This window comes from Pseudomaricurvus alcaniphilus, assembly GCF_011440395.1.
GTDB lineage: Bacteria > Pseudomonadota > Gammaproteobacteria > Pseudomonadales > Cellvibrionaceae > Pseudomaricurvus > Pseudomaricurvus alcaniphilus.
The window spans coordinates 461,371-563,412 of record NZ_JAAOIX010000002.1; the positions used below are offsets into that span (position 1 = coordinate 461,371).

Sequence of the window (102,042 nt, forward strand, 5' to 3'; positions counted from 1 at the left end):
ACCACTGCCCGGCACTGCTGATCAGCGCCCCAGCCTCTGGCCAGGGCAAAACCACCCTGGTCGCCGCCCTGGCCCGCTACCATCGGCAGCAGGGGCGGCGAGTGCGGGTATTTAAAACCGGCCCCGATTTCCTCGACCCGAAAATTCACCAACAGGCATCGGGCCACCCGGTCTACCAACTCGACACCTGGCTGGTGGGCGAGGCTCAATGCCGCCAGTTGCTCTACGAGGCCGCTGCCAGCGCCGACCTGATCCTGGTAGAAGGGGTGATGGGGCTGTTTGACGGCACCCCGAGCAGCGCCGACCTGGCACTGAGCTTCGGCCTGCCGGTGGCGGCGGTGATCGATGCCCGCGCCATGGCCCAAACCTTTGGCGCTATCGCCACCGGGCTGGCCGGCTACCGCCCCGAGCTGCAGTTCGCCGGTGTTGTCGCCAACCGGGTCGCCAGCGAGCATCACCAGAATATGCTGCGCGACAGCCTGCCCGCCCATATCCCCTGGCTGGGGGCGGTGCCGCGCAGCGACCAGATCGAGCTGCCGGAACGCCACCTCGGCCTGCACCAGCCGGACAGTATCAGCGGCTTCGACAACCGCCTGGATGCCGCCGCCGAGCTGATTGCGGCCACGCCCCTGGCGCAGCTGCCCGCCGCCGTGCCTTTTACCCCGGCCCCGGCCGCTACCGCCACCGACAAACTGCTGCAGGGCCAGCGCATTGCGGTGGCGCGGGACGCCGCCTTCAGTTTTGTCTATCCGGCGAACCTGCAGCTGCTGCAACAGCTGGGCGCTGAACTGGTGGACTTCTCGCCCCTCAGCGACCCGGAGTTGCCCCCCTGCGACAGCCTCTATCTCCCCGGTGGCTACCCCGAACTGGAACTCGACCCATTGGCCGACAACAGCGCCATGCACGCCTCGATTCAACAGCACCACGCCCGGGGCAAGCCCATTGTCGCCGAGTGTGGCGGTATGCTTTACCTGCTCCAGGCGCTAACCGCCAGCGACGGCCGCTGCCGGCAAATGGTGGGGCTGATTCCCGCCGCCGCAGCCATGCAACCCAAACTCGCCGGGCTCGGCTCACAAGCGGTGCAGTTTGCCGCCGGCGAGTTGCGCGGCCACACCTTTCACTATTCGGCCTTCAACACTGCGCCCCCTATGACACTGCACGCCGTGCGTCACCCCTATGGCACCCAGGGCGAGGGGGTTTACCAGCAAGCGGGGCTGACCGCATCCTATTTGCACTGGTACCTGCCCTCCAACCCGCCGCTCGCCGCCGCCCTGTTCCAGGGGGAGGCGCAATGACCCCTGCCCACCGGAGCGCTCGCCCATGACACAGCCTGCCGCGCCTGAACGCAGCCTTGAACTGATCCTCGGCGGCGCTCGCTCCGGCAAGAGCCGGCTGGCGGAAGAGCGCGCCCGCGCCAGCGGCCAGCAGCTGGTCTATATTGCCACCGCCACTGCTGGTGACGCCGAAATGGCCACCCGCATTCACCACCACCAGGCCCGCCGCGGACCCGAGTGGCAGTTGCTGGAAGCGCCCCTGCAGCTGGCCGCCACCCTGCTGGCCGAGCAGCGCGAAGACCGCTGCCTACTGGTGGACTGCCTGACCCTGTGGCTGAGCAATTGCCTGCACCGGGACTGCTGGCAACAGGAGCGCCAGGCCCTGCTTGACGCGATACCCCAGCTGCGCGGCCGAATCATTTTCGTCAGCAACGAAGTGGGCTCCGGCATCGTGCCGCTGGGGGCATTGAGCCGGGAATTTGCCGACGCCAGTGGTTTTCTGCACCAGCAGCTGGCGCAACTGTGCCAGCGGGTCACCCTTACGGTGGCGGGCCTGCCACTTGAGTTGAAACAGGAGCCGCCGCAACCGGGCAACCAGGCCCCCAATCCCGAGACCGATTGAATGACCACCAATACCTCCCAACCAGATAGCGCCAGGGTCGATATCGAGCCCGGCAGCGACACCCGCGCAGACATCCACACCGATGCCCGCTTCAACTGGCTCACGCAGCCAGTGGCGGCCATTGACCAGCGCGCCCGAGCCGCAGCCCAGCAGCGCCAGCAGCAGCTCACCAAGCCGCCGGGCTCGCTGGGGCGACTGGAGGATATCGCCCTCGACTTCGCCGGCTGGCAGGGCAAGGCCACTCCCGAGCTCAAGCGCTGCAGCGTGCGGATTTTCGCCGCCGATCACGGCGTCGTGGCCGAGGGCGTATCCGCCTTTCCCCAGGCGGTCACCGTGGAGATGATTCGCAATTTTGCCAGCGGCGGGGCGGCCATCTCGGTGCTGAGCCGGCAGCTGGATGCCGACTTCCAGGTGCTCAACCTCGGCACCGCGGCGCCGTTACCGGCCGAGATTCAGCAGCACCCGGCGGTGCTGGACCTGCAGCTGGCCCCGGGTACCGGCAACATCTGCGAGACCGCGGCAATGACCGCGCCCCAGCTCGCAGCCGCCCTGCAAGCCGGAGCCGAGAGCGTCAACAGCGGCAGCGCGCAACTGTTTATCGGCGGCGAAATGGGCATCGGCAATACCACCGCCAGCGCCGCGCTCACAGCCTGCCTGCTCGATGTCAATGCCGAGGACAGTGTCGGCCGCGGCACCGGCGTCGACGACAGCGGCCTGCAGCGCAAATGTGTTGTGGTCGCCCGGGCCTTATCCCTGCACCGACACCACTGCAGCGGCCCGCTGGAAACCCTGCGCTGCCTCGGCGGTCTGGAGATTGCCGCCCTCACCGGTGCCTATATCGCCGCTGCCCAGCGCGGCGTGCCAGTGCTGGTGGACGGCTACATCTGCACCGTGGCGGCCCTGCTCGCCTGTCGTCTCAACCCCGGGGTGCGCCAGTGGCTGCTGTTCGGCCACCGCTCGCTGGAGCCCGGCCACACCCTGCTGCTGCAAGCCCTGGCGGCGGAGCCACTGCTTGACCTGCGGATGCGCCTGGGCGAAGGCAGCGGCGCCGCGGTGGCCGTGCCGCTGCTGCAAAACGCCTGTCGCTTGCACGGGGAGATGGCAACCTTTGCCGAGGCGGGAGTCAGCGTTGCAGACGACTGAGGTGAACGCCGCCCCTGAGGCCCTTGCCGTCACTACGATAGACCTGCTGCGCCACGGCGCCTGCGAGGGTGGAGCTATTTTGCGCGGCCGTACCGATTCTCCGTTGGCCGCCGAAGGTCACCGGCAAATGCAGGCGGCACTGGCACCGCACGGCGGCTGGCAGGCGGTGGTCAGTTCACCGCTGCAGCGCTGCCACAGCTTCGCCACTGACTTCGCCCGGCGCAACGGCCTGCCCCTGCAGCTGGAGCAGGACTGGCAGGAAGTGAATTTTGGCTGCTGGGAGGGCAAGACCCCCGCCGCCATTTACGCCGCGGACCCGGAGCTGGCCGACCGCTACTATCGCCTGCCCGGCAGCGTCACCCCGAGCGGGGCCGAACCCCTCGCCGAAGCCCGCGACCGGATTATGGGCGCGTGGCGCTCACTGTTGCGTTCCCACTGCGGCCAGCACGTGCTGGTGGTTAGCCACGGCGGCGCCATTCGCCTGTTATTGACCGCGCTGCAGAACGCCCCCCTCAGCGCCAGCCAGTTCTTCCAGGTCCCCCACGCATCCCTGACCCGCCTGCAGGTGCACGGCGGCGCTGACGATGCCTTCATGCAGCTGCTGTTCCACGGTCATACCGGGGCCACTGCCAGGGACTGCCACTGATGGCCGAAAGAATGCAACAGCGTATTTACAATGAGTGGCAGGCCCTGCTGTTGGCGCTGGGGTTGCTGACCCGAATTCCCATGCCACTACATAAGGAGCTGGCCCCCGCGACACTGGGCCGCTCGCTGCACTGGTACCCCGCGGTGGGGCTCATCCTCTCGCTGCTGTTACTGCCGCTGGCCTGGTTGCCCCTGCCCGGTTTGCTGCTGGCGGCGCTGCTGCTCTGCGCCTGGGTGGCGGTCACCGGCGCCCTGCACCTCGACGGCCTGGCGGACTGTGCCGACGCCTGGGTGGGTGGCCTCGGTGACCGGCAGCGCACCCTGGATATTATGAAAGATCCGGCCTGCGGCCCCATTGGCGTGGTCGCACTGGTGCTGGTGCTACTGCTCAAATTTACCGCCCTGGCGAGCTTGCTGCTGTTGCCTGCAGCGAGCAGCAGCGGCTGGTGGCTGGTGCCGCTGGCAGCGCGCAGCCTGCTGCCACTGGCCTTCCTCAGCACCCCCTATGTGCGTAGCCAGGGGATGGGCTCAGCCCTGGCCAGCCACGGCCAGCGCCAAACGGTGCTGCTGGCTGCCGGCCTGGCCACAGCGCTGCTGGCACTGCTGTTACCGTGGACATTACTGCTGCTGTGGCTGCTCGGTGGCGCCCTGCTGCAGCTGCTCTGGCGACGCGCCATGCTGCAGCGCCTGGGCGGTTTTACCGGCGACGGAGCCGGCGCCCTGGTGGAGTTGCAGGAGACATTGCTGCTGGTATTGACGGCGGCCTGGTGCAGTGCCAGCGCCCCCAAGCTGGCGCTCGGCCTGTGAGCGGCCTGGTGCTGGTGGCGGCGCTGCTGCTCGACCGCTGGCTGGGGGAATTGCGCCGCTGGCACCCGCTGGTGGGCTACGGGCATCTGGTCAGCCGGGTAGAGGCAGTGCTCTATAAGGACAGCGCCAGTCCGGCGCAACAACTGCTGCGCGGCGGCCTCGGCTGGATCCTGCTGGTGGTTGCGCCAGTGCTTCTCCTCAGCGCTCTACTGGCGCTGCTGCCCACGGCAGCTGCTGCCGTCATCTCGGTGCTCATCCTCTATTTTGCCATCGGCCTGCGCAGCCTCGGCGAGCACGCCCGCGCCGTCGCCAAACCTTTGCGGCGCGGTGACCTGGCCCAGGCGCGGCGACAGCTGGCTATGATCGTCAGCCGCGACACCGCCCAACTTGAAGCGCCGGCCATTACCCGGGCGACCATGGAATCGGTACTGGAAAATGGCAGCGACGCGGTCATCGCGCCCCTGTTCTGGTTTGTCGTGGCTGGCGCCCCCGGCGTGCTGGCCCAGCGTTTGATCAATACCCTGGACGCCCGTTGGGGTTACCGCTCTAGCCGCTTCCTGTATTTCGGCCGGCTGGCGGCGCGCGCCGATGACTTGATCAATTGGCTGCCCGCGCGTCTCACTGCCCTGGCTTACGCCCTGGTCGGACGCTGGCGCCCGGCGTTACAGTGCTGGCGACAACAGGGGGGCCTGACTGCCAGCCCCAATGCCGGGGTAGTCATGGCCGCCGGTGCCGGTGCCCTCGAAGTGCAACTGGGCGGCCCGGCCACTTACCACGGCCAGCAGGAATGGCGCCCGCCGCTGGGCTGTGGCCGCATCGCCCAGGTCTCTACCGCAGGGGATGATATCGACCGCAGCGTCGCCCTGCTGGAGCGCGCCAGCTGGCTGCTGGCGATTCTCTGGCTGGTCCTTGCCACTGTCAGTGCCACTACAGCTACCACTAGCGTTGCCACTCCAACTAGCAGTGCCAGTGCAGCCCCCAGTGCCACCATTGCCAGTGCCAGCCTGCCAGCACTCAGCTCGAACCCCGGAGACTGGTGGTGAAGTTGTCCCACGGCGGGCGCCTGAATGCCGCAGCCCAGGAGTACGGCATCCCGGTTGAGCAGTGGCTGGATTTGTCCACCGGCATCAGCCCCTGGAGCTGGCCGGTGCCAGCGGTGCCGCCGGAGGTGTGGCAGCGGCTGCCGGAAGAAGATGACCAGCTACTGGACTGCGCCGGGGCCTACTACGGCTGCCCGGCAACGCAGCTGCTGGCCATCCCCGGCTCCCAGTTTGCCATTCGCCAACTGCCCGCCCTCGACTGCATCGAGCGCGACGCGGTGGCGCTGCCGGCGCTGGGGTACCAGGAGCATGCGCTGGGCTGGCAGAGCGCCGGCCACCGCCTGTGCTTTTACTGGTCGCTGGAAGAACTGTTCGCGCTGGTGGAACAACAGCAAGTGCGCCACGCGGTAGTGATCAACCCCAACAACCCCAGCGCCGAGCAGGCCGACAGGAGCGATTTGCTGGTGCTGGCGGCCAAACTGGCGGCGGGCGGCGGCCTGTTATTGGTGGATGAAGCCTTTATCGATAGCCGCGCCGAGCACAGCCTGATCGGGGAGCCCGTGGACAACCTGGTGGTGTTGCGCTCGCTGGGCAAGTTCTTTGGCCTGGCGGGCGTGCGGCTCGGTTTTGTCTGGGCTGACAAAAAGATCCTCGCGGCGCTGGCCGCCAGGCTCGACCCCTGGGCGGTCAGCCATCCGGCCCGCTGGATCGGCGCCCGGGCCCTGGCCGCAAGCGACTGGCAGGCTCTCCAGCGGCGGCGCCTGCAGGAGGCCAGCGCCGCCTGGCAGCAACAGCTGGGCCGCTGCCTGCCGGGATTATCACTGCGCGCCACCGAGCTGTTCGTCAGTGCTCGGGTTAGCCCATCCCGCGGTCAGGCGCTAATGGACGCCGCGGCTCGGCACGGCTTGTTGCTGCGCCTGCTGCAGCCCTGGCCCGGCAGCGAGGCCGACAGCAACAGTAAAACCAACGACAGCAAAACCGATAACAGCGGCACGCTTGACTGCAGCAGCGCTCCCGCCCTGTTGCGCTTCGGCCTGCCCCACTGCAGCCAACGGGATCGGGCCGGTGACATCCTTCTGCAACTGGGGCAACATCTGTGAAGCCACTTCAACTGTATTACCCGGTAGGGCGGCAGAGCTGGTTGAGCTCTGGTCTCCTGAGCCCTGACGTCGTAAGCCCTGACCTTGTGAGCCCTCGCCTTGTGAGACCTCGCCTTGTGAGCATCGCTCGGTCATTATTTGCCCGCCTGCGACCCGCCCAATTACAGCTCGACCGCCTGGGCCTGCTTATTGGCAAGCTTCCTCTACTGCGCCTTACTCGGCCACACAATGCCAGGTCAATCCCTGCCCTGCCTGCCCGGCGGCGGTATTTCGCCTTGCTGTGCTTGACCCTGATGTGGCCCGGGCTGCTGCAGGCGGCGGATCCCATCCAGCTCACCGGTGTCGATGGTGAGCAGGTCAGCCTGGCGCAACCGGCGCAGCGCATTCTCAGCCTGGCGCCGCACATCACCGAATCCCTGTTTGCCATCGGCGCCGGCGCGCAGATCGTCGCTACCGTCAGCTACAGCGATTACCCCGCGGCGGCGCTGGAGATTCCCAGGGTGGGTTCCTACGATCGCATCAGCATCGAAGCCGCCGTGGCCAGCGCCCCGGACCTGGTGATCGCCTGGCACAGCGGCAACGGTGGCGACGTGATCGCCCGTTTACGTGCCCTGGGCCTGCAGGTGTTTGTCAGCGAACCCGGCACGCTGGACAGTATCGCCGACAGTCTGCGCCAGTTTGCCCTGCTCAGCGGTCGCCAGCAGCAGGGTGATGCCGCCAGCGAGCAGTTCCAGCGGCGCCTGGCGCAACTGCGCCAGCGCTACTCCGGCCAGGCCACGGTCTCGGTGTTCTACCAGCTGTGGGACCAACCGCTGCTGACCATGAACGACAGCCACCTGATCGCCGATGTAATCCGGCTCTGCGGCGGCCGCAATATTTTCGGCCCGGCCCGCCCCCTGATCCCCGAGGTCGGGGTAGAGTCTGTGTTGCGCGCCGACCCGGAGGTCATCATCGCCAGCGGTATGGGTGAGGAGCGGCCCGAGTGGCTCGACCACTGGCGCCGCTGGCCCACGTTGCAGGCGGTGCAAAAACGCCAGCTGCACTTTGTGCCGCCAAGCCTGCTGCAGCGCCACTCGACCCGCATTCTCGACGGCGCCGACCTGGTCTGCGAACAGTTGCAACAGGCCCGGCTCACTCCTATTGCCAAAGCACAACAAAACCATGACTGAATCCGAGCGAGACAATACCGGCACCGCGAATACCGGCCATGGCGACAAAGATCGAGGTAATACCGGTCGCAGCGATACCTGTGCCGGTAATCCCGACCGATCCGATACCGATGCCGGCAATGCCGACAGAAGCTATTCCGACGATAACTATCCAGACGATAACTATCCAGACGATAACTATCCAGACGAAAACTTACCAGACGGCAACCATCCCGACAAAAGTACGTCCGCCCCTCAATACACCGACCCTGGCAGCCAGCCCGGCTTTTACAACGTGCTGTTCAATCGCCGCGATGTGCGCGGCGAATTCCTGCCCGACCCGGTGGCAGAGGAAAAGCTGGCGCGTATTCTTTACGCCGCCCACCACGCGCCATCGGTGGGCCTGTCGCAACCCTGGAACTTTATCGTGGTGCGCCAACCAGCCACCAAGCAACGGGTGCACCAGGCCTTTGCTCGCGCCCACGAACGTGAGGCGCAACAGTTTAGCGGCGAGCGCCAGCAGCAGTATCGGCGCCTGCGCTTGCAGGGCATTGTCGATGCGCCGCTGAACCTGCTGGTGACCTGTAATCGCAGTCACGACGGAGCGGTGGTGCTGGGCAAGACCCAGCAACCGCAAACCGATCTCTACAGCACGGTCTGCGCCATCCAGAATTTGTGGCTGGCGGCCCGCGCCGAACAACTCGGCCTCGGTTGGGTCTCGATTATCGACCCGGAAGAGTTGCGCGAACTGTTCGGGCTACCCGAGGCGGTGGAGCCGGTGGCCTACCTGTGCCTGGGCTATGTGCAATACTTTTACCGCGAACCGGAACTGCAAGCCCGGCAGTGGAGCCGGCGCTTACCGCTGGAGCAATTGGTGTTCGAGGAACACTGGGGGCAGCAGGATGATACGGACTCACTGCGCAGGGCGCTGGTTGAGCAGCGGGGTTTTCCGGGCCAGCATCCGCCGCCGGAACAGGGCTTGCCATCGGAACAGGGCTTGACACCGAAACAGGGATTGAAATCGGAGCAGTAGTTGACGCCGACACCAGTCTCGCCGCCCGATCCGGATTAACCGGCGGCCGCGCTATTGTTCTGCCGTAACTGTTCTGCCGTAACTGTTCTGCCGTAACTGTTCTGCCGCAATTGTTCTGCCGCAACCGGATTGAACGGCGGCTCACAATAAAACCAGATCCAGTTGGCAGGCAGTTGCCGGTTCCGCTCAGGAACTAACCTCCTCATTCTGGTCGCCTTCGGGCTCTACCCGGACCGGATCGCCGACCCGGATCACACCGTCCTCAATAATGCGCGCGCAGAGCCCGCCGATGCCGCGCATGGCATTAAAGCCGCCCGGCCCCAGCGCGGCCTCCATACGCGAACAGGGGTGGCATTGACCCGCCCCTTCCAACAGCACTTGGCCGATGCGAAAGCGACGCCCGCTCAAAGCGTGCAAGCTGATACCCCGCACCACCAGGTTGCGCCGCAGCAGGGCCGGATCCAGTGTTTCGCGGTGCAACAGGGAGGCCAACACCGGCAGGTTTTCCGCCTGGAACAGGGTAATCTGGCGCTTGCTGTCCAGCCGTCCCTTGAAGCGATCGCCGACCAACCCCTCGCCGCGCCGCACCTGGGCCGCGGCCACGCTCTGCATGGGTACATCCCGGGCCGGTCGCACCAGTATCTGCTCCAGCGTGCCCTGCTGTGGCAAAGTCGCCAGCAATTTCGCCATTTGACCGCGCATCGTATCTCCCTAAAACCAGACGTTTTCAAAGCCGATATTCTCAAGCCAGTGTCCGCCCCCCAAAAACGCTATCTATGTTACCCCGCGCAGGCGGCGTCCCGGGACCCAGCAAAAGTTTGAAACCTGTAGATTCCCGCCTTCGCGGGCATGGCAGTAAATTGGTATTTTCGTGATTTCTTGACGGACGTTTGCCAGGCACTTCCAGACCTGACATTTCCACGCAGCGCTCAGAATCAACTGGTCCGCCTGGCATAAATCAACGTTCAATAAACTATTACACTTGACCACAAACCATCGCTTCGCGCCAACAAACATGACAGCTGACGACAGGCCTTAACACAGGGTTGTAAACAGCTTTACCCTCACTTCGATTTAGACTAAGGCGATGCTTGCACCCAAAATTTATAGCTCCTAGGCTGGAAAGGATCAACAGCAGTCGTTAACAGCGGCAGGTTTATTACTGTTGAGCTATAGGAAATATTAGTCACAAGTGAATCAACAATAATCAAGGAGAATTATCATGCAAAAGATAACATTCTGGGCCGCCACCTGCGCCGCCCTGTTACTGCTATCCAGCTCTGCCTTTGCCGACCGGGTCATGAAGTTCGAAGCGTTCCTGTCCGGAGCGCAAGAAGCTGTATTCGACGGTGAGACGTTTGTCCCGGGTGGTACCGATACGGCCGCGAGTGGCAGTTTACGGGTTCGCTTTGCCGCCGACCTGTCCTCGGTGGTAGTGGTATTGCGTATCAGCAACCTGACCGGTACTTTCTCCGGCGCGCACCTGCACTGCGGCCTGCCCGGTACTAATGGTCCGGTGGCCTTTGGCATGGTCAGCCCCGGCCCATTGGCCTTTGATGGCGCCGAAGTGCGAGGCCGGTTGACCAACAGTGACTTTACCGGCTCCGACTGCAGCAGCGTTATCGGCATTCCGGTGAACAATATCGCCGCCCTGGCATTTGCTATGGAACAGGGCCTGATTTACGTCAATGTTCACAGCAGCACGTTTGGTGGTGGTGAGATACGCGGCCAGGTTTTCGAGCAGGATTAATTGCGGCATAACCTAAACCAGGGGCAGTAAAAAAGCGGAGCCTGAGTGCCCTGACACAGGGTGTTGCCTATTGGTTCTGCACTGCCCCTAACAGGATTTTTCCCGTAACGTTTCGAACGGAGGTGTAACAAACCGCGAACTCCTGCATCCAAGCCACAGATGCTGTACCACCCAACAGGAGTCAACAATGAACAACAAATCCATCAAAACCGCTATCGGCCTCGCTTTTGTATCCACCAGCCTGGTCGCCCCCATCGCTGCCCACGCCGGCAATCCTTTCGCCCTGAACGACATCGGCAGCGGCTACCAGGTGGCCAGCAGTCATGCAGAAGGTAAATGCGGTGAAGGCAAATGTGGCGAAGGTAATGCCAAAAAATCCGCCGAGGGCAAGTGCGGTGAAGGTAAATGCGGTGAAGGCAAGGCCGAGAAGTCCGCCGAGGGTAAATGTGGCGAGGGCAAGTGCGGCGAAGGCAAGGCCAAAAAATCCGCCGAGGGCAAGTGCGGCGAAGGGAAATGCGGTGAAGGTAAAGCCGAGAAGTCCGCCGAGGGTAAATGTGGCGAAGGCAAGTGTGGCGAAGGACGCAAATAAATCGCGCTGCCTAGTGACCACAGTTGATAGCCGGCTGCCGTCACTTGCCGCTAGCAATTAGCCCATCGGGTTGATTGGTTGTCAGTGGCAAGTGGCGGCTTTTCTGTAGTTTTTCAGTGGTACCGCTAACCTTCAACCGGCAACCGCCGCTCGCACCGATTGTGCCAATTCTGCAATCAAGGCCCGCTGTTGCTGTACCGCGTGCAGGTAGCCATCGTCGGTCAGTGTGCGACTAAATTGAAACTGCCGGGACACTACCAGCTCGCCCTTTTGAAACAGCCAGAACTTGCCCACCAGCAGTGCCCGGGAATCCTCGGTGGCGGTAAAGTTATCGATCTGCAGCAGCAATTCCCGCTGCGCCGGCCTGGCCGCCGGTTCATCTTCAAGCAATAACTGTATGCCACCCGATTCGGACAGATCCCGTGCCAGCGCTCGCTTGAAGCCTTGCTCCAGCGGTTCCGCCCAGACGTGCTGACTGGCGTAATAAATACTGTGATCACCGCGCAGCAAGGTCATATTGGCCTGCGCCAGGTAGCGCGCCAGCTTGATACCCTGCAACCTGATGCTAATGCCGCTGTCGGCGGCGGTTTTATTACTGGCTTGGTCTTCGGGAGGGCCCCCGGCCGTACCTTCAATTATGTTCCCAGCCGTACCCTCAATTATGTCATCGGCCGTACCCTCAACTATGTCATCGGCCGCGGCGCCGGTATCCAGCACATAGTATTGCAGCGGCTGCGGCGCGCTGGCACAGGCACTCAGCAACAGGGCCGTCACCAGCAGTAGAAAAAATGATTTCATGGGCGCTTCCTGTCGATGGGTTTTAACCCGTTTATCTGTTTTGACCGGTTCATTTGTTGTGGTCCGCTCATCTGTTTTGGCCCGTTCCTCTATTGAGGCCCGTTCTTACGTCGTGCTCGGCTAAGGCGATTTTGCTTTCGGCTGCATATCGTCCTTCTGCTCGGCACCGAACACCAGGCTGTTGGGGCGCTGGTTGAGGCGCAACAACAGCGGTTGCAGTTCCTGCAAGCGGGCATTGAGGGTCTCCACCAGGGCCATAATCTCACCGTGACCGCTGGAGCCCGAGGCGTAACCTGCTGCCAGGCCGGAGAAGGATTCCAGCGCCTCGTTCAAATTGCCCAGCAGTTGCTCCTGCTCGGCCTTGTTAAACCACTGCTGTAATTGTTCGGTAAGCTGTTTGGTGGAGGCGGCGGTTTCGTTAAACTCCCGGGCAGTGACGGAGATATCCTCCAGGGTACCCTCCAGCGGCAGGTCGTTGAGCTTATCCAGCAGGGCCTCAATCTTGTAGGTCAGCTGGCTGATCTCGCCGGGCCGGGTCGGTATTACCGGGCGGCCGTCGAAGTGGACAATTTCCTCGGTTGATTCATCCTCGTAGTGCTGCAGCTCCACTAACAGTTTGCCGGTCAGCAGGCTGCCGGTTTTTAACTGCGCCCGCAGGCCACCCTTGATCCAAAGTTCGGTCTGCTCCCTGATGCGCTGCTCGCCGGCTTTGCTGTCGGCATAGCCAGCCTTGGCCGGCTCCAGCGAAACCAGAACCGGGATGCGGTAATCATCGAGCATGACCATGCCGTCGGCGCGGGAGGCAAAGTTAATCGCCAGCACCTCGCCCATCTTGATGCCGCGATACTCCACTGGCGCCCCCACCTGCAGGCCGCGCACCGAATCATCGATCAGCAATACGTATTCCACCGCGTGCTTATAGCGCGGACTGGAAGCGGCGGCGTAGTCCGGGTGAATGGGGAAATAGCTGCCCTCTGTCGCTGGAGTGCCGTCCGCATTGCCCTCCGGTACCCCAAAGGTGACACTATTGGTCAACAGCGATTGCAGGCTGGCGGTCTGCACACTGATGCCATCGGTGGTCAGGTCAATGCGAATGCCGCTGACGTTCCAGAAACGGGTATTGTCGGTAATCAGGCGGTGATACGGCGCCTTGATAAAGGTCTGGTAGTACACCACCCGCTCGTCGACGTTAAAGTCGACCTCTTCGATCTGCCCCACCACCAGCCCGCGGTAGACCACCGCGTCACCCACCGAGTAGGCGACCGGACCGGCACTGCTCAGTACGATGGGCATGCCGGGGGTGTTGGAGGGGGTCACTGGCGGCTCGTTGAGGCCGACAAACGTGTACCGCCTGGCTTTGGCCTGGCCCGGAGCCAATTCGATATAGACCCCCGACAACAGGGTATTGAGACCGGACACACCGCTGAGGCCGATGCGTGGTGACACGATCCAGAACTGGGTATCGGCACGCAGCAGGCGCTCCGCTTCGCGGTCAATACGCACCTCCACCAGCACGCTTTCGTCATCCCCGGATAGGGTAATATTTTCTACCTGGCCCACTTCCACATCCCGGGTGCGAATGCGGGTCTTGCCCGCCTCCAGCCCGGCGGCGGAGTTAAAAGAGATAGTGATCAACGGGCCCTGGTCACGCCACTGTTCAAACAGCATCCAGCCACCAATGGCCAGTGCCACCAGCGGCAGCAGCCAGATGACCGACCAGTTACTGTCGCGGCTGACTACTGCGGCGCGCGCTTGCTCGTCACGGTCACTGTCGCTCATGCTTATTCGGATTCCAAATCAGGTGCTGGTCAAAGGTGATTGCTGCCAGCATGGTCAGCACCACCACGCCGCAAAATGCCAGGGCGGCGGGCCCCGGATAGACACTCAAAGTATTGCCCAAGTGTATCAGGCTGACCAGCAGTGCGACCACGTAAACATCGACCATGGACCAGCGACCGACCAACTCGGTGAGGCGATACATCAACATGCGCTCGCCCGGCATGCGCCGCACCCCCGTGTGCACCGTGTAGTTGAGCCAGGCCAGTAACAGGATCTTGGCCAGCGGCACAAATACACTGGCGGTAAAAATGATAATGGCGATGGGATAGGAGCCGTGCTCCCACAGCTGGATCACGCCGCCCATAATGGTGCTGGGGTTGTCGTAACCGAGGATACGGGTGGTCATAATCGGCATCATGCTGGCGGGCACATACAGCACACAGGCAGTAGCCAGCAACGCCCAGGTTTGCTGGCCACTGAGGCGGTGACCGCGATGGTGGAACGGTGGCAAACCCAACCGCAAGCGCATTTGCTGCTGGTCGTGGTAGTAGAGAGTGGCCACCATGCAGAGGGCAAACAGGACGAAGGCATAGAAGGAGCGGCCAATGCCGATATCCGCCATGGAGGCGATCTTGAACAGGCTTACCAGTACCCCGATCAGGAATATTTCCGCCATTCCCCAGGGGATCAGGCCGTGAATGATACGGTACACCCGCGCAGCGCCGGCGGGCACTGGCCGCCCCAGCACCTGGGGCAGCAGCAAGTAGATGAGCCCGCACAGAATCATGGCCGGGATCAGGAAGATGGTGACGAACTGGATCAACGCCAGCAGCCAAAAGTCCTCTTCGATCAGGCGGGTGACGGTACCGGGCAGGTTGAGGCTATCCTCCTGCCCCTGCACCCGAAAACTGAGAAAATCAAAGGGCACGGAGGCCAGCAGGAAAATCATGCCGGCCACGGCAAAGGCCAGCACATAATCGGTGCCAGAGCGGTGGAAACGGGTCAGTGCCGCACCGCAGCGAGGGCAGTGCGCCGTCTGCCCGTGGTTCAACTCGGGCACATTCACCGGCAGGTCACAGAGGTGACAATCGGTGCGGAAACGAGGGCTTAGCTGTGGCACAGGTGTCGATTCCCCGAGGGCATGTAGGGTGGAGTATATATGGTGGTGAGACCATCGAGGCAAGAGCTTCAGCGGTCAGTTGCCGGAGTGCTGTCGCCAACTATAAACTCTGCGGCCTCTTATAATAATACTTATTGCAACACCCCCCCTATAGCGCAGCAATTCCTAATCTCGCAGCACCACTTTTATTGCTTTGCCGCTGGCATTGGTAACCGGCTTTTGGCTCCGCTTTGGGTGGGCTGCAGCGCTTGCGGCGGCTACCTGAGCCGATACCTGAGCCGAACTCAGGAGTAAGGCACCGGGATCGCCAGGGTTTCCTTCACTACCTCCATCACCATAATACTGGTGGAGCCCTGCACCCCGGGCACACTCAACAGAGTGTCCTGCAGAAATACCCGATAGGCGGCCATATCCGCCAACCGCGCCTTGACCAGGTAGTCAAAATTACCTGACACCAGGTAGCACTCCTGCACTTCCGGTAAATCAATGAGGGCATTTTTAAACTCCTCGAAACTCTGCTTGGAGGTGCGATCGAGGCGAATCTGCACAAAGACGATGAGGCCGGCATCCAGTTGCTCGGGGTTCACCGCCGCCGTGTAGCTCTTTATGTAGCCGTCCCTCTCCAGCCGCTTGACCCGCTCGATGCAGGGCGTGGTGGTCAGTCCCACCCGCTCGGCCAGGGCCGCGTAGGTGATGCGACCGTCTGCCTGTAGTTCCCTGAGGATATGGCGGTCGATGCGGTTGAGCTTTTCCAGTGCACTTTTCATGACATTGATTCTTTGTTCATGGCATTGATTCTTTGTTCATGGCAGTGGTTCGTTTTTCACGGCAATAGCCGTTCAAAGGCAGCAACAGAAGTTTATCCTGCCAATTTAAATATTTCAGGTTATTTAACCAAAAAGTTAAAAAAATACGAAAATATAACTTATACATTCCCTATAAACTAGCACCATTCACTAGGCAATCAACCTCTATCCAGTCAATCGCGCAAGCGGAGGAAAACACCATGCTTATCGGCGTACCAAGGGAAATCAAGAACCATGAATACCGCGTCGGCCTGACCCCGGGCGCCGCGCGGGAACTGATCAGCCACGGTCACCAGGTCATCGTAGAAACCAATGCCGGCAGTGGCATTGGCTTTGGCGATGACCAGTACAGCGCCGCCGGTGCCACCATTGTCGCGGGCGCTGAGGAAATCTTTGCCCGGGCGGACATGGTGGTCAAAGTGAAGGAGCCGCAACCGGTGGAGTGCAAGATGCTGCGCCCCGGCCAGGTACTCTTTACCTACCTGCATCTCGCCCCGGACCCGCAGCAAACCGCACTACTGATTGAGTCCGGCGCCACCTGTATCGCCTACGAGACTGTTACCGACAGCCGCGGCGGCCTGCCCCTGCTGGCCCCCATGAGCGAAGTGGCGGGACGTATGTCGATCCAGGCCGCTGCCCACCACCTGGAAAAAGCCCAGGGCGGCTCCGGCGTGCTGCTGGGCGGTGTGCCGGGGGTTGCCCCGGGCAAGGTGTTGATTATTGGTGGTGGTGTGGTCGGCACCAATGCCGCCAAGATGGCGGTGGGCCTCGGTGCTGACGTGACCCTGCTGGATCGCTCCCTGACCCGCCTGCGCGAGCTGGATGATGTTTTCCACAACAGCATCAAGACGGCTTACTCCAGCGTCGACGCCATCGACTACTATTCGGCCCACGCCGATGTCATTATCGGTGGCGTGCTGATTCCCGGCGCGGCCGCTCCCAAGCTGCTGCGTAAACATCACCTCGCTGCCATGCGGGAAGGTTCGGTCGTGGTTGACGTCGCCATCGACCAGGGCGGCTGCTTCGAGACCTCCAGGACCACCACCCACCAGGACCCGACCTACGTGGTCGACGGTATCGTGCACTACTGCGTGGCGAACATGCCCGGTGGCGTGGCGCGAACCTCCACCATCGCCCTCAACAATGCCACTCTGCCGTTTGCCGTGGCCCTGGCCAACAAGGGCGCCAGGCAGGCGCTGCAGGATGACAAACACCTGCGCAATGGCCTCAACATCCACGCCGGCCAGGTGACCTACGAGCCGGTGGCGACGGCGTTGGATTACGACTACACGCCCGCCGAGCAGGCGCTGCAAACAACCTAGTGCGGATCAAGCCAGCGCCTAATCCGGCTTGCGCAGTAGATACACCGCCAATGCCCGGCGCTGCAACTCGCTGATGGGCAATGCCGGCATGGGTGGCGGCGGCGACTGCAGCACGGCCAGCACCCTGGCATAGTCTTTCTGGCCGCGCAGGTGATCCAGCCGTCGGGGGCTCTCCCCGTGTTCATGGCAGCTACTGCAATCGAGTTGCTGATAAAGACTGCTGCCCTGGGCGGCGAGATTGTCCAGGTCGGCCTTGCGCACCCAGCGCGGCAGCGGCGTGGGTGTCGACGGGGTTTTACTCAGCGCCAGCACGTCACTGCCAGCGTCCTCAGCGTAAGCCACCCGGTAGATTGCGCCGGCGTAGTCGTCGGAAATATACACCGCACCATGAGGGCCCTGGGCGACATCCACCGGGCGCCCGACAATGTCGCCGTCGAGATTGAAGCCGGCGAGGAAATCCCGCTCCTCTATCCCGGACTCAGACCAGTGCAGCGACACCACCTTGTAACCGTCCGGCTCGCTGCGATTCCAGGAGCCGTGCAGGGCGACCAGGGCACTGCGCGCATAAGCCGCGGGCCAGGCGCTGGCATTGATAAACGCAATTCCGAGCGGCGCGTTGTGGGCGCGAAAGCTGTGCACCGGCGCCACCGGGGTGCGTTTGCGGCGCTGCGGGTCGGCGCCCATATCGGGGTCTTCGATATTGTTGCCGTTGTACCAGGGCCAACCGTAAAACGCGCCGGCTTCGATCAGGTTGAGCTCGCAGGGCGGGAAGTCATCGCCGAGCAAGTCGCGACCGTTGTCGGTGGCGTAGAGGTCACCACTCCAGGGCGCCCAGGCAAAACCGACGCTGTTGCGCAACCCCGTGGCCAGTATCTGGCCGTTGCTACCATCGGCGTCGAAGCGCATCATCGTGCCGCGGCGCGGATCCTCCTCGACACACACATTGCAGGTGGAGCCCTGTGACAAATACAACTTGCCGTCACTGCCAAAGCGAATGGTCTTGTAGGGGTGATTGCCGTCGTCACTGAGGCCATCGATAATCACCTCTGGCTTGCCGACCACTGTCCCGCTGGCGCTATTGAAACGTATTTTGCTGACCCGGTTGGCTTCGGCGTAATACAGATAGCCATCCTTGAAATCCATGCCCAGCGGACGATTCAAGCCACTGAGCAAAACTTCCGCCGAATCGGCGCTGCCGTCCCGGTCGTTATCCCGCTCCAGCAAGACGATATCGCTCTCCCGGGCGCGGCTAACCAGCAAGTCGCCCGCAGAGGTAAAGCGCAGGAACCGGGCATTGGGCAGATTGTCAGCGTAGAGGCTGAGTGAAAACCCCTCGGGCAAGGTGAAGCGCTGCGTGGCTTCGCCGGCGCTAACACTACTCCCGCCCTTGCCGGTAATCGCATGCAACAGTAGCGGCAGGCTACTGACCGCAATCGTGCCGGAGACCACCAGCGCCCCGATGCCCGCCACAGCCAACAGCAATACAACCACAAGGCCGATCAATAACCTACCACCCATCCGCGCCACTCCCGATTAGCGTTTGCCAGTTTCCAACAGGGGCCAATATAGCGCGCCCAGAGTGAATCTGCAGCCGGAAGGCTAGTGGATAGGTGTTATAAAAAGGGGTCGGTGACAAACGACAATCGAACTGATTCCTGTTTGTCACCGACCCCTTTAAATCCCCAAAGTGGTTAGGGCGGCCAGTAGTTGCTGCGGTGCGTCCAGCATCACATGGTGGTGACCCTCGGCAACGACCTGGAAAGTGGCGGATTGGGCCAGCATCGCGATGCGCTTGGCCCGGGTTAGGCCCACCACCGGGCTATTGCCCGCCAGCAGGTAGTGGCTCTTGACCGGAAGGTCGCGCAGCAGTGCTTCATCATCAGGCCGGGGCTGTAGTGGGGGCAGGCCCGGATCGTAGCTCCAGACCCAGCCTCCATCGCACTGGCGCAGTGACTTCTGCGCCAAATCACGGCGCAAGGCTTCGGGCATAGGTTGCGGCGGTGAGGTTCGAAACCGGGCAATCGCGTCCTCCTTATCCCGGTACACCCTGGCATTGCCAGTGGGGGCACCGGCGGGGAGCTGCTCGTCAACCTCGACCATGAAAAAGCTGTCGACCCAGACCAGCTGGGCGACGCGATGCGGCAGCATCCTGGTAACCACGGCCATCTGGTGCCCGCCCCAACTGTGGGCGACCACACAGTCCAGCTGCAGATCGAGGCTTTCAATCACCCCCACCAGATCGATTGCCCCCTGGTTATCCCGATAACAGCTGCGCGACTCACTGCCCCCCATACCGGAAAACTCAGGCACGAGGATACGAAACCTGCCACGCAGCTCGGCCACAATTCCGTCCCACCAGTGGGCGTTCGCGCGGTAGCCATGCACCAGCATAAGCGTCGGCGCCCCTGCCTGGGCAGCCGGCCAGTCAAATACCCGCAGCCTGGCGCCGTCGACGTCAATGCGGTGTTCTGCTACAGCTGCTGTCATAAACCAATCACACGAAATTTCATTTGCACTTCCTTAACCTGGTCAGTGCGCGCCGCGCGAAAGCTTCGGCGCGGCGTAAACATCAGGCAAACACTTCAAACAATGCGGCCGCACCCATGCCACCACCAACACACATTGAGACCACCACGTACTTCACTCCCCGGCGGCGCCCCTCAATCAACGCGTGCCCGACCATGCGTGCGCCGCTCATGCCATAGGGGTGCCCCATCGCTATGGCCCCGCCACTCACATTGTAACGAGCCGGGTCGATTTCCAGCGCATCGCGGCAGTAGAGGCACTGCACAGCAAAGGCCTCGTTCAATTCCCACAGCCCAACATCGTCGATGGTCAGGCCGTGGCGCTGCAGCAGTTTTGGAATCGCGTACACGGGCCCAATGCCCATTTCTTCAGGCGCATTGCCCATAACCGCCATACCCACATAGCGGCCCAGTGGCGCCAAACCCCGCCGCCCCGCTTCGGCCGCCTCCATCACCACGCACGCCGAGGCACCGTCGGAGAGCTGGCTGGCATTACCGGCAGTGACAGAACCGCCCTCGACCACAGCCGGCAACGACGCCAGGCCTTCCAGCGTGGTACCCGGGCGACAGCCCTCATCACGGTCGACGCTGACCTGGCGATAGCTGACTTCGCCACTGTCCTTATCCTTCACCATCTGGCTGGCACTTACCGCTACGATTTCAGCGTCGAAGCGCCCCTCAGCCTGGGCCTGGGCCATGCGCAGTTGCGACTCGAGCGCATAAGCATCCTGCTGCTCACGACTGACGTTATACTTGTTAGCGACGAACTCGGCGGTTTCCAGCATCGGCATATAGGCGTGCTTCTGGAAGTCCAGCACCGCCGGATCCCGCGCCTCCCGCGCCCACTTGAAATACGGGGCATTCAGCGCGGTAATATTCTCCACCCCGCCGGCCACCACGACGTTCATACCATCGGCCATAATTTGGCGGGAGGCGATGGCAATCGCCATCAAACCCGAGGAACACTGCCGATCGATGGTCTGGGACGGCACAGTCACTGGCAGGCCGGCGGCGAGGGTAGAGGCCCGCGCCACATTCAGGCCCTGGGTACCTGCGGTCAGTACGCACCCCATTACCATGTCTTCAATTTCATCCCCGGCCAATCCCGCCCGGGAAACCGCCGCTCGTATCGCCGCCGCCGCAATACTGGGTGAACTGGTGTTATTAAAAGCCCCCTTATAGGCTTTCGTTATGGGGGTTCGAGCTGTTGCCACTATGACCGCTTCGCGCACATTGCCTCCTGAGCATTGACTTTTAAACTGGACACACAACCCATAAACTAACACAATGTTATTTATTTATACAATAATTCTACGTTCTAAAATTGGGTCGCCGCATTGCTTCTGCCCATAAGCATTCAACTGCATAAAGCTGATAATCCAGCCACGAAACTAAAAACACAAGCAGGAACGAACCTGAAGAGCGCCACCTTAAAAACCTTATAAATAACGATATATTAGTTTTATAAGTGATTATATTTCGCTATCATTATGGGCAAATGAAAATTGCCCCAATAAATATTCGGGCTGGAATAGCGAGGCACCAGTTATGAATTCAACGGAAAAGCAGGCCAACCGGTTAGACTATGAGACCGTAATGAACTGGCCCTTCGAGACACTGACCGAAACCTACACTAGCGACGACTGCATTGCCTACGCCCGGGGTATCGCCGCCGGCAGTGATGCCGCCATTGCCACCGAGGAGAACCAGTACTGCAGCAGCGGTGGCGCCCTCAAAGCCCTGCCAATGATGTCGATTGTGCTCAATGAAGGCAGCATGTGGACCATGGATCCGGCCACCGGTATCGACTGGCGTAAAACCCTGCACACCGAAGAATCCATCACTATCCACAAGCCCTTGTCCACTGCCGCAACCCTCACCGCCAGATACGAGGTGGAAGAAATCTACGATCGCGGCGCGGGCAAGGGCGCATTTATGTACGAGCAACGGGTTCTCAGCGACACCGACAACAGTCCTGTCGCCACTATTCGTATCGGCACTTTTTTAACCGCTAACGGCGGCTTCGGTGGCGCAGCCAGCAATACACCGGCACCCATAAAAGTACCTGCAGAGCGCGAGCCGGATCAACTACTAGACCTGTCAACGCCGGGCCGCGACAACACCCGCTACCACCTTGGCGAGCAATTTGTCGGCGCCCTGAAGAACGTCCCCGGCGCCGAGGGAAAACCGCCACTGCGCGGCGTTTGTGCCTTTGGCGTCACCGGTCGCGCGCTGATACACATGGCCTGCAACGGACAACCCGAGCGTTTGAAGCACATGGGGTTGCGTTATAAAGCGCCGACATTTGCCGACGAAACCCTGCGCACTGAGCTGTGGTTTGACGACACCCCGGGCAGGGCATATTTTCGGGTCCGTTGCTTAGAGCGGGATACGGTCGTCATGGACAACGGCATTTTGGAGTTTGAACCGGGCTGAACAAGCCGACTATCCAGGGGGCCGCAGCGCGCGCGCCCCTCTTTTTTGTCAACTACCCCCTGTCACCCCGCAGCAAGCCCTGTAGATTGCTGCTCATAACCTTCTCGATTTCGGCATCCCCTAACACAGAGAATTCTCTGATGTAATCCAGCGGGTGGGGCAGGCCCTCCGGGTGCGGAAAATCGCTGCCAAACAGGATGCGCTCTACCGGTATCAACTCGGCCAGTTCGCGAATATTGTCTTCATAAAACGGCACCACATAAATGTGCTGGCGGAACTGTTCCACCGGGTGGCGCTTAAAATGGCCGGGCATCTGGCCGTAGACCCGCTCCAGCCGCTGCAGCAGCGGCGGCAACCAGTGGGCCCCGTTTTCCACCGATGCGACCCGTACATTGGGGAAGCGTTCAAAGACACCGTGGCAGATCAGCGCCGACAGACTGTCGCTGATGGCTCGCCCCAGGGCATCAAGGCAGGCTTTAAACGGTGTCGGCTCGAAGGGAATCCACTCTTTCGCACCACCCTCCCAACGGCGGCTCAAATCGTCATAGCCGGAGTCAGACGCGTGCAAACAGACGAAGATACCGGCCTCCTCGACTCGCGCCCAGAACGGGTCGAACTCGCGGTCACCCAGCGAGCGCCCACCCAGTGGCCCCGGCACGGGCGCAGGGCGCACCCCCACCACGCGGGCACCGCGCCGCAGGGCAAGCTCCAGTTCCCTTACCGCCAGCGTGACATCGGAAAGATTGATCATGGCAACCGGGTACAAACGCTCACTGCGCGAGAAGCCCCACTCATCCTCGACCCAACTGTTGAGCGAAGCGAACAGCCCGGCAATGGCGTCCGGCTTATGCCCCAGGCGCGCTTCCACCACCGAGGCCAGGGTCGGGAATACCATCGAGGCGTGAATCCCCTGCTGGTCCAGCTCAGCCAGCTTGCCTCGCCCCGTGCGCCAGGGTTCCGGTGGCGCCAGTGGCTTGCCGCTGAGTTCACGCATACTCAACCCCTCGTAGTTTTGCCCCCGATACCATTTTTCATGGGCGCCAGGTGCGGCGACAACGGCAAAATCCGGGTTGGGGATATAGTCGGTAAGCACGCCATCGATGGCCAGTTTTTTGCGGCCCTTGGCCTCGACAAACTGAAAATCTTTGGCAAATTTTTTCGGCAGATACCGCAAGAACGCCTCTTCACTTTCATAGAGATGGCTGTCGGCGTCCCAAACGGGAAAATCAATCCGCTCGCGCGCAATGTCCTGTGCGGATATTTTATTATTCGAGCTGGTCACATCTTTCTCCTGCGATAGAGTGCTGTATTGTGCCTGTTACGGCTCAACTGTATGCCATAAAACCATTGTCGATTGCCCGCACTTCACGACCGACCACCGTCACCCGAAAATAAACTCCGGCCTCTTCCTGCCAGACTTCGGTACGCAGGCTTTCACCGGGATACACCGGGGCACTGAAGCGACAATCCATGCTCCCCATGCGCGCGGGATCATTGTCACAGCAGAGCCGAATCAAACTGGCACACGCCACCCCAAAACTGGCAAGCCCCTGCAGTATGGGCCGTTCGAATCCGGCTTTGCGGGCAATTTCCGGGTCGGCGTGAAGGGGGTTCATATCGCCGTTCAGGCGATATAACAGAGCCATTTGCGGCGCAGTATGGTGGACTATAGCGGCGCTGGGGTTGCGAGCGGGTATGGCGTGCAGCTGTGGTTGGAGTTGCGTGTTGCCACCCATGCCGCCATCGCCGCGACAAAACACTGTCTGCACCATGGTGCAATAGAGCACGCCACTGTCCCGATCGATAAGCTGGCGCTCGAAGTACACCAGCGCCCCCTTGCCTTCGCCCTTGTCGATCACGTCCACAATGCGACTGCGGGCAACGATATGGGCCTCGCTCGGCAGCGTCTCGTGCATTGTCATCGATTGCCCGGCGTGCAGAATTTTTACCCAGTCCAGACCGCTGTCGAGATCCCGTGCCCAAAAGCCCGGGTGCGCCAGGGTCATGGACAGGCTCGGCAGTACCTGCAGATCTTTCTCGTAGACAAATGCCAGCTCGGTCGGGTCCAATGGGTTGCTCCCCAGACCCAGGCTAAGCGCATACAGCTGGCAGTCTTTGACGCTATAGTGAACCGTTTTTTCCGGTATCTGCAGTGCCAGTAATTGTTGGTAGCGGGTGGGCATGTTTTTCCTTTTCTGTCAGTGTGGCACGGCTCAAAGAGTGAGCTTGAACAGCGAGTTGAGTTGCCACCGCCGTCGTGCCGATTGATTCACAAAGTGTTGGTCACTGCGCGATCTTATTTGCCTTTTCCTACTTGCCTTTAAAGACGGGTTTGCGCTTGTCGAAAAAAGCCTTTACTCCCTCCTGGTGATCTTCGCTGAGATAGAGCGCGGGCTGGTAATCAACCTCGGCCCGCAGGGCGTCTTCCAGTGAACCGAAACCTTTGGCGTAAGCCGCTTTGATCAAGGCAACAGGCATCGGCGCGGCACTGCAAAACGCCTCCGCGCGCTCGAACGCCACCGCTACCGCTTCACCTTTGGCGCAGCTGTGATCAACCAGAGCCAGGGCCTCGGCTGAGCTGAGGTCCAGTACCTCGGCGCTGAAAAACAGTTGCTTGGCTTTGGCCACACCAACCCGCTGTGCCAGGGTCCACATCAAACCCATATCCGGCACCAGACCAACTTTGTTAAACACCGCGCACAGGGAACTGCCCGCGGCCGCCACCACCACATCGCAAGCCAACGCCAGCGACATACCCAGGCCAAAGGCCACGCCTTCAATCGCACACACTACCGGCTTGGGGCCAGCCGCGAGTAGCCGCACAATATGATGGGCGTGCTCGATGCGCTGGCGCGACCCCAGGATGGGCCGATCTTTTTGCATGGCGGACACGTCGCCGCCGGCACAGAAATGCTCACCCGCACCACTGAGCACGATGGCTCGACAGTTTTCGTCAGCGTGAGCGGCGCGCAGCGCATCGGCCAACAAACTGGTCATTTCACCACTGAGGGCATTGCGGCGCTTGGGATTGCTCAGCTCAATATGAGTGATCGCGCCCTGCTTACGCACGCCGATGGGACTGGTGGATGAAAAGGTATCGTTCATAAATGTTTCCCTGGGTAGTGTTCATCCAGCAGCTCTGCTTATTGTCATCCCCGTGCAGGCCGCGGTCGGCGTCCCGGAACCCGGCAACCCATCGAAATCTATGGCTTTCCGCTTGCGCTGGAATGACGGCAGATTGCTAATTTCGCCGTTTCCGGGTGGACACTGGTTAACCCCGCGACACGCTGATTACTTGCCGGTAAAAACCGGCTTGCGGCGCTCACGGAAAGCGTTGATTGCCTCCTGGTGATCGTCGGTCTGGCCGGCGATGTGCTCATAGGCCATGCCCGCATCCATCATGCTGTGCGCCAGTTGCTTGAGCGGTATATTGATCACTTGCTTGGTCCAGCGCACGGACTGCATCGGCATGGCCAGCAGTCGATCACAGTAGGCATCCACCGCCGCATCCAGCTCAGCCGCGGGCAGCGCCTTGTGAATCAGGCCCATGTCTTCCGCCTGCTTGCCCTTCAGCACTTCGCCGGTAAACAGGTAGTGCTTGGCGCGGGCGTAACCCATCAACTGCGGCCAGATCACACTGCCGCCGTCGCCGGCGATCAGGGCCACGTTGTTGTGCGGGTCACCAAATTTGGCGTCTTCGGTGGAGAAAGTGATATCGGCCAGAAACGACAGGGTGGTACCCAGGCCGATGGCGTCACCGTTGACCTTGCAGATCACCGGCTTTTCGCAGTCCAGCAGCGTGTAGACAAAGCGCTTGGCTTCGCGGATGGTGCGGTGCATCAACTCGGGGTTATCGCGCAGCTTCTGCATGTACTCAAGGTCACCGCCGGCGGTAAACGCGCGACCGGCACCGGTCACTACAATGATTTCGCTGTCGAGGTCTTCGGCGACATCGAAGAACACCCGCGACAACTCGCGGTGCCCCTCTTCACTGAACGCGTTCAGCTTGTCCGGGTTATTGAGAATAATATTAAGCACCTTGCCGCGACGCTCAAACTTGAAAAATTCATACCGTTCAAAAAAAGACATACTGTGACTCCGTGGAAAAGTTTTTAGAGTGTCGACGCTGTGCCCAACACCAGTGTCGCTTCACTGGACAGGGTACCGCCATTGCCGTGGGAAACCGCGAGGTTGGCATTGGCCACTTGCCGCTGCCCGGCTTCACCGCGCAGCTGCAGGCAGTTTTCTATTATCGTGAACAGGCCGTACATGCCTGGATGACAGCAGGACAAACCGCCGCCGTTGGTGTTCACCGGCAGGCGGCCACCGGGAGCAATCGCGCCATCGGCAACAAAGTTGCCGCCCTCGCCCTTGGGACAAAAGCCCAGGTCCTCGAGAAACAAAATGGTATTGATAGAAAACGCGTCATAGACATTGACTACGTCCATATCGGCGGGGGTATAACCCGCAAGGGTAAAGGCACGCTGGCCGGATTCCGCCGCCGGGGTGACGGTCAGGTTTTCCATCTGGTCGACATTGGAATGCCAAACAGCCGCGGCACCGCCCAACAGATAAACCGGCTTTTGCACCAAATCTTTGGCGCGCTCGGCACGGGTCATTACGATCGCCGCGCCACCATCGGTAATCAGGCAACAGTCGGTTTTACGCAGCGGGTCAGAGACCATGCGCGAACTCAAACAGTCCTCAATGGTCAGCTCACCCTTGCCGTGCATAAAGGCTTCCGGGTTGAGGTTGGCCCAGGCCCGGGCGGCCACTGCCACTTCCGCCAAATGGGTTTCGGTAGTGCCGTATTCGTACATATGCCGCGCCGCTGCGAGGGCGTAGGATGACAGCGGGTTCATGGGTCGGTAGGGCTTTTCGTAGGGCGAGGCCTGGCGCATGGACACGAGGCCGCCGGCACCGGTGCGCTGGTTACTGCCGTAACAAATCAGGGCGGTGTCGATATAGCCCATCTCCAGCAGAATAGCGGCGTTGATGGCGTGGGAAAAAAACGCCGAACCACCGGTGCGGTTATTGTCGGTAAAACGCGGGCGAATGCCCAGGTATTCCGCCGCCGCCAAACCGGACAGCGCGTCGTCGCCGGTGCACACAAACAGGCCGTCGACATCGCTCAAGCTGAGGTTGGCGTCGGCCAGCGCCAGGTGGGCAGAGCGCGCCACCAAGTCCATCGGCTTATAGCCGTGGGCTTCGCCCATACCAAAGGTGGCGGCACCGACAATGGCGGACTTACCGCGGGGGAACTTTTCCATACTACTTCTCCAGATTCTTTTATCGGTCGCGAGTGACCATCAGCCCCGCGAGCGAGCCAGGCCCAGTGCCTGTTCCGCCACCAGGCTGCGCTGCACCTCACTGGTACCGCCGTATATGGTCGTGCCGATCGATTGCCGATAGCCCACCTCCAGGTGACCGAGGCCGTCCCGCTGGGTCATGACACTGTAGGGCGCACACAGATCCATCAGGTCGTCGGCGTCACGCTGGTAGTACTCGGTGGCAAACAGCTTGGCCATCGGCCCCCAGTAGCGGTTATGAATTTTTTCTGCCATGCCCCATATGGCGCGGTAACACAGCAGGGTCGATACCTCGAGGTGCACCCGGGCTCGCGCCAGGCGGCTGGCGACCTGGTTATCGGCCAGCAGTGGCTGGCTATCGCGCTGCGCTTTCAGGGCCCATTTCTCCGCCGCGTGCAAGGCGGTGACGTGACCGTGGCGATACTGGTCGGCGGAGCCGTGCTCCATCTCCAGGGTGGAGGCCATCACTTTCAGACCGCCGTCCACCTCACCGACCAGGTATTTCCCGGGTAAATTGACATCGCTGAAATAGACGATATTGGTGCGCTCATCCTGCAGGGTATGCACCGCATGCACCTCGATCCCGGGCAGGTCCATTGGCACCAGGAACACACTCAAACCGGCGTGCTTGGGCTTGTCGGTATTGGTCCTGGCCAGCAGGAAGCAGTAGTCAGCCAGGTTGGCGGCGGTGGTAAATATTTTTTGGCCATTGATCAGCCAGTCGCCGTTGCCTTGTTGCTGGGCGATGGTTTTGGCCGCAAACACATCGCAGCCGCAGGACGGTTCGGTAAAGCCCATGCAGGCCAGCGATTCACCGGACGCGAAACGGGGCAGAGATTCCGCTTTGGCCTCCTCGGTGCCGAAGCCCATGACGATTTGGGCCACCTGGTTGGTAATCGGCGCGGTGACATGCTCCCAGCCCTCCGCTTCGATCACCGCGGTCATGGCCGCCACCGCGTAGGCACTTTTCTCACGCCCACCGTACTGCTTGGGCCAATGGGGAAACAGCATGCCTTCTCTGGCCGCCAGCTTATTGAACTCGGGGTGGAAACCATCCACGGAATGATGGGCGTGAGCACGCAATTCGGGCGTCATGTATTTGCTGAAAAAAGCGCGGGTTTCTTCCGCAAAGGCCGCCGCGTCCGCACCCAGGCTGTAGTCCTGTTGATTGTCACCCGCTGCAGGCAGCAGGGTCGACACAGACCCGGCCCGCTGCCCGACAGAGCGCTGCCCGACAGAGCGCTGCCCGGGCCACAGACAGTCGGCTGCGTCGAGCAGGGCACGCTGGGGGTCGCCCGCCGCCGCTGGCCAGGCTTTCGCACGGCGGTAGTACATCTGGATATCGTATTCCAGCGACACCCCGTATCCGCCAAAGGTACGCAGCGCTTTGGCCATGGCCTTCGAGCTCACCTCCGCGGCCCACCAAAACGCCATGGCGATATCCGCTGCCGCCGAATCGCGACCTGTGGCCAGCGACCACACCGCTTTGCGCGCCAGCAGCTGCGCACCCTCAACCTGGGAGATGGCGTCGGCCAGCGGGTGGGAAAGACCTTGAAAGCTGGAAATCGGCACCCCGAAAGCCTTGCGCTCGTTGGCGTATTCCGCCGCCATGCGCAAGCCCTGTTCCGCCAGGCCGCCCAGCGCTGCGGCGACCAATACGCGCCACTCCTGACAGGCCACGTCAAAGCGAGAGACGGCTTCGGCGCCGCTGGCGATTTTAAAATTGTCCAGCTTTACACCACTGTCGAGCACTGCCAGTGCACCGCTGCCGAGGTTCTCGACAGCGACGAAGTGGCGGGAATTCAACAGATAAACGTGGTCGTCATCCGCCAGCAGCAGGTAGTCGGCCACAGCCGCGCCATTGATCGGCGTACGGCGGTCGGTCAAACGCTGGGGCAGGAAACTCAAGAGCGCGCCCGCGCCAATCTCGGTAACCGCAGCCGCGGCTGAGGCACTGTTTTGGGCCAGTGCCACCAGGGTTTGCGACGCGGCAAGGTGCTCCAGCAAAGGCACAGACACCAGGTACTTGCCAAATTGCTCGGCGACGATCAGCGCATCCAGCAGACTGCTGCCCAGGCCACCGGCCTCTTCCGGCAGCCGCATTACATTCAGGCCCATGTCCTGCAGGTGCTGCCACAGCACTGCGTCGTAACCCGTGGCCTCCGCCGCCCGCACTCGTTCAGCGGTAGACTCAGCCGCGAATAATCGCGCCACCGACTCCTGCAGCATGTTCTGTTCATCTGTAAGGTACAAGTTCATGGGTCGTATCGGTCTCAAAGCGTGCATTGCAACAAATAATAAACTAACATATATTCAGTTATCAAGTGGCGATTAGCTTACGCCCGGATTTAACCCGCCAACGGGCACCGATAAAAAAGAGGAAATACTGTGAGAGACCACGTGGCTTTTACGCTTGCCGACACCCTGGAGGACAACGCCACGCGCTTTGCCAGCCAGCCGGCGTACCTGATGCAGGATCAAAGTATCACGCACCGTCAGCTTTTGGAACGCGCCAAACGGATCGCCTCAGCGAGCGAGAAGGCCGGATTGAGACGCCAGGATCGGGTCGGCATACTGTCCATGAACAGCCTGCCCTACGGTGAAGTCGTGGCCGCCTGCCAGTGGAGCGGCCTGATTCTTTCCACCGTGAACTTCCGTCTCGCCGGCCCCGAGATCAGCCATATTCTGTTGGATAGCGGCCCCAGAATCCTGTTCTTCGAAGCCCAATACGCCGAGCTGATCGAGGGCATTCGCGAGCAAACTACCAGCATCGAGCAGTATATCTGCCTGGACGGCGCGGTTAGCTGGGCCACGCCCTACGAAGAGTTTATCGCCACCGGTGACCCTGAAGGCTCCAGCTATCGGGCACGGGAAGAGGATATCGCCGCCCTGATCTACACCGGTGGCACCACCGGCAAACCAAAAGGTTGCATTCTCGGCCAGCGCGAGATGCGGCTCGGCGCCCAAACCATGTCAATAGAAACTCGCTCGGGGCCGGAAGATCGCATATTGCTGGTCATGCCACTGTTTCATATCGGTGCCCTGGCCATGGGTATGGGCATTCACTTTCGCGGCGGCACTGTAGTCCTGCATCGGCAGTTTGAGCCCGCCGCGCTGCTGCAGGCCGTCAATGACGATGGCGTCACCATTCTGCACCTGGCACCGACACTGGTACAGCTGGTATTGGACCAACCCAATATTAACGCCATCGATTTCAGTAAACTGCACACCATCGTCTACTCCGCCGCCGCCATGCCCCTGCCGTTGCTCCAGCGCGGCATGGAGTTACTCGGGCCCATTTTTATCAACCTCTACGGCCAGACCGAAGTGTTCAGCTCCGGCCTGCTGCGCGAACAGCATCGCCCCAATGGCAGCGAGCGGGAAAAGCGCTGGCTAACCTCCGTTGGCCAGCCCTTCCCCGGCACTCGCATCCGTATAGAAGACGATCACGGCAACCCCTGCCCGCCAGAAGTGGCGGGTGAAATCGTGGTCCAGTCCACCGCTATGGCCCGCGGCTACTGGAACAACCACAAAGCCAGCATTGAAACCTTCCGCGACGGCTGGTGCTATACCGGCGATGTGGGCCTGTTCGACCAGGACGGTATGCTGTATCTGGTTGACCGCAAAAAAGACGTGATAATTTCCGGTGGCGAGAACATCTATTCCCGTGAGGTCGAGGACGCCATTCTCAGTCACAACGCCATTAGCGAATGTGCGGTGATTGGGATGCCCGATGAGAAGTGGGGAGAGTCGGTCTGCGCCGTTGTGGTCATGGGCGCAGGTGAACAACTGAGTGAGACCGAGGTCATCGCCCACTGCCAGGCCATGATCGCCAGCTACAAAAAACCGCGCAGCGTCATCTTTGCCGACAGCATCCCCAAACTGCCGACCGGTAAAATAGACAAGGTCAGCCTGCGCAAACAGTATCACCCTTAACGAACGCGCTCCCGCTAAACCTCTCCCAGTCACCCTGCCACAGCGGATCCGGCATCGTCGCTGTAGCAGGGTGCACCTGACGTCACTGATGAGTACAAAATGAGCCACCAAATAACCTAACACTGTGTCAGTTTAGAAAATCTTACCAACCCCAGCCTCGCGAAAAATGGGCGGCTACGACAGCCTCTGCCGACCGCACTTACACCATAAAACAGACCACCATTAAGCCATTAAAACACTTCTAATCCGGGTAATACCTGTGGGTAATTGGTCCGTTTGAACGGTGCCAATTGTACTCCGCAACAAAGCCCTGCAACCCTCAATGAACAAATGGTGCTTGCAAGCAAGGCTCACTTGGGTTTAGAGTTGTAAAAGTGACTGATGGTTAGTTTTATGTTGTTATCGGTCGCCTCGGTACAAGTGACTTGCCCTATACGGCTGAAGAAGTCCGGCCTGGCTGCCGCAGCAACCATCACCATAAAAATGATGAAATTTCGATAATTATCGATTGGAGAAGCGCCTACATGATTACAAGAAAAACTTATCAACAAGTTGCACTGGCAACAGCGATCGCGTCCTTTGCTACCATGGGTAACGCCGTTGAACTGGAAGAAATCGTCGTTACGGCACAAAAAAGGGCGCAGAACCTTCAGGACGTACCGATTTCGGTGGATGTGGTCCAGGCCAGCGACTTGCAAAATCGCGCCATTAACAATGCGCAAGACCTGGCCATTGCAACTCCTTCGGTTTCCTTCCAGAAAGGCGGTATGCCGTTTGCGAATAATTTCATCATGCGTGGCATCGGCTCCATGGCGTTCGAAGGCGGCATCCAGCCCAGCGTCTCGTTTGTCGTGGACGGCGTGCCCCTGTCCCGAATCAGCGAATTCTCAGCGGATTTGGGCGACATCGAGCGCATTGAAATCCTGCGCGGCCCCCAGGGCACGCTCTACGGTCGCAACGCCACTGGCGGTGCGGTAAATATTGTGCGCGCCACACCAATCGACACCATTGAAGGTTATGTGCAGCAGACCATAACCGATGACGACGAGTACACCACCCGCCTGATGTACAACACGCCCCTGTCCGACTCCGTCAATATGCGGCTGTCAGGCAAATATACCCACCGCGATGGCTATCTCGAGAACGTGATTGCTGGCAATCCTGATCTCGGCGGTGAGGAATCTTATGGCCTGATGGCCAAGTTTGGGATTGAGATCAACGACACCACTGACTTGTTGATCTCCGCCGACTACCGGGATCAAAAGACATCGGAAGGTGCCCAGCACGTCGACCAGGTCGAATCAGGCCCCGGCGTAGACCCGGTATCGCGCCTGCCCTATGCCACCATCGGCGCCATTCGCCTGGCGGCACTGGGCGGCGGCGACCCGGCACTGGGACAACAGGTTGTCAACGACCCCTTTAAAATCAGCCAGGATCACGAGCAGCAGGGCAATATGGAAGCCTACGGCCTGACCTTCGACCTGAGCAAAGAGCTGAACGATGACATCACCTTGAAATCGATCACCGCCTGGCGCTCCAGCGCCAGCTACTCTTCCATAGACGTCGACAATACACCAGCCAACACCACCCAAACCTACAACATGGGCCTGGTTGCCATCGTCGACAGCACCTTCAATTCGCGCCCGCACGACGAGATAATTGCCAACGAAATCGAGTACTTCAGCCAGGAGTTACGCCTGGAAGGCTCCACCGATTCCGCGGAATGGATTGCCGGCATCTACCTCAGTCACTCCGAAGAGGTTGCCGACAACACTGCGCCGACCTCTCTGTTCAATAACGGCGTGCTGCGCTTCGACCCCAAAGAGGCGACCGCCAGCTGGGACAGCTACGCTATATTTGGCGACGTAACTTTCCAGGTGACCGAAACCTTTGATGTGTTTGCCGGCCTGCGCTGGACCCAGGAAGACATGGACATCGAGTACAGCAACGCGGTCTACACCTTCCCCCTGATCAACCTGGGTAACGGTATAGTGATACCGGCCGATGTATTTACCTTCGGCGAGGAGTTCACCGCGGTCGACGTCAATCACCCGGCATTAATCGCTGAACTGGCACCGGGCTTCACCCTGCTCGACGCCCTCACCTCCAGGACTGCATTCCAACGCGATGACACCTCCGCCGACTGGAGCGGGCGCCTCGGCTTTACCTGGCACTTCTCCCCGGATTCGCGCCTGTACGCCTCCGCCTCCCGCGGTTTCGTCGGCGCCGGTGCCAATATCGGCCGTTCGGCCAACGCCAATAATGCCGTGGTCGACCCATCACTCACCGAGGCCTACGAGCTGGGCATCAAAACCCGCCTGTTTGACAACAGCGTGCAGTTTAATGCCGCCGCCTTCTGGCAGGAGGTGACCGACCTGCAGACCTCCAGGGTCGTGCCGGGCTCCATCAATACAGAGACTTTCAACGCCGGCACCCTGACCACCCAGGGGCTGGAAGTGACTCTGGATTGGGCCGCGACCGAGATGCTGACGCTGTCCGCCAGCGCCTCCATCCTGGATACAGAGATCGATGACTTGATCCAGCCCTGTTACCCCGGCCAGACCGCCGCCCAGGGCTGTAACGTCGACAACGGCGGCGGCAATTTTGTCCAGGATGTATCCGGCAATAAAATGATCTTTGCCCCGGACCTGGCCTACACCGTCTCCGCCCGCTGGGATATCCCCCTCAACGGCATGCCGTTTGATATGTTTGCCATGCTCAATTACACCTGGCAGGACGACGTCAGCATGACCCTCGAGTACGACCCGGAACTGGTCCAGGATTCCTATGGCTTGACTGACCTGACCGTTGGCCTCGAAGACAATGACGGCGACTGGTCGCTGCTGCTGGTGGGTAAAAACATCACCGACGAGTATTTTGCCAGCACCCTGACCGCCTCCAATGGCTACGCCGGACAAGGTCGCGTCCTGAGTCGCAGCACGCGGGGAGCCCAGGCCTACTGGGGCCTCACGGCCAAGTACAATTTTTAAAGTATCTTTTGCGGCCCGAAAACAGCAGGCACCAGCCCCCGGCAAACGGTCCGGGGGCTGAAGGCAGCGTCTCCTGCTTGCAGTTTCAACACAGTGGCGCCGCCGCACAGCGCAGCTTGCTGAAAACAGACGCCGCGATCGGCCCCAGCGCTATGTACTCCCGCAAGAACCCCGAGCTGCCGACCTGCAAAACATGACCCACGCCGATATTAAAGCCATGACCGAGCACTTTGACCGCAATGCCGAGCGGGGCATCCATGTTGATTATCAGACGGTAGAGCGTATCAGTGTCGTAACGAGTAGAAAACGGGATGGTCATCACCGCGAATAACTGCTGTTAATAATAATGATTTCAAGCAAAGGGACCGAGCCATGAATATAGCGCACCCCCCAAAAGAAAATAAACTGGGCCAAAGCAGGATAATCCTGGCCCAAACCAGGGGCCCCACGGAAAAGAAAATCATCGCAGATTGGTTGCACAACAACCTCATAGCGCAACCGGGTTACGACCGGGAAATCATCTACATTGACTACCCCAAACTGGACGCCAGTCGCACCACACAACGCCTGCACCAGCGCCTGGCGCGAGGCGATAACCCGACACTCTGCCCGGTACGGGTAGCCTGGCTGCCGAAAACGCGCAACGGTAAACCCCAGGTCTATTTGCGCGACCTGGTAACCATCGGCGATCCGCGCTCCCCGCGTGAATACGCCAAACGCCTGATCGCCAAACAACACCCCGAGCGCGTGCGTATTCTCGAAGGCGAGCCCGCCACTCTGACAGAGCTGCGCGGCATCCTGGAACAACAGCGCCCAGGTGACGCGGAACACAAGCTGGCTCATTTCGTGGTCCGGCGCGCGACCCTCGCGCTGGAGCGCGCCTCGTCGCAACTGCTGGGCCCGCAATATAAAATGCCAAAACTGGTGCTGGAAGAGATTCGCAGCTCCAGGCGTTTTCAGGAAGGTTTGCGCCAGCTCGCCGAGGACAAGCAGTTGGCGCTGACCCAGGCTGAGCAGTTGGCAGAAAAAGCACTGCGCGAACTGGCATCGGGCTTCACCCCGCTGGGGCTGGACTTCAACCTCATCATGGGCCGCTTCCTCTACCGTCGCGGCTACGCCGAGAAGCTGGATATCGACCCCGGTCAAATTGAAGCCGTGCGCGCGGCACTGCGCGGTAAACCCGGCATTATACTGCCCTCACATCGCTCCAATATGGACGTCGGGGTCATGACGGTGGCCATGCACGAAGCCGGGCTGCCGCGCACCAGCACCCTCGGCGGGATCAATATGAGCTTTTGGCCCATGGGCTATATCATGCGTCGCTCCGGAGTGATATTTATTCGCCGGGATATCCGCAGTGATCCGGTCTACCGCTGGGTACTGAAGGAGTACCTCGGCTATATGGTGGAAAAGCGCTTTAGCCTGCAGTGGTATATCGAGGGCACCCGCTCCCGCACCGGCAAATCCCTGCCCCCCAAACTGGGACTATTAAAATACGTGGTGGACGCCTACCGCGAGGGCCGCTGCGAAGATATCGCCCTGATCCCGGCCGCCACTACCTATGATCAACTCAACGAAGTCAAAGACTATGCCGGCGAAGCCATGGGAGTGGCGAAGAAAAAGGAAGACCTGAAATGGATGCTCAACTACTTTAAATCGTCCCGCGGCCGCTTTGGGCGTATCTATGTTCGTTTTGGAGAACCGCTGTCATTGAGCAGCTATTTTGGCAGCCAGCAAGACGCCCGCCAGCTTAGCGACAGTGATTACCATCTGGCGCTGCAAAAGCTCGCTTTTGAGATATCCTGGCGCATCAACCAGGCGACCCCCATCACCGCCATATCCCTCATCACCATGACGACTTTAAGCGCCTTTCGTCGCGCCCTGAGTTTTGAACAATTAAAAATGGTACTGAAGGAATTTGTGCTCTACATAGAGCGCAATGATGCACCGATGACCGCCAGTGCCAAACGCCTGCTCCGCGATGAGGGTGTGCAGGAGGAACTCGAGGCACTGATCGGCCAGGGGCTAATCCACGCCGAAACCGAAGGCCCGGAACCCGTGTACACCATCAACCACGATGCCCATGTGGCGGCGTCTTACTATCGCAACTGGATCATTCATCACTTTCTCGACAGTGCCATTGCCGAGATGGCGCTTACCGCCGCCGCCGAGAGTGACAATCCGTTGCAGGCTCTCAATACCTTTTGGGAGAGCGCGTTCCAGCTGCGCGACCTGCTCAAGTTCGACTTCTTTTTTCTCGAGAAAAACCAGTTTCGCGACGGCCTGACGCAACGCTTGCAGCGGGTAGACAAGGATTGGGAGCAGGCCCTGGGCAAGGGCCGGGAATCCACATTAGCGCTGCTGGCCGCCATGCAACCCACCACCAGCGACAGTGTCTTGCGCAGTTTTCTGGAAAGCTACTGGGTGGTAGCGGTATGCCTGGAAATGCAGGCCGATAGCAGGATCAGCGACGGCAATGCCTTCTTCAAATTCTGCGCCGGGGCAGCACGCCAGTACCTGCTGCAAAAACGCATTGTGCACTCAGAGGCCGCGTCGATACATCTGTTTAAGACCGGATTGCAAATTGCCCAGAATCGCGGCGTCATCGACAGCGATGGCAACTATCAGCGGCGCCAGGGCAGCGCCTATATCGAGGAACTGGAAACCCTGTTGCAACTCAATGAGCAACGCTTCGCATCCGCCCGCCGCCACTTCAATCAACGATTTTATCAGCGAGTTGAACAACATGACTGAAAGCCAAACCCGTTTTAAAGATGAGGTCGACGCCCTGGAGCTGCTTATGCTGCGTGGCGAATCCTCCATCAAAACACGCAGCTCCATGCTGTCGATTGCCCTGCTCGACGAAGTACCGGACTTCACTGAACTGCGCGAGACGTTCGAATACGCCAGCCGCCAGTTTATTCGCCTGCGCCAGCATATTGTTGCACCTGCTGTCGCCATCACGCCGCCGCGCTGGGTGGTCGACCCGGACTTCAACCTCGACTACCACTTGCGACGCATCAGCCTCGCGACTCCCGGTCAATTGCGGGACCTGCTCGACAGCGCCGGCCAGATCCTTGCCACGCCCATGGACACCCAGCGCCCCCTCTGGGAAGCCTATGTCATTGAAGGCTTGCACGAAGCCGGTGCCAAAGCGGCCCTGGTAATGAAAATGCACCACGCTGTATCCGATGGCATGGGGGGCCTGATGCTCTTGCGGCTGCTGTTCAACAGCAGCCGAGAGCCATCAGCCCGCCCTGCCGTGCCGACGCCTATCCCCCAGGATATGGATGCCATCACCCTCACCCGACGGGGGCTCAATCGCGCCATCGCTGTTACTTTACCGGCCTTGGGTCAAACCCTGCGGCAGGGTATCGCGGCGGGTAAAGGTATTCTGCAACACCCCCGCGAACGCCTGGAGGAGCTGCGCCAGCAATGGCAATCGGCCAAACGCATTCTGGGTAATAACAGCAGCCCGGTTTCACCGCTGCTAAAACGCCGCAGCCAGGGCCGCCGCCTCGACGTCCTGGAGTACCCGCTGGCCGACCTGAAACTCTGCGCCAATGCCCTGGGCAGCACCATCAACGATGTCTATATTGCGGCAATCGCCGGGGGACTGGGACGTTACCATGAGGCTCTGCACTGCCCTCACACGCAACTGCCGTTGGCCATGCCAGTCGATCTGCGTTCCGCCAATGACGGCGACGGCGGCAATCACTTTGCCGCAGCACGTATCAATCTGCCCCTGAACGAAGCCGACCCCACGCGGCGTATCGCCTCAATCCAGAAGCAGGTTCGCGCTGCCATCGCTGAACCGGCGATCAATATTATGAGTCGCATTGCACCGTTACTGGTTCATTTGCCAGACACCGCGTTGAACGAAATGGCTGAGCTTGCCAGCCCGGTGGATGTCCAGGCCTCGAATGTGCCGGGGTTAAAAGAGACTGCCTATATCGCTGGCAGCAAAGTAGTGAAAATGTATCCTTTTGGTCCCCTGCCGGGTATTCCCCTGATGCTGGTAATGATATCCCACGAGGGTGTGTGCTATATCGGCAGCCACTGTGACACGGCGGCAATCCGCCAACCGGAACTGTTGCGACAATGCCTTGACGAAGAGTTTTCAGCGTTGCTCGCGCTAACCGGTGGTGCCAGCACTGTCGCCGGTGACCACAAAACCAACCGGACTAAAACTGTACGCGCAAATGCCACTGCGAAAGCGAAAACAGGCAAATCAAAACCCACTCAGGCCGCTGGCAACAGCACCGTGCCCAAAGCAACGGCCATTAATGAGCCGGCCCAGACGCAGAAGTCACCCGGCGCGCAAGGAAACCCAATATGAAACACGCAGGCACACCTGTCGAGCCGACCCTGGACGAGATTAAAACATCCACCCCGGGGCCTACGGTTTGCGCTTTTTTTGATTTGGATGGCACCATCATTGCCGGTTTTTCTGCCGCCCACCTCAGCAAGCAGCGCCTGAAAAACAAGGAAATCAGCCTGCAGGAATTCCTGCGCACCATCAACACCGGGATCAATGCCGCAATGGGCAAAGCCGATTTCGAGGATCTGCTGCAGATCGGGGCCGACGCCTGGGCCGGCCGCAATCACAACGAACTGATGGCCATGGGCGAGATTTTATTCAATAAGAAAATTATCAATCTGATCTACCCGGAAATGCGCAAAATCATCAAGGCCCACCAGCAACAGGGGCACACCGTGGTGCTCTCCTCTTCTGCTACCGCTTACCAGGTAGAGCCCATCGCGCGTTTTTTGGGTATCGAGCACGTCCTCTGCAATCGCTTTGCGTTACAGGAGGGGAAACTCAGCGGCGAATTGTGCAAGCCGGTCATCTGGGGCGAGGGCAAGGCCCACGCCGCACAGAGCTTTGCCAGCGAGAGGAACGTGCAACTGGGTGATTGCTTTTTCTATGCCGATGGCGATGAGGATGAGGCCCTGATGCACCTGGTTGGCCAGCCGCGACCGATCAACCCCGGCAAACGCCTGGCCCGTGTTGCTCGATCCCGCGGCTGGCCCGTGCACCGCTTTGTCAGTCGCAAGAACAACAGCGCACTGCGCTCTACTGCGGGTGTGTTAAGTGTGTTTCCCTTCGCCGCTGCCGGGGCAGGACTGGCACTGCTCAAGCGTGACAAGCGCGCCATACTCAACTACGCATCGCCCCGCTGGATCGAGCGAATGTTTAAAATCAATGGCGTAAAGCTCAATGTGACTGGCTCTGACAACCTCTGGGCGCAGCGCCCGGCGGTGTTTATTTTTAATCACCGCAATAATTACGATGCCTTTATGGCCGCCAGATTGATTGAGAAAGACTTTACCGGTGTCGGCAAGAAAGAACTGGAAAACCACTGGTTGACCGGCACCATCGGCAAGCTCGCCGATGTTGCTTTTATCGACCGGGCCGACTCAAAGGCTTCTGTAGAGGCCCTCAAGCCCATCGAGGAACTGGCCCGTAAAGGCATCTCTATCTGCCTTGCACCTGAAGGCAACCGGGTCGATACAGAACTGGTGGGTGACTTCAAAAAGGGCGCGTTCCGCATGGCCATGGCGGCGGGCATACCGGTGGTACCCATCGTCTTTCGCAACGCTGAGATGATTGCCGCCCGGGACGCGGCGGTCATGAGTCCGGGCACCGTGGATGTCACCGTACTGCCACCGATTGCCGTTACAGACTGGACTCTGGACAATTTGAGCGAGCGCATCGAGGGCGTTCGGCAATTGTATATAGACACTTTGAACAACTGGCCGCAAAACGGGAGCGCTGAGAGAAAGGATCGTACGGAGAGCAAGTAGCGCCAGGGGTTCGTACACTGCAGTACAGTATGCGAACCCCTGTTCAATTCAGGCGTGAATAAGCCTTATGACAACAGCTCAAAGAATGGCACCCACACGTCTTCGCGCTGCTCGAAGCACACCTTGACCCGGTCGCCGATCTGCACCGCGCCGGGCTCGACACCGGGCATGGCAGAGGTGAGGCGTAAACCCGGCTGCTCATCCAGTTCCACGATAACCAGTATATAGGGCACTTTCAGGCCGGGCATCCAGGGCATGCGGTTTACGGTAATGGCTCCTACCGTGCCAGTACCCGCCAATGGTTTGGCCGCAATCCCCTCCCCCAAACACTTGCGGCAACAAACACTGGGTGGATGCTGCCAATAGTGGCACTCATCGCAGTATTGCATACGCAACTCGCCGTCTGCACCGGAGGTCCAGAAAAACGCGTTCAACTCATCCAGTTCCGGTGCCGGCCCCATGGTTGTCTCGGCATGGTCTTTTGCAGTGTTGGCTGATTGCTCAACGCCTGGTTTATTATCACTTGTTGCGGTCATTTTCATGCATCCATTGTTTTGGCGGAGAGTCGCTGCAGTTAACTTTCGCAGCGCCAACTCTAGCCTGTTGTTCTAGTGGCGGTAGACATTCACGCGGTCGCTTGTTACTCGCGACGCAGCAGAGCTGCGCCGGCCAGGTTGCCGCCGCCATTACTGACCACTGCCAGCTTGCGTTCACCGGCGAGCTGATGGCTACCGGCTTCGCCGCGCAGCTGTTTTACCGCTTCATGGAAGTAGCCCATGCCGTGGGTGCGCCCTGCCGATAGCTGGCCTCCGTGGGTCGCTAGCGGCAATTGGCCGTCGCGACTGATTCGCTCGCCGCCCTCGACAAAAGCGGCTGCCTCACCCCGTTCACAGAAACCCAAACCCTCCAGCCACAGCAGCGTCAAAAAACTGAAGCCGTCATAAAGCTCGGCAAAATCCACATCCTTGGGGCGAAAATCGGTTCGCGACCACAACATTTTGCCGGCATCTTCTGCGGCAAAGCGGGTCAAGTCCGCCTGTTGGTCCCAGCTATCACGCCCGTACAGCGGGCCGGCAATCGCCTCGATATGCACCGGTTTCGATTTGAGATCCGGCGCACAGTCCCGGTGCGAAACAATAATTACTGTGGAGCCATCGATGGGCACATCACAATCAAACAGGCACAGGGGATCCGAGATCATGCGCGACGCCAGATAGTCATCGAGGCTGAGTGGATCCCGATAAATAGCGCGCTCGTTTAACATCGCATTGCTGCGCGCAGTAAGCGCTATTTGTGCGAGCTGTTCCCGGGTGGCACCGAACTCATGCATATAGCGGGAAGCCACCAGCGCGATCCAGCTGCTGGCAGAAAATGCACCGAAGGGCAGCTGCCACTGAAAGGTTCCGCTGATGCGCTGGCTACCTGTGCCCAGGACACTGGAGCGAATCCCCTTAGCCATGGAGCTGGCTTCAGTCATGGTGCGAAAACAGATAACATGCCGGGCCTGGCCGCTGGCCACCGCCAGACAAGCATTCAGTACCGCCGACATTTGGGTCGCTTCATAACCGGCGTTATACCAGCTCAACTTGAGATCCATGGCCTCGCGCAGATCGCCGATGGCTACCGGCGAAAAGCCCGGTGCCGCGTGCTGCAGCTGGCCGGGCCAGCTCGATACGCCATCGATATCGGCACGGGACAGGCCGGCGTCATCGAGCGCCTGCTTGACGGCATCTATGGTTAACTGCAAGCCGTTGCGCGGCAGGCGCCGGCCAATTTCCGACTGACCCACGCCAGAGATAATGCACTGCTTTTCGGAATATGCGCTATTCATCAATCAATTCAACTCTTTGAAGGGTTTATTCTTGTCAGGCCGGTGATCCTGGGGCAAACCCAGCACGCGCTCGGCGATGGTATTTAACAGCACTTCATCCGTGCCACCGGCAATACGCCCGGCGGGATCGATCCAGGACCAGGCAAAATCTGTACGGAAGTCGCCCTGGGGATCCATTTCCACTCCATCGGGCCCCATCAAATCCAGAGCCAAAGCACCCAGTCGCTGGCGCGCCCGGCCCATAATCAATTTGCGGATGCTCGCTTCCGGTCCGGGCTCCTTGCCGTTGCCCACCGCCGCCATGCCGCGGCGATAAATAGAGCGCAAGCCCTGGCGCTCAATATAGGCTTCGAGCAGTGTCGCACGAATTTCACCGTCGGCGATTGCCGCGGCTCCTGCAACCTCACTCTCTTCTGCGTGCTTGAACAGAGTGTCCAATGATACGCCGCCGATGCTCTCATCGTACACGCCGGCCACGCGCTCGATCATCAGCATTTCCATGGCCACCGCAAAGCCGCGACCCTCATCCCCCAGGCGCTGGCTGTCGGGGATAAAGACATTGTCAAAAAACACCTCATTGACGTCATCGTGGCCCGCCATCCTGCGAATCGGCCGCACACTGATACCCTGGCTGTGCATATCCGCATAAAAGCAGGTAATGCCCGCGTGTTTGGGGCCGTCGCTATTGCTGCGCGCAACAATAAAACCCCAGTCCGCCACCTGGGCCCAACTGGTCCACAACTTCTGGCCATTGAGCAGCCATCCTTCGACACCGTCCCTGACATGACGCTCGGCCTTCAAGCGCACTGCTGCGAGGTCTGAACCGGCGCCCGGCTCGGAAAACATCTGGCACCAGATCTGCTCGCCGCGAATGGCTTTGGGCGCCAATTCGCGGCGCGCTGCCTCAGGCGCATAGCGCAGGAATATCGCCATCAATTGCGCGGTGCTAATGACAAAATATTCGGTCGGTAATTGGTATTTAAGCTCTTCTTCCCCGAATACTATTTTGTGCAGTTCGGTGAGCCCCGCGCCACCGTATTCGGCTGGCAGGTTGATACAGGCAAAGCCTCCCTCAGCCTTTTTGGCCTGCCACTTGCGGCCCAGGGCAAGATCTTCAGCAAAGCTCAAGCCCCGGCGCACGGCGCCGGAATAGGCCGGTGCGTTTTCCGCCAGCCAGGCGCGCGCGCGCTGGCGATAGGCCCTCAGCTCCGGCAGCGCTTCCAGTGGCTCGCGCGCCTGATCCTGGCCAGACTGACGATAGCGATAGAAGTTCTCGCGCCACTGCAGACGGCTGCCCAATTCCAGCGCCAACACCCGGGAGCGACGGTAATGGTGCTGCGGCAACCCCTCCCAGGTTGACCCCAGCCCACCAAAGGTCTGCATGCATTCCCTGGCACTGAATTCATAGGCCTCGATGGCTGCGACCCGGGAGGCCGCCGCCAACTCGCGCCAGCTGTCGTCTCCGGCTTCGAAAGCCAGAAGCGCGTCGTCAGCGCAGCCCCGAGCCAGCTCAATGCGCCAATACATATCGGCGATCTTGTGCTTGATTGCCTGCAGTGCACCAAGAGTCTGGCCAAACACTTTGCGCTCCAGGGCGTAATCCCGCGCCAGCAGCATTGCTGCCTCGGCACCGGAAGACTGCTCAAAGGCGGTTACCAGCGCCGCGCTGGCCAGGCAATCATCGTACAGGCCTGCGGCATTATCGGTAGCCAGTACAATGACCGGCGCTGCTGAAAACGCCAGCCGAGCCTGGGCGCGGGCCTGATCGATAGCGGCAGTTTCCTCTCGCGCCACCGCGGGATCGTTTAAAGCGACCAGCAGCAATTCCTGTTGCTCTGCTGTGGACGCCAGCACAATGGCGTAATCTGCGACAGCGGCAAAGGCGGTGACCGGGGTTCGACCCTGCAATTTACCTTGCACCAGCGCCAGCGAGCTGTCATTGACAAAGCAGCATATAGAGCTGCCGGCCATTAACTGTTCAAGAACTTCCGCAACAGCACTTTCCCCGCCATTGACTGCGGCGGCGTGCCGGATGATTTGCGCCAATTGATACACCGGCAGCAGCGGCAGTGATATCGTGGTGCGCCCCATCTCCTGGGCCAGTACCGCCAGGCCTCGCAAGCCCAGCCCCAAACCGCCCTGGCTGTCATCGACTGCCAGCATAGGCCAGCCCAGCTCCGCTACACGCTGCCAATTTTCAGCATCAAATGACGCCGGCCTATCCAAAAGGGTTTTCAGGTATTCAGGATCGGCGCGCTCGCTGAGAAAGCGCGCCGCCTGATCCTGTATAGCCTGCAGGTCTTCATTAATTGCAATCACGTTTATGTGCCGCCCAACTAGTATTTTTGCAGCAGCCCGTTGGCTGCAGTTGCCTGGATTGGTAGAGAACAACGATGCATACCACTATACCGCTGCATCGTATTCGGCATAGCCATTGTTCAATACCAGTAATTCACGCTCTACCACAAAGGTGCGGAAGGACGCCTTGCCATCAGCCTCTTTCCATATCTCTGTACGCAGGGTTTCGCCGGGAAATACCGGGTTGGCGAAACGCAGGTTGAATTTGCGCAAACGGGATGGATCACCGTCGCAAACGGCGCTGATGACTGCCCTGGCCGCAAAACCGTAAGTGCAGAGGCCATGCAATATGGGTTTGGGGAAGCCGCCCATGGCAGCGAATTTGGGGTCGATATGCAACGGGTTGGTATCGCCGGTCAAGCGGTACAAGGCAGCCTGCTCCTCGCGACTGATCGCATCAATCACCACATCCGGCGCGCGCTCGGGCATGGGCTGGGGCACAGGCTGGCCACTCTGGGGGCCACCACAACCGCCATTACCACGCAGGAATACCGCCGAGGTGCAGGTCGCCAGCAGCTCGCCGCTGTCGGCATCACTGATCTCCCGCGCCATCATCATGACCGCGCCCTTGGCGGCGCCCTTGTCGTAAATCTCCTCCACATAGCTGCGGCTTGTTACTTTACCGGAAACTGGCAGGGGCTTGTGTATGGTCAGGTACTGCTCACCGTGCAACAACTTGCTCAAGTCGATGCCGGTCTTCGGGTCGGCAACCCACATGGTACCCTGTGTTGCCATGGTCACTGCCATGGTGGGCAGCACAGCGAGGTTTTTCTCGTATATCAGGTTCAGGTCGGCGGCGGGATCCCCCGCACCTGCACCCACGCCCAGTGCATACAAAATGCAATCATTCTCAGAATAGTCCTGGTAACCCTCCGGTATTGGCCAGTTCTTGATTTTCTCGTATTCAAATCCCACGCTGTTTGCTCCAAGCTGATAAGGAAATTCGGGGCCTCGCATGCGGCTCAGTCGCCTGCTCGCTGGACCAGATTGCAGCCCATCCCACTTCAGCACTAAAAACTAACATATAATCAGCTATTACTCAACCTCAGCACTCATTAAGGCGAGGGAATAAAGCTTTTATATTTACTCCCCTGAGGCATAGCTGGTATAAATAAACTAATATACAGACAGTTCTAGTTAAACAAGCAACTGGCAGTCAGAGTTAGTCGTATTGGCAATGAGACTGGCACTCGCATTGCCTGCAACAATTGCCTGCAACAATTGCCTGCAACAACATCGAGCGGAGCACCATGGATCTCATGCAACCACCCCGGTCCGCGCTGGCCAAGACACTTTTCCAGTCCCTGCTGCACAGCAACAATCAGGACACCGCCTTTTACTACAATAATCGGGAGTACTCGTGGCAGACCGTTAAAGAGGTTATCGCCCTGCTCGACCAAACACTGCACCAACACCAACCGGGCTACCACACCCGCGTAGCTTTTGTCGCCCGCACTCGGCCCCTGCACATCAGCTGCCTGTGGGGTCTACTGCTCACCGACCGCTGCGCCTCGATGATTCACTGCTACCAATCCACCAGCAAGATTATCCAGGACCTGCGCCAGGAGGGTTACCGGGTTATCCTTGCCGACCAAGAGGATTGGAACGACGAGTTGGTCAGCGCCGCGCAATCGTTAAATTGCCTCGGCATTGCCATCACCTGCGACGGCATTGAACTTCTCCACCAGCCCCAAACACCAGCTGGCACAGCCCCAGGCTCCTACTGCGAAGACGATAGCGTAGCCGCCATAGAAACCCTCAGCAGTGGCACTACCGGCAGCCCCAAGCGCATTCGCCTGAGCCGCGGCAACCTGGGCGCCAGCACTTCTGCGGCGGTACTCTCGCTGACCCAGATGAATGCCGGCGCCAGTGCGCCCACTCCGATCATTTCGGTGCTGCCACTGAGTAACATCAGTGGCGTCTATGCCAGCACACCGGCACTGGCCATGGGCCTGCCCATGGCGCTCCTGGAAAAATTCCAGCTGGACCCATGGCTATTGTTGGTGCAGCGATTTCAGCCCATAGCCGCCGACATCCCCCCGGCCGCCATGACGGCACTGTACCAGCGACAACTACCCTCCGAGTTGTTCCGTAGCATCAAGGTCATTCGCACCGGTGCAGCGCCACTGGACCGCGACGTGCAGGCCTATTTCCAAAATGAACTGAAAATTCCCGTCAACCTGAGCTACGGCGCCAGCGAATTTTGCGGCGTGATTAGCAGCTGGAGCATGGCTGAGCTGGCCGAATTCTCCAACACCAAAATGGGCAGTTGCGGGCGCGCCCTGGCCGGCGTCGAGCTCCGTGTTACCGACCCGGACAGTGGTGCAGTACTGGAAGAAAACAGGGTTGGCCGCCTCGAAGCCAGGGTTGAACGGGTCGGGCCCGACTGGATCGCCACGTCTGACCTGGTGCGTATCGACGCGGACGGTTTTATGTGGTTCGCAGGGCGACTGGAAGAGACTATTTTTCGCGGTGGTTTTAAATTGTCACCGCTGCTGATTGCCGAACAATTGCGCCAGCACCCGGCGCTGGCAGATGCGGCGGTACTCGGCCAGGACGACTCACGGCTGGGACAGGTTCCGGTGGCGGTACTGGAAATAAAACCGGGTTGCGCGCAGCCGGACAGCGACCAACTAACCGCTTTTGCCCGCCAGCATCTCAGTGCGCCGGAAGTCCCGGCCAGGTTTTATTTTGTTGAGACACTGCCACGCACCAGCAGCTATAAAATCAGCTTGATCGAGTTGAGGCGGCTTTTAAAAACGCTTGGCGTTGACGCGTAGCCGCTTTTACAGCCAGGCAAACACGATATTACCGGCCTGTAAGGCAGGGAGGTTTTGCTCACTTCAGGCCCTGATTACTGGCCCTGCCTCCCCCAAAGCCCGCAGCTTACTCCGGCGCGTGCACAACCCATTAGACCCCCTTGGCTATTAGCCCCCTTAGCTATTAGCCCTTAGAGCCATTACCCCTTAGTAGCTATCAACCCTTAGCCGGCCAATAGCGGTCACGCAGTGGTTTTTTGTACAACTTGCCGTTATCCATGCGCGGCAAGGCCGCATCAAAGTCGATACTGCGCGGGCATTTAACCGCCGACAGCTGCGTCCGGCAATAGGCCATTAGTTCCGCCGCCAATTCATCTCCGGCATCTGCCCAGTGCAACGGCTGTACTACCGCTTTCACTTCTTCGCCAAACTCGGGATTGGGGACACCAAACACAGCCACATCCATAACCTTGGGGTGCACCGCCAGAACATTCTCAATTTCCTGGGGATAGATATTCACGCCGCCGGAAATGATCATAAAACTCTTGCGATCGGTGAGGAACAGGTAGCCGTCCTCGTCGAGATAGCCAATATCGCCCAGGGTCGACCAACCCGGGTGCTTGGGGTTGCGCGCATCCCGGGTTTTGGCGTCGTCATTCTTGTATTTGAAATCAAAGCCGCCCTCAAAATAGACCACGCCCTGCTCGCCCGCCGGCAGCGGCTCACCCTCTTCATCGCAGATATGCAAAATACCCCATTGCGCGCGCCCCACCGAGCCGGGCTTGCGCAGCCACTCCGCGGAAGTAATGTAGGTAGCACCGTTACCTTCCGAGCCACCGTAGTACTCACAGAGAATCGGCCCCCACCAGTCGATCATCTGCTGCTTGATCGGCACCGGGCAGGGCGCCGCGGCGTGAATCACACACTCCAGGCTGCTGCAATCGACGTCGCGGCGTCGCTCCTCGGGCAATTTCAGCAAGCGCACGAACATGGTCGGCACCATTTGTATGTGGGTCACTTTAAAGCGTTCGATGGCGCCAAGCAGTGCTTCCGGCTCAAACTTTTCACAGATCACCACGCAACCACCAATGCTCTGCATGGTCATGCTGAACACCAGTGGCGCGGCGTGGTAGAGGGGCGCCGGCGACAAATAAATGCTGTTTTCCGAGACGCCGTACTGCTCGCGCTGCATGGCCACAAACGGCAGGGGCTGGTCTGCCGGCGCACCACTCAGCGGCAGTTGCACGCCCTTGGGCTTACCCGTGGTCCCGGAGGAGTAGACCATATACTGGCCGGCGGTCTCGTCGTTAATGCGCGCGCTCGGCTGCGCGGCAACCGCCTCGGACCAGCGCGGCAGGGATGCCTCGTCAGTATCGAAATAACAGTGAAAGTCGGGACCAAATTCCGCCGCAGCGCCGCTGGCGATCAGCTCCTGTACCCCGGCCAACTCCGCTGCGGCGATGAGTAACCTGGCACCGCTGTCCTTGATAATGTAGGCGGCTTCCGCCAGCGTCAGATGGGTAGAAATAGGGGTAAAGTACAAGCCGGAGCGCTGCGCCGCCCAGCATATTTGCAGGAATTCGGGACAGTTGCGCATCCACAGGGCAATGCCATCACCGGGCTTCAAGCCGAGTTGGCGAAACAGTTGCGCGCCCTGGTTCGAGCGCTGTTCAAGCTCGGCGTAGGTGGTGGTAGCGCCAGTCTCCGCCATAATAATCGCAGCGGCGTTGGGCCGTTCCCTGGCATGTATACTCGGGTGCATGGTAAAACTCCTGTGTGTACTTATGGCTGAAAAGTAAATCGACTAGCGTTCCCAACCCTGCAGGCAATTTACTCGCCCGATTTTTTACCGCCGGCAACCATGCTCGCCACACCCTGGTTAACGATATCCCAAAACTCTTTGGTCGAAGAACTGACGGTATGGGTGTCGAAATGTGCATTGAGGGAATTGCGGTAACCCTGGATATCTGCAGTGCGATTCAACGAGCGCTTGAGCATGGCGGTGGCGTGCGGTGGCGCCTTGGCAATTTGCTGGGCCATTTTCATAGTGAAATCTTCCAGCTCGGCGCGGGGCACTACGTGGTTGACCATGCCCCACTCCCTGCCTTCCTCGGCGCTGATCTTGCCGCCGGTGAATAACAACTCCTTGGCCTTGCGAGTATTCAACACCCAGGGGTGCAAAAGAGCCTCGACCGCGGCCGCGCCCATGGAGTGCAGCACCGGATCGGAAAAATAGGCGTCGTCACTGGCGATAACGATATCGCAGGAGTTGGCCACCATAAATCCACCGGCGATACAGGCACCCCGGACTTCGGCAATGGTTGGTTTGGGCAGGTCCCAGATGCGCATGGCGTTGCCGAGAAAGTGCTCCTGCTCCCAGTGCCAGTGTTGCTCAACGGTGTAATCGCCGCGCAACTTCATGCCATCGGCCAGGTCGTGACCGGCGGAAAAGTGCTTGCCCTGACCGCCCAGGATCACCACCCGAATGTTAGTGTCAGCCTTGGCCCGGGCCAGGGCGTCATCCAGCTCAGCCAACAGCCGAGTGGATTGGGCGTTGCCCTTGTCGGGGCGATTGTGACAGACGCGCAGCACCGCACCCGTGGTTTCATAAGTGATATCGTTATAATCCATATTCATCTCCGTAAGGTGCGGGGCCGGCCTTCAAATGCCGACAAATCTCATTGGCCTGACAGCTGGGGTCAGTCATTGGCCGGCCAATCTTCTACCCGGGATCAGCCAATGCTTCATAGCCCAGGCGCGGTTGCGTCATGCGCTTATCTACCCAGCCATAAACTAACTATATGTTAGCTTTTAAATTAACACATGCCGCGGTAACTGGCAATTCACGGCGCGGATTCTTTTCGCTTGCCCGGGGCTGCCAACCTGACTTCACATTATGCCGTCAAGGAGGGCCACAGCTGAGCCGAGCCGGCAGCCAATACCCTGGCGCCCAACTGCCCGGACCAGTAGCGTTCGTTACCGGCATCGACTCGCCACTGCCACAGGCGGCGGGTGAAATAGTGCAGCTCGTGCTCATCGGTGATGCCGATGGCACCAAACACCTGATGGGCAATGCGGCTGACCTCCCTGGCGGCAACGCTGGCGGTGTACTTGGCCACGGCCGCGCCGGTTGATGGCTGCTTTTGGTCCAGCTCACGACAGGCGTATTTTGCCGCCATCTCCGCTGCCGCCGCGCGGCAACTGGCCTCCGCCAGCTGGTGCTGCAAGGCCTGGAACTTGCCGATGGGCTTGCCAAATTGCTTGCGGGTATTGGCATACTCCACCGCCAGTTCCACCACCTTGTCACAGGCACCACTGATCAGCAGGGCGCGCACAACCGCAAGTTGCTCCCGTATGGACGCCTCCGCCGCAATCGGCGCCTGGGCCTGTGGCGTCATGCCGCTAAAATCAATCGCGGCGGTGGGTGCGCGCTCCAGGCTGTGCAACTCGGTCGCCGCGGCGCTGACAGCCGTGCCGGCGACACTGAACAACAACGTCTCAGCGCCGCGCCGGGCGATGCCCAGTATCGCCGTTGCCCAGGGCGCCCAGCTGATCATATCCGCCGCCCCTTGCAAGCAGCCGGCGTCATCCAGACTGATATCCGCATCCACCAGCGCCAGCGGCCCCTCGGGTATCGCCAGTCCAGCCTGGCTCAACAGGCGCCGACCCAGCAGGGTTTCCGCCAGTGGCAGCGGTGCGGCGTGCCGCCCCAGCACGCGAAACAACTCGGCACATTCCTGCCAGCCGAGACCGGCAGCCTCCGCGCCAGTGCACATGACATCCGCCACCCCCATCGCTTCAATGTGTTGCCACAGTGCCCGGTTGCCAGTGCCGTTTTCCAGTGCCGCAAGGCTCTCCGCACTCACCTCGGCAGCGAGCAGTTTTTCCAGTTGGTCTGCCAACAACTCGGCAATATTCAATTCGCTCATCGCGCCATCCTGTTTAGTTCAGATCCGGGAACTGACTTATGTCAAAACCTATAAGCCCATACCGCGGGCAATGATCATCTTCATGATCTCGTTGGTGCCACCGCGCAGGGAGAAACTGGGCTCAACCTGGATCAGATAGGCCAGCGCTTCGGATAACTTGTCACCGCGCCGGCGCAGGGGTTGCGCCTCGACGATATCGGCAATCAAGCCCGGCATTCGCTGCTCCAAACCGGTACCCAGCAACTTGGTTATTGCTGCTTCCTGCAGCGGTGTTGCGCCGCTCTCCAGCTGGTTTTGGATCGACAGCGACATCTGCCGCAACACCGTCAACTCTGCCACCAGCGCGCCGATATCCCGGGCGATGGACGGGTCGTCAACGGCCTGGCCCAGTTGTGCCAGTGCCAGCGGTAATAACGGAAAGGAACTCAAGTAGCGATCCGGGCCACTGCGTTCGAACGCCAGTTCGGCATTGGCCTGGGCCCAGCCGTCGTTTTCAACGCCCATCAAGGCATCTTCGCCGAGCAGGACATCGTCAAACACAATCTCGTTAAAATGGGATTCCCCGGTCAGGTCCCGGATCGGGTTGATTTCAATACCCGGGGTTTGCAAATCGATAAGGAATTGCGACAGGCCCTTGTGTTTGCCGTGGGCCTCGGAAAATCCGGTGCGAAACAGGCCGATCATGACATCGCAATCCTGCGCGTAGGTGGTCCAGATTTTACGCCCGTTGAGGCGCCAGCCACCCTCCACCCGCTCGGCTTTGGAACGCAGGGAAGCCAGGTCAGAACCGGCATCCGGCTCTGACAAGCCGATGCAAAACGCCGCCTCACCGCGGCAAATAGCCGGCAGGTATTTGGCTTTCTGGGCTTCACTGCCAAGGCGCAGAATCAGCGGTCCGCTCTGGCGATCCGCTACCCAGTGGGCACCGACCGGCGCCCCCGCCGCCAGCAATTCCTCCAGCACCACATAGCGCTCCATGGCGGAACGCTCATGACCGCCATAGCGTTTCGGCCAGGTCATGCCGATCCAGCCGCGCTCTCCGAGTTTGCGACTCAGCTGGCGATCAAAACCGGTCCAGGAGTGCGCTATTTGCCAACCGCTCCAGTGGCTGGCCTCCGCCTGCACAAACTCCCTCACTTCCGCACGCAGGGCCTCTGCTTGGGGCGGCACCGCATAGGGCGAAAAACGATAGGCCGCGGTCATATGGCCCCCGTCTCTTGCAAGGCCCGGATTTGCCCGGCGTCCAACCCCAGCCAGGAGGACAAGACTTCTTCGTTGTGTTCACCCAACAGGGGCGGTGCCTGCCGATAGCTCACCGGCGACGCCGAAAAGCGCATGGGGCTGGCGGCGCTGCGAATGGTGCCATTACTGGGGTGCTGCTGACTGATAATCAGCTCCCGGGCCAGCACCTGGGGGTCCTTTTCCAGGTCCGCCATCTCGTTGATACCGCCACAGGAAACCTGGCCGGCATTGAGTACTTCCACCCACTCGGCCTTGCCTTTACCTTTTAGCGCTTCGGTCACCAGCCCCTTCAGCGCCTCGCGATTGGCCACCCGTGCGCCCATGCTGCAAAAGCGCTTGTCCCCTGGCCATTCGGGGTGACCGAGCACACCCGCCAGGCGGATAAATTCGCGGTCGTTGAAGGTTGCGATCAGGATGTAACCGTCGTCCACCGGAAACACACCGTAGGGTGCCGCGCTGGGATGGTCATTGCCAGTTCGGCCCAAAGCGGTAGCGCCATTGAACCAACCGGAAAAAGTATTGAGCATGGCCGCCAACTGGGAGTCGAACAGCGACACATCGATGTACTGGCCCTCGCCACTGGCGTGGCGGTGGTTGAGCGCTGCCAGCACCGAGATGGCCGCGTACAGGCCCGCGCAAATATCGGCGATGGGCACCCCCACCCGCATAGGGCCGTCACCCGGCTCACCGTCGTGATGGCCGGTGACCGACATCAGCCCCGCCATCGCCTGCACCAGGTAATCGTAGCCGGAGCGTCCGGCGTAGGGGCCGGTTTGGCCAAAACCGGTGACCGAGCAGTAGATCAGCCTGGGGTTAATGGCCCGCAATTGCTCGTAGCCGAGGCCGTAGCGCGCCAGGGTACCAGTGCGATAGTTTTCCACCAGCACATCGGCATTGGCGACCAGCTTGCGGATCAGCTCGGCGCCTGCTTCGGTGGCGAAATCTACCGCGATCGAGCGCTTGTTGCGGTTGACCGATTGGTAGTAGGTGGAATCCTGGCCCTCCCGGCCCAGCTCATTATCCATCCACGGCGGGCCCACGCGACGACAGTCGTCACCTTCACCCTTGCGCTCGATTTTAACCACTTCCGCGCCGAGATCTCCGAGAATCTGCCCCGCATAGGGGCCAGCCACAACCCGCGTCATATCGAGCACGCGAACACCGGCAAGTGCGCCTGTATTATTCATTTTCATACTCCTTTGCTGCCGGGCACAATTCCGGTCAGTCAGTCAGGTCGGCAGGCGAATCAGGCCTGCAGGCCGAGAACAGTTTTAGCGAGAATGTCCCGCTGAATTTCGTTGGCACCGGCGAAAATTGTGACCGGACGCGCCATCATCAACTGCCAATAGAGATCGGTTGCCGTGACCTCAGCAGACGGTCCGGCGAGTTCGACATCACCGACCACAGCGCCGTACTCGCCACTGATCGAGACATTGAATTCCGTCAAGCGGTGCAGCAGCTCAGACGCGTACACCTTGAGCATCGAGACCTCAGGACCCGGTGGCTTGCCGCTGTCGGCAATGGCGTCGCAGATGCGCGAGTAGAGCAAGCGGTAGTCGTGCAGGTCGGCTTGCAGTTGCGCCAGTTGATCCATAACCCCGCGATCGCTCTCCAGGCCCAGTTGCTGCACCAGATGCTGGCCGAGGTCGAGGGCCTTGCCGGCCAGCGCCGGACTGCCGATCCACACCCTTTCATAGCCCAGCAGCGCTTTCGCCACCGTCCAGCCCTGGTCCAGCTCGCCCACCAGATTGTCCCTGGGCACGCGCACGTTATCGAAGAACACTTCGCAAAATTCGTCTTCGCCGGCGAGGTTGATAATCGGGCGAATGGTGATTCCCGGGGTATTCAGGTCAATCAGCAAAAAGCTGATGCCCTGTTGTTTTTTGGCGTACTTGCCGGTGCGCACCAGGGTAAAGATATGGGTCGAATCGTTGGCGTGCGTAGTCCAGATCTTCTGGCCGTTGACGACGAATTCGTCTCCCTCGAGCACGGCGCTGGTGCGCAGGCTGGCCAGGTCTGAGCCGGCATTGGGTTCGGAATAGCCCTGGCACCAGACATGCTCGCAATTGAGAATACGCGGCAAGTAGTGCTCGCACTGGGCGGCACTACCCAGCTTGATCAAGGTCGGCCCGAGCTGGGTTTCCCCCAGGTCGATTATCCGCGCCACGCCGGCATGCTCCAGCTCCTCGTGATAGATCAGCTGCTTGCGAAACGACAGTCCCATACCGCCGTGCTCGCGCGGCCAGGCGGGGGCGCGCCAGCCGTGTTGCTGCAGGGTACGCAACCATTGGTTGGCTGGTTCGCCACGCAGGCGGCGAAAAGGGCGATAGAAATCCTGTTTCAGCTCGGCGGGGTAATACTCCGCCAGAAAGGCGCGCAATTGGCCGCGGAATTCTTCGTCGCTGAGGGCATCGCGATCGATGGTCATAGGGGTCATACCGGTACCTCCGCCTGGCGTAACGATTGAAACTGACGTCGCATGGCGTTGGCACCGCCCAACCAATTGCCGTACTGCAAGGCCAGGCGCAAGTATTCGCCCACCGCACACTCCTCGGTAAAGCCCATCGCACCGTGCAACTGTACTGCCTGCCGGCAGACATCCTGGGCCACGTCACTAGCCCGGGCCTTGGCGGCACTCAGCGTCGCTGCCGTGCCAGATTCAGCGGCAACGCGCCACACCGCCTCGGCCAGTTCGATATGAATATGCATGTCCACACAGCGGTGAGAGACCGTCTGGAAGCTCGACAATTTGCGATCGAACTGGTGGCGTTGATTGAGATATTCGACGGTATCCCGCAAGCACGCGCGCGCGAGGCCACTGAGGAACGCACTGGCCAGCAGGCGCCCGGCCGCCAGCGCGGACGCCAGCGCCTGTTGCGCAGCCGCTCCACTGAGCAGCAATTCGAACGGCACCCGATCGAAACTGACCCTGCAGAAGCTGCCGGAGGCGCTGGCACTGCGGCGCACGGTGATGCCGGCGGCAGCGCTGTCGACCAGCCCAATTGCCGCGCCACCATTGGCATTTACACACACCAGCATCTTGCTACCAGGCTCCAGTGCGGCGACAAAAGACTTGTTGCCGCTGATTTTGCCATCTTGCAGGGTGCAATCCGCAAAGGCCTCTTCACTGCCCGGGTGGTCCTGCCAGGCCAGGCAAAACAACTGTTCACCACTGGCGAGCTGGGCCGCCAACGGGTCATTGCCGGCACTCGCCAAAACCTGTGCGGGCAAGACCGCGGCCTCAATATAGGGGACCGGAAAACGGTATCGACCCATTACCTCCACCAGTTCTGCCGCCGCGGACAGCGGCAGGGCCAAGCCGCCCTGCGCTTCCGGCAACATCAGGCCCAGCCAACCCAGGTCCGCCATGGCAGACCACAATTCGCGCTGCAGCGGGCGCGGTTCGGCGATGGTGGTTTGAGCCGCCGCCGACGCCTGGAAGTCCGCCAAAAAGCCCTCGGCACTGTCGCGCAACATGGCGATAAATTCGTCCATTTCCTGCATAGCAAGCACCTTACATTGCGATGGTGAAACCACCGTTGACCGACAACACCTGACCGGTGATATAAGAAGCCGCGTCCGACAACAGGAAGCACACCGGCTTCGCCACCTCTTCCGGGGAAGACCAGCGCCCCAGCGGAATCTGCGCCAGGTAGTTATCGGCAAAGCGCTCGTCGTTGCGCACGGTTTCCGTCATCGCCGTAGCAACCACCCCGAAACAAACGGCGTTACAGCGAATACCAAATTTCGCCCACTCCCGGGCGGCGGTCATGGTGGCGCCGAAAATACCGGCCTTGGCCGAGGCGTAATTGATTTGCCCAAGGCTGCCGCGCCGGCCGGCGTCAGAGGCGATATTGACGATGGCGCCGGGCGCCTTGTTGCCAGCCTTGGCTTCTGCCAGCATGTGGCGGCCCACCGCCTGCATGAAATACACCGAGCCACTCAGGTTCACGTCAATCACCGACTGCCATGCCTCGGGCGACATCTTGTCGATCATAGCCGGACGGGTAATGCCGGCATTATTGATCAAGCCGTTCAAGGCGCCGAAATGCTCGACACTCCGCGCCACCGCGGCCGCGGCAAAATCAATGTCGGTAACGCTGCCGGGCAAGGCCAGGAAAGCGTCACCCAATTCTTGCGCCGCGCCCTGCAGGGCGTCGGCGTTCATATCAACGCCAACCACTTTGGCACCCAGATCCAGCAACTGGCGACTCAACGCCAAACCAATCCCCTGGGCAGCGCCGGTGACCATAATCACGCGGCCGGCCATGGACATAGGGTTATTCATACTCTTCTCCAATATCTTTTGCGGTGAGACAGCGAAGCGCTGTCATAAACGGCATGAGAAAACAGCTCAGGCCGGATCAAATACAACGTAAGGCGGTTGCTCGCCGTCATTAAAGATGCGTGCCTTGACCGGCATGCCGATACGCACCTGGTCCGGCGCCACGCCCTCGACCCGGCTCATCATGCGCGGGCCCTCCTGCAATTCGATCAGCGCGACGTTGTAGTCACTTTTCGGTGGGCGAGCCCGCACGGTGGTGGTCGAATACACCGTGCCCCGGCCAGCGGCAGCGACCCACTCCAGGTCATCACAGCCGCTCCCCGGGGCGATGGTGCGGGGGTAAAACACATACTCGCCACTGCCAGTGCTGCGCTGAATACAAAACTTACCCTCTTTCAGGAAATTAAGGTAATCGAGATCGGGGCGTATTGCGGCCATCGGACTGTCTCCAAAGTAGGCAAGGCACCTGCCGGGCATCTTGCGCTGATTATTCAAACGAGCGGCCTTGAGCCACCAAATTCTGCACCTGCTGTGGGCATCTGTCGCAAGTTGGCGGCAGACGATTCCCTAATGCACATCGCAGGTGCGAACAACGTGCGTATAATGAGGCAAAACAAGCAGCCTGTATTTGCACCAATAAATGACTATGTGTTAGTTTATGGGTGTTCGATAACAACGTCAACTGCGGGAAGCCAGACAATGACCAACGATAAATCATCTACACCATGGGGAAGTGAGCCCCAAGATACCATCAACGCTGTGCTGCGGCGGGCGCTTGAGGCCAATCCGGAGCGAGAATTCCTGGATTTTTTAGGCAAAAAATACAGTGTCGCCGACCTGGATAAACAGGCCTGCCGGCTCGCCAACGGCCTCAAAGCCCTGGGCGTAGAGAAGGGTCACACCGTCGCTACCCTGCTGGATAACAGCGAAGATGCAGTTTTTATTTGGCTCGCAATCAATAAGCTGGGCGCGATTTCGGTGCCCATCAACACCGCTTACAAAGGCGAATTTTTACGCCATCAACTGGGCGACAGCGACGCCACGGTGGTTATCGCCGAGAGCGACTACGCCGAGCGCGTTGCAGCAATTGAAGACCAGCTCCCCAGCGTCAAAGCCCTGGTGCATCGCGGTACCGCGCCGGGCGGCAGCTTCGCCGGCCAGCTTCTGAGCTGGGAGCAATTACTGTCCGCTGACTGCAGCGATCCCGAGGTCGAGGTGGCCCCCTCGGACCTGGCCATGCTGATTTACACCGGTGGCACTACCGGCCCCTCCAAAGGGTGTATGGTCAGCCACAATTACGCCTGCAACCTGGCCCGCATCGTCAGTGAGGGTACCGGCCGTAGCGCCGAGACCGTAAGCTGGACCGCCCTGCCATTGTTTCACTTCAATGCCGTCAGCAATGTGATCTGCGAACTCATGCACGGCGGTCGTATCGCCATCTACCCGCGCTTTTCGGTCTCCAACTTTTGGCCGGAGATTGAACGCACCGGCGCCAACTACACCACCCTGCTGGGCTCCATGTTCCCCATGCTGCTGGGGGCTCCGGAAAATGAGGCGGAAAAGCGCTGCTATGGGCAGATTTCCATTGTCGGCGGCGCTCCATTCCCGGACAAATTGCAGCAGGCATGGAAACAGCGCTTTGGCGCCAAGCATACAGCCTGCCCCGGCTTTGGCCTGACCGAGTGCTCGCTGGTGACCTCGGTGCCACTGGGCATAGAAGTACCTGGCGACTGTTCCGGCATGCGCAATGACAGCTTCGATGTGCGCATCATCGACGACAACGGCGCGGAAGTGCCCGATGGCGAGTCCGGTGAGGTCATCGTGCGCCCACTGCGACCGAATGTGATGTTCGAGGGCTATTGGAAGCGACCGGAAGACACCCTCAAAGTCACCAAAAACATGTGGTTTCACACCGGTGACATCGGCAAGTTTGACGAAAACGGCTTCTTTTACTTTGTCGATCGCAAGAAGGACTACCTGCGTCGGCGCGGCGAAAATATCTCCAGCTTTGAGGTCGAATCCGCCTTTCGGCGCCACCCGGCCATCGAAGACGTAGCCGCCCACGCGGTATTGTCCGAGCTGACCGAAGACGACCTCAAAGTCACCCTGACCCTGAAGGAAGGCACCAGCCTGAGCGAAGCCGCGCTGTGCGAGTGGGCGGCTGAGCAACTGCCCTACTTTGCTGTGCCGCGCTACTTCGAATTCCGCAGCGGAGCGGAAATGCCGCGCAGCCCGGTGGGTCGCATCCTGAAGTACAAACTCCGTGATGAAGGCGTCACCGCAACTACATGGGATCGGGAAAAAGCCGGCTTTCAATTGAAGAAACGCTAAAACCCGAAACGCCAGGCTGCACCCAGCCTGGCGTTTTTCATTCAGCTCCCAAACCCGCGCTTCTTGGGTGCAAGCCTGTCGCCATTAATACGCTGGGTATTTTTATGTTAACGCCCTTCCCCCTGGGCCACGCCCCGGATTCGCTAGGTTTCTGGCGCTAACTGGATCCCCCGCTGGCGCGGGGATAAAAAATTACTTCGACCTAATTCTGGAAGGGCGGCAACTATTTTTTCTTGGCAAAATCTGCCGGTGACGCCGGAAAACTCAAGGTCTGGGCGATAATTCGCGTCATCGCATCCCACATGGCATCTGCCCCCAAACCTTTTTCTACCGCCTTTGGCTCTGTCGCCGCCAGGCGCTCCATGGCCGCAACCAATACCGAAGCATCCGCCAGGGCGGTTTTTTTAGTGCCTCCGCTGCCCTCTTTGTATCCCGCCACGATGTGTTCTGCGAAGCGATTGACGATGCGGATAAAGGTTCGCAAGCGAATGCTTTCGAATACCGGGTCACCCCGATCGGCCTCGAGGTTGCGGTAGCGCAACACCTCCCGGTGCTTGTCCCACACGGAGGCAAACGCGTCAACCACCCGCCGCGAGTGCTCAACATCCAGCACCTTGGGGTCCCAGGGCTCATCCAGCACTGCATGCACAGCCTGCATGTCCGATTCCGCTTCCTCCGTGAGTGCCAGCAGGATATCCCTGACATCGGAAAAGTAGAGGTAAAAAGTCGCTGAAGACGATTTCGCTTTCTTGGCGATGGAGACCGCCGTGAGCTCGACGGGCGACCCGGATTTCAGCAGCTTGCAGGCGGCGTCCATCAGGCGCTTGCGCGTCTGCAGGCCCTTGCGGCCCAGTGATTGACCATGATTGTTTGTGGTGACAACCGTGCGCATATTCTCAATGTCCTAAAACCAACGATGTGAAGGTTAAATAGTACATGAATTTGTCGGGAAACTCAGCTCCCAGGTTCAATTGTGGCTCTAGAAAAAATTACAAAGACCAATAGAAACAACGGCTTTCATCCCGTCTAGGGGATTACCCCGAGCTCAATTAGCTGCGCTTTGAGCACTCTGATTGTTGCCCGACCCAAAAACTGATGGTATATTAGTTTTTATAGAAAAGCGCCGCCTGCGGGCAGGGAATTCCCGGGCTGACAGGCGCAAACCATCCAGTTGTGTACTTTAAAGATTTGGAGCCAGACCTATGAACCTGAAAGAACTGCCGTTTTCAATGAAGCCCGTTGGCTGGTTTCAAATAGCCTGGAGCGGTGAAATTCCCGTGGGTGAAACCAGGCCGCTGAAGTATTTTGGGCACGACCTGGTGGCCTTCCGCGGTGAAGATGGCGAGCTTCGGGTCATGGATGCCCACTGCCATCATATGGGCGCCCACCTCGGGCACGGCGGCAAGGTCAAGGGCAATTGCGTCACCTGTCCCTACCACGGTTGGGTGTGGAGCGGAGAAGGCAGAAACGTCGAGATTCCCTACCAGGAGCAAACCGTCAATAAACGCCTGAAGGTCTGGCCTATTCTCGAGCAGCACGGCTGCGTGTTTCTCTGGCACGATCCCACCGGCGCCCCGCCGCGCTGGGACCTGCCCCATATGTTTGACAGCTTTACCGAGTTTTCCGACAAATCGGAAGACGATTTCTATCCGATATTTCCCCACGGCACGCGCCGCTGGCCCAATGAACCCGTGCACCCGCAAATAACCTTTGAAAACAGCGTCGATTCAATGCACTTCCGCTACGTGCACGACTCGCCCCTGGATCCGCTGCTGCTGGAGATGGACATTCGCGACAACGATTCGGTGTTCCGCACCCTGTTTGGCTTTAAGTCGGTGCGTACCAATGACATCGAGATGGTCTTTGATACCCGCACCTCGGGTGTAGGCTGCTCGTTCAATGTGTTTAAAGGAGCCTACAACTACCGCGTCCTGTTTTCTGCCACCCCCATCGACGATGAAACCTCGGAACTGTTCAACACCATCTGGTGGGAACGCAAGGGCGGAGAAAAGGGAGACATGCCGGTAGCCATCCAGGAACGCATTAAAAAAGAAATCCTCACCACTGTCGATGAAGACCTGTTGATTTGGCGTCATCAAAAATACGTCGACAGGCCCCTGCTGGCCAAGCAAGACGTCCAGGCATTCAGGACACTGAGAAAATGGCAGGCCACTTTTTACGATTTGCCACCCGTGGAACAGCCGCCGGCAGAACAACCGCTGATCGAACAGTAGACGCAAGCGCGCAGAAAACCCCGGTTACAAGGAGGCTACCCGGAGCCCTGGCGCCAGCTCGCGCCCTGGCTCCGGTCTCGCCGCCCCAGACCTATTCGTCTCCCACGGAAAAACCTGTCACTGCAAGCAAATCATTATTCGCAATTGGAAAGGGGTTACTGCACTGGGTGCAGCAGCAATCAAGACAGTGTCCGGGATCTTCCGGGCAGCAGGCAGGGCACAAGTGAAGGCAGGGATGGGGCCGCCAAACCTCGCATCAGCACAGCGGCCATCAGGTCTAATATAATCAGGCAAAGGCAATCAGCACATCGACATCAAGCGCGCTTGAGAACAGAAACCACGCAGGCACCGCCGAGACCGATATTGTGCTGCAGGGCAACACTGGCGTTTTCAACCTGGCGTTCACCGGCAACGCCGCGTAAATGCCAGCTCAATTCCGTTATTTGGGCCAGGCCGGTAGCCCCCAGGGGGTGTCCCTTCGACAATAACCCACCGGAGGGATTGGTAACGACTTTGCCGCCGTAGGTGTTGTCACCGTCGTGAACAAACTTTTCTGCACCACCCAGCGGACAGAGGCCGAGCGCTTCGTAACTGACGATCTCGTTGGTGGAAAAGCAATCGTGCAACTCGACCAAATCCACATCTTCCGGCGCAATACCTGACTGTTCGTAGGCGGCAGCGGCGGCACGGCGGGTGCTGTCAGCGCCGATGGCATTGATGACACTGCCACTGTTGAAACTAGCCTCAGTGTCGGTGGTCAACGCCATTCCGGCAATATCAATCAGGTTATTTAGCCCTTTCTTTTTGGCGTAACTATCGGACACAACCAGTACCGCCGCGCCACCGCAAGTTGGCGGACAGCACATCAGGCGGGTAACGGGCCCAAATATGGCAGGGGACGCCATGACCTGCTCCAGACTGAGGGGGTCGGTAAACATGGCGTACGGGTTGCGGCGAGCGTGATCCCGCGCCTTCACCGACACCCGGCCAAACAGATCCGCCGAGGCGCCGTATGTTTCCATGTACTCGCGGCCGGCACCACCAAAATATTGCGCCGCCTGCATGGCCCGGTCATCCCAGCCCTGGATGCTGGCAACCGTTTGATCGAGCCGCGCCGTGGTCGCTTTGCGGTCCGCGGTACTGCTGGCCAATGCGCCACTGGGCATTTGCTCGAAACCCACTGCCAGGGCCACATCAACAGCCCCGCTCTGCACTGCCTGACGCGCTAGGAATAGCGCAGTAGAGCCGGTTGCACAGGCGTTGTTGACATTGATCACTGGAATGCCAGTCAGGCCAACATTGTAGAGTGCGGTTTGCCCGGAGCAAGTATCGCCAAACACGAAACCGGCATAGGCCTGTTGCACATCCCGGTAATCAATTCCCGCGTCTTCCAGCGCGGCACGGGCCGCCTGGGCGCCGAGCACATCGTACTCTTCACTTTTACCAGGCTTGGTAAATTTCACCATGCCGACGCCGGCGATTAATGCTTTGCTCATAGTGGGTGCCTTTTACTGTCTGTACTGCGGTTGACGGAACTACGCTTGCTGTTACCTGGCGAAATCATTGATCACCAGAGTCGGCGCATCGAGAAAAATTGACTCGCTCGCGGCGGCTATGCCCTCGGCGTCAAGCCCAGGGTTTTCGCCACGACCGCGAATACCCGCCGCAGACACCAGTTTCAACTCACGAATACTCTGCCCGGAGGCAAACAGGCAGTGGCCGGTTTTGTCGCCCGACAACTCGCTCACCATATAGAGCACCGCTTCGGCGACGTGGTCCGGGTCGAGCAGTTGTTTTTGCTCATCCGTCATCAGCGGCGCAGTCAGGGCCGAAGTGGCCGCCGGCGCCAGTGTCCACACGCGAATTCCGGCTTTGGCACCCTCGATGGCGAGGACATTGGACATACCGAAGACACCCGCCTTGGCGGCGGCGTAATTGAGCTGGCCGAAGTTGCCCACCAGACCCGAGGTAGAAGAGGTATTGACAATGACGCCGCCACCGTTGGCTTTCATCCAGGCGAATACCGGCTGGGTCACGGTGAACATGCCCTTGAGGTTTACCCCCAACACACTGTCCCAATCGGCTTCAGTCAATTTAAGAAAGCTTTTGTCCCGCAGAATTCCGGCGTTGTTGACCAGAATGTCGGCTGAGCCAAAGTTGTCCAGCGCGGTTTGCAACAGTGACGCCCCGCCCTCCATGGTGGCAATGTCGGCGCAATTGGCGGCCGCCCGGCCGCCTGCCGCAACAATGGCCTGGACCACGCTGTCGACCAGCGCGACGCCCTGTTCGTCTCTGCCAATATCATTGACAACCACCGCTGCGCCTGCCGCGGCAAGCCGCTTGGCGTAGGCTTCGCCGAGACCGCGTCCAGCTCCGGTAATAATGGCGACTTTATTGTCGAGCAAGGCCATAACAACTCCTTAATATACTGATAAAAATGACAGTTCGTCAGTTGTAGATCTATAGAAATGCTCGCCGCCGACGGTCCCCCGGCGGCAGCGAGTCAGGTATTACAGTGCGCCAAACCAGCCGACCAAAGTGGCCCGCCTGGCGCTGCGGCTAGTACCGGGCTCCCAAACTACTGCTTGGCGCCCACGTCCAGCATCTTGGTCAGCTGCCCGGTGACATCACCAAACGTAACCGGCCCTTTATGTTGCGCGGGAGGCACACCCTTGCCTTCGGTATTGGTGAAGCTCAGGTCGACGTGAGTCGCCTTGGCCCGCAATGCGCCCACGGTACAGTCTTCTTTCTTCAGGTGCTTGAAGGGGTCGAACTGGAACGCCTTCATCGCGTTCAGGTGGGTGATCATATCGATCTCTTCGTCGGGAATATCTTTAATGCTGGGCCACAGGGTTTCCGGGGCTTTCGGCCAGGTTGAATCCGAGTGCGGGTAGTCGCACTCCCAGGTCATCTTCGACAGTCCGGCGTCGTGCCTGACCTTGATACCGACTTTATCGTCGATAAAACAGGTGTACACGTGCTTCAAAAACAGCTCGCTGGGCTTCATACCGCCGAAGTCCTGGTTGGTCCAGATATGGCGCTCGTGCACATAGTCAATCCGCTCCAGGAAGTGCGGAATCCAGCCGACGCCGCCTTCGGACAGGGCGAAGCGAATATCCGGAAACTTGCGCAGTATGGGTGAGAAGGTCAGGTCGGTGGCAGTAGCGTAGAGCGACACCGGCATATTGGCGATCATCACGTCTACCGGGGACTCAATGGACGGCACCGCACTGGAAGCGTCGGCAATATGCAGGCACACCACCACGCCGGTGTCGCTGCAGGCCTTCCACAAGGGATCCCAGACCGGGTTATGCAGGCTGGGCAACTTGCTCAGGCAGGGGTTGGGCGGAAAGGAAATAGCGTAGCAGCCCTTCTTGGCAATGCGACGCACTTCTTCCGCAGCGGCAACCGGATCCCAGTTACTGACGATACCCACCGGAATAAAGCGGCCCGGGTAGGCGCCACACCACTCGTCGATATGCCAATCGTTCCAGGCGCGGACAATGGCCAGACCGAGCTCGCGATCCTGGACTTTTTCCAGGGTCTGGCCACCAACACCGACAAAGGAGGGGAAATTCAGGCCCGCCAATTGGCCATTGACGTTCATATCATCGATGCGCGCATGCACGTCGTAAGTGCCCTTGCGCAACTGCTCAAAGCCCGTGGGCTCAAAGCCATATTCTTCGGGGCGGCGCCCGGCGACGGCGTTGAGTGCGATATTGGGCACTGGCATCTCGCCGATCAACCACATGTCTTCCCCCTGTGGACCCTGCACCACCCGAGGCATCCGGCCCTTGAATTTGGCCGGGGTGTGACGCTCAAACATATCCGGGGGTTCAATAAGGTGGTCATCGACACTGATCAGGACCATATCGTCCATCTTCATACTGGCTTCTCCTTTCAGGCCAGCTGGGCTGGCGAGAGTGTTATTGGTGGCTATCTACGCTTAGCTATGGTTTGTTGTGATTCGCTGTGATTAGCGGTCAATTTACAACTACAAAAATAACTACTAGTCAGTTATAGTTTGCGCATGCAGCCCGGATTTGTCAAAGCTTTTTCTGTTTACGATGGTTAATAATTGACATGTAGTCAGTTATTAAGTGTAAAATCAAATGACTCGGCAATAGTGTATTCCTGCGAGCTTGCCGACAAGCCGGCAAGACGATTGTGGTTTATCCCGACCCACCCAACCATTCCGAGCAGCACCTGACGCTTGTTTGTGTCGCTCAAAGCCCGGCATGAGTGGCGATGGCCAAACTTTAACTATGACTTTTATGTATTAATATGATTGCCAGTTTCGCCGTTTGCCTGGCCCTGTTTTCCCTTTGCGCCATTGTGCCACTGAAATACCGTCAGCTTAAAGCCTGGGCGCCGTTGTACTGGATATTCAGCGTGACAGGCCAGCTATTTGTCGTGCCGATCCTGCTGTCGGCCGGCACCCTGGTGCTCGCCGGAGGCAGCGAATTGACGGTGCGAGTGCCCGCGGTTATTGCCCTGCTCGCCGCGACGGCGGGACTGCTACGGCAATTCCAGGTGCGCAGACTTGCAGCGGCGCAGGCCGCCTCCCTCGGCATCGCCAACGACGCTGATTTTCGCACCCGATGGGTGGATATTGGGCGCTGGTTACTGGTGCTGCGCTGCCAGCGCCGTGGCCTGCTTATACAGCGGGACCTGGCCTACGGCGAACTGCCCGAGCAGCGCCTGGATATCTACCATCGCAGCCAGACGGACGAACCCAGACCAATACTCATCCATATCCACGGTGGCGCCTGGGTGGCCGGTAAAAAGGGGCAGATGGGCCGCCCCCTGGTGCACGATATGGCCACCGCCGGCTGGCTTGTATTTGATATTGAGTACCGGCTGGGCCCCGAGCACCGCTATCCGGCAATGATTGTGGACGTATTGACAGCGATCGCCTGGGTAAAAAAACACGCGCCAGACTACGGCGGGCGAGCCGACTTCATTACCCTGAGCGGCGGCTCTGCCGGAGGTCACTTATCGACCCTGGCGGCGGCCCTGGACCAGGCCGAACGCGCCAGTCTGCAAGCGGGCTTCGCCGGGGTTGATACCCGGGTTCAGGCGATTGCACCGTTCTACGGCCGCTACGACTTTCTCGACCGCTTCAGCATTATCGATGACCCCAAAATCGCGCAGTTTATGCTCGCCAAAGTCATGCCCGTACCCGCCGATGGTGAGGGTATCCAGCTGTGGCGCCAGGCCTCACCCATCGACCATGTCGGTGGGCAACTGCCACCCTGCCTGCTGGTCCATGGCAGCGCCGACTGTATGATTGACGTGGCTGAAGCGCAGGCATTCGTGGCAGCCCAGCAACCCCTGAGCAAGACCGTGTTCCGCTTTGTCGAAGTCCCCGGCGCCCAACACGCGTTTGACCTGGGCCACAGCCCCCAGACAGACGCTCTCAACCGCTTGGTGTTCTATTTCCTGCAGGACCAATTCCAATCTTTCCTGCAATCCCGGGCCGAACATCCCGTGAGACATGAATCGAAGGCAGAGGATGCAGAGTGCTGATGTTAAAACTCCCGACCAATAGAAAACTCGCCAACCTGGAGTCTGCCCTGGCCGCCGCCCGCACCTACGCGGAGTGGTGCGACCTGGCTCGGCAGCACGATGAGCTGTCAGGGGGCAACCAATGGAAAGCCAGCGTCGACAGCCAGTATTTCGATGCCAACCAGATTTTGGCGCGCTACCGACGCATGCAAGACTGCATGAACAAAGGCGATTACGAAGAGCTGCTGTTTACCCTCAACGAGGGCATTCACGGCAATATGGCCGGTATGGGCAATGCCCTGCTCTACAGTCGCGCTCGTCTTGGTACCAAGCAATTGATTGTGGATTTTGTGGAATTGATCAGCAGGGCACTACGAGCCCTGCTGGATGCCCCGGACGCCGTCATTAGCAATGAACGGAAACGCAACTTTTTCCGCCGCGCCAGTCACTGCTTCGGTCGCTCGGCATTGAGCATGAGCGGTGGTGCCGGCCTGATCTATTTTCACCACGGTGTGGTCGATGCCTTGCTGCAGGAAAATTTGTTGCCCAGCGTGCTATCCGGCTCCAGCGCCGGCTCCTGGGTCTGCGCCCAAATAGGGACTCTCAGCGATGAGGAGCTCAAGGGTTACTTTGCCGCAAAGCGCTATGAAGGCCGTTTTTTCAACGCCTGGGAGTTACTGCGGGCGCGCTCCGGCGACACGGTCGCCGGAGCGCGGGACGATATGATCGACTCGTTTGTCGGCTCTATGACGTTCGAGGAGGCCTACGAGCACACCGGGCGCCACATCAATATTTCCGTGGCTCCCCACGAGAAACACCAGAAATCACGCTTGATGAACGCGATGACAGCACCCAATGTCACCATCAGGTCGGCGGTCAAGGCGTCATCCTCGCCGAGCGGCCTGGCGCCGCCAGTGCAACTCGAGGCCAAAGACTCGCAGGGCAGACTGAAGCCCTACCTGCCCGGCCGACTCTGGGTCGATGGCTCCACCGCCGACGACCTGCCCTTGAAGCGCCTGGCGCGCCTCTACGGCGTCAATCATTTTGTGGTCAGTATGATCAACCCGGCGGGGCTGCTCTACAACCTGGAGCTGAACCACAAGAACCAGGAGAGCCTGTTTCGCTCACTCAAGCGACTCTACTTTACCGCACTGAAGGAATCGGTCAGCAATATCCGCCGCTGGTCCAGCGAGCAGTCACTGCTGGGACAGCTGGATTTTGCCCTGGGTGGACTGTACCAGGTGCTCGACCAAAGCTATGTGGGTGATATCAATATTTCACTGCATATCAAGCATTTGCGTTTGCGTAATTTGTTGTATCAGTACAACAGTGACGACGAAATCCAGCAAATCTATCACGCCGGGCAGGCCGCCAGCTGGCCCAAGCTGGAACAGATTCGAATGGCCAGCCTGATCAGCAAGGAAATTGACGCCTGTCTCGAGAAACTGGAGGTTGACGCCATCAAGCAGGACGGCGCTGCGCTGGCGTTTAACCACCCGATTCTATAGGGTTGCGCACGCCGGCATCAGGTTGCTGGGCCAACCTCGACGGGTACGCAAACGCTGTTGCGCACTTGCATTGCGAGGCTGGCCATGATGCTTTTGGCGTGGATTCCGGGCTTGCCATCCTTGAGAGTGACAAGCCCGATGGTGCGCAGGTCTTTGCCGTCGGCGACCCGGTGGTCGATGCGGATCAAACGCCCCTCTGCGCACTCTGCCCGCACGTTCAGGTCGGCGCTGGCAAACACGGCGTCAGTGTCCATGGTCACCGCTTTTAGTACGCCGATATCCGGGCATATCAATTGCTGTTTGCGCTCGGGCTCACCGGTGTTGATGCTGCGCCAGCGCAGCTCATCCCAGGTATTTTCATGGACATTGGAGGGAGTAAGGACGGGAAATTCATAGATGTCGGCGCGGGCAACGTTGCGGCGCCGGCTTAAAGGGTGTCCCCGGCGCACGTAAAAACTGCCGCGCAATTGCCCCAGTGTTTGCACGGCAATATCCTTGACGTCCAGGGGCGTGAAATCATTGATGTCGGCGATAAAAAAATCGATGCTCTCAGTCAGCAACACGCTCAGTAATGTGCTGCGGGATTCAACCCTCACCTGCACTTGCATGAGTCGTGTATCAGCCACCAGGCTTGTTAACTCCGCAGCCAGAACATGGTGTGCCACCACCGGGTCCAGGCCAAAGCCAACCACACTGCGCGAGCCACTGCTCAGGGCCCTGGCATCGGCACGCAATTGCCCCGCTTGTTCCAGCAGCGCACGGGCCCGCGCCATCAGCATTTCACCTTCACTGGTGAGCTCAACCCCGGTGGACTTGCGCCGGAAAACAGTGATGCCCAGATCATCTTCCAGTGACTTGATGCTGCGCGTCAGGGCGGACTGGGTGAGGTACAGCTTTTTACTGGCGGCAACCAATGAACACTCCTCCGCCACGATCAGGGCGTGAAACAGCTTTTGCAGGTTCAGGGTTTTCACTAGGGTTGAAACTCCGGCAGCAGGCTATGCAAGAAAGTCATAACAACTTAGCATTTTTTGCACTTGGATAATATCAACCGACCTCTATAATCGACATCTATTCCAATAAATAACGGAGAGTTAGCTATGCGCGCGCCATACAAAGTGATCGTCTGGGGGCCGGGAATCGTCGGTAATGCCTGCCTGAAAGAGGTGCTGAAGAAACCTGAGCTGGAACTGGTGGGGGTACTGGCTTACAGCGAAAGCAAGCACGGCGTGGACGTCGGCGAATACCTGGGCATGGATCCGGTCGGCATTAAAATGACCACCGATCAGGACTCGGTCATCGCTATGGACGCCGATGTGGTGTTGTTTTCGGTCAATATGAGCGCCGAACTGAACGAGGATTCAGAGGCCACCGAGATTGCCTGCCGCCTGCTGGAATCCGGCAAGAGCCTGGTTACATCCGCAGGCTGGTGGTACCCCGCCTACCACTCCCAGGCACTGCACGACAAACTCGACGCGGCCTGCAAGAAGGGTGGCAGCTGCCTGCACGGTACCGGTGTGAACCCCGGCTGGCTGTATGAGCGCATCATCTCCACGTTTACCGGTGCGTCCACCAGCATCAAGCATATTCATGTACAGGAACTGTCCGACAACAGTCATATCGAAAGTGCCGACATGATGGGCGGGCTCGGCTACGGCTCCGATATGTCAGAGCGGCCGTGGATTGAAAATGTCGGTGATCGCGGCTACCACGAAACCCTGGCACTCACCTGTCATGTTATGGGTGTTGAGCTCGACCGCATCGAATCGGAAAAAAAATATTTTGTCGCCCGCGAAGACACCAAATTGATTCCCTTTACCGTGCCGAAAGGCAAGCGTAATGGCGTCAATTTTCTCTACCACGCTATAGTGGACGGCAAGAAGCTTATTACCCTGGAAGAGATCTGGTATGTCGATGAGCGGGACTTGCCTGCCGGCCTGCACCGGGGCGACTACTACAACATCAAGATCGAGGCCGAACCGGTGTCGGTGCGGGGTCAGTTCCAGCTGATGGCTTCCGTTGAGGAAAACCTGGAGCATCGCCCGGGCGACAACACCCTGCCCGCCTATTACGCCACCGCCATCCCTCTTATTCAGGCGATTCCTATTGTCTGCGGCGCCGAACCAGGAATTGTACTGCCCTTTAATTTTGCCAACTACTGTCCCGACTTGCGCAACTTCAAGAGCCCGTTGATTGTTCGCTAGTAGCACTCACTAGCACCATTTGTGCATAGTGCACCGCTGCACAAGCAATTCGCTCTTGTGCAGCGGCGCGCGATCAGTTTTTACCTAGTGATTTAGCAATCAAATCGCACCGGAAAATTCGCAACCGCTTTAATCCGGATATTTTTTGGCCGCTGATCAGCTATTGGCGATCGCTAATAGCTGGATTCCGGGTTTCGTGTGTGCCAGTTTAACGCCTGGGCCGTCGCACGAATGTAAAACAATGACCAATAATAGCCGGAAAAAGAAAAGGCGCCGGAGTTTACCCCGACGCCTTTTTCAGTTACCTAGTGCAGCTTACTCGGCGTGTGACTTCAGCGGAATTGCTGTCCAGCCATGTTCGATATAAGTCCGCATATCTTTCAGCGGAATATTGCGCCCGTCTGCGAGTTTCATTGAACCTTCGCTGTGCGAGTGCAGGCCATAGTGCATGGTTGCACCTGAGGTGGTGAGGTAGCTGTAGTAAGTGCGCGTGGCGGCTTCGATATCCAGATCAATGGTGCCGTTTTTTGACTCCAGGTTAAAATGCCATTTGACCGGGACGCGCATCCGGGTTTTGGGATCAATCCAAAACTCTTTTTCTTCCATGGTGATGTTGCTGTGACCGTTTTCGGAAAACTGGATTTCTTCCCCGTCGACACATACGTGGCTGAAGGTTTTACCTACAGAGGGGTAGTAATAGATAAAGATGCGTACGTTTTCACTGGCCCACCAGTTCCAGTAATAGGTTTCGCCGCGCAGGATGTCGGCCAGGTCCCAGGCGGGCTGAGTGAACTTTTCCTGGCAACCAAATGATTTGTCCTTGCTCAGGCGGTAGGTTTTGCCCTCCGCAGTGATGGTACCTTCCGCACACAGGGGGTGCTCAAAACCGGCGATGCCATTTTTTTCCAGATCGGCAAATGGGCCCTTGTGGTACGGCGCATCACCAATACCGGTCAGCTTGAGATCAAACTCAATACCCATGTGCTCACCCTTGATCTCCCAGTAAGGAGGGCGGCAAATGTGCTGGCGATTACCCAGCGACCAGATGACCGCATCGCCCTCTTCCCTGACCGAGCCGGACTCCCAGTGGTCGGTCGCCCAGGTACGGTTGCCAATGAATGCACTGTCGCGGATACCGCCAGTGTGATCCTTGGGTGACGCGATAAAGGTTGTCTGGCCCTTGTAGACGTCGTCAACCTGCCAGGGGCCGTCTTTGCCCCCGCCTACGCGAAAGATGCAGGATACAAAAGAGATCTCTTCGCCTTCATCGGTTTCACCCATAATAAGAAAACCATTGTTTTCCATATAGGGAACGCCGGCAGGCAGTTTATCAACGTAACTCAGTTGATCCGCTAATGTGACATTGGTGCGCGCTGTTATTTCAGTCATCCGGGAAACTCGCTTGTTGTGGGTCGAATTTAATTATTAACTGACATACTATCAGTTATAGGGACAGGGTTTCAATGCCTCCGGCAGAGATTTACATTTCATCACACGAGTAGCGGTTTTTTGGGCTTAAGCGGGGTATACGACATAAAAGTAAAAGGGAGTCAAAAGGATCGGTGACAAACGATAATCGAAATGATTCCTATTTGTCACCGGCCCCTTTTTACCGCCGACCCGTTTTACCGTCCTGGAGGATTGTCTGGCGCAAGCTGATTCCCTTTAAATCCCGCCTGTAGTATCCCGTTTTTTTGACGAGGAGCTTTTCTGTGGCCCGGTAGCTGCAGGCGGTGTGCCTCAATGCCAGAATGGGCTGTTGTGATCCAGGCCTCGCGAAGGGAGCGGAATTTTCTCTGTACCGCACACAGTTATTGCAAAAGTCCCATAATGGGACTATTATGCAATTCATGAGAATCATCGCCCTGTCATCGTTGAAGACATTTTGGGAAAAGAGCCCAGCTTATACTGATGCCATCGAGCCAACACTTGCCTGGTATCGGCATGCGCTGAAAGCCGATTGGGCCTCCCCTGCTGAGGTCAAACAGGACTTCAGGAATGCCAGTATTCTCAAGGATGGTAGGGTGGTGTTCAACATTGCCGGTAACAAGTATCGGCTGGTGGTGTGGATCAATTATGCCTACAAGGTGGTCTATATCCGCTTTATCGGCACCCATGCTCAATATGACAAAATTGATGTACAAACTATTTAATGCCGGAGGTAGACATAATGGATATCAAGCCTATTAAAACGGATGCCGACTACCGTGCGGCGTTGAAAGAGATTGAAAGCCTGATGATGGCGGGGCCTGATACGCCTGAAGGCGAAAAGCTGGATGTACTGGTAACTTTGCTAGAGGCTTATGAGAACAAGCACTACCCGCTGGATTTCCCTGACCCGGTTGAAGCGATCAAATTTGAGATGGAGCAAAAGGGGCTGACCGTTAAAGATCTGGAGCCAATGATTGGGAAAAGCAACCGTGTTTACGAAATCCTTAACTACAAGCGCTCTTTGACCTTAAAAATGATCTGGAAGCTTAATCAGGAGCTGGGGATACCTGCTGAATCGTTGATCAAACCGCCCCAAGCGCATTCTCCTGCCTAATATTCGTGGCTCTTGGTTAATCGTTAAATCAGGGTGCAACAATTTATGAATTATGTCTGAAGAACTGAAGGCGATTGAGTCTCGCATTGAAGAGCTTGATAGAGAGCGGTCTGACTTAATTCAGCGTAAGCAGCAACTGCTAGCGCAAAGCCTGTCTCCATATAAACCTCAACAACTAACGTCCGACCAAAAAGTTGCTCTGTTTCAAGCCCTTTTCAAGGGACGGACGGATGTCTATGCCACCCGCTGGCAAAACTCAATAGGAAGGAGTGGCTACTCAGTAGCCTGTCATAATGAATGGGTTCCCGGTGTTTGCAATAAACCTCGAATCAAGTGCGGTGAGTGCAGTCACAGGCAATATCGAGAGCTGGATGCTCAGGCTGTTTATGATCACCTAACGGGAAAGCATATAGTAGGCTTGTACCCACTCATGTCAGATGAAGCCTGCCACCTCCTGGCGGCTGATTTTGATAAAAGTGGCTGGCAAGAAGCCGTGAAGGCCATGGCTCAAGTGTGCTTTCAACATACGATTCCTCATGCCATAGAGATTTCGAGATCAGGTAACGGAGCGCACCTGTGGATTTTCTTCAAAGACAGAGTATCTGCCCGTGAAGCGAGGCAGCTCGGATTTGCTTTACTCGATAAAGCCATGGATATCCATCCTGGAATCTCCTTTGAGTCTTATGATCGATTATTCCCGAATCAGGATATTATGCCTGAGGGGGGATTTGGAAATCTTATCGCCCTGCCTCTTCAACATCAGGCGCGGCAATTGGGTAACAGTCAGTTTGTTGATACTTCATTGACCCCTTACCCAGATCAGTGGGCATTCTTGTCGGATCTTCAGCGCTTATCTGCCTTTGATGTTAAAAGGCTACTAAAGCTGTTGGCGCCGCAACAGTTCGAAGCGCCAGAAAATAGCCTGCCTTGGGAGCAGGGGATAGAACGCAAGAATGAAAAAATAGCGGATTGCCCGAAGAAGCTTGCAGTCACTCTGGCCAATCATATCTATATCAAGCTGGATGAACTGCCAGCTGCCCTTACTGCCAAGCTTCGACGCTTGGCCAGTTTTTCCAATCCGGTTTTCTTCAAAACCCAGGCATTGCGCTTTTCAACTCATGGCATCCCACGCTACATCACCTGTGCGCGTATTGAGCAAGGTTATTTATCAATACCCAGAGGTTGCATTGATGAAGTGATGGCGCTACTCGAAGACCAGGGTATAGCGGTTGTGCTGTACGACAAACGGGTCGAAGGTACGCCCCTAAATGGACTGGAGTTCCTCGGTGAATTGAGAAAAGACCAACAACAGGCGGCCGAAGCGATCACTGCTAATAACGTAGGGATTCTACATGCCCCCACTGCTTTTGGAAAAACAGTAACCGCGATAGGTGTTATCACACGTCGCAAGGTAAATACGCTAATACTAACCCATAGCAGACAACTGTTGGACCAATGGAAAGAGCGCATTCGCTCATTCACCAGCGGAGTTGAGGTGGGAACCGTTGGCGGGGGCAAGAAGAAGCCAACTGGCCAGATCGACGTAGCGACTTATCAAAGCCTGATCGACAAGAAAAGCAATACTGTCTCACCCTTGTTACAGGAATATGGCCAGATCATTATCGATGAGTGCCATCATATCTCTGCGCCTCGCTACGAAATGCTGCTGAACGAATCCCGAGCAAAATTTGTGTTAGGGCTCACTGCCACACCAAATCGTCAGGACGGCCACCAGAAGATTATGTTTATGATAGCTGGTCCCGTCAGGCACAAGGTGGAGGTAAGCGGCACAAGGGGCTTTGAGCAGAAAGTAGTTGTTCAACAGTTATATGACAAGCCCCCACACTCTTTGATTCAATCTGATGTGCGACCGCACATCGCGGAGATATACCGATGGCTGGTTGAAAATAATAGTCGAAACAGGCTGATTGTCGACAATGTTATCGAGTCGGTAAAGAGTGGCGCACACTCTCTCGTACTGACGGAGCGAAGGGAGCATGCGGAAATCTTGGCTGGGATGCTTGAGAAAAAGGATATTTCAACGCTAGTACTTCGCGGTGCCATGCGAGTAAAAGAGCGCAAGGCCGCCAATGAGAAGCTGTCGGATGCTCAGGTCATTGTCGCGACAGGAAAATATATTGGCGAAGGGTTTGATTTGCCCAGACTGGACACGTTGTTTCTTGCATTACCCATAGCCTGGAAAGGTTCGTTGGCACAATATGCGGGTCGATTGCATCGGGAGTCTGAAGGTAAAGATCAAGTCACTATATATGACTACGTCGATGAAGCTTTGCCTATGCTACAACGCATGTTTGGGAAGCGGGAGAAGGGCTATAATGCTATGGGTTATGAGTTGGCTCCGATAAAAACGCCAGGGGCAAGAATTAAAACGGCTAGAAATGGAGATAGAACCCCCAGTAGAAATCCAATTGCCATGATCCCCCTTATTCACCCAGAGCTTCCCGGTTGATAGTGCCCACTGAACAGGAAGTGCAAGCACCAGAAATATAATGATGCTCTAGGCTGAAAGTTCCTGTTGATTAGAGATGATCCCAATAGTACATGTGGCAATAAGAGAGGTGGCGCACCCTAGAGGATAGACTGTTTGCGGGCGCCTTTGGCGGTCCCAGTTGCGGTGCTACTGGTGAGAGTGTGCAATAAACCTGAGGGAATTTTGCCCCATTCTGGGCACGTTTTATGATGGATTAAGAAAAGCCCCCGCGACCAAGAACAGACAAGGAGACAGCACCAGTGTGTTATTTCTTTCCCATACCTGCTTCTACCAATAGCTTTTTCGTTTAGATCGGGAACTGGCCAGCGATGTACAAGCTAGGGGTTGCCGTTACTGTGGCGGTACATTGCACAGTGTCCGTTACCCACGCAAACCCCACGGACTGCGCCCTGCTCTGGACCAGACGTACGACACCCGCCTGAGCTTCTGCTGTGCTGCGTACGGTATAGATCAGCAGAAAATTGTCCATTAAAAGATGTATATGTCCAAAATATTGATTGATTGTGTCCATTAAATCACATAGCTTGATTTAATGGACAATAATGGACAACAAACAAAAGAGACAGCCATGGCAACAGACACGCAAAGAGAAATAGAAGAAATCCTAGCCATTCTGGAGAAAAACCCGGAAGGATTGTCTACCAGCCAAATTTCAGAATTGATCAGTTTTTCTGGCAATTACAAGACATTGCAGCGCCGCCTTGTCCGCCTGTCAGACGATGGGCTCATACTAAAAGTGGGCGAGAAAAAGGCCAGAAAGTATTATCCCGCCAAAGTGTCCAAAAAAGAATTTATTGGACACTTAACGGACAATACACACGAGATTTTTAGTTCAGAAAGCCAGAATATCCTTAAGTTTTTGGACACTCCGCCTCACGCCCGAAAAAAAATGTCCTATAACCGTGGCTTTTTGGACAGCTATGCCCCAAATGAAACAGCGTATGTCTCGGAAAAGGTCAGAAAACAGCTCTACCAGGAAGGTAAACGCTTCGACAAGGCATTGGCGGCAGGCACCTACGCACGGGAAATTTGCCAGCGGCTACTCATAGACCTGTCTTATAACTCCAGCCGCCTGGAAGGCAACACTTACTCACGGCTGGATACGCAAAAGCTCGTTGAGGAAGGCATTACAGCAGAAGGCAAGGTTCATGAAGAAACCGTCATGATTATGAACCACAAGGAAGCCATTCTGTTCCTTGTGGAAAACGCGCAAGATATTGAGCTAAACAGCCTGACGATCCGCAACCTACACCATTTATTGTCGCAAGATTTGCTGGCAAACCCAGGAGCTTGCGGCAATATCCGATCTATGGAAGTGAATATTGGGCAATCAACCTACAAGCCGTTGAACAATCCCCACCGGCTCAAAGAACTATTCGAGCTTATTTTATTCAAAGCTCGCAAGATCGAAGACCCATTTGAGCAAAGTTTCTTTTTGCTGGTGCATCTTTCCTACTTGCAGGCGTTTGAAGATGTCAACAAGCGCACTTCGCGCCTGAGCTGCAATATCCCCTTTATCAAGGAAAATTTATGCCCGCTCAGCTTTACCGATGTTTCGCGGGATAATTACACCGCCGCCTTGCTTGCCATGTATGAGAAAAACAACGTTGAACCCATGCTGGAACTCTATGCCTGGGCCTATCTGCGCTCGTGCGAGCAATACGGTGTGGTAAAAAAATCGCTCGGGGAAATTGATGCGTTCCGCATTCAGTACAGACAACAGAGAAAAGAAGTCATGGGGCTAGTCGTCAAGAGCGGGTTGCACGGCAAGAAAGCAGAAGTCACTATCGAAAATTTCTGTAAGAAAAATGGCATAGACGAGACTGCAAAATTTACAGCCATGACGCTAGCCGATTTAAGCACATTGCATGCTGGTGCAATCATTGGCTTGGGTATCACTGAAGCACAGCTCGAAGCATGGCTTTCGAGCAAGCCGTAAGCTATGGCTCGATTCTATAGTTTTGTATTGGGTTTCGGCTTTTTGCTTTCGCGCTTGCCAAAGGGAGAAGGCATCTTGAGGTGAATGCGGCCACAATCTAACGGCCTCCTGGTCGAATGGGAACACAGCTATGCACCCTTATAATACGTGTTTCAAGAAAGGCTGCTCCAGCTATCGCAGTCGATCCGGCGCGATGTGATCGAAGGTGAGTTCGAGCAGTTCCTATTGTCCCTAAAACCGACAAAGAGCTATTCAATCTTGCATTGGCGATGTTTAAAGAGTTTTGGGGATACCGCCTGGAATTTCAAAAAACTCACAGTAAATCGCTTCAATTGGATATGGCCAAGAGTGAGAAGAAGATCGAGCAATTGCTGGATCATATCGTGGATGCGGAATCAACTTCAGTTGTGAGTGCCTATGAGAAACGTATAGGCGAATTGCAGCTTGAAAAGCAGGTCATGCAGGAAAAAATCGCCAAATGTGGCCGTCCGCTGCGAGACTTTGATGAAAGCTTTCAAACCTCAATGGATTTTCTCGCAACCCCTCACCAGCTATGGGTTACAGGCCGAATGGCGCACCCTAGAGGATTGTCTGGCGCACATCCATGTGCGCCACCCTGCGGGCGCTGCGCGGACCAAATCGTTCCAGACGATTTGTCGAACCCGGCAGAAGTTCTCGGCCTGCAGAATACAACAAATACAAGAAAGCCCACGCGAGGTGGGCTTTCTTGTATTTGGCGCACCCTAGAGGATAGACTGTTAAAAGCCTAAGGGCTTTTAACACCCTGCGGGCGCCTTTGGCGGTCCCAGTTGCAGTGCAACTGGTCGAACCTGGGAGGTTCTCACCCCGGCGGTTCCGCCATTTATAAATAAATGGCGCACCCTAGAGGATTGTCTGGCGCACATCCATGTGCGCCACCCTGCGGGCGCTGCGCGGACCAAATCGTTCCAGACGATTTGTCGAACCCGGCAGAGGTTCTCGGCCTGCAGAATACAACAAATACCAAAAAGCCCACGCGAGGTGGGCTTTTTGGTATTTGGCGCACCCTAGAGGATTCGAACCTCTGACCTTTGCCTCCGGAGGGCAACGCTCTATCCAGCTGAGCTAAGGGTGCGTGATGCTGGTGAATTACCCGTAGCCGGCATAATACCGGCAGGGGTAAACCACAGGGGCGCAATGATACTTATCCGGGCGGGCTTAGTCTATCCCGGGGTGAAGGTTTTAAAGCGCGTGGCCCGGTCTGCCCCCGGGTTCAGCCTGTAGCGTTCTCCAGATCGGCAGCGGCGAAGGCATTGCGGGTCAGGTTCTCCACCCCCTCCCGGGTAATGGCGATATCGTCTTCGATGCGGATGCCGCCGCAGGGGATCAGTTGCTCTATCAGGGGCCAGTTGAGCAGCCGGGCGCGCTTGTCGCAGCGCGCCTCTTGCAGCAGCGCGGGAATGAAGTACAAACCCGGCTCTATGGTGAATACCTGGCCTGTTTCCATGGGGCGGGTCAGGCGCAGGTAGGGGTGCTCAGGCGGGGGCGGCACTTGCTCTCCGCTGGCGGAGTGCAGCCAGCCGCCCCGTTCGTGTACCTGCAAACCTAGCAGGTGGCCGAGACCGTGGGGAAAGAAGATCGAGGTCAGCCCCTCCTGCAGGCAAACCTCCGCCGAGCAAGTGACCAGCCCCGCGTCTCGCAGCACCCCGGCCAGCAGGCGATGGGCTTGCAGGTGCAGGTCGACGTAACTGGCGCCCACCTGGATACTGGCGATGATCTGCTGCTGCAAGCCGTCCATGGCCTCGATCAACGCCCTGAACTTATCCTCGCTGGTACTGTAAGTGCGGCTGATATCCGCCCCATAGCCACCCGCACTGGCGCCGGCATCGATCAGGAAGCTGCGCCGCTGGGGCGGCTGCTGGCGACTCTTCTGGGTGTAGTGCAGCACCGCTGAATGCTCGTTGAGGGCGATGATGTTGCCGTAGGGCAGGTCCTCTTCCAGTTGCCCGCTGGCTTCAAGGTAGGCCATATGGATGCCGTATTCCGAGCTGCCCGCACTAAAAGCCCTGGCTGCAGCCCGGTGACCGAGTACCGCACGGGCACTGGCCCGGCGCAGGCACTCCAGTTGATAGCCGTCTTTATAGGCACTGCGGAAGTCCAGCGCCGTCAGCAGCGCCGCCGGATTGATACGGGCACTGGCAAAAGGGCAGTGTTCCGGCGCACCGATATAGGCCGGGTAATGCAGCGCCGGCAAGTGCTGCAATACAGTGCTGTGATCACTGCATACCGCGACTTCAAACGCATCCAACACGGCGGAATCGGTGAGCGGCTCGACCTTGTGCCAGATATCCTGTGGCTGAAAGTACAGCAACAGTGGCCGCTCCGAGTCACCGTCGATCCAGATATAACTGTCCGGTCGATTAAGCAGTGGCAACCAGGCTTTGAAATAGGGGTTTACCCTGAAGGGGTAGGCCTGGTCTTCGCGAAAGCGCATGATCTCGGCGCCGGCGGCGACCAGCACACCATCCACCTGCATGTCTGCCAGCAAGCCCTGCCAGACTCGCAACTGCGCAGCCACATGTTCGCCGTAGGTGTGTGCCAGATCGGTAGGAATCAAACCGTTACTCCGTCTCGGGTCCTGAATCGGACGTTCGCCTGCCATCAGAAAGCCTTCGGGGCGCTGCGGGAAGATGCAGGGCGCGGGATTGTAACAATCACCGCTTTTACAACTGCAGGCTTTTTTACAACTACAGGCTTTTCGACACCAGTTGCGACGTTAACCCAAAGCAACCCGGTGCACCAAGGCTTTTGGGTCACAAACCCATGCTCACCTCCCGGAGCAGCGCGCCGCAATTGGGGTCATTGGCTTGCCCCCCCATGCTCGGCCCTGGCTGCTGCAACTCCTCGCACACTTTCCATTTTGCAGCGTGTCGCCTCCCGCTTACCAGCTACGGGCTGAGCAAAATAAAAATCATACCGGTAGCGCGGGGCTGATAAAGAGCTGGCCAGCATTGGCGCGTAAAAATACGCGGCCATCGGCTCCCCAATTACCGTTTTCCGGTTGCACAGCGCCCCCCCGGGGATCGACAATAGGTCTCTGGAGCCATCAACCCGCCGGATAAGGGAAGCATTATGAACTCCGTCTCTTCGACCCGCCAAATACGCCCAGCAACATCAGGCCCCGCCCAACTGCGCGAGCGCATTCGCCGCGGTGAGCACTCCGGCCATACCTCCGGCCTGTGCCAGGGTTTTGTGCAGTGCAATGTGGCTATTTTACCGCGCGACTGGGCGGCGGAATTCCTGCAGTTTTGCCAGCTCAACCCCAAGCCCTGCCCGCTGGTGGCCATGGCCAGCCAACCGGGCGACACCGGTATAGACGGTATTGGCCCGGACTTCGATATTCGCACCGACGTGCCTCGCTACCGCCTTTGGGAAAACGGCCAACTGGCCCGGGAGGTGACAGATTTGCATGAGGTCTGGCGCGACGACCTGGTGACCTTCCTGATTGGCTGCTCGTTCTCTTTTGAGGAGGCGCTGCTGGCTGACGGCCTCGAAATTCGCAATCTCAGCGAGAGTAAAAACGTGCCCATGTACAACACCAATATCCGCTGCAAAAGCGCCGGCCGCTTCAGCGCCAATATGGTGGTAAGCATGCGCCCCTTTCTGCCCGCCGACGCCATCCGCATGATCCAGATCTGCTCCCGCTTCCCCACCGTGCACGGCGCACCGGTGCACTTTGGCGACCCCGCCGCCATTGGCATCGCCGCACTGGAGCGGCCAGACTACGGCGATGCGGTGACCATCAATCCCGGTGAAGTACCGGTATTTACCGCCTGCGGGGTCACCCCCCAGGCCGCCATCATGGAGGCAAAACCGCCCTTTTGTATTACCCACAGCCCCGGCTGCATGGCGGTTACCGACATCCCTAACAGCCGTTTGGCCGTATTCTAGAATAACGAGGCCCTAACTATGGCGTTACTGTTAAATTGTGATCTCGGCGAAAGCTTTGGTGCCTGGACCATGGGCGTCGATGCCGAGGTCATGCCCCACATTGACCAGGCCAATATCGCCTGCGGCTTTCACGCCGGCGACCCCATGGTGATGCGCGCCACCCTGGCACTGGCAAAACACCACGGCGTCGCCGTGGGCGCGCACCCCAGCTACCCGGATGTGGCCGGTTTCGGGCGCCGCTCCATGCAGTGCAGCAACGACGAAATCGCCGCCCTCATTACCTACCAGCTGGCGGCGCTGGAGGGGATGGCCCGCTGCCAGGGGTTGGCGCTCAGTTACATCAAACCCCACGGCGCCCTCTATAACGACATGATGGCCAAGGCGGATATTCGCCACGTGATCATGGACACCGTGGCCGCCTACCACACCCCCATTCACCTGATGCTACAAGCCACCCCCGACGCCCCCATGCATCAGCAGGAAGCCGAGGCGCGCGGCCTGCAGCTGTATTTTGAAGCCTTTGCCGATCGCCGCTACAGCGCCAGCGGCCTGCTGCTGCCGCGCTCGCAGCCCGGCGCGGTGTTAACCCTCGAGCAGATGCTGGCCCAGGTCGAGCAGCTCGATCGCGCCGGCACCATTACCACCGACAGCGGCCTGGAGCTGCCGCTGCAAGCCGATACCCTCTGTGTGCACGGCGATAATCCCGCCGCGGTGCGCGCCATCCAGGCAATACGCAACATTATCCACTCATGAAGATTTATAACGCCGGCGAAAACTCCGTAGTGGTCTATTTCAGCGAGCACGCCAGCCCCGAGGTTTCCGCCCGGGTGCAACACACCGCGGGGCGATTGCCACAACTGCTGGGCCCGGCCCTGATCGACCTGGTACCCTCCTACGCCTCACTGCTGGTGATCTATGACCCGGCGCGCTGCGGGCAACTGGAGCTGCGCCAGACCATCCGCAAAGCCGCCGCCGGCAGCAGCGAAGACCGCGCCACCGAGAAGCTGGTGGAACTGCCGACCTGGTACTCAACCGCAGCGGGCCCCGATCTCGAGCCCCTGGCCCGCCACGCCGGACTGGCGATAGAGGAAGTCATCGAGCTGCACCAGGCGCTGGAGTACCGAGTCTATGCCATCGGCTTCGCCCCGGGTTTTGCCTACCTCGGCGAACTCGACCCGCGGATTGCCAAGCCGCGCCTGGCGACCCCGCGCGCCAAAGTGCCCCGCGGCGCCGTCGCCATCGCCGATCGCCAGACGGCGGTCTACCCGGCCGCCTCCCCCGGCGGCTGGAACCTGATCGGGCTCTGCCCGGTCACCCTGTTCGACCCGGAGGCCGATCCCCCTATGCCTCTGCAAGTGGGGGACCGGGTCCGGTTTCGGGCCATCGAGCAAGACGAGTACCGGCAGCTGGGAGGTGAGCTGTGAGTGTCGAAGTCAGCCGCGCCGGCATCCTCGCCCTGCTCACCGACGGCGGCCGCTTTGGCCAACACCAGCTGGGCCTGACCAGCGGCGGCCCCATGGACCCGTTCGCGTTTCACTGGGCCAACCGCCTGTGTGAAAATGCACCCGACGCCACCGCCATTGAAGTCACTGTGGGCGGGCTCGGGCTGCGCTTTCATGGCCCCACCCGGGTCGCGATTACCGGCGCGGAAGTGGCCGTAACCATCAACGGTAAAGCGGTTGAACGCTGGCGCAGCCACGCGGTCAAAGCTGACGACCAGCTGAAGATTGCCTATGCCCAGAAGGGCTGCCGCTGCTATGTAGCGGTCAGTGGTGGCTTTCAGGTGAAACCATTTTTGGGTAGCACCAGCACCGTGGTGCGGGAAGGGGTTGGCGGCCTCAATGGCCAGGCGTTGCAGAACGGCGATTTCATCGAGAGCGCCAGCGACAACAGCCAACAGTGCTGGCGCCTGCCGCCGGCCGAGTTACCCAGGTACAGCAACTGGCTGCCCCTGCGGGTGATTCCCGGCTACCAGAACGAGGTTTTTCACCCCCAGCAGCAGCGGCTGTTCTTCCAGTCCAGCTATCAGGTGGGCAAGCTCAGCGACCGCATGGGCTACCGCCTCAGCGGCCCCCCCATCAGAGCGGGCGTGGAGGGCATTCTGTCCGAGGGCATCTGCCTCGGCGCCATCCAGATTCCGGCCGATGGCCAACCCATCGTGCTGATGAACGACCGCCAGACCATCGGCGGCTACCCCAAGATCGGCTCGGTGCTGTCCCTCGACCTGGCCCGACTGGCGCAATTAAAACCGGGCGACAAGGTCAACTTTGCCGCCATCACCCTGGAAAGCGCGCACCGGGCGCTGCAGCTGGCCAGCAAGCATTTTGCTTCCGTACAAGCGGAAGCCATCACAGTGGATTAACGCCATGAACGACATCGACCGTGACCCTCATCAAGAACCAGGCCACGACCCCGGCCACAACGACGACTCCGACAAGGCCGCCATGGCCATCAGCCTGCGGCTGGAAAACCTGCTGGTGGGACAAAACCTTCGCGGCATGCGCACGGTGCAAGCTGTGCTCGATCCGGGTTACCTGCTGCGCGCCGCCAAACTGTTGCTCAACAGCGGGCCACGAGTGTTGATTGCCACCGGGTTTCCAGTGCTGCACACTTTTGAGACCGACGGCCCGGTCGGCGCCATTGCCCTCTGCCAGGTGCTGCAGAAAATGAAATACGAGCCCCTGCTGCTGTGCGAAGCGGCACTGGCCTCAGCGCTGTTCAACCGCTACCCGGTGCAAACCCTCACCATCGGCGACAGCAGCGAAACCCTGACCGAAGCGCTGCTGGCCCAGCAGCCGGATATACTGCTCTGCATCGAGCGCCCGGGGGTGGCCAGCGACGGCCACTACTACAACATGCGCGCTGAAGACATCAGCAACCGGGTCGCCGGGCTGGACGCCTTTGTGGCACAGGAACTCTGCCCCACCATTGCCATCGGTGACGGCGGCAACGAGCTGGGCATGGGCAATGCCCTCAGCGCCGTGGAGGAACTGGATATCAAGCCCGCCGTCAGCGGTTGCACGGAATTAATTCCCGCTGACGTCTCCAACTGGGGCGCACTGGGCCTGATCGCCATGCTCGGCTGGCTGCAACAGAAGGACTTGCTGGCGACGGTCAAACCGCTGGAGATTCTCGACTATTTGTCCAAGCGCGGCAGCCTCGACGGGGTCACCCGGCGCAACGAACTGACCGAGGACGGCCTGCCGGGCAAGGTCGGCGTGGCCCTGCTGGCGGAGATGCGCCAACTCACCGAGTTCTGCTGACAGTTGCCACTGCAATAGCGGGGCTCATTTGCGCGGCGGCCGCCGACGTTGTCGCCTCGGCAGAGGGCTGCAGGGTGGAGAATTTAGCTGCAAATGTCGGCCGGCTGGGCAAAAAATCCAACGCTGCTGTGATAAAGTGAGCGCAATTTTTTCGGCGTGTCGCCAGCGCGGCAGAGTATTTTGAGGGTTACCCGTGAGTACAGTTTTTCTAAACGATGCCTTTATGCCCATAACAGAGGCGAAAATCTCGCCCATGGACCGGGGCTTTTTATTCGGTGATGGCATCTACGAAGTCATACCCTCCTACGACGGCAAGCTGGTCGGTTTTGGCCCCCATATCGAGCGCATGCGCAGCGGCCTGGCGGCACTGGAAATCCCCCTCGACTGGGAGCCGGCTCGCTGGCTACTGCTCTGCCAACAACTGATCGAAAAAAATGGCCGCGGCAACCTGGGCATCTACCTGCACGTCAGCCGCGGCGCCGACAGCAAACGCTTTCACGCCTACCCGGAGGGAGTCAAACCCACGGTGTTCGCCTATACCTTTGCCATCAATCCGCCACCGCCGGCGGACAAAGACAAGGTGCAGGGTTTCAAGGTCTCCACCGCCCGGGATTTGCGCTGGCAGCGCTGCAACATCAAATCCACCGCCCTGCTCGGCAATGTCATGCATTTCCAGCAGGGTTACGCCGCCGGCCACAACGAAATCATTCTCTATAACGCCCGCAACGAAATGACCGAAGGCAGCTCCTGTAACGCCTATATCGTCAAGCACGGCACGGTGATTACACCGCCCCTCGACCACCAGCTGTTGCCCGGCATCACGCGCCTGATATTGCTCGACATCCTGCGCAAGGACGGCACCATTCCGGTGGAGGAGCGCACCGTGACCATGGACGAGGTGTTCGACGCCGATGAAGTGTGGCTCACCAGCTCCAGCAAGGAGATAGCGCCGGTGATTGAAATCGATGGCAAACCGGTGGCCGATGGCAAACCCGGGGATGTGTGGCTGGCCGCGCAGACCCTGTTCAGCGCCAACAAGTACAACTACTGAGTTCACTGCATGACCCGCCCCTGCCAAGCCGTTATCGATCTGGCCGCACTGCGCCACAACTGTCAGCTGGCCCAGCGCCTGGCGCCCGGCAGCAATATCGTCGCGGTGGTCAAAGCCAACGCCTACGGCCACGGTGCTGTGCCGGTGGCGCGGGCGCTGCAACCCCTGGTCAGCGCGCTGGCGGTATCCTGTACGGAAGAGGCGCTGGAGTTACGCGCGGCCGGTATCCACCTGCCCATCCTGTTGCTGGAGGGGCCGTTCGAGGCGGCCGAAATCCAGCTCGCGGCAGAGCACGACTTCTGGTTGATGCTCAACAATATGCGGCAGGTGCAATGGCTCTGCGACGCCGGCGACCACGCGCCGCTGACAGTCTGGCTCAAGGCCGACACCGGTATGAACCGGCTGGGCTTGTCCCCCGCCGACCTGCACAGCGCACACCGGCAATTGCAGGCCTTGCCAGGGGTCAAGCCGACGCTGGTTCTGGCCACGCACTTCGCCGCCGCCGACCAGCTCGACAGCGACTTTACCCCCAGCCAAATGGCCCGCTTCGAAACTGCCTGCGACGGCCTGGCCGGGCCGCGCAGCCTTGCCAATTCCCCCGCCCTGCTGGCCTGGCCCGCAAGCCACGGCGACTACGTGCGCCCCGGCATCATGCTCTACGGCAGCTCGCCCTTCGCCGGCCCCCAGCCAAACGCCGCACAACTGCAGCCGGTTATGTCCCTGAATTCGGCGGTGATCGCCGTGCGTGAGGTGGCAGCCGGTGCCACGGTGGGCTACGGCCGCCGCTGGACCGCCCGGAGCCCCTCCCGCATTGCCACCATTGCCATCGGCTACGGCGACGGCTACCCGCGCCACGCCCCCAGCGGTACGCCGCTATTGATCAACGGCCAGCGTGCCGCGCTGGTGGGAACAGTATCGATGGATATGATTACCGCCGATGTCACCGAATTGGACAATATCGGCATCGGCAGTCAAGTGGAGCTGTGGGGGAAGAATTTACCGGTGGATGAGGTGGCCGGTTGGGTGGGCACTATTGGCTATGAATTGCTGACCCGGCTGTCGAGCCGGGTTGCCAGGCATTACCTGGATTAAAGAGACTGGATTAAAGAGACTGGATTAAAGAGGCTGGATGAAAAGGCTAAATGAAGAGACTGAATAAAGGGCCTTTAAACGAAAGGCCCTAACTCTGCCCTGCGGTTTGCTGCAGCACCTCTGGCAGATATTGTTTGGCAAACGTGAAGGTGTCTTGCAGATCCATTGCACTGGCACATACACCAAGTGCAAAGATCACTATAGCGATGGTGAGTACATCGAGTTTCATACCTTTACCTGAATACTAATTATACTGTTTTGCTATGACTGGTTTCTGATCATTCAGTTCAGTTTTATAGCAAAAAAGTTTTAAATGCCAAGGAAATGACACAGGCGACGACCAAGCCAAAGGCTCGTAGTGCGCTGCACAACCGTCACCAATACCACAGAGTTAAGACTTACTTACCCCAAAGAGCAAGTATTACAACGATTATGGCGCAAGAATCATTAAATGCGCTGCTTATTGGCCGATTGAGCCGTGCCTAGCCCAAAAAGAACTGGTAGGCGTCGTTGTCGGTCTCATCCCGGTAACGGTAGCCCAGCTTGTCGAGAAAACGGGTCACATGGTCCTCTTCCCCTGCCGGCACCTGCATCCCCACAAACACTCGGCCAAAGGCGGAGCCGTGGTTGCGGTAGTGGAACATGGAGATGTTCCAACGTCCGGCCAGCTGGGTGAGGAAGTTGAACAGGGCTCCGGGGCGCTCTGGAAATTCAAAGCGGTAGACCCGCTCGTCGCTGATCTGCGGCGCGTGACCGCCCACCATATGGCGAATATGCAGCTTGGCCAGTTCGTTGTCGGTCATATCCACCACGGCGTAGCCTTTGCTGTGCAATTCATCCACCAGCGCGGCGCGGTCTTCCCGCTCCGGCGACACCTGCACGCCGACAAAGATGCGCGCCTCCAGGTCATCGGCGTAGCGGTAGTTGAATTCGGTGATATTGCGCTTGCCCAGATCCTTGCAAAAGGTCTTGTAGGCGCCCGGCTTCTCGGGAATGGTGACCGCCAGGATGGCCTCGCGCTTCTCGCCGATTTCGGTGCGCTCGGAAATATAGCGCAGCCGGTCAAAGTTGGTATTGGCGCCGCTGTCGATGGCGATCAGGGTCTGGCCGCTGCAGCCGTGCTCGGCCACGTATTTCTTCAGCCCGGCCAGGGCCAGGGCGCCGGCAGGCTCGGCGATGGAGCGGGTATCTTCAAAGATGTCCTTAATGGCGGCACACATTTCATCGGTGTTGGCGGTGATTACACCATCGATGGTGTCCTTCATTACGCGGAAGGTTTCCTTGCCCACCTGTGCCACTGCCACGCCATCGGCAAAGATGCCAACGTGGGGCAGCACCACGCGCCGCCCCTGCTCCATGGCCGCCTTCAGGCAAGCGGCGTCTTCCGGCTCCACCGCAAACACCTTGATTTCCGGGCGCACGTATTTGACATAGGCGGCCACGCCTGCGCACAAGCCACCGCCACCCACCGGCACAAATATCGCGTCGATATGGCCCGGGTGCTGGCGCAGAATCTCCAGCGCCACCGTACCCTGGCCAGCGATAACATCCGGGTCATCATAGGGGTGGATATAGGCCAGGCCTTTCTCTTTAACCAGTTTTTGCGCGTAGGTGGAAGCCTCGTCGTAGGTATCACCGTGCAGAACCACTTTGGCACCGTGGGCTCGCACCGCGTCCACCTTGATCACCGGGGTAGTCTTGGGCATCACGATGGTGGCTTTCACCCCCAGCTTGGCCGCCGACAGGGCCAGGCCCTGGGCGTGGTTGCCCGCCGACGCGGCAATGACACCGGCCTTCAATTGCTCTTCGCTCAGCTGGCGCAGCTTGTTGTAAGCGCCGCGAATCTTAAACGAGAACACTGGCTGAAAATCCTCGCGCTTGAGCAGCACGCGATTGTTCAACCGCGCCGACATAAAGCGGGCGTGATCCAGGGGGGTCTCTACCGCCACATCGTAGATGCGGGCATCGAGAATGCGCTTGATGTATGACTGGGGCATGGGCTGGCCGTTATTGATGCAGTGAAAAGGAGTTTAGATTTAAAAGAGGCGCAATAGTAAAGCATTGGCCGTGAAACGGCTATCGACCTGGGCCAAGGCTCTTTATAATAGCCGCCCTCACCAGCACCCCATGTGTGTCAATTCATTTTTGCAGAGCCCGAACCATGAGCAGCACTTCCCAGGATGAACTGAAAAAGGCCGTGGCCAAAGCCGCCGTCGACTACATCGAACCGAAACTGGACAACCACAGTATTGTCGGCGTCGGCACCGGCTCGACGGCCAATTACTTTATCGATTACCTGGCGGAGATCAGCGCCAAGTTTGACGGCGCCGTGGCCAGCTCCGAAGCCTCCGCCGAGCGCCTCAAGGCCCACGGTATCCCGGTCTATGATCTCAATGGCGTTGACGAGCTGGCGGTTTACGTCGACGGCGCCGACGAAACCAATCCAAGGTTGGAATTGATCAAGGGTGGTGGTGCCGCTCTCACCCGGGAGAAGATTGTCGCTGCGGTGGCCGATGAGTTTATCTGTATTGCCGACGGCAGCAAGTGGGTCGACACTCTCGGTAACTTCCCGCTGCCAGTAGAGGTCATCCCCATGGCCCGCGCCCACGTGGCCCGGCAACTGGTGAAGCTGGGCGGTGATCCTGTCCACCGCCACGGGGTTATCACCGACAACGGCAATGAGATTATCGATGTGCACAATCTCAAGATCAGCAACCCGAAAGAGCTGGAAACGGCGATCAACCAGATTGTCGGCGTGGTCTGCAACGGCCTGTTCGCCAATCGCCCGGCCGATGTGCTGCTGATCGGGCGGCAGGGCGGCGTGGAAAAAATCACCGCCTGAATAAGCGCGGCAATAACAACCTGAGAACCGGGGCGCCTGGCATGCGGCCCTGATATTAGCTCGACCCGCCAAACCTTGCGTTTGGCGCTGCCATCCACATTGCGAAACACAACTAAAAATAAACTGCACATTTACAAACAATATAGAACTAATTACCCGCCCCGCACCGTACTACCACAACAACAAGAAATATAAGCGGTGTTTATCATGCCTCCACTCGTGGCCCTATTGTGCCTGCTCCAACTGCTGCTTGTCGGCTGCGGCGAACGCACCGGCAGCGATCCGGGAAGCCAACTCAACGGCAGCTGGATCCCGGATTCGCGCGCACAGGTGGTGGGCCGCGCCAACCCGCTCGAACTGCAACCAGCCACCACTCTACAGCAAGCCCTGGTCCAAGCCCGGACCCTGATTCAGCGCGGCCAGTTGAGCGCCGACCCCAGATACTATGGCCGCGCCGAGGCACTGCTCGCGCCCTGGTACAGCGACAGGGCAAACCCGCAGGTGCGGGTTTTGATGGCCACCATCTTGCAGCGCCGACACCAGTTTCCGGCGGCACTGTCGGAGCTGCAGCAAGTACTCGCCGCGCAACCCGACAATCCCCAGGCGCTGTTGTCGCAGGCGTTTGTTTACCGTGCCAGTGGCCAACTCGACCAGGCCTCCAGCAGTTGCCGCCGCCTGCGGCGCCTGACCCAGGCGGTAATCGCCCTCGCTTGCGAGGTGGCGACCGAGAGCGACATGAGCACCCCCAGCCGCGCTTTCAAGGCACTGCACTATATGCTTGATCACAGCCCGCCTGAGGACCTCATGAGCAACCAGTGGGCCCAACGCATGGGGGCGGTGGCGGCACAGTCCCGTGGCCAACTCCTGGCAGCTGAGCGCTGGTTCTTGCGCGCCCTGGACCTGACCCCGGACGCTCCGGATCTGCAGGCGCAATGGCTCGACTTCCTGCTCGATGAAGCGCGCCTGGACGATGCCGAGCGATTCCTGCAGAACATTGACGCCCCGGCAACAACTGCCCCAACGCTGCAACACGATGGCCTGCTGCTGCGCCGTGCAATTGTCGGCAGGCGACTCGGCTTGGAACAGTGGCGCGCCGACTTGCAGATACTGCGCCAGCGCCAGGCGCTGCTGGCAATGCGTGGCGAAGCCGACCTGCACCTGCGCGAGCAGGCCCGCCAGGCCCTGGAGCTGGAAGATGACCCGGCCCGCGCCCTGACCCTGGCGCTGGACAACTGGCAACTGCAGCGGGAAGTGGCCGACGCCACGCTGGTATTACAGGCCGCCCTGCAACTGCAACAACCGGGCGCAGCCACAGGCGTTATCGACTGGCTGCGACAACAGCAGGTGCGTCACCCGAGGCTGCAACAACTGGCCGGGCGACTGCAGCAACAGCAACTGTCGCTGCAACACGCGAACGTTGAGACCAAAATCGTTGCGTCCGAAATCGTTCAGCCCCCAATTGTTGAGCCCCATATCGTTGAGCGAGAGGAGCGCCCCACATGGCAACTTTGAGCCCGACACTCCGGTGGTGCCACCCGCGAACGGGGCTGCTTGCCCTTCTGGCCGTCACACTGTTAATTATGCCAATACCACCGGCACTGGGCCACAGTGCCAGCACCGCCTATGTGACGGCCGCCGCCGACGGCCGAGCGGCGAGCCTGCGTCTCGACCTCAGTGTCACCGACAGCGCCAGCCTGGTACCGATGGATATCAACCGCGACCGGCAAATTACCTGGGGCGAGTTGCTCGATGCACAACCGGCGCTGGCCGCCGTGCTCGCCAGCAACCTGCAACTATCCCGCGGCGGCAAGGGCTGCACCTATATGAGCGAGAGCCTTGCCATGACCGAACACAACGGCGAGCCCTACGTACGCTTCAACCTCGCCTACGCCTGCGCTGCGCGCGGAGCGCTGAGCCTCGACTACCGCTTGCTGTTTGCCCGAGACGCCAGCCACCGGGCGCTGGCGCAAATCCGAGCTGATGGAGACACCACGGCGGCGCTGTTGTCTCCGACCCACAACCACCTCAACAATCATCTCAACACCGCGGGTAACAGCGCCGCCAATGGCCGCTCAACACTGGTTAATTTCTGGCGTGAAGGGGTCGCCCACATTCTCGCCGGCTACGATCATCTACTGTTCCTGCTGACCCTGTTGTTGCCCTGTGTGTTGCTGCGCACCAAAGGCGGCCGCTGGCAGCCAAGCCCGGGCATCGCACCGGCGGTGCGGCAAATAGTGGCGGTGGTCACTGCTTTCACGCTCGGTCATTCCATTACTCTGGCACTGGTGATACTGGGGTACATACCCCAACCTGGCCCCTGGATCGAAACCGCCATTGCCCTCTCCATCGTGCTGGCTGCCCTCAACAACCTGACGCCGTTGTTGCCCCAGCCTGGCTGGCTGCTGGCGGCCGCTCTCGGCCTGTTGCACGGCTTTGGTTTTGCCGGCGCGCTGCGCGACATCGGCCTCGAGGGCGGCCAACTGCTGTTGCCACTGCTCGGTTTTAACCTCGGCGTGGAGAGTGGCCAGTTACTGGTCGTAGCCATTGTGCTGCCGCTGCTGCTGGGCCTGCGCCGGTACCCCTTTTATCGCACGGGCGTCGTCGCCGGTGGTTCCTGTTGCGCGGCGGTGTTGGGCGCAATCTGGATGCTGCAGACACTCGGCATTCTCGGCCCGCTAGCGCCATAACCTAAACCCACCAAGCACAAGGAGGAAAACCTGTACCAACAAACGGCGCCTTCCGCCACTCCCCAACGGGTTCTGCGGCAACCGCGCCCAATTCCATTTCGGATTACTTTCTGCCGCTAATAGAGCAGAAAACAGGAGTTCTACTATGAACACGTTAAAACCACTAACCGCGTTGGCCAGGCCCTTCGGCCGCCGACTGGGACTTATGGGCGCCACCGCCCTGCTCGGCCTGGCTGCCGTGACCCCCGCCTTCAGCGCCAGTCACAGCGACGCACCGCTGATCAAACAGGACCCACAGGCCAATATCACCGACGTTTACGCCTTTGTTGGCAATCACTATAACGATGCCGAGCAACAGGTGCTCAATGTCGTGGTGCATGTGCGGCCATTCTCCGAGCCGGGCGACGGCGTCATCTACGATCGCTTTTCCGACGACGCCCTCTACTCGATCCACCTCACTGACCCGGCCAGCGGCCAGACCGTGCTGCGCTACAACTTCGAGTTTTCGGACGCCACCCCGACCACCACGCCCGGATTGAAAAACCCGAACACCATCCTGTCCTATGGCCTTGGCACCGATGTGGGCCCGATTTTGACCATCGGCCAGGCGACCCAGAACTTCACCCAGACCTACCGGGTCACCCAGGAGACCCGGCGCAGCAAGGTGCGGCTTGGATCCATGCTGCCGGTGGCGCCACCCAACGTCGGTAACAACGTTACCCCGCTCTACAACGACAGCGCCGGCGATGCCATTTCCGGGGCCGCCACTCTGCTCGACCTGGACAGCTATACCCAACAGGCGATCTCCGACCTGCGCGGCAGTGCGGTCTCTTTCGCCGGCCCCCGCGATGACGGCTTCTACGCCGATACACCGGCCATTTTTGACCTGCTCGACGCTCGCATTATCAACAATGACGGTGACGACAGCGACGGCCTGGGCCAGGATGGCGGTGGCGTCGATGGCTTCAAGGGCTTTAATGTCCTCGCTTACGGCCTGCAGATTCCCCTCGGTGACCTGGCGGAGATGGGTTCCCAGGTGGGCGTTTACGCCAGCGTCAGTCGCCGCCGCGTAACCATCCGCACCCGCAACGGTGACCCCAAACACCAGGGCGGCTGGGTGCAGGTAAATCGCATGGGCAACCCGCTGTTTAATGAGGTCTTCGTGGCCCTGCAGGACAAGGACAACTACAACCGCAGCTCACCCACCACCGATCGGGCCATGTTTGAGAACTACGCCCTCAACCCGGAACTGGGCGCACTGGTAAACTTTGTCTTTGGCACCAGCATTCCAACCACTAACCGCAGCGACCTGGCCAGCATTTTTATTCCGGATGTGCTGCGGGTCGACCTCACTACCGGCCCGGTGCCGCTGGCGGGGCAGAGCAACTTCGATCGCCTGAGTGTGTTTGGCAATGACCTCACCAATGGCGTTCCCAGTGGCTTTCCCAACGGCCGCCGCTTCGGTGATGACGTGGTGGATATCGCCCTGACCGCACTGGCCCAGGGCACCCTGATCGGCGACAACGTAGCGGCCAACGACCAGCTGTTCCACCAGGTCTTCCCCTACTCTGCCACGCCCCACGCCGGGCCGCGGGCCAACATGCGCCAGGCGCCAGCCAACACGCCCTGATCCAGCCCGCTCCGCTCCGCAACGCTTGCCCCGCCCGCACCTTGTGCGGGCGGGGTTTTTTCGTAATGAAGCCAGATTCCAGCCGTACCTGATGCGGCTGTTATAAGCCTGCTTTATAGTCGCTATTTGCGCCAATTCGAACGTCGACTGGGCGACGGCCTGTGCTATCATAGCGCGCCTGAATTTCCGCCCCCGGGCCCCAACCCCGGCCTGCTATCCACGATTCGCAATTTGAGGTGCAATAAACCCATGGCCAAAACGTCACTGGACAAAAGCAAGATTCACTTTCTCCTCCTTGAGGGTGTCCACCAGTCCGCCATTGAAACCCTGGAAGCAGCCGGCTACACCAATGTCGAATACCTGAAGACCTCACTGCCGGAAGACGATCTGATCGAAAAGGCCAAGCACGCGCATTTTATCGGCATTCGCTCCCGCACCCAGCTGACCCGGCGGGTATTTGAAAACTCCCCCAAGCTGGTCGCTGTAGGCTGTTTCTGCATCGGCACCAACCAGGTCGACCTCGGTGCCGCCCAGGAGCACGGCGTGGCGGTGTTCAATGCCCCGTTTTCCAACACCCGCTCGGTCGCAGAGCTGGTGATCGCCGAGGCCATTCTGCTGTTGCGTGGCATTCCCGAAAAGAACGCCGTCTGCCACCGCGGTGGCTGGCTCAAATCTGCCACCGGCTCGTACGAGATTCGCGGCAAGACCCTCGGTATTGTCGGCTACGGCTCCATCGGCACCCAGGTGAGCGTACTGGCCGAATCTTTAGGCATGAACATCCTGTTCTTCGACGTGGTCACCAAGCTGCCGCTGGGCAACGCCAACCAGGTGCGCTCCATGGCCGAACTGCTGGGCAAATCCGACGTAGTGACCCTGCACGTACCTGAGACAGCCGCGACCCAGGACATGATCGGCGCCCGGGAAATCGCCGCCATGAAGAAAGGCGCCATCCTGATCAACGCCTCCCGCGGCACCGTGGTGGACATCGACGCCCTGGCCGCAGCGCTGGAGTCCGGCCACCTCAGCGGCACCGCCGTGGACGTATTTCCGGTAGAACCCCGCGGCAACGACGAAGAGTTCGTCTCACCCCTGCGCGCCTTCGACAACGCCATCCTCACGCCGCACGTCGGCGGCTCCACCATGGAAGCACAGGAAAATATCGGCTTTGAAGTGGCCGAAAAACTGGTGAAGTACTCCGACAACGGCACCACCACCTCTTCTGTCAACCTGCCGGAAGTGGCGCTGCCGGCCCACCCCGGTTCGCACCGCCTGCTGCACGTGCACAAGAACGTGCCCGGCATTCTCAGCAAGATCAACAAGGTGTTCTCGGATAACGACATCAACATCGCCGCCCAGTACCTGCAGACCAAGGAGAGCGTGGGCTACGTGGTGGTGGATATCGACGCCGACTACAGCGATATGGCGCTGCAGCAGCTGCGCAGCATCGAAGGCACCGTGCGCTGCCGCGTGCTGTTCTAGGCTGCACAGGTAGCCGTTGCCATGAACACGCCATTGCTCGACATCAACAACGTCACGGTTTACCGGGAGCAGAACCGGGTGTTCGAGAACCTCAACCTGCGCATCGAGCAGGATGAGAACGTGGCCATCCTCGGCCCCAACGGCGCCGGTAAGTCCACCTTGCTGAAACTGCTGACCCGCGAGCTCTATCCACTGGACCGGCCCGACAGCTGGGTCAAGATCTACGGCAACAAGACGGTCAACGTGCAGGAGCTGCGCAGCAAGATCGGCTGGGTCTCCTACGACTTCCAGACCCAGTACCTGCCCATCACCACCGGTTTCGAAGTGGTGCTGTCGGGCCTGCTCGGCACCATCGGCAACCTCTACCAATACCCGGTCAGTGACCTGCAGCGACAGCTGGTGCACGACACCATGAAATCCCTCGGCCTGCTGCAGATCAAGGATCGCATGTTCCATCACCTCTCCAGTGGCCAGCAGCGACGCCTGATCCTGGCCCGCGCCATGATCCACCAGCCGCTGGCGGTCATTCTCGACGAACCCACCAGCAGCCTCGACCTGCAGGGCGCTTTCCAGGTACTACAGGATATGCGTGAGCTGATTCGCGGCGGTTCGTCGGTGATCCTCGCCACCCACCACATCCACGAAATCATTCCGGAAATCCAGCGCGTTATCTTTATTCGCGACGGCAAGATCATCGCTGACGGTGACAAGCGCGAACTGCTCACCACCGATAACATCAATCACCTCTACCACACCAAAGTGAAACTGGTGGAGCACGACGGCTACTACCAGACCCTGCCGGCCTGAACCAACAGCGGGGTTTCATAAAGCCGCAAACCTCGCTAGAGTTACAGCACCCCTCCCGACAAGTAACTACTGCGAGCAGACCGGCAATGGCTTCAAGATTTACCTTGCGCAACAGCAGCAGCGGCTACGGCCTGGTCGCTATCGGCCTGCACTGGCTTATGGCCCTCGCCATCATCGGCATGTACCCGCTCGGCCTCTATATCGAAACCCTCGACTACTACGACCCCAACTACCGCATCATCCCCCACTGGCACAAAAGCATCGGCCTGTTACTGGCAATCACCCTCTGCCTGCGCCTCGGCTGGCGCATCGCCAACCCGCGCCCCGCCCCCCTGCCCCAACACAAACCCTGGGAACAGCGCATGGCCCGCATCACCCACCACCTGCTCTACCTGCTGATGGCCTGTGTCTTCGCCGCCGGCTACCTGATCTCCACCGCCGATGGCCGCGCCATCGAGGTATTCAACTGGTTCACCGTACCGGCCCTGCCGCCCCTGCTAGAAAACCAGGAAGACGTGGCCGGCGAACTGCACTACTGGCTCGCAACCGGCCTTGTCAGCCTGGCGTCGATACATGCACTGGCGGCGCTGAAACATCATTTTATTGATCGGGATGGAACACTGCGGCGGATGCTGAAAAGCGAACACAAGTAACGCCAGCGGGTACGTTGGTGGGATCTTTATAGGCTCAACTGCACCGTGCGCCCAGCGCTACCCTCACCGCCACCAGGTGGCGGTTGCGACAGGGGCAAAATGGACGTTTAATTAGGGCAGGAATTAGCTTCGAGCCGCTCAAGGTTGCCGGGATTTGGCTGAGCCAGGGAGTGATATTCCAAGTGGTTACCTTTTCTCTCCCTCTTGATTGTCGTGCTGGCGCATCGTCACGGCTGGCATAGCTCGGGCGCTTTTAGCTCTAAAGATGTTTTTTTGACCAGCTTAATAGGGGCCGGGGGCTTCGAGGGCTTTGAAAAAGCTTTGGATATCAATTGGATACCGGGGGAGGCGATGCGCTCGTTAAGTAATTACACTGGTCGCCCGACATTTATTATTATGAGGCCTAAGGCCTTATTAACGTACTGTTATGAAACGAAGCAAGAGCTTATTAAGGTCTAGCTTACTGCTAAAGAACAAGTCTCGCGGCATTGAGCGACTAGCCGGATCTAGCCTCGGTAGCGTTGTTCCTCGGGCACGGTTTAAGAGCGATGCTGGAGTCAAAAATTACTGCTTTTACGTGGTGTGTCTTCGGTCAGATTTGTTGAAATATTGGGCTTTTGGTAGCGCTGTTCCTACTGCCACATGCGATCTTAGCTGGGCGGAAAAGTCAGCAGTTTAAACGCGGTGCAAGTAGATAGCTTCGTGCCCGAACCGAAACTTAGAACATGGAGAGTGTGTGCAGTCATTTCATAACCAGGCCGTCAACTGGACGCAAAATACTACGCCGTTTTTTGTGCATTCGCTTCACTCATTGTCGCACAAAAAACCGCTCCGTATTTCGCGCCAGTTACAGCGGCGTTATTGGTAACCACATGATTAAAGACTTTGAAGAGAATGGCTTTCTCGTTCTTAAAAATATGTTTGAAGAAAGTGAGCTTCGTAAGATGCAGGAAGTTGTTGCAAGATTTCATAAGTCATGGATTAAGAAGAATTCTAAATTCTACAATGACAAGGCTGTAAACTCTGCTTATTTAACTGGTAAGGAGCACTTGTTAGATTCTGAACGAGAGGCGTTATTCAAATTCATCGGATCAGCTAAGTTGATGAGGATCGTGACATCTATTATGGGTGTTCGTGCAACCTTTATGAATACCCAATTGTTTTTTAATCCGGTTAACGAAGGCCAGAGAAACTATTGGCATAGGGACCCTCAGTACCATATGTCTATTGCTGAGCAGAAAGAGGCATTGGCAGGCCCCAATGTCATCCATTTCAGAATTCCGTTATTTGATGAACCTGGTGTCGAGTTGATTCCTGGAACCCACAGGCGCTGGGATAGTGAAGAAGAACTTAATGTACGCATTGAGCAGAATGGCCGTAAGAACTATGAGAACCTCCCTACTGGACTGGAAGTAAACTTGAATGCGGGAGATCTACTTGTGTTTAGTGCAAATATGATACATCGGGGAATATATGGCATGGATCGTCTTTCTTTGGATATATTATTTTGTGATCCAGCTATTGAGATCGTGAAGTTCGTTGAGGATTGTTGCTTGCCCGACAGAGAAACCATGAAAAAACTTGAGAATGCGTGCGCATTTGAGAATGCAATTGAGATAAAAACCAATAACAAATCAATGCACGCGACAAGCGCGTGATTGCGACGTTATGGCTTTGCGAGGGCCGGCTTCGAATCCATTCTTTTATGAAGGATACGAACAACTTCAATGTAGGTGCCCGATACCAGGCGATAAAATACGATATAACTGCTAACCGGGAATTTTCTATACCCAGATTTTATATAGTCGCAGGAAATACCAATGTCTGGAGATTCTGCAAGCAAATGGAATGCGTCATCAAACTGCCGGAGATAATTTCGTCTTTGAGCTCCGCCCCATTTCCGCTGAGAGTAGGCGGCAATCCTTTTCAAATCATTTTTGGCTTGGTTTGTGAGCTGAAATGCACCCATTAGCCGATTTCATCGTCCAGTTCTTGCATGAGGCGTTCGTAGCTGTAATCGGCTGCGCCGCTTTTTTCTCCTTCATCAAGCAAGCGTCGAAGCGTAATAAGCTTTTGCTCATTTTCCTCCAGCATTCTAAGGCCGGCGCGAACAACCTCACTGGCAGATGCATACCGACCTTCTGCAATTTGCTGTGCTACAAACCCATCAAAATGATCACCAAGGGTCATACTCGTGTTCTTGGCCATAGCTGCGCCCTGAATACCAAAATTAGGTATATAATGGTATATTGCCATAACAAGGCCAGTCAAGCGGACCTCCGCAAATTGTCTTAAAGTATGGAAATTTTAATCTTCACAGTAGGTATGATTCTCTACGTTGCCTCTTGTATATATCTTGCCAAGTTCAACACACGGGTTCGCCGGAAAGTTAACGGTACATTACTACTTGAATATATTGCTTGGCTACTATTCATCATTGTTTACATACCTTACTCTTTTTATTTTCCAGCATGGCTTAGCGAAAGTTTGGCGCCTTGGCAGCGTACTTCGAACACAACAACGATGATGCTTTTCTTTGGTATGGCGGTGTCTGTTTTTGGTTTATACAAAGGTGGTCGAATAAATGCCACATAACAAATAAGGATATATGGCCGACGTAAAAAACGCGCAGCTGATTTGAGCCTTATGCACTCAAGAGGAAACAATGCATCAAGTAATTCCTGAACAACAATGTCATTGCAAGTGTGGAAAAACCGAATTTACTACAAAGAGAAAACCCTTGATGCGTGTGTTCTGCCATTGCACGATATGCCAAGAATTCAATGAGAAAGATTTTTCAGAAGTAACTATTTTTTTGACTAAAGATATCGAATTTGATCAAGCTCAAAACGTATAATTTAAAAAGTATAAAGCACCACCCGCAGTAGATCCTGGAAGATGCGGCTCATGCCACAAAGCTATAATCGAGTTCCTGGATATTCCTCTATTTCCTTCCCTTACAATTATTCCAAGTCAGAATATTGAGAAAGGAAGTTATCTGCCTGAATCCTGTGCTCATATTTTCTATCATCGCCGAATCAAAGATATCAATGATAATCTACCTAAATATCCAGGCTTTATTAGTAGTCAAATTTTGTTCATGAAGACATTATTTTTGGGCATGCTGAGAAGGAAGATAAATGCATAATCGGGTAGACGAGGGCATCTAACCCCCAGACCCCACAACACCCTGCAGCCTGCACGGCCCGGCGCCTCCGCACAGGGCCTTTCACTACCTACCTGGCTCGGCGGGAGATCCTTGTGTCAACGCCAGCCCTTCTTTCGGACGTGCTGGTAGAAAATTCTAATCCACCTTGACGGTGAACCAGTGGTGGTTCGCCACCAGGGCCGAAAAGTAGGTTTCAAGCTGGTCCTGGGTGAGTATATCGGGGCAGGCATCCCAGAACTCGCCTATACGTCGAACAGCGCTGAATAGGAGTCGATCGTCCGTTCCGCTTTGCCCTGCCGGCGCAGTACGCTAACATGCTTGTGGTACAGTGAATTGAACTTCTTTTGCTGTGCTGTGTTCATGAGTAATTCCTCTAGTAGTCGTGCTCGGGCGTGAGCACGTAGGGGAATTATTCCACGAAGAGGATTTTGGAGATTTAGCTTGCCGCGCAGCGCTTTGTTCAACAAGTGGCAGCAGCTGGGCCTCCGCAAATTGTCTTCTTTTTTGCATAAATCCGTGAAAAATCGGCCAATTAACTACGGCCGTTGCTGGCGGCGTTAGGCTGGATTGTCGTATGCGAGTAATTGGGCTTGTAATCGGAACACTTTCCTTTCTACTAGCGTTTATTAGTGCGTTCTTGAGCGCAGCTCCATTCACTCCTGCCGTTTTTATAGTAGTTCTTACAGTACCTTTATCGGTAATTGCAATTATTACCGGCTCGAAGCGAACCGGGTGGCTAGCAATTTACTGGTCTGGTTGTGCAGTGCTGGCTTTTTTTACTTTACAATACAGTACTCAAGCAGGTAATTGGTTGCTGTTGATTGCATACATAATTGGGTGCGTACTAAGCGCGGTAGAATTAACACGCTATTTAATTCGGTGTCGGCGGTGGGGTGTTCATGATTAAATCTATTCAAGAACCCATTAATAAAGCCAATCACAATCACCGGCGCAAAAAGCGTGCTGGCGAGCGTTAGGTTTTACAGAGTGGCGTCCGCTTAGCTCGAACGTTAAATTTCCAATGGATAGAGTCAGCATTGAAAAAGATATTACGTCGGCATTTCTAGGTGTCCGTCTTGGCAAAGGAATCGGGCTGTGGGAGGCACAAGCTATTGATGACTATGAAACAAAGGAAGTTCAAACAGCGAACCGTGAGAGAGATCAAAAACAGGACTGGAGATTACTGGATTACGGTGATCTACAACGTTGTCATAGTAGCCTTTCATTTTTTGATGCAGACGGTATGCGGTTTCACCTTCCCGCGTTCATCATTGGTAGTATTCGGAACGAGGTAGATGACCCCCTGTTCCATCTTATACAGCTAGATGAGTATTCGATATCGAAACTACAAATATTAAGCAACATTCAACGTAAATCAGTGGTGATGTATTTAAAGTGGTGCCTTGAAAAGGATGATTACAAATTTGACCATCCTTCTATCAGGAGGGCACTAAATGAATATTGGGAAAATCAGTGTTATTTGAGTGAACTTGAGAGTAAGAAAATGAATAAATACGAGCCTATAGTTCAGGATAAAAAGACAGAGTGGCTAAATTTGGATGAAGAAGAACGGGTCGAGCTTGTAAGGACATATCACGAAAATGTTGATGATGAACTCGAGGGGGAGCCCTTAACTCTTCATGCTGCGATGCATGTGATCGTAGAAAATCAAATTGCAATGGGAGAGGAAAATGTAGAGAGTGCAGCTACACGTCTCATTCGTCAGGGATTAAGTAGACACGAGGCAGTTCATGCAATCGCGGCAATACTGAGTGAACATATTTATGATCTGTTAAAAGATAGCTCAATGGAATTTTGTACAAAACAATACCGTAGAAAGCTTGAAAAAATAACAGCTAAACGTTGGCGGAAGGGCCAGTATTAGATTGGCTATACAATTTAACAAAACCATCTTGCCCCTCTAGCACTGCCCAATCGAGCTGGGTCGGGATCCAGGCTCCGCTGCTTTATTTCGCGATGCCAGACATTAAAATTGTGCAAGAAGCGTTAAAACGATAACCAAGGATTGCGAAAACTTACTGATCAGCGACTTGAATCTCTGCCGGTGCAAGAGCTATAACGCATTCGAAACAAGCCGCTAGCCTATTGGCCTGGAAGAGCTTTAAAAAAGAGCTACTGCAGAGCTCAACAGGTGTATGTGCCACTCCAAAAGCGCGGTTATTTGCCGCTGTCGTAGTTCGAAACAGTAACGACTCAATTTCTACAGCTGCTTAGAACGTAGCCGGTTGCGCCGATCCGGGGTGGTCGGTTCAG

General features: G+C 58.4%; 85 protein-coding genes and 1 tRNA gene (1 of these 86 only partly in view). 46 read left to right on the plus strand and 40 right to left on the minus strand.

Annotated features, from left to right (window positions below; genetic code table 11):
• From G8764_RS08100 to bluB, 9 genes are all read left to right on the plus strand, one after another.
• Positions 1-1,295, plus strand: partial view of a cobyrinic acid a,c-diamide synthase CobB gene (locus G8764_RS08100; protein WP_166163950.1) — the 3' portion only. The gene continues 13 nt to the left of window position 1, outside the view; 1,295 of the gene's 1,308 nt are visible here — the last part of the coding sequence; the start codon falls outside the window, past its left edge; it ends in the stop codon at positions 1,293-1,295.
• Between the two features lie 25 nt (positions 1,296-1,320).
• On the plus strand, positions 1,321-1,896 hold the full coding sequence (gene cobU, locus G8764_RS08105; RefSeq protein WP_166163952.1) for a bifunctional adenosylcobinamide kinase/adenosylcobinamide-phosphate guanylyltransferase: 576 nt from the start codon (positions 1,321-1,323) through the stop codon (positions 1,894-1,896).
• Positions 1,897-3,039 carry a nicotinate-nucleotide--dimethylbenzimidazole phosphoribosyltransferase gene (gene cobT / locus G8764_RS08110; RefSeq protein ID WP_166163954.1) on the plus strand — a complete coding sequence of 381 codons (1,143 nt, stop codon included), beginning with the start codon at positions 1,897-1,899 and terminating at the stop codon, positions 3,037-3,039.
• A complete protein-coding gene (locus tag G8764_RS08115; protein ID WP_166163956.1) occupies positions 3,026-3,685 on the plus strand; it encodes a histidine phosphatase family protein in 660 nt (219 codons plus the stop codon). The genes cobT and G8764_RS08115 overlap by 14 nt, the downstream gene beginning before the upstream one ends.
• Positions 3,685-4,491: an adenosylcobinamide-GDP ribazoletransferase gene (locus tag G8764_RS08120; RefSeq protein ID WP_207951757.1), complete on the plus strand. Its 807-nt coding sequence runs from the start codon at positions 3,685-3,687 to the stop codon at positions 4,489-4,491. Before G8764_RS08115 ends, G8764_RS08120 begins: the two co-directional genes overlap by 1 nt.
• A complete protein-coding gene (gene cbiB, locus G8764_RS08125; protein WP_166163958.1) occupies positions 4,488-5,534 on the plus strand; it encodes an adenosylcobinamide-phosphate synthase CbiB in 1,047 nt (348 codons plus the stop codon). The genes G8764_RS08120 and cbiB overlap by 4 nt, the downstream gene beginning before the upstream one ends.
• Positions 5,531-6,631, plus strand: a complete 1,101-nt coding sequence (locus G8764_RS08130) for an aminotransferase class I/II-fold pyridoxal phosphate-dependent enzyme (protein WP_166163960.1) — start codon at positions 5,531-5,533, stop codon at positions 6,629-6,631. The genes cbiB and G8764_RS08130 overlap by 4 nt, the downstream gene beginning before the upstream one ends.
• Before the next feature lie 275 nt (positions 6,632-6,906).
• Positions 6,907-7,800: a cobalamin-binding protein gene (locus G8764_RS08135; RefSeq protein WP_243748660.1), complete on the plus strand. Its 894-nt coding sequence runs from the start codon at positions 6,907-6,909 to the stop codon at positions 7,798-7,800.
• The gene (gene bluB / locus G8764_RS08140) at positions 7,793-8,812 is read left to right on the plus strand and encodes a 5,6-dimethylbenzimidazole synthase (RefSeq protein WP_166163962.1); all 1,020 of its coding nucleotides are present in this window, start codon (positions 7,793-7,795) and stop codon (positions 8,810-8,812) included. Before G8764_RS08135 ends, bluB begins: the two co-directional genes overlap by 8 nt.
• A 186-nt stretch (positions 8,813-8,998) precedes the next feature.
• On the opposite strand, the gene G8764_RS08145 is transcribed toward bluB, so the two are convergent.
• Entirely contained in the window at positions 8,999-9,514 is a 516-nt protein-coding gene (locus G8764_RS08145; RefSeq protein ID WP_166163964.1) for an MOSC domain-containing protein, read from the minus strand.
• A gap of 520 nt (positions 9,515-10,034) precedes the next feature.
• Between G8764_RS08145 and G8764_RS08150 the strand changes: the two genes are divergently transcribed.
• Both G8764_RS08150 and G8764_RS08155 read left to right on the plus strand, forming a co-directional pair.
• Positions 10,035-10,562 carry a CHRD domain-containing protein gene (locus G8764_RS08150; RefSeq protein ID WP_166163966.1) on the plus strand — a complete coding sequence of 176 codons (528 nt, stop codon included), beginning with the start codon at positions 10,035-10,037 and terminating at the stop codon, positions 10,560-10,562.
• Between the two features lie 187 nt (positions 10,563-10,749).
• On the plus strand, positions 10,750-11,151 hold the full coding sequence (locus G8764_RS08155; protein ID WP_166163968.1) for an HvfA family oxazolone/thioamide-modified RiPP metallophore: 402 nt from the start codon (positions 10,750-10,752) through the stop codon (positions 11,149-11,151).
• A gap of 132 nt (positions 11,152-11,283) precedes the next feature.
• Here G8764_RS08155 and G8764_RS08160 read toward each other — a convergent pair whose 3' ends face one another.
• The 4 genes from G8764_RS08160 to G8764_RS08175 form a co-directional block, all read right to left on the minus strand.
• The gene (locus G8764_RS08160) at positions 11,284-11,949 is read right to left on the minus strand and encodes a PqiC family protein (RefSeq protein WP_166163970.1); all 666 of its coding nucleotides are present in this window, start codon (positions 11,947-11,949) and stop codon (positions 11,284-11,286) included.
• A 120-nt stretch (positions 11,950-12,069) separates the two neighbouring features.
• On the minus strand, positions 12,070-13,728 hold the full coding sequence (gene pqiB, locus G8764_RS08165) for an intermembrane transport protein PqiB (RefSeq protein WP_166163972.1): 1,659 nt from the start codon (positions 13,726-13,728) through the stop codon (positions 12,070-12,072).
• Positions 13,715-14,848, minus strand: coding sequence for a paraquat-inducible protein A (locus G8764_RS08170; protein ID WP_166163974.1), 1,134 nt, complete (start codon positions 14,846-14,848; stop codon positions 13,715-13,717). The genes pqiB and G8764_RS08170 overlap by 14 nt, the downstream gene beginning before the upstream one ends.
• A gap of 284 nt (positions 14,849-15,132) precedes the next feature.
• Positions 15,133-15,615, minus strand: coding sequence for an Lrp/AsnC ligand binding domain-containing protein (locus tag G8764_RS08175; RefSeq protein WP_166163976.1), 483 nt, complete (start codon positions 15,613-15,615; stop codon positions 15,133-15,135).
• A gap of 239 nt (positions 15,616-15,854) precedes the next feature.
• Between G8764_RS08175 and ald the strand changes: the two genes are divergently transcribed.
• Complete coding sequence (gene ald / locus G8764_RS08180) at positions 15,855-16,976, plus strand: alanine dehydrogenase (RefSeq protein ID WP_166163978.1); 1,122 nt, start codon at positions 15,855-15,857, stop codon at positions 16,974-16,976.
• Positions 16,977-16,994: 18 nt separating this feature from the next.
• Here ald and G8764_RS08185 read toward each other — a convergent pair whose 3' ends face one another.
• The 3 genes from G8764_RS08185 to G8764_RS08195 form a co-directional block, all read right to left on the minus strand.
• Positions 16,995-18,494, minus strand: a complete 1,500-nt coding sequence (locus G8764_RS08185) for a PQQ-dependent sugar dehydrogenase (RefSeq protein WP_166163980.1) — start codon at positions 18,492-18,494, stop codon at positions 16,995-16,997.
• A 156-nt stretch (positions 18,495-18,650) separates the two neighbouring features.
• Complete coding sequence (locus G8764_RS08190) at positions 18,651-19,463, minus strand: alpha/beta fold hydrolase (RefSeq protein WP_166163982.1); 813 nt, start codon at positions 19,461-19,463, stop codon at positions 18,651-18,653.
• An 82-nt stretch (positions 19,464-19,545) separates the two neighbouring features.
• The gene (locus G8764_RS08195; RefSeq protein ID WP_166163984.1) at positions 19,546-20,733 is read right to left on the minus strand and encodes an acetyl-CoA C-acyltransferase; all 1,188 of its coding nucleotides are present in this window, start codon (positions 20,731-20,733) and stop codon (positions 19,546-19,548) included.
• Positions 20,734-21,049: 316 nt separating this feature from the next.
• On the opposite strand from G8764_RS08195, the gene G8764_RS08200 reads away from it, so the two are divergent.
• Positions 21,050-21,937 carry an FAS1-like dehydratase domain-containing protein gene (locus G8764_RS08200; protein ID WP_166163986.1) on the plus strand — a complete coding sequence of 296 codons (888 nt, stop codon included), beginning with the start codon at positions 21,050-21,052 and terminating at the stop codon, positions 21,935-21,937.
• A gap of 52 nt (positions 21,938-21,989) precedes the next feature.
• Here G8764_RS08200 and G8764_RS08205 read toward each other — a convergent pair whose 3' ends face one another.
• The 6 genes from G8764_RS08205 to G8764_RS08230 form a co-directional block, all read right to left on the minus strand.
• The gene (locus tag G8764_RS08205) at positions 21,990-23,219 is read right to left on the minus strand and encodes an amidohydrolase family protein (RefSeq protein ID WP_207951758.1); all 1,230 of its coding nucleotides are present in this window, start codon (positions 23,217-23,219) and stop codon (positions 21,990-21,992) included.
• Between the two features lie 43 nt (positions 23,220-23,262).
• A complete protein-coding gene (locus G8764_RS08210; RefSeq protein ID WP_166163988.1) occupies positions 23,263-24,120 on the minus strand; it encodes a MaoC/PaaZ C-terminal domain-containing protein in 858 nt (285 codons plus the stop codon).
• 127 nt (positions 24,121-24,247) lie between these two features.
• Positions 24,248-25,042 (minus strand): enoyl-CoA hydratase/isomerase family protein, encoded by a 795-nt coding sequence (locus G8764_RS08215; RefSeq protein ID WP_166163990.1) that lies wholly within the window; start codon positions 25,040-25,042, stop codon positions 24,248-24,250.
• 186 nt (positions 25,043-25,228) lie between these two features.
• The gene (locus tag G8764_RS08220) at positions 25,229-26,026 is read right to left on the minus strand and encodes an enoyl-CoA hydratase/isomerase family protein (protein WP_166163992.1); all 798 of its coding nucleotides are present in this window, start codon (positions 26,024-26,026) and stop codon (positions 25,229-25,231) included.
• Between the two features lie 23 nt (positions 26,027-26,049).
• Positions 26,050-27,207 carry a thiolase gene (locus tag G8764_RS08225; RefSeq protein WP_166163994.1) on the minus strand — a complete coding sequence of 386 codons (1,158 nt, stop codon included), beginning with the start codon at positions 27,205-27,207 and terminating at the stop codon, positions 26,050-26,052.
• 39 nt (positions 27,208-27,246) lie between these two features.
• Complete coding sequence (locus G8764_RS08230) at positions 27,247-29,505, minus strand: acyl-CoA dehydrogenase family protein (RefSeq protein ID WP_166163996.1); 2,259 nt, start codon at positions 29,503-29,505, stop codon at positions 27,247-27,249.
• A gap of 129 nt (positions 29,506-29,634) precedes the next feature.
• Between G8764_RS08230 and G8764_RS08235 the strand changes: the two genes are divergently transcribed.
• Both G8764_RS08235 and G8764_RS08240 read left to right on the plus strand, forming a co-directional pair.
• Positions 29,635-31,182 carry an AMP-binding protein gene (locus G8764_RS08235; protein ID WP_166163998.1) on the plus strand — a complete coding sequence of 516 codons (1,548 nt, stop codon included), beginning with the start codon at positions 29,635-29,637 and terminating at the stop codon, positions 31,180-31,182.
• Positions 31,183-31,706: 524 nt separating this feature from the next.
• The gene (locus G8764_RS08240) at positions 31,707-34,172 is read left to right on the plus strand and encodes a TonB-dependent receptor (RefSeq protein WP_166164000.1); all 2,466 of its coding nucleotides are present in this window, start codon (positions 31,707-31,709) and stop codon (positions 34,170-34,172) included.
• Positions 34,173-34,257: 85 nt separating this feature from the next.
• Here G8764_RS08240 and G8764_RS08245 read toward each other — a convergent pair whose 3' ends face one another.
• Complete coding sequence (locus tag G8764_RS08245) at positions 34,258-34,494, minus strand: hypothetical protein (protein ID WP_166164002.1); 237 nt, start codon at positions 34,492-34,494, stop codon at positions 34,258-34,260.
• A gap of 50 nt (positions 34,495-34,544) precedes the next feature.
• Between G8764_RS08245 and G8764_RS08250 the strand changes: the two genes are divergently transcribed.
• Genes G8764_RS08250 through G8764_RS08260 form a run of 3 tightly spaced genes read left to right on the plus strand, consistent with a single transcriptional unit; the run spans position 34,545 to position 39,980 of the window.
• Positions 34,545-36,926, plus strand: coding sequence for a glycerol-3-phosphate 1-O-acyltransferase (locus G8764_RS08250; protein WP_166164004.1), 2,382 nt, complete (start codon positions 34,545-34,547; stop codon positions 36,924-36,926).
• Positions 36,919-38,511: a wax ester/triacylglycerol synthase family O-acyltransferase gene (locus tag G8764_RS08255; protein WP_166164006.1), complete on the plus strand. Its 1,593-nt coding sequence runs from the start codon at positions 36,919-36,921 to the stop codon at positions 38,509-38,511. Before G8764_RS08250 ends, G8764_RS08255 begins: the two co-directional genes overlap by 8 nt.
• The gene (locus G8764_RS08260) at positions 38,508-39,980 is read left to right on the plus strand and encodes an HAD-IB family hydrolase (RefSeq protein ID WP_166164008.1); all 1,473 of its coding nucleotides are present in this window, start codon (positions 38,508-38,510) and stop codon (positions 39,978-39,980) included. Before G8764_RS08255 ends, G8764_RS08260 begins: the two co-directional genes overlap by 4 nt.
• Positions 39,981-40,045: 65 nt before the next feature.
• Here G8764_RS08260 and G8764_RS08265 read toward each other — a convergent pair whose 3' ends face one another.
• From G8764_RS08265 to G8764_RS08280, 4 genes are all read right to left on the minus strand, one after another.
• Positions 40,046-40,516, minus strand: coding sequence for a Zn-ribbon domain-containing OB-fold protein (locus tag G8764_RS08265; protein WP_207951759.1), 471 nt, complete (start codon positions 40,514-40,516; stop codon positions 40,046-40,048).
• 104 nt (positions 40,517-40,620) lie between these two features.
• Positions 40,621-41,811, minus strand: a complete 1,191-nt coding sequence (locus tag G8764_RS08270) for a thiolase family protein (protein ID WP_166164010.1) — start codon at positions 41,809-41,811, stop codon at positions 40,621-40,623.
• A gap of 3 nt (positions 41,812-41,814) precedes the next feature.
• Positions 41,815-44,130 carry an acyl-CoA dehydrogenase family protein gene (locus G8764_RS08275; protein WP_166164012.1) on the minus strand — a complete coding sequence of 772 codons (2,316 nt, stop codon included), beginning with the start codon at positions 44,128-44,130 and terminating at the stop codon, positions 41,815-41,817.
• Positions 44,131-44,214: 84 nt separating this feature from the next.
• Positions 44,215-45,084 (minus strand): MaoC/PaaZ C-terminal domain-containing protein, encoded by an 870-nt coding sequence (locus G8764_RS08280; protein WP_207951760.1) that lies wholly within the window; start codon positions 45,082-45,084, stop codon positions 44,215-44,217.
• Positions 45,085-45,419: 335 nt separating this feature from the next.
• On the opposite strand from G8764_RS08280, the gene G8764_RS08285 reads away from it, so the two are divergent.
• Positions 45,420-46,949, plus strand: a complete 1,530-nt coding sequence (locus tag G8764_RS08285; protein ID WP_166164016.1) for a class I adenylate-forming enzyme family protein — start codon at positions 45,420-45,422, stop codon at positions 46,947-46,949.
• 196 nt (positions 46,950-47,145) lie between these two features.
• On the opposite strand, the gene G8764_RS08290 is transcribed toward G8764_RS08285, so the two are convergent.
• The 9 genes from G8764_RS08290 to G8764_RS08330 form a co-directional block, all read right to left on the minus strand.
• The gene (locus G8764_RS08290; RefSeq protein ID WP_166164018.1) at positions 47,146-48,690 is read right to left on the minus strand and encodes an acyl-CoA synthetase; all 1,545 of its coding nucleotides are present in this window, start codon (positions 48,688-48,690) and stop codon (positions 47,146-47,148) included.
• A 68-nt stretch (positions 48,691-48,758) separates the two neighbouring features.
• Entirely contained in the window at positions 48,759-49,559 is an 801-nt protein-coding gene (locus G8764_RS08295) for an enoyl-CoA hydratase (RefSeq protein WP_166164020.1), read from the minus strand.
• A gap of 263 nt (positions 49,560-49,822) precedes the next feature.
• Entirely contained in the window at positions 49,823-50,857 is a 1,035-nt protein-coding gene (locus G8764_RS08300; RefSeq protein WP_166164022.1) for an acyl-CoA dehydrogenase family protein, read from the minus strand.
• A 48-nt stretch (positions 50,858-50,905) separates the two neighbouring features.
• Positions 50,906-52,060 carry an acyl-CoA dehydrogenase family protein gene (locus G8764_RS08305; protein WP_166164024.1) on the minus strand — a complete coding sequence of 385 codons (1,155 nt, stop codon included), beginning with the start codon at positions 52,058-52,060 and terminating at the stop codon, positions 50,906-50,908.
• Positions 52,057-53,286: a CaiB/BaiF CoA transferase family protein gene (locus tag G8764_RS08310; RefSeq protein ID WP_166164026.1), complete on the minus strand. Its 1,230-nt coding sequence runs from the start codon at positions 53,284-53,286 to the stop codon at positions 52,057-52,059. Before G8764_RS08310 ends, G8764_RS08305 begins: the two co-directional genes overlap by 4 nt.
• A gap of 59 nt (positions 53,287-53,345) precedes the next feature.
• Positions 53,346-54,536 (minus strand): acyl-CoA dehydrogenase family protein, encoded by a 1,191-nt coding sequence (locus G8764_RS08315; RefSeq protein WP_207951761.1) that lies wholly within the window; start codon positions 54,534-54,536, stop codon positions 53,346-53,348.
• A complete protein-coding gene (locus tag G8764_RS08320; RefSeq protein ID WP_166164028.1) occupies positions 54,533-55,603 on the minus strand; it encodes an acyl-CoA dehydrogenase family protein in 1,071 nt (356 codons plus the stop codon). The genes G8764_RS08315 and G8764_RS08320 overlap by 4 nt, the downstream gene beginning before the upstream one ends.
• A 10-nt stretch (positions 55,604-55,613) precedes the next feature.
• The gene (locus G8764_RS08325; RefSeq protein ID WP_166164030.1) at positions 55,614-56,387 is read right to left on the minus strand and encodes an SDR family NAD(P)-dependent oxidoreductase; all 774 of its coding nucleotides are present in this window, start codon (positions 56,385-56,387) and stop codon (positions 55,614-55,616) included.
• 66 nt (positions 56,388-56,453) lie between these two features.
• Positions 56,454-56,822 carry a Zn-ribbon domain-containing OB-fold protein gene (locus tag G8764_RS08330; protein WP_166164032.1) on the minus strand — a complete coding sequence of 123 codons (369 nt, stop codon included), beginning with the start codon at positions 56,820-56,822 and terminating at the stop codon, positions 56,454-56,456.
• A gap of 261 nt (positions 56,823-57,083) precedes the next feature.
• Between G8764_RS08330 and G8764_RS08335 the strand changes: the two genes are divergently transcribed.
• Positions 57,084-58,715 carry an AMP-binding protein gene (locus G8764_RS08335; protein ID WP_166164034.1) on the plus strand — a complete coding sequence of 544 codons (1,632 nt, stop codon included), beginning with the start codon at positions 57,084-57,086 and terminating at the stop codon, positions 58,713-58,715.
• 223 nt (positions 58,716-58,938) lie between these two features.
• Here G8764_RS08335 and G8764_RS08340 read toward each other — a convergent pair whose 3' ends face one another.
• Positions 58,939-59,607, minus strand: coding sequence for a TetR/AcrR family transcriptional regulator (locus G8764_RS08340; RefSeq protein WP_166164036.1), 669 nt, complete (start codon positions 59,605-59,607; stop codon positions 58,939-58,941).
• Positions 59,608-59,917: 310 nt separating this feature from the next.
• Between G8764_RS08340 and G8764_RS08345 the strand changes: the two genes are divergently transcribed.
• Positions 59,918-60,949, plus strand: a complete 1,032-nt coding sequence (locus tag G8764_RS08345) for a Rieske 2Fe-2S domain-containing protein (protein WP_166164038.1) — start codon at positions 59,918-59,920, stop codon at positions 60,947-60,949.
• Positions 60,950-61,263: 314 nt separating this feature from the next.
• Here the strand turns inward: G8764_RS08345 and G8764_RS08350 are convergent, their stop codons facing one another.
• From G8764_RS08350 to G8764_RS08360, 3 genes are all read right to left on the minus strand, one after another.
• Entirely contained in the window at positions 61,264-62,445 is a 1,182-nt protein-coding gene (locus G8764_RS08350) for a lipid-transfer protein (RefSeq protein ID WP_166164040.1), read from the minus strand.
• 51 nt (positions 62,446-62,496) lie between these two features.
• Positions 62,497-63,360, minus strand: a complete 864-nt coding sequence (locus tag G8764_RS08355) for an SDR family NAD(P)-dependent oxidoreductase (RefSeq protein WP_166164042.1) — start codon at positions 63,358-63,360, stop codon at positions 62,497-62,499.
• A gap of 167 nt (positions 63,361-63,527) precedes the next feature.
• Positions 63,528-64,835 (minus strand): amidohydrolase family protein, encoded by a 1,308-nt coding sequence (locus tag G8764_RS08360; RefSeq protein ID WP_166164044.1) that lies wholly within the window; start codon positions 64,833-64,835, stop codon positions 63,528-63,530.
• Between the two features lie 506 nt (positions 64,836-65,341).
• On the opposite strand from G8764_RS08360, the gene G8764_RS08365 reads away from it, so the two are divergent.
• Positions 65,342-66,478 (plus strand): alpha/beta hydrolase fold domain-containing protein, encoded by a 1,137-nt coding sequence (locus G8764_RS08365; RefSeq protein ID WP_166164046.1) that lies wholly within the window; start codon positions 65,342-65,344, stop codon positions 66,476-66,478.
• Positions 66,478-67,965, plus strand: coding sequence for a patatin-like phospholipase family protein (locus G8764_RS08370; protein ID WP_166164048.1), 1,488 nt, complete (start codon positions 66,478-66,480; stop codon positions 67,963-67,965). Before G8764_RS08365 ends, G8764_RS08370 begins: the two co-directional genes overlap by 1 nt.
• 17 nt (positions 67,966-67,982) lie before the next feature.
• On the opposite strand, the gene G8764_RS08375 is transcribed toward G8764_RS08370, so the two are convergent.
• Positions 67,983-68,939, minus strand: a complete 957-nt coding sequence (locus G8764_RS08375) for a LysR family transcriptional regulator (RefSeq protein ID WP_166164050.1) — start codon at positions 68,937-68,939, stop codon at positions 67,983-67,985.
• Between the two features lie 126 nt (positions 68,940-69,065).
• Between G8764_RS08375 and G8764_RS08380 the strand changes: the two genes are divergently transcribed.
• Complete coding sequence (locus tag G8764_RS08380; RefSeq protein WP_166164052.1) at positions 69,066-70,169, plus strand: NAD(P)H-dependent amine dehydrogenase family protein; 1,104 nt, start codon at positions 69,066-69,068, stop codon at positions 70,167-70,169.
• Positions 70,170-70,484: 315 nt separating this feature from the next.
• Here the strand turns inward: G8764_RS08380 and G8764_RS08385 are convergent, their stop codons facing one another.
• Positions 70,485-71,558, minus strand: a complete 1,074-nt coding sequence (locus G8764_RS08385) for a hypothetical protein (RefSeq protein ID WP_166164054.1) — start codon at positions 71,556-71,558, stop codon at positions 70,485-70,487.
• A gap of 452 nt (positions 71,559-72,010) precedes the next feature.
• On the opposite strand from G8764_RS08385, the gene G8764_RS08390 reads away from it, so the two are divergent.
• The 5 genes from G8764_RS08390 (at position 72,011) to G8764_RS08410 (ending at position 77,935) form a co-directional block, all read left to right on the plus strand.
• Complete coding sequence (locus tag G8764_RS08390; RefSeq protein ID WP_481859744.1) at positions 72,011-72,322, plus strand: type II toxin-antitoxin system HigB family toxin; 312 nt, start codon at positions 72,011-72,013, stop codon at positions 72,320-72,322.
• Between the two features lie 17 nt (positions 72,323-72,339).
• Positions 72,340-72,714, plus strand: a complete 375-nt coding sequence (locus G8764_RS08395; protein ID WP_166164056.1) for a helix-turn-helix domain-containing protein — start codon at positions 72,340-72,342, stop codon at positions 72,712-72,714.
• A gap of 52 nt (positions 72,715-72,766) precedes the next feature.
• The gene (locus G8764_RS08400; protein WP_166164058.1) at positions 72,767-75,184 is read left to right on the plus strand and encodes a TOTE conflict system archaeo-eukaryotic primase domain-containing protein; all 2,418 of its coding nucleotides are present in this window, start codon (positions 72,767-72,769) and stop codon (positions 75,182-75,184) included.
• 610 nt (positions 75,185-75,794) lie between these two features.
• Complete coding sequence (locus tag G8764_RS08405; RefSeq protein ID WP_166164060.1) at positions 75,795-77,165, plus strand: Fic family protein; 1,371 nt, start codon at positions 75,795-75,797, stop codon at positions 77,163-77,165.
• A gap of 269 nt (positions 77,166-77,434) precedes the next feature.
• Positions 77,435-77,935 carry a hypothetical protein gene (locus G8764_RS08410; RefSeq protein WP_166164061.1) on the plus strand — a complete coding sequence of 167 codons (501 nt, stop codon included), beginning with the start codon at positions 77,435-77,437 and terminating at the stop codon, positions 77,933-77,935.
• A 267-nt stretch (positions 77,936-78,202) separates the two neighbouring features.
• Here G8764_RS08410 and G8764_RS08415 read toward each other — a convergent pair.
• Positions 78,203-78,279 (minus strand) — tRNA-Arg (locus tag G8764_RS08415).
• A gap of 138 nt (positions 78,280-78,417) precedes the next feature.
• Positions 78,418-79,761, minus strand: a complete 1,344-nt coding sequence (gene pepQ, locus G8764_RS08420) for a Xaa-Pro dipeptidase (RefSeq protein WP_166164063.1) — start codon at positions 79,759-79,761, stop codon at positions 78,418-78,420.
• Positions 79,762-80,276: 515 nt separating this feature from the next.
• Here pepQ and G8764_RS08425 point away from each other — a divergent pair.
• The 7 genes from G8764_RS08425 (at position 80,277) to alr (ending at position 86,501) form a co-directional block, all read left to right on the plus strand.
• Entirely contained in the window at positions 80,277-81,095 is an 819-nt protein-coding gene (locus tag G8764_RS08425; protein ID WP_166164065.1) for a putative hydro-lyase, read from the plus strand.
• A gap of 18 nt (positions 81,096-81,113) precedes the next feature.
• The gene (locus G8764_RS08430) at positions 81,114-81,848 is read left to right on the plus strand and encodes a 5-oxoprolinase subunit PxpA (protein WP_166164067.1); all 735 of its coding nucleotides are present in this window, start codon (positions 81,114-81,116) and stop codon (positions 81,846-81,848) included.
• Positions 81,845-82,519, plus strand: a complete 675-nt coding sequence (pxpB, locus tag G8764_RS08435; protein ID WP_166164069.1) for a 5-oxoprolinase subunit PxpB — start codon at positions 81,845-81,847, stop codon at positions 82,517-82,519. The genes G8764_RS08430 and pxpB overlap by 4 nt, the downstream gene beginning before the upstream one ends.
• The gene (locus G8764_RS08440; protein WP_166164071.1) at positions 82,516-83,457 is read left to right on the plus strand and encodes a 5-oxoprolinase/urea amidolyase family protein; all 942 of its coding nucleotides are present in this window, start codon (positions 82,516-82,518) and stop codon (positions 83,455-83,457) included. Before pxpB ends, G8764_RS08440 begins: the two co-directional genes overlap by 4 nt.
• 4 nt (positions 83,458-83,461) lie before the next feature.
• Positions 83,462-84,358: a glutamate cyclase domain-containing protein gene (locus G8764_RS08445; RefSeq protein ID WP_243748663.1), complete on the plus strand. Its 897-nt coding sequence runs from the start codon at positions 83,462-83,464 to the stop codon at positions 84,356-84,358.
• A 193-nt stretch (positions 84,359-84,551) separates the two neighbouring features.
• Positions 84,552-85,409 carry a D-amino acid aminotransferase gene (locus tag G8764_RS08450; protein ID WP_341806337.1) on the plus strand — a complete coding sequence of 286 codons (858 nt, stop codon included), beginning with the start codon at positions 84,552-84,554 and terminating at the stop codon, positions 85,407-85,409.
• Positions 85,410-85,418: 9 nt separating this feature from the next.
• Positions 85,419-86,501, plus strand: coding sequence for an alanine racemase (gene alr, locus G8764_RS08455; RefSeq protein WP_166164073.1), 1,083 nt, complete (start codon positions 85,419-85,421; stop codon positions 86,499-86,501).
• An 88-nt stretch (positions 86,502-86,589) separates the two neighbouring features.
• On the opposite strand, the gene G8764_RS08460 is transcribed toward alr, so the two are convergent.
• Together G8764_RS08460 and ilvA are read right to left on the minus strand one after the other, a co-directional pair.
• Complete coding sequence (locus G8764_RS08460; protein ID WP_166164075.1) at positions 86,590-86,730, minus strand: hypothetical protein; 141 nt, start codon at positions 86,728-86,730, stop codon at positions 86,590-86,592.
• A 253-nt stretch (positions 86,731-86,983) separates the two neighbouring features.
• Complete coding sequence (ilvA, locus tag G8764_RS08465) at positions 86,984-88,498, minus strand: threonine ammonia-lyase, biosynthetic (protein WP_166164077.1); 1,515 nt, start codon at positions 88,496-88,498, stop codon at positions 86,984-86,986.
• Between the two features lie 164 nt (positions 88,499-88,662).
• On the opposite strand from ilvA, the gene rpiA reads away from it, so the two are divergent.
• The 8 genes from rpiA (at position 88,663) to G8764_RS08505 (ending at position 98,257) form a co-directional block, all read left to right on the plus strand.
• Positions 88,663-89,343 carry a ribose-5-phosphate isomerase RpiA gene (gene rpiA, locus G8764_RS08470; RefSeq protein WP_166164079.1) on the plus strand — a complete coding sequence of 227 codons (681 nt, stop codon included), beginning with the start codon at positions 88,663-88,665 and terminating at the stop codon, positions 89,341-89,343.
• 207 nt (positions 89,344-89,550) lie between these two features.
• Positions 89,551-90,855 carry a tetratricopeptide repeat protein gene (locus G8764_RS08475; protein WP_166164081.1) on the plus strand — a complete coding sequence of 435 codons (1,305 nt, stop codon included), beginning with the start codon at positions 89,551-89,553 and terminating at the stop codon, positions 90,853-90,855.
• A gap of 68 nt (positions 90,856-90,923) precedes the next feature.
• A complete protein-coding gene (locus G8764_RS08480) occupies positions 90,924-92,030 on the plus strand; it encodes a HupE/UreJ family protein (RefSeq protein WP_166164083.1) in 1,107 nt (368 codons plus the stop codon).
• A gap of 145 nt (positions 92,031-92,175) precedes the next feature.
• The gene (locus G8764_RS08485) at positions 92,176-93,660 is read left to right on the plus strand and encodes a DUF4331 domain-containing protein (RefSeq protein ID WP_166164085.1); all 1,485 of its coding nucleotides are present in this window, start codon (positions 92,176-92,178) and stop codon (positions 93,658-93,660) included.
• A 249-nt stretch (positions 93,661-93,909) separates the two neighbouring features.
• Positions 93,910-95,139, plus strand: coding sequence for a phosphoglycerate dehydrogenase (serA, locus tag G8764_RS08490; RefSeq protein WP_166164087.1), 1,230 nt, complete (start codon positions 93,910-93,912; stop codon positions 95,137-95,139).
• Positions 95,140-95,160: 21 nt separating this feature from the next.
• Complete coding sequence (locus G8764_RS08495; protein WP_166164089.1) at positions 95,161-95,946, plus strand: ABC transporter ATP-binding protein; 786 nt, start codon at positions 95,161-95,163, stop codon at positions 95,944-95,946.
• Positions 95,947-96,032: 86 nt separating this feature from the next.
• Positions 96,033-96,599 (plus strand): cytochrome b, encoded by a 567-nt coding sequence (locus G8764_RS08500; protein WP_166164091.1) that lies wholly within the window; start codon positions 96,033-96,035, stop codon positions 96,597-96,599.
• An 872-nt stretch (positions 96,600-97,471) separates the two neighbouring features.
• Positions 97,472-98,257, plus strand: coding sequence for a phytanoyl-CoA dioxygenase family protein (locus G8764_RS08505; RefSeq protein ID WP_166164093.1), 786 nt, complete (start codon positions 97,472-97,474; stop codon positions 98,255-98,257).
• 8 nt (positions 98,258-98,265) lie between these two features.
• Here the strand turns inward: G8764_RS08505 and G8764_RS08510 are convergent, their stop codons facing one another.
• Both G8764_RS08510 and G8764_RS08515 read right to left on the minus strand, forming a co-directional pair.
• Positions 98,266-98,568 carry a type II toxin-antitoxin system RelE/ParE family toxin gene (locus G8764_RS08510; protein WP_166164095.1) on the minus strand — a complete coding sequence of 101 codons (303 nt, stop codon included), beginning with the start codon at positions 98,566-98,568 and terminating at the stop codon, positions 98,266-98,268.
• A complete protein-coding gene (locus G8764_RS08515; protein ID WP_243748664.1) occupies positions 98,568-98,870 on the minus strand; it encodes a type II toxin-antitoxin system ParD family antitoxin in 303 nt (100 codons plus the stop codon). Before G8764_RS08515 ends, G8764_RS08510 begins: the two co-directional genes overlap by 1 nt.
• A 394-nt stretch (positions 98,871-99,264) precedes the next feature.
• On the opposite strand from G8764_RS08515, the gene G8764_RS23130 reads away from it, so the two are divergent.
• Together G8764_RS23130 and G8764_RS08525 are read left to right on the plus strand one after the other, a co-directional pair.
• Positions 99,265-99,456: a GFA family protein gene (locus G8764_RS23130; RefSeq protein WP_481859745.1), complete on the plus strand. Its 192-nt coding sequence runs from the start codon at positions 99,265-99,267 to the stop codon at positions 99,454-99,456.
• A gap of 1,333 nt (positions 99,457-100,789) precedes the next feature.
• Positions 100,790-101,653 (plus strand): DUF6714 family protein, encoded by an 864-nt coding sequence (locus tag G8764_RS08525; RefSeq protein WP_166164097.1) that lies wholly within the window; start codon positions 100,790-100,792, stop codon positions 101,651-101,653.
• Positions 101,654-102,042 lie beyond the last annotated feature (389 nt).

Coding starts and splice junctions, on each gene's coding strand:
- cobU (WP_166163952.1), top strand. CDS start 1,321: ATGACACAGCCTGCCGCGCCTGAACGCAGCCTTGAACTGATCCTCGGC.
- cobT (WP_166163954.1), top strand. CDS start 1,897: ATGACCACCAATACCTCCCAACCAGATAGCGCCAGGGTCGATATCGAG.
- G8764_RS08120 (WP_207951757.1), top strand. CDS start 3,685: ATGGCCGAAAGAATGCAACAGCGTATTTACAATGAGTGGCAGGCCCTG.
- bluB (WP_166163962.1), top strand. CDS start 7,793: ATGACTGAATCCGAGCGAGACAATACCGGCACCGCGAATACCGGCCAT.
- G8764_RS08145 (WP_166163964.1), bottom strand. CDS start 9,514: ATGCGCGGTCAAATGGCGAAATTGCTGGCGACTTTGCCACAGCAGGGC.
- G8764_RS08150 (WP_166163966.1), top strand. CDS start 10,035: ATGCAAAAGATAACATTCTGGGCCGCCACCTGCGCCGCCCTGTTACTG.
- G8764_RS08155 (WP_166163968.1), top strand. CDS start 10,750: ATGAACAACAAATCCATCAAAACCGCTATCGGCCTCGCTTTTGTATCC.
- G8764_RS08160 (WP_166163970.1), bottom strand. CDS start 11,949: ATGAAATCATTTTTTCTACTGCTGGTGACGGCCCTGTTGCTGAGTGCC.
- pqiB (WP_166163972.1), bottom strand. CDS start 13,728: ATGAGCGACAGTGACCGTGACGAGCAAGCGCGCGCCGCAGTAGTCAGC.
- G8764_RS08175 (WP_166163976.1), bottom strand. CDS start 15,615: ATGAAAAGTGCACTGGAAAAGCTCAACCGCATCGACCGCCATATCCTC.
- ald (WP_166163978.1), top strand. CDS start 15,855: ATGCTTATCGGCGTACCAAGGGAAATCAAGAACCATGAATACCGCGTC.
- G8764_RS08185 (WP_166163980.1), bottom strand. CDS start 18,494: ATGGGTGGTAGGTTATTGATCGGCCTTGTGGTTGTATTGCTGTTGGCT.
- G8764_RS08190 (WP_166163982.1), bottom strand. CDS start 19,463: ATGACAGCAGCTGTAGCAGAACACCGCATTGACGTCGACGGCGCCAGG.
- G8764_RS08200 (WP_166163986.1), top strand. CDS start 21,050: ATGAATTCAACGGAAAAGCAGGCCAACCGGTTAGACTATGAGACCGTA.
- G8764_RS08210 (WP_166163988.1), bottom strand. CDS start 24,120: ATGCCCACCCGCTACCAACAATTACTGGCACTGCAGATACCGGAAAAA.
- G8764_RS08215 (WP_166163990.1), bottom strand. CDS start 25,042: ATGAACGATACCTTTTCATCCACCAGTCCCATCGGCGTGCGTAAGCAG.
- G8764_RS08220 (WP_166163992.1), bottom strand. CDS start 26,026: ATGTCTTTTTTTGAACGGTATGAATTTTTCAAGTTTGAGCGTCGCGGC.
- G8764_RS08225 (WP_166163994.1), bottom strand. CDS start 27,207: ATGGAAAAGTTCCCCCGCGGTAAGTCCGCCATTGTCGGTGCCGCCACC.
- G8764_RS08230 (WP_166163996.1), bottom strand. CDS start 29,505: ATGAACTTGTACCTTACAGATGAACAGAACATGCTGCAGGAGTCGGTG.
- G8764_RS08240 (WP_166164000.1), top strand. CDS start 31,707: ATGATTACAAGAAAAACTTATCAACAAGTTGCACTGGCAACAGCGATC.
- G8764_RS08250 (WP_166164004.1), top strand. CDS start 34,545: ATGAATATAGCGCACCCCCCAAAAGAAAATAAACTGGGCCAAAGCAGG.
- G8764_RS08255 (WP_166164006.1), top strand. CDS start 36,919: ATGACTGAAAGCCAAACCCGTTTTAAAGATGAGGTCGACGCCCTGGAG.
- G8764_RS08260 (WP_166164008.1), top strand. CDS start 38,508: ATGAAACACGCAGGCACACCTGTCGAGCCGACCCTGGACGAGATTAAA.
- G8764_RS08265 (WP_207951759.1), bottom strand. CDS start 40,516: ATGACCGCAACAAGTGATAATAAACCAGGCGTTGAGCAATCAGCCAAC.
- G8764_RS08270 (WP_166164010.1), bottom strand. CDS start 41,811: ATGAATAGCGCATATTCCGAAAAGCAGTGCATTATCTCTGGCGTGGGT.
- G8764_RS08285 (WP_166164016.1), top strand. CDS start 45,420: ATGGATCTCATGCAACCACCCCGGTCCGCGCTGGCCAAGACACTTTTC.
- G8764_RS08290 (WP_166164018.1), bottom strand. CDS start 48,690: ATGCACCCGAGTATACATGCCAGGGAACGGCCCAACGCCGCTGCGATT.
- G8764_RS08295 (WP_166164020.1), bottom strand. CDS start 49,559: ATGGATTATAACGATATCACTTATGAAACCACGGGTGCGGTGCTGCGC.
- G8764_RS08300 (WP_166164022.1), bottom strand. CDS start 50,857: ATGAGCGAATTGAATATTGCCGAGTTGTTGGCAGACCAACTGGAAAAA.
- G8764_RS08305 (WP_166164024.1), bottom strand. CDS start 52,060: ATGACCGCGGCCTATCGTTTTTCGCCCTATGCGGTGCCGCCCCAAGCA.
- G8764_RS08310 (WP_166164026.1), bottom strand. CDS start 53,286: ATGAATAATACAGGCGCACTTGCCGGTGTTCGCGTGCTCGATATGACG.
- G8764_RS08315 (WP_207951761.1), bottom strand. CDS start 54,536: ATGACCCCTATGACCATCGATCGCGATGCCCTCAGCGACGAAGAATTC.
- G8764_RS08320 (WP_166164028.1), bottom strand. CDS start 55,603: ATGCAGGAAATGGACGAATTTATCGCCATGTTGCGCGACAGTGCCGAG.
- G8764_RS08325 (WP_166164030.1), bottom strand. CDS start 56,387: ATGAATAACCCTATGTCCATGGCCGGCCGCGTGATTATGGTCACCGGC.
- G8764_RS08330 (WP_166164032.1), bottom strand. CDS start 56,822: ATGGCCGCAATACGCCCCGATCTCGATTACCTTAATTTCCTGAAAGAG.
- G8764_RS08335 (WP_166164034.1), top strand. CDS start 57,084: ATGACCAACGATAAATCATCTACACCATGGGGAAGTGAGCCCCAAGAT.
- G8764_RS08340 (WP_166164036.1), bottom strand. CDS start 59,607: ATGCGCACGGTTGTCACCACAAACAATCATGGTCAATCACTGGGCCGC.
- G8764_RS08345 (WP_166164038.1), top strand. CDS start 59,918: ATGAACCTGAAAGAACTGCCGTTTTCAATGAAGCCCGTTGGCTGGTTT.
- G8764_RS08350 (WP_166164040.1), bottom strand. CDS start 62,445: ATGAGCAAAGCATTAATCGCCGGCGTCGGCATGGTGAAATTTACCAAG.
- G8764_RS08355 (WP_166164042.1), bottom strand. CDS start 63,360: ATGGCCTTGCTCGACAATAAAGTCGCCATTATTACCGGAGCTGGACGC.
- G8764_RS08360 (WP_166164044.1), bottom strand. CDS start 64,835: ATGAAGATGGACGATATGGTCCTGATCAGTGTCGATGACCACCTTATT.
- G8764_RS08370 (WP_166164048.1), top strand. CDS start 66,478: ATGTTAAAACTCCCGACCAATAGAAAACTCGCCAACCTGGAGTCTGCC.
- G8764_RS08380 (WP_166164052.1), top strand. CDS start 69,066: ATGCGCGCGCCATACAAAGTGATCGTCTGGGGGCCGGGAATCGTCGGT.
- G8764_RS08385 (WP_166164054.1), bottom strand. CDS start 71,558: ATGACTGAAATAACAGCGCGCACCAATGTCACATTAGCGGATCAACTG.
- G8764_RS08390 (WP_481859744.1), top strand. CDS start 72,011: ATGCAATTCATGAGAATCATCGCCCTGTCATCGTTGAAGACATTTTGG.
- G8764_RS08395 (WP_166164056.1), top strand. CDS start 72,340: ATGGATATCAAGCCTATTAAAACGGATGCCGACTACCGTGCGGCGTTG.
- G8764_RS08400 (WP_166164058.1), top strand. CDS start 72,767: ATGTCTGAAGAACTGAAGGCGATTGAGTCTCGCATTGAAGAGCTTGAT.
- G8764_RS08405 (WP_166164060.1), top strand. CDS start 75,795: ATGGCAACAGACACGCAAAGAGAAATAGAAGAAATCCTAGCCATTCTG.
- G8764_RS08410 (WP_166164061.1), top strand. CDS start 77,435: ATGTTTAAAGAGTTTTGGGGATACCGCCTGGAATTTCAAAAAACTCAC.
- G8764_RS08425 (WP_166164065.1), top strand. CDS start 80,277: ATGAACTCCGTCTCTTCGACCCGCCAAATACGCCCAGCAACATCAGGC.
- G8764_RS08430 (WP_166164067.1), top strand. CDS start 81,114: ATGGCGTTACTGTTAAATTGTGATCTCGGCGAAAGCTTTGGTGCCTGG.
- pxpB (WP_166164069.1), top strand. CDS start 81,845: ATGAAGATTTATAACGCCGGCGAAAACTCCGTAGTGGTCTATTTCAGC.
- G8764_RS08445 (WP_243748663.1), top strand. CDS start 83,462: ATGAACGACATCGACCGTGACCCTCATCAAGAACCAGGCCACGACCCC.
- alr (WP_166164073.1), top strand. CDS start 85,419: ATGACCCGCCCCTGCCAAGCCGTTATCGATCTGGCCGCACTGCGCCAC.
- G8764_RS08460 (WP_166164075.1), bottom strand. CDS start 86,730: ATGAAACTCGATGTACTCACCATCGCTATAGTGATCTTTGCACTTGGT.
- ilvA (WP_166164077.1), bottom strand. CDS start 88,498: ATGCCCCAGTCATACATCAAGCGCATTCTCGATGCCCGCATCTACGAT.
- rpiA (WP_166164079.1), top strand. CDS start 88,663: ATGAGCAGCACTTCCCAGGATGAACTGAAAAAGGCCGTGGCCAAAGCC.
- G8764_RS08475 (WP_166164081.1), top strand. CDS start 89,551: ATGCCTCCACTCGTGGCCCTATTGTGCCTGCTCCAACTGCTGCTTGTC.
- G8764_RS08480 (WP_166164083.1), top strand. CDS start 90,924: ATGCCAATACCACCGGCACTGGGCCACAGTGCCAGCACCGCCTATGTG.
- G8764_RS08485 (WP_166164085.1), top strand. CDS start 92,176: ATGAACACGTTAAAACCACTAACCGCGTTGGCCAGGCCCTTCGGCCGC.
- serA (WP_166164087.1), top strand. CDS start 93,910: ATGGCCAAAACGTCACTGGACAAAAGCAAGATTCACTTTCTCCTCCTT.
- G8764_RS08495 (WP_166164089.1), top strand. CDS start 95,161: ATGAACACGCCATTGCTCGACATCAACAACGTCACGGTTTACCGGGAG.
- G8764_RS08500 (WP_166164091.1), top strand. CDS start 96,033: ATGGCTTCAAGATTTACCTTGCGCAACAGCAGCAGCGGCTACGGCCTG.
- G8764_RS08505 (WP_166164093.1), top strand. CDS start 97,472: ATGATTAAAGACTTTGAAGAGAATGGCTTTCTCGTTCTTAAAAATATG.
- G8764_RS08510 (WP_166164095.1), bottom strand. CDS start 98,568: ATGGGTGCATTTCAGCTCACAAACCAAGCCAAAAATGATTTGAAAAGG.
- G8764_RS23130 (WP_481859745.1), top strand. CDS start 99,265: ATGCATCAAGTAATTCCTGAACAACAATGTCATTGCAAGTGTGGAAAA.
- G8764_RS08525 (WP_166164097.1), top strand. CDS start 100,790: ATGGATAGAGTCAGCATTGAAAAAGATATTACGTCGGCATTTCTAGGT.